Annotated in this window: 93 protein-coding genes, 3 pseudogenes and 1 riboswitch (1 of these 97 running past the window's edge); of the genes and pseudogenes, 68 read left to right on the top strand and 28 right to left on the bottom strand. The window is 72.5% G+C overall.

Annotated elements, in window-relative coordinates; all coding sequences use genetic code 11:
• Nucleotides 1-88 precede the first annotated feature (88 nt).
• The 3 genes from ABZ016_RS19625 to ABZ016_RS19635 form a co-directional block, all read right to left on the bottom strand.
• Nucleotides 89-325: a hypothetical protein gene (locus ABZ016_RS19625; protein ID WP_356917888.1), complete on the bottom strand. Its 237-nt coding sequence runs from the start codon at nucleotides 323-325 to the stop codon at nucleotides 89-91.
• Nucleotides 326-759: 434 nt separating this feature from the next.
• A complete protein-coding gene (locus ABZ016_RS19630; protein ID WP_356917889.1) occupies nucleotides 760-1,650 on the bottom strand; it encodes a 2-hydroxy-3-oxopropionate reductase in 891 nt (296 codons plus the stop codon).
• 25 nt (nucleotides 1,651-1,675) lie between these two features.
• Nucleotides 1,676-2,497 carry a TIM barrel protein gene (locus tag ABZ016_RS19635; protein ID WP_356917890.1) on the bottom strand — a complete coding sequence of 274 codons (822 nt, stop codon included), beginning with the start codon at nucleotides 2,495-2,497 and terminating at the stop codon, nucleotides 1,676-1,678.
• 295 nt (nucleotides 2,498-2,792) lie between these two features.
• On the opposite strand from ABZ016_RS19635, the gene ABZ016_RS19640 reads away from it, so the two are divergent.
• From ABZ016_RS19640 to ABZ016_RS19670, 7 genes are all read left to right on the top strand, one after another.
• Nucleotides 2,793-3,044: a hypothetical protein gene (locus ABZ016_RS19640; RefSeq protein WP_356917892.1), complete on the top strand. Its 252-nt coding sequence runs from the start codon at nucleotides 2,793-2,795 to the stop codon at nucleotides 3,042-3,044.
• Nucleotides 3,041-3,409 carry a helix-turn-helix domain-containing protein gene (locus ABZ016_RS19645; RefSeq protein WP_356917894.1) on the top strand — a complete coding sequence of 123 codons (369 nt, stop codon included), beginning with the start codon at nucleotides 3,041-3,043 and terminating at the stop codon, nucleotides 3,407-3,409. Before ABZ016_RS19640 ends, ABZ016_RS19645 begins: the two co-directional genes overlap by 4 nt.
• A gap of 144 nt (nucleotides 3,410-3,553) precedes the next feature.
• Complete coding sequence (uraD, locus tag ABZ016_RS19650) at nucleotides 3,554-4,069, top strand: 2-oxo-4-hydroxy-4-carboxy-5-ureidoimidazoline decarboxylase (RefSeq protein WP_356917895.1); 516 nt, start codon at nucleotides 3,554-3,556, stop codon at nucleotides 4,067-4,069.
• The gene (uraH, locus tag ABZ016_RS19655; protein ID WP_356917896.1) at nucleotides 4,066-4,470 is read left to right on the top strand and encodes a hydroxyisourate hydrolase; all 405 of its coding nucleotides are present in this window, start codon (nucleotides 4,066-4,068) and stop codon (nucleotides 4,468-4,470) included. The genes uraD and uraH overlap by 4 nt, the downstream gene beginning before the upstream one ends.
• Before the next feature lie 2 nt (nucleotides 4,471-4,472).
• Nucleotides 4,473-5,378 (top strand): factor-independent urate hydroxylase, encoded by a 906-nt coding sequence (gene pucL / locus ABZ016_RS19660; RefSeq protein WP_356917897.1) that lies wholly within the window; start codon nucleotides 4,473-4,475, stop codon nucleotides 5,376-5,378.
• Between the two features lie 118 nt (nucleotides 5,379-5,496).
• The gene (locus tag ABZ016_RS19665) at nucleotides 5,497-6,876 is read left to right on the top strand and encodes an 8-oxoguanine deaminase (RefSeq protein WP_356917898.1); all 1,380 of its coding nucleotides are present in this window, start codon (nucleotides 5,497-5,499) and stop codon (nucleotides 6,874-6,876) included.
• Nucleotides 6,877-7,143: 267 nt separating this feature from the next.
• On the top strand, nucleotides 7,144-8,517 hold the full coding sequence (locus ABZ016_RS19670) for a nucleobase:cation symporter-2 family protein (protein WP_356917899.1): 1,374 nt from the start codon (nucleotides 7,144-7,146) through the stop codon (nucleotides 8,515-8,517).
• Here the strand turns inward: ABZ016_RS19670 and ABZ016_RS19675 are convergent.
• The 3 genes from ABZ016_RS19675 to ABZ016_RS19685 form a co-directional block, all read right to left on the bottom strand.
• Nucleotides 8,514-8,936, bottom strand: a complete 423-nt coding sequence (locus tag ABZ016_RS19675) for an acyl-CoA thioesterase (protein WP_356917900.1) — start codon at nucleotides 8,934-8,936, stop codon at nucleotides 8,514-8,516. The genes ABZ016_RS19670 and ABZ016_RS19675 overlap by 4 nt on opposite strands.
• A gap of 65 nt (nucleotides 8,937-9,001) precedes the next feature.
• Nucleotides 9,002-9,631 (bottom strand): hypothetical protein, encoded by a 630-nt coding sequence (locus ABZ016_RS19680; protein WP_356917901.1) that lies wholly within the window; start codon nucleotides 9,629-9,631, stop codon nucleotides 9,002-9,004.
• Between the two features lie 84 nt (nucleotides 9,632-9,715).
• Nucleotides 9,716-10,924 (bottom strand): pyridoxal phosphate-dependent aminotransferase, encoded by a 1,209-nt coding sequence (locus tag ABZ016_RS19685; protein WP_356917902.1) that lies wholly within the window; start codon nucleotides 10,922-10,924, stop codon nucleotides 9,716-9,718.
• Nucleotides 10,925-11,010: 86 nt separating this feature from the next.
• Here ABZ016_RS19685 and ABZ016_RS19690 point away from each other — a divergent pair, with 86 nt between their 5' ends.
• Complete coding sequence (locus ABZ016_RS19690) at nucleotides 11,011-11,637, top strand: helix-turn-helix domain-containing protein (protein WP_356917903.1); 627 nt, start codon at nucleotides 11,011-11,013, stop codon at nucleotides 11,635-11,637.
• 57 nt (nucleotides 11,638-11,694) lie between these two features.
• Here ABZ016_RS19690 and ABZ016_RS19695 read toward each other — a convergent pair whose 3' ends face one another.
• From ABZ016_RS19695 to ABZ016_RS19705, 3 genes are read right to left on the bottom strand one after another with little or no spacing between them, the layout of a single operon-like run.
• Complete coding sequence (locus tag ABZ016_RS19695) at nucleotides 11,695-12,486, bottom strand: hypothetical protein (RefSeq protein WP_356917904.1); 792 nt, start codon at nucleotides 12,484-12,486, stop codon at nucleotides 11,695-11,697.
• Complete coding sequence (locus ABZ016_RS19700) at nucleotides 12,486-13,751, bottom strand: VWA domain-containing protein (protein ID WP_356917905.1); 1,266 nt, start codon at nucleotides 13,749-13,751, stop codon at nucleotides 12,486-12,488. Before ABZ016_RS19700 ends, ABZ016_RS19695 begins: the two co-directional genes overlap by 1 nt.
• A 44-nt stretch (nucleotides 13,752-13,795) precedes the next feature.
• Entirely contained in the window at nucleotides 13,796-15,295 is a 1,500-nt protein-coding gene (locus tag ABZ016_RS19705) for an IucA/IucC family protein (RefSeq protein WP_356917906.1), read from the bottom strand.
• 141 nt (nucleotides 15,296-15,436) lie between these two features.
• On the opposite strand from ABZ016_RS19705, the gene ABZ016_RS19710 reads away from it, so the two are divergent.
• Entirely contained in the window at nucleotides 15,437-16,990 is a 1,554-nt protein-coding gene (locus ABZ016_RS19710) for an IucA/IucC family protein (protein ID WP_356917907.1), read from the top strand.
• A 107-nt stretch (nucleotides 16,991-17,097) separates the two neighbouring features.
• Complete coding sequence (locus ABZ016_RS19715) at nucleotides 17,098-18,261, top strand: aromatic ring-hydroxylating dioxygenase subunit alpha (protein WP_356917908.1); 1,164 nt, start codon at nucleotides 17,098-17,100, stop codon at nucleotides 18,259-18,261.
• On the opposite strand, the gene ABZ016_RS19720 is transcribed toward ABZ016_RS19715, so the two are convergent.
• Nucleotides 18,252-19,043, bottom strand: a complete 792-nt coding sequence (locus ABZ016_RS19720; RefSeq protein ID WP_356917909.1) for a hypothetical protein — start codon at nucleotides 19,041-19,043, stop codon at nucleotides 18,252-18,254. The two genes, ABZ016_RS19715 and ABZ016_RS19720, sit on opposite strands and share 10 nt — an antisense overlap.
• A 139-nt stretch (nucleotides 19,044-19,182) precedes the next feature.
• Nucleotides 19,183-19,309: riboswitch (cobalamin riboswitch) on the top strand.
• A gap of 63 nt (nucleotides 19,310-19,372) precedes the next feature.
• Here ABZ016_RS19720 and ABZ016_RS19725 point away from each other — a divergent pair.
• Complete coding sequence (locus tag ABZ016_RS19725) at nucleotides 19,373-19,744, top strand: (2Fe-2S) ferredoxin domain-containing protein (protein WP_356917910.1); 372 nt, start codon at nucleotides 19,373-19,375, stop codon at nucleotides 19,742-19,744.
• Nucleotides 19,745-19,759: 15 nt separating this feature from the next.
• Here the strand turns inward: ABZ016_RS19725 and ABZ016_RS19730 are convergent, their stop codons facing one another.
• On the bottom strand, nucleotides 19,760-21,262 hold the full coding sequence (locus ABZ016_RS19730) for an APC family permease (RefSeq protein WP_356917911.1): 1,503 nt from the start codon (nucleotides 21,260-21,262) through the stop codon (nucleotides 19,760-19,762).
• Between the two features lie 238 nt (nucleotides 21,263-21,500).
• Here ABZ016_RS19730 and ABZ016_RS19735 point away from each other — a divergent pair.
• The 3 genes and pseudogenes from ABZ016_RS19735 (at nucleotide 21,501) to ABZ016_RS19745 (ending at nucleotide 23,674) form a co-directional block, all read left to right on the top strand.
• Nucleotides 21,501-22,381, top strand: a pseudogene (locus ABZ016_RS19735) (alpha/beta hydrolase).
• Between the two features lie 61 nt (nucleotides 22,382-22,442).
• Nucleotides 22,443-23,357 carry a HipA family kinase gene (locus tag ABZ016_RS19740; RefSeq protein ID WP_356917912.1) on the top strand — a complete coding sequence of 305 codons (915 nt, stop codon included), beginning with the start codon at nucleotides 22,443-22,445 and terminating at the stop codon, nucleotides 23,355-23,357.
• Complete coding sequence (locus ABZ016_RS19745) at nucleotides 23,354-23,674, top strand: Rdx family protein (RefSeq protein ID WP_356917913.1); 321 nt, start codon at nucleotides 23,354-23,356, stop codon at nucleotides 23,672-23,674. The genes ABZ016_RS19740 and ABZ016_RS19745 overlap by 4 nt, the downstream gene beginning before the upstream one ends.
• Nucleotides 23,675-23,681: 7 nt before the next feature.
• Here ABZ016_RS19745 and aceB read toward each other — a convergent pair whose 3' ends face one another.
• Both aceB and ABZ016_RS19755 read right to left on the bottom strand, forming a co-directional pair.
• A complete protein-coding gene (aceB, locus tag ABZ016_RS19750) occupies nucleotides 23,682-25,307 on the bottom strand; it encodes a malate synthase A (RefSeq protein ID WP_356917914.1) in 1,626 nt (541 codons plus the stop codon).
• Between the two features lie 207 nt (nucleotides 25,308-25,514).
• Complete coding sequence (locus tag ABZ016_RS19755) at nucleotides 25,515-26,129, bottom strand: nucleotidyltransferase family protein (RefSeq protein ID WP_356917915.1); 615 nt, start codon at nucleotides 26,127-26,129, stop codon at nucleotides 25,515-25,517.
• A 163-nt stretch (nucleotides 26,130-26,292) separates the two neighbouring features.
• Between ABZ016_RS19755 and ABZ016_RS19760 the strand changes: the two genes are divergently transcribed.
• A complete protein-coding gene (locus tag ABZ016_RS19760; protein ID WP_356917916.1) occupies nucleotides 26,293-26,619 on the top strand; it encodes a DUF5955 family protein in 327 nt (108 codons plus the stop codon).
• Between the two features lie 383 nt (nucleotides 26,620-27,002).
• Here the strand turns inward: ABZ016_RS19760 and ABZ016_RS19765 are convergent, their stop codons facing one another.
• Nucleotides 27,003-27,800 carry an IclR family transcriptional regulator gene (locus ABZ016_RS19765; RefSeq protein ID WP_345663370.1) on the bottom strand — a complete coding sequence of 266 codons (798 nt, stop codon included), beginning with the start codon at nucleotides 27,798-27,800 and terminating at the stop codon, nucleotides 27,003-27,005.
• Nucleotides 27,801-28,064: 264 nt separating this feature from the next.
• Between ABZ016_RS19765 and allB the strand changes: the two genes are divergently transcribed.
• The gene (allB, locus tag ABZ016_RS19770) at nucleotides 28,065-29,405 is read left to right on the top strand and encodes an allantoinase AllB (RefSeq protein WP_356917917.1); all 1,341 of its coding nucleotides are present in this window, start codon (nucleotides 28,065-28,067) and stop codon (nucleotides 29,403-29,405) included.
• 50 nt (nucleotides 29,406-29,455) lie between these two features.
• Complete coding sequence (gene alc / locus ABZ016_RS19775) at nucleotides 29,456-30,571, top strand: allantoicase (RefSeq protein ID WP_356917918.1); 1,116 nt, start codon at nucleotides 29,456-29,458, stop codon at nucleotides 30,569-30,571.
• A 97-nt stretch (nucleotides 30,572-30,668) separates the two neighbouring features.
• On the opposite strand, the gene ABZ016_RS19780 is transcribed toward alc, so the two are convergent.
• Nucleotides 30,669-31,412, bottom strand: coding sequence for an SDR family oxidoreductase (locus tag ABZ016_RS19780; protein ID WP_356917919.1), 744 nt, complete (start codon nucleotides 31,410-31,412; stop codon nucleotides 30,669-30,671).
• A gap of 176 nt (nucleotides 31,413-31,588) precedes the next feature.
• Here ABZ016_RS19780 and ABZ016_RS19785 point away from each other — a divergent pair, with 176 nt between their 5' ends.
• Both ABZ016_RS19785 and ABZ016_RS19790 read left to right on the top strand, forming a co-directional pair.
• Nucleotides 31,589-32,215 carry a dihydrofolate reductase family protein gene (locus ABZ016_RS19785; protein ID WP_356917920.1) on the top strand — a complete coding sequence of 209 codons (627 nt, stop codon included), beginning with the start codon at nucleotides 31,589-31,591 and terminating at the stop codon, nucleotides 32,213-32,215.
• 95 nt (nucleotides 32,216-32,310) lie between these two features.
• Nucleotides 32,311-32,706, top strand: a complete 396-nt coding sequence (locus ABZ016_RS19790; RefSeq protein WP_356917921.1) for a ribonuclease — start codon at nucleotides 32,311-32,313, stop codon at nucleotides 32,704-32,706.
• Between the two features lie 20 nt (nucleotides 32,707-32,726).
• Here ABZ016_RS19790 and ABZ016_RS19795 read toward each other — a convergent pair whose 3' ends face one another.
• Nucleotides 32,727-32,927 carry a hypothetical protein gene (locus tag ABZ016_RS19795; protein ID WP_356917922.1) on the bottom strand — a complete coding sequence of 67 codons (201 nt, stop codon included), beginning with the start codon at nucleotides 32,925-32,927 and terminating at the stop codon, nucleotides 32,727-32,729.
• Between the two features lie 179 nt (nucleotides 32,928-33,106).
• Here ABZ016_RS19795 and ABZ016_RS19800 point away from each other — a divergent pair, with 179 nt between their 5' ends.
• Nucleotides 33,107-34,369: a histidine kinase gene (locus ABZ016_RS19800; protein WP_356917923.1), complete on the top strand. Its 1,263-nt coding sequence runs from the start codon at nucleotides 33,107-33,109 to the stop codon at nucleotides 34,367-34,369.
• A gap of 133 nt (nucleotides 34,370-34,502) precedes the next feature.
• On the top strand, nucleotides 34,503-37,358 hold the full coding sequence (locus ABZ016_RS19805; protein ID WP_356917924.1) for a CHAT domain-containing protein: 2,856 nt from the start codon (nucleotides 34,503-34,505) through the stop codon (nucleotides 37,356-37,358).
• Between the two features lie 7 nt (nucleotides 37,359-37,365).
• On the opposite strand, the gene ABZ016_RS19810 is transcribed toward ABZ016_RS19805, so the two are convergent.
• Nucleotides 37,366-39,234, bottom strand: a complete 1,869-nt coding sequence (locus tag ABZ016_RS19810) for a caspase family protein (protein WP_356917925.1) — start codon at nucleotides 39,232-39,234, stop codon at nucleotides 37,366-37,368.
• Nucleotides 39,235-39,367: 133 nt separating this feature from the next.
• Between ABZ016_RS19810 and ABZ016_RS19815 the strand changes: the two genes are divergently transcribed.
• Nucleotides 39,368-40,060: a response regulator transcription factor gene (locus ABZ016_RS19815; RefSeq protein ID WP_356917926.1), complete on the top strand. Its 693-nt coding sequence runs from the start codon at nucleotides 39,368-39,370 to the stop codon at nucleotides 40,058-40,060.
• Between the two features lie 19 nt (nucleotides 40,061-40,079).
• Here ABZ016_RS19815 and ABZ016_RS19820 read toward each other — a convergent pair whose 3' ends face one another.
• Nucleotides 40,080-41,102, bottom strand: coding sequence for a Gfo/Idh/MocA family oxidoreductase (locus tag ABZ016_RS19820; protein WP_356917927.1), 1,023 nt, complete (start codon nucleotides 41,100-41,102; stop codon nucleotides 40,080-40,082).
• A 128-nt stretch (nucleotides 41,103-41,230) separates the two neighbouring features.
• On the opposite strand from ABZ016_RS19820, the gene ABZ016_RS19825 reads away from it, so the two are divergent.
• The 30 genes from ABZ016_RS19825 (at nucleotide 41,231) to ABZ016_RS19970 (ending at nucleotide 89,687) form a co-directional block, all read left to right on the top strand.
• Nucleotides 41,231-41,968, top strand: coding sequence for a GntR family transcriptional regulator (locus ABZ016_RS19825; protein ID WP_356918024.1), 738 nt, complete (start codon nucleotides 41,231-41,233; stop codon nucleotides 41,966-41,968).
• Nucleotides 41,969-42,115: 147 nt separating this feature from the next.
• Nucleotides 42,116-43,264, top strand: coding sequence for an ROK family glucokinase (locus ABZ016_RS19830; RefSeq protein ID WP_356917928.1), 1,149 nt, complete (start codon nucleotides 42,116-42,118; stop codon nucleotides 43,262-43,264).
• Nucleotides 43,261-43,842 carry a sugar kinase gene (locus tag ABZ016_RS19835; RefSeq protein ID WP_356917929.1) on the top strand — a complete coding sequence of 194 codons (582 nt, stop codon included), beginning with the start codon at nucleotides 43,261-43,263 and terminating at the stop codon, nucleotides 43,840-43,842. The genes ABZ016_RS19830 and ABZ016_RS19835 overlap by 4 nt, the downstream gene beginning before the upstream one ends.
• Before the next feature lie 83 nt (nucleotides 43,843-43,925).
• The gene (locus ABZ016_RS19840; RefSeq protein ID WP_356917930.1) at nucleotides 43,926-46,787 is read left to right on the top strand and encodes a DEAD/DEAH box helicase; all 2,862 of its coding nucleotides are present in this window, start codon (nucleotides 43,926-43,928) and stop codon (nucleotides 46,785-46,787) included.
• On the top strand, nucleotides 46,784-48,874 hold the full coding sequence (locus ABZ016_RS19845; RefSeq protein WP_356917931.1) for an SWIM zinc finger family protein: 2,091 nt from the start codon (nucleotides 46,784-46,786) through the stop codon (nucleotides 48,872-48,874). Before ABZ016_RS19840 ends, ABZ016_RS19845 begins: the two co-directional genes overlap by 4 nt.
• 767 nt (nucleotides 48,875-49,641) lie before the next feature.
• Nucleotides 49,642-51,507 (top strand): radical SAM protein, encoded by a 1,866-nt coding sequence (locus ABZ016_RS19850; protein WP_356917932.1) that lies wholly within the window; start codon nucleotides 49,642-49,644, stop codon nucleotides 51,505-51,507.
• Nucleotides 51,508-51,570: 63 nt separating this feature from the next.
• Nucleotides 51,571-52,845: a hypothetical protein gene (locus ABZ016_RS19855; protein WP_356917933.1), complete on the top strand. Its 1,275-nt coding sequence runs from the start codon at nucleotides 51,571-51,573 to the stop codon at nucleotides 52,843-52,845.
• The gene (locus tag ABZ016_RS19860) at nucleotides 52,842-54,161 is read left to right on the top strand and encodes an MFS transporter (RefSeq protein ID WP_356917934.1); all 1,320 of its coding nucleotides are present in this window, start codon (nucleotides 52,842-52,844) and stop codon (nucleotides 54,159-54,161) included. The genes ABZ016_RS19855 and ABZ016_RS19860 overlap by 4 nt, the downstream gene beginning before the upstream one ends.
• Entirely contained in the window at nucleotides 54,158-54,862 is a 705-nt protein-coding gene (locus ABZ016_RS19865) for a hypothetical protein (RefSeq protein WP_356917935.1), read from the top strand. The genes ABZ016_RS19860 and ABZ016_RS19865 overlap by 4 nt, the downstream gene beginning before the upstream one ends.
• A gap of 69 nt (nucleotides 54,863-54,931) precedes the next feature.
• A complete protein-coding gene (locus ABZ016_RS19870; RefSeq protein WP_356917936.1) occupies nucleotides 54,932-56,236 on the top strand; it encodes a DUF2087 domain-containing protein in 1,305 nt (434 codons plus the stop codon).
• Nucleotides 56,237-56,998: 762 nt separating this feature from the next.
• A complete protein-coding gene (locus ABZ016_RS19875) occupies nucleotides 56,999-58,657 on the top strand; it encodes a hypothetical protein (RefSeq protein ID WP_356917937.1) in 1,659 nt (552 codons plus the stop codon).
• A 513-nt stretch (nucleotides 58,658-59,170) separates the two neighbouring features.
• Nucleotides 59,171-61,585, top strand: coding sequence for a phage tail sheath C-terminal domain-containing protein (locus ABZ016_RS19880; RefSeq protein WP_356917938.1), 2,415 nt, complete (start codon nucleotides 59,171-59,173; stop codon nucleotides 61,583-61,585).
• Between the two features lie 12 nt (nucleotides 61,586-61,597).
• Nucleotides 61,598-62,098, top strand: a complete 501-nt coding sequence (locus ABZ016_RS19885; protein ID WP_356917939.1) for a phage tail protein — start codon at nucleotides 61,598-61,600, stop codon at nucleotides 62,096-62,098.
• Entirely contained in the window at nucleotides 62,095-62,937 is an 843-nt protein-coding gene (locus tag ABZ016_RS19890; protein ID WP_356917941.1) for a hypothetical protein, read from the top strand. The genes ABZ016_RS19885 and ABZ016_RS19890 overlap by 4 nt, the downstream gene beginning before the upstream one ends.
• Nucleotides 62,934-63,755 carry a hypothetical protein gene (locus ABZ016_RS19895; RefSeq protein ID WP_356917942.1) on the top strand — a complete coding sequence of 274 codons (822 nt, stop codon included), beginning with the start codon at nucleotides 62,934-62,936 and terminating at the stop codon, nucleotides 63,753-63,755. Before ABZ016_RS19890 ends, ABZ016_RS19895 begins: the two co-directional genes overlap by 4 nt.
• Before the next feature lie 13 nt (nucleotides 63,756-63,768).
• Entirely contained in the window at nucleotides 63,769-65,049 is a 1,281-nt protein-coding gene (locus tag ABZ016_RS19900; RefSeq protein WP_356917943.1) for a DUF4255 domain-containing protein, read from the top strand.
• Nucleotides 65,050-65,603: 554 nt separating this feature from the next.
• Entirely contained in the window at nucleotides 65,604-67,676 is a 2,073-nt protein-coding gene (locus ABZ016_RS19905; protein ID WP_356917944.1) for an ATP-binding protein, read from the top strand.
• A gap of 173 nt (nucleotides 67,677-67,849) precedes the next feature.
• Complete coding sequence (locus ABZ016_RS19910) at nucleotides 67,850-68,062, top strand: hypothetical protein (protein WP_356917945.1); 213 nt, start codon at nucleotides 67,850-67,852, stop codon at nucleotides 68,060-68,062.
• Nucleotides 68,059-74,544, top strand: coding sequence for a DUF4157 domain-containing protein (locus tag ABZ016_RS19915; protein ID WP_356917946.1), 6,486 nt, complete (start codon nucleotides 68,059-68,061; stop codon nucleotides 74,542-74,544). Before ABZ016_RS19910 ends, ABZ016_RS19915 begins: the two co-directional genes overlap by 4 nt.
• The gene (locus ABZ016_RS19920) at nucleotides 74,535-75,302 is read left to right on the top strand and encodes a hypothetical protein (protein WP_356917947.1); all 768 of its coding nucleotides are present in this window, start codon (nucleotides 74,535-74,537) and stop codon (nucleotides 75,300-75,302) included. Before ABZ016_RS19915 ends, ABZ016_RS19920 begins: the two co-directional genes overlap by 10 nt.
• Before the next feature lie 34 nt (nucleotides 75,303-75,336).
• Entirely contained in the window at nucleotides 75,337-75,612 is a 276-nt protein-coding gene (locus tag ABZ016_RS19925; RefSeq protein ID WP_356917948.1) for a hypothetical protein, read from the top strand.
• A gap of 2 nt (nucleotides 75,613-75,614) precedes the next feature.
• Nucleotides 75,615-76,682 carry a contractile injection system protein, VgrG/Pvc8 family gene (locus ABZ016_RS19930; protein ID WP_356917949.1) on the top strand — a complete coding sequence of 356 codons (1,068 nt, stop codon included), beginning with the start codon at nucleotides 75,615-75,617 and terminating at the stop codon, nucleotides 76,680-76,682.
• Nucleotides 76,679-77,254 (top strand): phage baseplate assembly protein V, encoded by a 576-nt coding sequence (locus ABZ016_RS19935; RefSeq protein WP_356917950.1) that lies wholly within the window; start codon nucleotides 76,679-76,681, stop codon nucleotides 77,252-77,254. The genes ABZ016_RS19930 and ABZ016_RS19935 overlap by 4 nt, the downstream gene beginning before the upstream one ends.
• A 6-nt stretch (nucleotides 77,255-77,260) precedes the next feature.
• Nucleotides 77,261-77,605 (top strand): hypothetical protein, encoded by a 345-nt coding sequence (locus ABZ016_RS19940; protein ID WP_356917951.1) that lies wholly within the window; start codon nucleotides 77,261-77,263, stop codon nucleotides 77,603-77,605.
• A 40-nt stretch (nucleotides 77,606-77,645) separates the two neighbouring features.
• Nucleotides 77,646-78,029 (top strand): GPW/gp25 family protein, encoded by a 384-nt coding sequence (locus tag ABZ016_RS19945; RefSeq protein ID WP_356917952.1) that lies wholly within the window; start codon nucleotides 77,646-77,648, stop codon nucleotides 78,027-78,029.
• On the top strand, nucleotides 78,030-80,543 hold the full coding sequence (locus tag ABZ016_RS19950) for a hypothetical protein (protein ID WP_356917953.1): 2,514 nt from the start codon (nucleotides 78,030-78,032) through the stop codon (nucleotides 80,541-80,543).
• Between the two features lie 55 nt (nucleotides 80,544-80,598).
• Nucleotides 80,599-83,145: a baseplate J/gp47 family protein gene (locus tag ABZ016_RS19955; protein WP_356917954.1), complete on the top strand. Its 2,547-nt coding sequence runs from the start codon at nucleotides 80,599-80,601 to the stop codon at nucleotides 83,143-83,145.
• The gene (locus ABZ016_RS19960; RefSeq protein ID WP_356917955.1) at nucleotides 83,142-85,415 is read left to right on the top strand and encodes a hypothetical protein; all 2,274 of its coding nucleotides are present in this window, start codon (nucleotides 83,142-83,144) and stop codon (nucleotides 85,413-85,415) included. Before ABZ016_RS19955 ends, ABZ016_RS19960 begins: the two co-directional genes overlap by 4 nt.
• Nucleotides 85,416-85,493: 78 nt before the next feature.
• Entirely contained in the window at nucleotides 85,494-89,090 is a 3,597-nt protein-coding gene (locus tag ABZ016_RS19965; protein ID WP_356917956.1) for a DUF6519 domain-containing protein, read from the top strand.
• A 48-nt stretch (nucleotides 89,091-89,138) separates the two neighbouring features.
• Nucleotides 89,139-89,687: a carboxypeptidase-like regulatory domain-containing protein gene (locus tag ABZ016_RS19970; protein ID WP_356917957.1), complete on the top strand. Its 549-nt coding sequence runs from the start codon at nucleotides 89,139-89,141 to the stop codon at nucleotides 89,685-89,687.
• 351 nt (nucleotides 89,688-90,038) lie between these two features.
• Here the strand turns inward: ABZ016_RS19970 and ABZ016_RS19975 are convergent.
• Nucleotides 90,039-90,143, bottom strand: a pseudogene (locus ABZ016_RS19975) (IS5/IS1182 family transposase); the annotation flags it as partial.
• A gap of 269 nt (nucleotides 90,144-90,412) precedes the next feature.
• Between ABZ016_RS19975 and ABZ016_RS19980 the strand changes: the two are divergent.
• From ABZ016_RS19980 to ABZ016_RS19990, 3 genes are all read left to right on the top strand, one after another.
• Complete coding sequence (locus tag ABZ016_RS19980; protein ID WP_356917958.1) at nucleotides 90,413-93,865, top strand: SpoIIE family protein phosphatase; 3,453 nt, start codon at nucleotides 90,413-90,415, stop codon at nucleotides 93,863-93,865.
• A gap of 540 nt (nucleotides 93,866-94,405) precedes the next feature.
• Nucleotides 94,406-94,837 carry a transposase gene (locus tag ABZ016_RS19985; RefSeq protein WP_356917959.1) on the top strand — a complete coding sequence of 144 codons (432 nt, stop codon included), beginning with the start codon at nucleotides 94,406-94,408 and terminating at the stop codon, nucleotides 94,835-94,837.
• 195 nt (nucleotides 94,838-95,032) lie between these two features.
• On the top strand, nucleotides 95,033-95,374 hold the full coding sequence (locus tag ABZ016_RS19990; RefSeq protein ID WP_356917960.1) for a transposase: 342 nt from the start codon (nucleotides 95,033-95,035) through the stop codon (nucleotides 95,372-95,374).
• Nucleotides 95,375-96,002: 628 nt separating this feature from the next.
• Here the strand turns inward: ABZ016_RS19990 and ABZ016_RS19995 are convergent.
• Nucleotides 96,003-97,055 (bottom strand): acyl-CoA desaturase, encoded by a 1,053-nt coding sequence (locus tag ABZ016_RS19995; RefSeq protein WP_356917961.1) that lies wholly within the window; start codon nucleotides 97,053-97,055, stop codon nucleotides 96,003-96,005.
• Between the two features lie 254 nt (nucleotides 97,056-97,309).
• Between ABZ016_RS19995 and ABZ016_RS20000 the strand changes: the two genes are divergently transcribed.
• From ABZ016_RS20000 to ABZ016_RS20015, 4 genes are all read left to right on the top strand, one after another.
• On the top strand, nucleotides 97,310-98,287 hold the full coding sequence (locus tag ABZ016_RS20000) for a magnesium transporter CorA family protein (protein WP_356917962.1): 978 nt from the start codon (nucleotides 97,310-97,312) through the stop codon (nucleotides 98,285-98,287).
• Between the two features lie 189 nt (nucleotides 98,288-98,476).
• Nucleotides 98,477-99,013, top strand: coding sequence for a DUF5994 family protein (locus ABZ016_RS20005; RefSeq protein ID WP_356917963.1), 537 nt, complete (start codon nucleotides 98,477-98,479; stop codon nucleotides 99,011-99,013).
• Nucleotides 99,014-99,274: 261 nt separating this feature from the next.
• Nucleotides 99,275-99,547 carry a hypothetical protein gene (locus ABZ016_RS20010; protein WP_037673951.1) on the top strand — a complete coding sequence of 91 codons (273 nt, stop codon included), beginning with the start codon at nucleotides 99,275-99,277 and terminating at the stop codon, nucleotides 99,545-99,547.
• 285 nt (nucleotides 99,548-99,832) lie between these two features.
• Nucleotides 99,833-100,318 (top strand): DUF5994 family protein, encoded by a 486-nt coding sequence (locus tag ABZ016_RS20015; protein ID WP_356917964.1) that lies wholly within the window; start codon nucleotides 99,833-99,835, stop codon nucleotides 100,316-100,318.
• A gap of 38 nt (nucleotides 100,319-100,356) precedes the next feature.
• Here ABZ016_RS20015 and ABZ016_RS20020 read toward each other — a convergent pair whose 3' ends face one another.
• The 3 genes from ABZ016_RS20020 to ABZ016_RS20030 form a co-directional block, all read right to left on the bottom strand.
• Entirely contained in the window at nucleotides 100,357-100,929 is a 573-nt protein-coding gene (locus tag ABZ016_RS20020; RefSeq protein WP_356918025.1) for an ATP-binding protein, read from the bottom strand.
• On the bottom strand, nucleotides 100,929-101,108 hold the full coding sequence (locus tag ABZ016_RS20025; RefSeq protein WP_356917965.1) for a hypothetical protein: 180 nt from the start codon (nucleotides 101,106-101,108) through the stop codon (nucleotides 100,929-100,931). The genes ABZ016_RS20020 and ABZ016_RS20025 overlap by 1 nt, the downstream gene beginning before the upstream one ends.
• 328 nt (nucleotides 101,109-101,436) lie before the next feature.
• Nucleotides 101,437-101,970 (bottom strand): GNAT family N-acetyltransferase, encoded by a 534-nt coding sequence (locus tag ABZ016_RS20030; RefSeq protein ID WP_356917966.1) that lies wholly within the window; start codon nucleotides 101,968-101,970, stop codon nucleotides 101,437-101,439.
• Between the two features lie 612 nt (nucleotides 101,971-102,582).
• On the opposite strand from ABZ016_RS20030, the gene ABZ016_RS20035 reads away from it, so the two are divergent.
• The 5 genes from ABZ016_RS20035 to ABZ016_RS20055 all read left to right on the top strand — a co-directional run bounded on the left by ABZ016_RS20035 (nucleotide 102,583) and on the right by ABZ016_RS20055 (nucleotide 104,143).
• The gene (locus ABZ016_RS20035; RefSeq protein ID WP_356917967.1) at nucleotides 102,583-103,188 is read left to right on the top strand and encodes a DUF5994 family protein; all 606 of its coding nucleotides are present in this window, start codon (nucleotides 102,583-102,585) and stop codon (nucleotides 103,186-103,188) included.
• A 3-nt stretch (nucleotides 103,189-103,191) separates the two neighbouring features.
• On the top strand, nucleotides 103,192-103,338 hold the full coding sequence (locus ABZ016_RS20040) for a hypothetical protein (protein ID WP_356917968.1): 147 nt from the start codon (nucleotides 103,192-103,194) through the stop codon (nucleotides 103,336-103,338).
• A gap of 249 nt (nucleotides 103,339-103,587) precedes the next feature.
• Entirely contained in the window at nucleotides 103,588-103,743 is a 156-nt protein-coding gene (locus ABZ016_RS20045) for a hypothetical protein (protein WP_356918029.1), read from the top strand.
• Entirely contained in the window at nucleotides 103,707-104,009 is a 303-nt protein-coding gene (locus ABZ016_RS20050; RefSeq protein WP_356917969.1) for an STAS domain-containing protein, read from the top strand. The genes ABZ016_RS20045 and ABZ016_RS20050 overlap by 37 nt, the downstream gene beginning before the upstream one ends.
• Nucleotides 103,952-104,143, top strand: a complete 192-nt coding sequence (locus tag ABZ016_RS20055) for a hypothetical protein (RefSeq protein ID WP_356918030.1) — start codon at nucleotides 103,952-103,954, stop codon at nucleotides 104,141-104,143. Before ABZ016_RS20050 ends, ABZ016_RS20055 begins: the two co-directional genes overlap by 58 nt.
• Nucleotides 104,144-104,353: 210 nt before the next feature.
• Here ABZ016_RS20055 and ABZ016_RS20060 read toward each other — a convergent pair whose 3' ends face one another.
• A complete protein-coding gene (locus ABZ016_RS20060) occupies nucleotides 104,354-105,595 on the bottom strand; it encodes a PP2C family protein-serine/threonine phosphatase (RefSeq protein ID WP_356917970.1) in 1,242 nt (413 codons plus the stop codon).
• A gap of 386 nt (nucleotides 105,596-105,981) precedes the next feature.
• A pseudogene (locus ABZ016_RS20065) lies at nucleotides 105,982-106,371 on the bottom strand (allantoin permease); the annotation flags it as partial.
• Between the two features lie 387 nt (nucleotides 106,372-106,758).
• Between ABZ016_RS20065 and ABZ016_RS20070 the strand changes: the two are divergent.
• A complete protein-coding gene (locus ABZ016_RS20070) occupies nucleotides 106,759-107,868 on the top strand; it encodes an IS110 family transposase (RefSeq protein WP_356917971.1) in 1,110 nt (369 codons plus the stop codon).
• Nucleotides 107,869-107,924: 56 nt separating this feature from the next.
• On the opposite strand, the gene ABZ016_RS20075 is transcribed toward ABZ016_RS20070, so the two are convergent.
• Nucleotides 107,925-108,242, bottom strand: coding sequence for an ANTAR domain-containing protein (locus ABZ016_RS20075; RefSeq protein WP_356917972.1), 318 nt, complete (start codon nucleotides 108,240-108,242; stop codon nucleotides 107,925-107,927).
• 285 nt (nucleotides 108,243-108,527) lie between these two features.
• Nucleotides 108,528-109,721 carry a PP2C family protein-serine/threonine phosphatase gene (locus ABZ016_RS20080; RefSeq protein WP_356917973.1) on the bottom strand — a complete coding sequence of 398 codons (1,194 nt, stop codon included), beginning with the start codon at nucleotides 109,719-109,721 and terminating at the stop codon, nucleotides 108,528-108,530.
• A gap of 1,143 nt (nucleotides 109,722-110,864) precedes the next feature.
• Between ABZ016_RS20080 and pcaC the strand changes: the two genes are divergently transcribed.
• Genes pcaC through ABZ016_RS20095 form a run of 3 tightly spaced genes read left to right on the top strand, consistent with a single transcriptional unit; the run spans nucleotide 110,865 to nucleotide 113,663 of the window.
• A complete protein-coding gene (gene pcaC, locus ABZ016_RS20085) occupies nucleotides 110,865-112,172 on the top strand; it encodes a 4-carboxymuconolactone decarboxylase (protein ID WP_356917974.1) in 1,308 nt (435 codons plus the stop codon).
• Between the two features lie 32 nt (nucleotides 112,173-112,204).
• The gene (locus ABZ016_RS20090) at nucleotides 112,205-112,840 is read left to right on the top strand and encodes an MBL fold metallo-hydrolase (RefSeq protein ID WP_356917975.1); all 636 of its coding nucleotides are present in this window, start codon (nucleotides 112,205-112,207) and stop codon (nucleotides 112,838-112,840) included.
• 43 nt (nucleotides 112,841-112,883) lie between these two features.
• The gene (locus tag ABZ016_RS20095) at nucleotides 112,884-113,663 is read left to right on the top strand and encodes an exodeoxyribonuclease III (RefSeq protein ID WP_356917976.1); all 780 of its coding nucleotides are present in this window, start codon (nucleotides 112,884-112,886) and stop codon (nucleotides 113,661-113,663) included.
• Nucleotides 113,664-113,676: 13 nt separating this feature from the next.
• On the opposite strand, the gene ABZ016_RS20100 is transcribed toward ABZ016_RS20095, so the two are convergent.
• Nucleotides 113,677-115,343: the 3' portion of an SGNH/GDSL hydrolase family protein gene (locus ABZ016_RS20100; protein WP_356918026.1), read on the bottom strand. The gene runs 88 nt beyond the window's last position; only the last 1,667 of its 1,755 coding nucleotides appear in the window; the start codon falls outside the window, past its right edge; its stop codon occupies nucleotides 113,677-113,679.

Below are 115,343 nucleotides of genomic sequence, written 5' to 3' on the forward strand. Positions count from 1 at the left end.
CCCGGGGGCGGTTGAAGCCCCCGGGGCCGGGTTCAGAGGTTCATTTGAGGGTTCCGTAGGGGGAGTACGACCGGTGCCGTAGGCCTGCCTACACCTCGTGGTGCTCCGACAGCCCCGGCCAGTCGTCCGGGCCGCCGCCCTGCCACTCGACGAGGTCGCTCTCCGCGACGTCGGTGACGTACAGATCGGCCAGCCGCAGGATCTCGGCGACGTCGTCGGTGTGTGTGGCGACGCCCAGGGGCTCGTCGCCCAGGGTGACCCGGCGGGAGCCGTCCAGGGCGGGGGCGTGGACCACGACATGCGGGTGCTCGGTTGGATGTGCCATGCCTTCAGGCTGCTGCGGACCGGACGGTTCCGCACGCCGGCCGGGCCGGCCGTCCGACGGCGCGAGGCTGGGCGCGACAGGGCGTTCGCGCCGCCGGACGGGGTCTTCAGGGGGGCACGACCGAGGGCACAACGGGGGACCGCGGCGGGTGCGACGGGCCCGGGACGTCTTCCCTCAGGTCGAGAAGCCGGCCCGGGACCCTTCACCACCGCACTGGCTCACAGCCGCCGCGGTCCATGCCCTGCCCGCGCCCGCGCCCGGGCGACCACCCCTCATCCGGGTCGCCCCGGGCGGTCGGACGCGGGCAGGGAGTTCGGCGAATCGGTCCTCGTGCTGGGTCCGGGCGGCGCCGCCCCTTTGGGCGCGACAGGACAGGTGTCAGCGGCGGCGCCGCCCGGGGTAGGAGAGACCCCGGGGCCGGGGATGAGCGGGGGTCAGACCTGGGCGCCGGAGAGCCGCTCCACGGCACGCAGCAGCGCCGAGTGGTCCAGGCCGCCGTCGCCCTGCGCGCGCAGGCTCGCCACGAGCTGGGCGACCACGGCACCGACGGGCAGGGACGCGCCGACGTTGCGGGCGGCGTCCGTGACGATGCCCATGTCCTTGTGGTGCAGGTCGATCCGGAAGCCCGGCTTGAAGTCCCGGTTCAGGAAGTTGTCCTTCTTGCGCGTCAGCACGGTCGAGCCGGCCAGCCCTCCGCCCAGAACATCCAGTGCCGCCTTCAGGTCCACGCCCGACTTCTCCAGGAAGACCACGGCCTCGGCGCACGCCTGGATGTTCACGGCGACGATCAGCTGGTTGGCGGCCTTCACGGTCTGGCCGGAGCCGTGCGGGCCGCACAGCACGATGGTCTTGCCGAGCGCCTCGAAGATCGGCTTCGCCTGGTCGAAGTCGGCCTGCTCACCGCCGACCATGATGGACAGCACGGCCTCGACGGCACCGGCCTCACCGCCGGACACGGGGGCGTCCAGCACCCGGATGCCCTGGTCCGCGGCCGCCTTCGCCAGGTCGACCGAGGTCTGCGGGGTGATCGAGGACATGTCGATCAGCAGCGCGCCGGACCTCGCGTTCCCGAGGATGCCGTCGGGGCCGTAGGCGATGGCCTCGACCTGCGGGGAGGCGGGCACCATCGTGATGACGACGTCGGCGTCCCGCACGGCCTCCGCGATCGAACCGGCCGCGGTGCCACCCGCGGCGGCGAGCCGGTCGAGCTTGTCCTGCTCCAGCGTGTAACCGGTGACGTCGTAACCGGCCTTGATCAGGTTCTCGGACATGGGGGAGCCCATGATGCCGAGGCCTATCCAGGCGATCTTGGGAAGAGTGCTCATGGTGGGGTGCCTTTCGGTACGGGGGTCAGCGGGGCAGCCAGTCGAAGGCCCGGGCGCTCGGGCGGTCGCCCGGCTTGTACTCGAGGCCGACCCAGCCGTCGTAACCCGCCTTCCTCAGCTGGTCGAGGAGGTCTTCGAGGGGCAGCGAGCCCGTGCCCGGCGCGCCTCGCCCCGGGTTGTCGGCGATCTGCACATGGCCGGTCTTCGCGGCGTACCGCTCGATCACCTGCGGCAGGTCCTCGCCGTTCATGGAGAGGTGGTACAGATCCATGAGGAACCGGGCGTTGCCCAGTCCCGTCGCGTCGTTGACCCGGTCGACGACGTCGACGGCGGCCGGGGCCGACACCAGCGGGTACAGCGGGGACTCGGGGGCGTTGAGCGCCTCGATCAGCAGGATCGCGCCGATCCGGTCGGCGGCTCCGGCGGCCAGGACCAGGTTCTCCAGGGCGAGCGCGTCCTGCTCGGCCGGATCCACGCCCTCGGCACGGTTGCCGTACAGGGCGTTGAGGGCCTTGCATCCCAGTGACCGCGCGAAACCGGCCGCCACGTCGATGTTGGCGCGGAACCGCTCCGACTCCTCGCCGGGGATCGACAGGGCGCCGCGATCGGGGCCCGGGAGCTGCCCGGCGTAGAAGTTCAGGCCGGTGAGCTGGACGCCCGCGTCCTCGATCGCCTGCTTCAGGGCGTCGAGTTCGGACCGCTCGGGGACCGGCGAGTCGACCCAGGGCCACCACAGCTCTACCGCGGAGAATCCGGCCGCGGCGGCGGCCGCGGGACGCTCCAGGAGGGGGAGTTCCGTGAAGAGGATCGACAGGTTGACGTTGAAGCGCTGGTCTGCGAATCCCATCGGGGCGGCGCTCCCTTCCTTGTATTCCGTATAGCGGAATAAGCTTTCTGCTTAACGGAAGAGTGCCGTGGGCTTTCGAGGGTTGTCAAGGGGGACGACCGGCTCTTCGCTCGCGTGATCGCCCGGGATGCGCGGGGCCTCGTTCTGTCCAGGTCGACCGCCGACGCTTTCAGGGCGAGGGTGCCCGCGTCGGCTAGGGTCGCCTCGTGGCGGACGCGGCACGTCCGTGCGGCCGCCCCGACGCGCCCCGTGGCGGGTGATCCGGGCGCAGGTCACGATGGTGTTTGGGGGCAGCATGCGATTGAGAGTGGAGTTCACCACGGAGCCCTTCGACCTCGACGAGGCGCCCGCGCACGCGGTGGTGGCCCGCGAGGTCGTGGAGACCGCCGAGCTGGACGCCGTCGACGTGGGCCCGTTCGGCAACACCGCGGAGGGCGGTGCCGAGCCGGTGCTCAGCGCCGTCGACGCCCTGCTCCGCAAGGCCCTGGAGGCGGGCGCCACGCGGATCACGCTCCAGGTCAACGTGGTCGAGGAGGGCGAGGCGTGAGCGGCGCGGGCGACGAGCCGTTCATCGCGGCCGTGAAGCCCCTGGTCGACGCCATGGGCGGCGAGCTGGTCCCGCCGGACGAGGCCGGCCCGGACGACGTCGTCCTGTCCTGGGAGGGAGCCGAGGCCGTCGCTGTACGGCTGCCGCAACTCGCCGACTCCCTCGACCACATCCTTGCCGCCATGGAGCGCCGCAAGGGCATGCCGCTGGCCGACCTGGACCGCAAGGCCAAGCAGGAGGTCGTACGGATACTCGAGGCGCGCGGCGCCTTCTCCGTACGGCACGGCGTGGAGACCGTGGCGAGCGCCCTCGGCGTGAGCCGCTTCACCGTCTACAACTACCTCAACCGCGAGAAGGGGGTCTGACCGGACCGCCCACCCGGTCGCCTCACCTCGCCCGGTTTCCTCGCCGCGAATTTTCAACAAACTGTTGACGTGCTGTCGCGGGAGGGCGTTAGCTGTCGGCACGCCCGTTCAGCACGAAGGCCGCATCCGGCCACGGAGGCTCCCGTGACTCCCACTTCCTCGCCGGGCCTGACCCGGTTCAACGCCCTCGAGGAGCACGCGGCCCGTACCGCGCTCCACGAGGCGTGCGCCTCCACGGCTTGGGTGAAGCGGCTGCTGGCCGCCCGCCCTTACGCCACGGCCGAGGACCTGTACGCCGCGAGCGACGCCGCCATGGCGGAGCTGACGGCCGAGGACCTCACGGAGGCGATGGCCGGGCACCCGCCCATCGGCCGCCCGAAGCCCGGCGACCCCGCCTCGGCCCGGGAGCAGCGCGGCATGGCCGGCGCCTCCGACGCGCTCAGGGCGGAGATGCTGGAGCTGAACCTCGCCTACCAGGAGAGGTTCGGCCATGTCTTCCTGATCTGCGCCACCGGCCGGACCGGCGAGCAGATGTGTGACGCGGTCCGGGAGCGGATCGGCAACACACCGGAGCGGGAGCGGGAGATCGTCCGCACCGAGCTGGGAAAGATCAACCGCATCCGACTGGCCCGACTCGTCGAAGAGGAAGCCCGACCATGAGCACCCGCACCACCGCCTCGGTGTCCACGCACATCCTGGACACCAGCATCGGCCGGCCCGCCGAGGGCGTCGCCGTCGAGCTCGCGGCCCGCGCCGGCCGCGACGCCGCATGGCAGCCGCTCGGCGGCTCCGCGACCGATGCGGACGGCCGGTGCAAGGACCTGCCGGCCCTGCCGGAGGGGGCCACCCACGTACGGCTCGACTTCGCGGTGGAGCCGTACTTCGAGGAATCCGCGAAGAAGCAAGCCGATGCGCAGCAGGACGCCCCCGCGAATCGGGACAGCGGTGCCGGTGCGTTCTTCCCGGAGGTGGCGATCACGTTCGCCGTCGTGCCGGGCGAGCACTACCACGTACCGCTGCTGCTCAACCCGTTCGGCTACTCCGTTTACCGAGGGAGCTAGCTATGCCCACCTTTCTGGGACAGAACCAGTACGGCAAGGCCGAGAACCGAGTCGTCAAGATCACGCGGGACGGCGCCACCCATCACATCAAGGACCTGAACGTCTCCGTGTCGCTGAGCGGCGACATGGACGAGGTCCACTACTCCGGCTCGAACGCCAACGTCCTGCCGACCGACACCACCAAGAACACGGTGTACGCGTTCGCCAAGGAGCACGGCATCGAGTCCGCCGAGCAGTTCGGCATCCATCTCGCCCGTCACTTCGTGACGAGTCAGGAACCGATCAGGACGGCCCGCATCCGCATCGAGGAGTACGCCTGGGAGCGGATCGCGACGTCCGGCGAGGCCGAGCACTCCTTCGTCCGCAAGGGCCAGGAGGTCCGGCTGACCCAGATCACCTACGACGGCACGTCGTGGGAGGTGATCTCCGGCCTCAAGGACCTCGTCGTCATGAACTCGACCGACTCCGAGTTCTGGGGCTACGTCAAGGACGAGTACACGACGCTGAAGGAGGCCCACGACCGCATCCTGGCCACCGAGGTCTCCGGCCGCTGGCGGTTCAACTGGACCGACGACGAGCAGCCCATGCCCGACTGGGAGGACTCCTACGACCAGGTCAGGAAGCACATGCTCCAGGCCTTCGCGGAGACGTACTCCCTCTCGCTCCAGCAGACGCTCTACCAGATGGGCGCGCGGATCATCGACAACCGCGCCGAGATCGACGAGGTCCGCTTCTCCCTCCCGAACAAGCACCACTTCCTGGTCGACCTGGAGCCGTTCGGGCTGAAGAACGACACCGCCGACGGCGCCGTGTACTTCGCCGCCGACCGCCCCTACGGCCTGATAGAGGCGACGATCCTGCGGGACGGCCGCGAGGCGCGGATCCCCGTGGATCTCACCAACCTCTGACGGTCCCTCTTTCGGCACCCGTGGCCGGGGAACCCTTCTCCCGGCCACGGCACTCAAAACTCCCGGGGTCCTGCCGTGCCCTCGCCAATGCAGCACACTTCGTGAAAAGGGACGAACCATGGCAGCAGACCGGCGCATCGTCATCGAGAACTGCGCGATCGCGACCGTCGACGCGACAGACACCGAGTACGCCTCCGGGCACGTCGTCCTCGCCGGCAACCGCATCGAGTCACTCGGCGAAGGCCGGGCCCCCGAGGGCCTGGAGGACGTCGCACGCCGTATCGACGCCTCCGGTCACCTCGTCACCCCCGGCCTGATCAACACCCATCACCACTTCTACCAGTGGATCACCCGGGGTCTGGCCACGGACCACAACCTCTTCGACTGGCTGGTCGCGCTCTACCCGGTCTGGGCGCGCATCGACGAGCCGATGGTGCGTGCGGCGGCCCGGGGATCGCTCGCCATGATGGCCCGCGGCGGCGTCACCACCGCCATGGACCACCACTACGTCTTCCCGCACGGCTCCGGCGACCTGTCCGGCGCGATCATCGGCGCCGCCCGTGAGATGGGCGTCCGCTTCACCCTCGCCCGCGGGTCCATGGACCGCAGCGAGAAGGACGGAGGTCTGCCCCCGGACTTCGCCGTCGAGACCCTCGAAGACGCGCTGGCGGCCACCGAGGAGACCGTCCGGGAGCACCACGACGCCTCCTTCGGCGCCATGACCCAGGTCGCCGTCGCGCCCTGCTCGCCCTTCTCCGTCTCCACCGAACTGCTCCGGGACGGCGCCCAGCTGGCCCGCCGCCTCGGCGTACGGCTGCACACCCACGGCTCGGAGACCGTGGAGGAGGAGAAGTTCTGCCACGAGCTGTTCGGCATGGGCCCGACCGACTACTTCGAGTCCACCGGCTGGCTCGGCGAGGACGTGTGGATGGCGCACTGCGTCCACATGAACGACTCCGACATCGCCGCCTTCGCCCGCAGCAGGACCGGCGTGGCGCACTGCCCCTCCTCCAACGCCCGTCTCGCCGCCGGTATCGCCCGCGTCCCCGACATGCTCGCGGCCGGTGTCCCGGTCGGCCTCGGCGTCGACGGCACCGCGTCCAACGAGTCCGGCGAACTCCACACCGAACTGCGCAACGCCCTGCTCATCAACCGCCTCGGCGCGCACAAGGAACGGGCGCTGAACGCCCGGCAGGCGCTGCGACTCGGGACGTACGGCGGCGCCCAGGTCCTCGGCCGGGCGAGCGAGACGGGCTCCCTGGAACCCGGCAAGCTCGCCGACCTCGTCCTGTGGAAGCTGGACACGCTCGCCCATGCCTCCATCGCCGACCCGGTGACCGCCCTGGTCTTCGGCGCGGCGGCCCCGGTCACCGCCTCGTTCGTGAACGGCCGGCAGATCGTCGAGGACGGCCGGCTGCTCACGGTCGATGAGGACGCCGTCGCCCGCGCCACGCGGGACGAGGCCCGGCGCCTGGCGGAGATCGCCGCGCGGGGCTGAACACCCCGATGACTCCGGACGGGAGGGACGGCTCCCGGCCGGTGGCCGTGGACCCGAGCGGGGTTCCACGGCGGCCGTTCCCGGGGTGCGCGTGGACGCGCGCGCCCTGGAACGGTCATCCCCTTCCGTCCCCGCATGTCCGGTCCCTCCCCCAAGCTCTCGGCTTCGCTCGAGCAGGGAGGTACCCCCATGACCACCCGCACCACCTCCCTGACACCCACGGCAGCCCTGTGACGCGGCCGTGTAACCGACCGGAGGGAAGCCGCCGTGGCCGACCACCCCGTTGACGAGAAACTCCCCGCGCTCAAGATGGCGACGACCGGCCTCCAGCACGTGGCCGCCATGTACGCGGGAGTCGTCGCCCCACCCCTGATCGTCGGCGCGGCCATCGGCCTGACCGCCACCGACCTGACCTTCCTCACCGGCGCCTGCCTCTTCACCGCGGGCCTCGCCACCTTCCTCCAGACGCTCGGCGTCTGGAAGATCGGCGCCCGGCTGCCGTTCGTCAACGGCGTCACCTTCGCCGGTGTCGCCCCGATGACCGCGATCGTCGCCTCCACCGAGGACAAGTCCGACGCCCTGCCCATCATCTTCGGCGCGGTCATCGTCGCCGGACTCCTCGGCTTCCTGGCCGCCCCCGTCTTCTGCAAGGCGATCCGCTTCTTCCCGCCGGTCGTCACCGGCTCCGTGATCACCCTCATCGGGGTATCGCTCCTGCCGGTCGCCTTCGGCTGGGCGCAGGGACCCGACCCGGCGGCACACGACTACGGTTCGGCGACCAATCTGGGCCTCGCGGCCGGCACGCTGCTGATCGTCCTGCTGCTGCGTCGCTTCACCACGGGCTTCGTCAAGCAGATCGCCGTGCTGCTGGGCCTGGTCGTGGGCACCCTGATCGCGATCCCGCTCGGCGTCACCGATTTCGGGCCGGTCGCGGACGCGGATGTCATCGGTTTCCCGACCCCGTTCCACTTCGGCGCCCCGCAGTTCCAGCTCGCCGCGATCCTTTCGCTGTGCGTGGTGATGGTGGTGTCGATGACCGAGTCGACGGCCGACATGCTGGCGTTGGGCGAGATCGTGGACCGCCCGGCCGACGAGAAGACCATCGCGGCGGGCCTGCGCGCCGACACCCTCGGCTCGGCGATCAGCCCGCTGTTCAACGGCTTCATGTGCAGCGCCTTCGCCCAGAACATCGGCCTGGTCGCGATGACGAGGATCCGCAGCCGCTACGTCGTCGCGGCCGGCGGCGGGTTCCTGGTGCTGATGGGCCTGTGCCCGATGGCCGCCTCACTGATCGCCGTCGTACCGCGCCCGGTGCTCGGCGGCGCGGGTGTGGTGCTGTTCGGCTCGGTCGCGGCCAGCGGCATCCAGACCCTGGTCCGGGCCGGTCTGGAGAAGGACGACAACGTCCTGATCGTGGCCGTCTCCCTGGCCGTCGGCATCATCCCCATCACGGCGCCGGAGTTCTACCACGCCTTTCCCGAGACGGCCCGGATCGTGCTCGACTCCGGAATCTCGACGGGCTGTGTGGCGGCGGTCCTGCTGAACCTGGTCTTCAACCACCTGGGGAACAAGGACACGCAGGACGTCACCCACCCCATGCAGTCGGGCGAGGAGATCACGGGCGCCAGCCGGGCCGTCTAGAGGCCGAACAGGCCGGGGTCCGTGGCCAGTTCCTTGAAGACCTTCGCGGGATCGGCGACCAGCCTGCGCTCCTTGAGGTCCAGGACCCCGCCGACCGCCGTGATCTCGGCCGCCACCGTGCCGTCGGTCTTGCGGACGGTCTGCTCGATACGGAAGGTCTTGCCGCTGCCCCAGTCGAAGGCGCAGGTCACCTCGACCTCGTCGCCCGCGAGCAGCTCCCGTTTGTAGCGGATGGTCGTCTCCAGGGCCACCGGGCCCACGCCGGTCCCCGTGAGTGCGGACTGGCTGATTCCGGCGGCCTGAAGCAACGACCAGCGGGCGTGCTCCGCGTAGTTCAGGTACACGCTCTGGTTGAGGTGACCCTGCACATCGGTCTCGTAACCGCGGACGGTCACCGGGACGGAAAACGGCTCGCTCATGGGCTTCCCCTCTCGCACCGGACTCTCGTGGTGTGCACAACGATCCACCGATCTTGGCATGCTCATCACGCTCGGCGCGGTGAAGCCAGCAGATACCGGGTTCCGGTGCGCGGCTCGCGGTGCTCGCTCACCTGCCAGCCTGCCGCCTCCAGGGTGGCCGCGCAGGCCCGCAGTGCCTCGCCGTCCGGCTCGTGCACGGCGACGGCCTCCGGCTGCGGAGTCTCCCGCACCCGGTAGCCCCCGTCGTCCGCTCCGGCCGGGCGGTGCCCGGCTGCCTCCAGCGCGAGCGCGGCGGCCCGGACCAGATGCGTGCGCTCCCAGCCGCAGGGCCGGTCGACGGCACCGTCCGGGTTGGTCATCCGGCGCAGCTCCAGCAGCCCCTGCCAGGCGCTGTGCACCTCACGGCGCCGGGCCGACCCGGTCTCCGGCGCCGCTTCCTCACCGCCGACGCGAGCGGCGAACACACCGGCGCCGGCGGGGGCCTCGGCGGCGGGCGCGGGCGTTTCCATGACGCCCTGCCGCACCCGATGGCCCTCCGGCGTCAGGAAGTGGTCGTGCGGCGGCCTCGGATGCCGGAAGGCGAGCCCCCGCTTCACCAGCGCCGCCAGCTGCGCCTCCGTACCCCGCAGCCGCCCCGTCACCGGGTCCGCGGCGTCGATGACCCGCCGCTGCGCGGCGGTCGGCGGTCGGGTCACGGCGTGCTCCTCTCCAGCCGCAGGCGGTCCCGGGGCACTCGCCCCACCTGCTGGAAGGCTACGACCCGCCACTGACAACCGCGCCTACTGCCGGTATCCGCCGAGGAACCGCCCGATCCGCCCGATCGCCGCCTCCAGGTCCTCGGCGTGCGGCAGGGTCAGGATGCGGAAGTGGTCCGGGGCCGGCCAGTTGAAGCCGGTGCCCTGGACCACCTGGATCTTCTCCCGCAGCAGCAGGTCCAGCACGAACCGCTCGTCGTCGTGGATCCGGTGCACCTTGGGATCCAGCCGCGGGAAGGCGTACAGCGCGCCCTTCGGCTTCACACACGTCACGCCGGGGATCTCGTTGAGCTTCTCCCAGGCCACGTCCCGCTGCTCCCGCAGCCGTCCGCCGGGGGCGGTCAGCTCGCCGATGGACTGCCGGCCGCCGAGGGCGGCCTGGATGGCGTACTGGGCGGGCGCGTTGGCGCACAGCCGCATGGAGGCCAGCATGGTGAGGCCCTCCAGGTAGTCCTTCGCGTGCTGCCTGGGGCCCGTGACCACCATCCAGCCGGAGCGGAAGCCCGCCACCCGGTACGTCTTCGACAGGCCGCAGAAGGTGAGGACCACCAGGTCGGGGGCGAGGGCCGCGGCCGAGTGGTGCACCGCGTCGTCGTAGAGGATCTGGTCGTAGATCTCGTCGGCGAACACCATCAGGCCGTGCCGCCGGGCGAGGTCGAGGATGCCCTCGACGATCTCCTTCGGGTAGACCGCGCCGGTGGGGTTGTTCGGGTTGATGATCACGACCGCCTTCGTACGGTCGGTGATCTTCGCCGCCATGTCGTCCAGGTCCGGGTACCAGTCGGCCTGCTCGTCGCACAGGTAGTGGACCGCCTTGCCGCCCGCGAGGGTCGTGACCGCCGTCCAGAGGGGGAAGTCCGGGGCGGGGATCAGGATCTCGTCGCCGTCCTCGATCAGCGCCTGGACGGCCATCGAGACCAGTTCGGACACGCCGTTGCCGAGGAAGACGTCGTCGACGCCCACCTCCAGGCCCAGCGTCTGGTAGCGCTGGGCGACCGCCCGGCGGGCGGAGAGGACACCGCGCGAGTCGGTGTAACCGTGCGCCCGCGGCAGCATCCGGATCATGTCCTGGAGGATCTCCTCCGGCGCCTCGAACCCGAAGAGCGCCGGATTGCCGGTGTTCAGGCGCAGCACGCTGTGCCCCGCCTCCTCCAGCGCGTTGGCCTGCTCGATGACCGGGCCGCGGATCTCGTAACAGACCTCGCTCAGCTTGCTCGACTGCCGGAACTCCATGCGCGCTTCCCCTCCGGAATCTGGTGTTGCTTGGTTTTACCAAGTGCGCGCTTGGAAAGTCCAACAACTTGTCTAGACTGCGTCGCATGCCACCTCGCCGAAGCTACGACCAGTACTGTTCCGCCGCCCGCGCGCTCGACGTCGTCGGCGACCGCTGGACCCTGCTGATCGTCCGGGAGCTTCTCGCCGGTCCCCGCCGCTACACCGACCTGCACGCCGATCTGCCCGGCGTCAGCACGGACGTGCTCGCCTCGCGGCTGAAGGACATGGAGCGCGACGGCCTCGCGACCCGCCGCCGGCTGCCCCCGCCCGGCGCGGCCTACGTGTACGAAGTCACCACCCGGGGGCGGGAGTTGCTGCCCGTGCTCCAGGCGCTGGGCGCGTGGGGGCAGGCGGAACTCGGGGAGCGGCGCCCCACGGACGCGGTGCGGGCCCACTGGTTCGCCCTGCCGCTGCTGCGCCTGCTCGACGGGGAGGGGCTCGTCGAAGTCCGCCTGGAGGAGGGGCTGTTCCACCTCCACGCCGGTGCGGAGGACGGGCCCGTCTACGGTGACGGGCCGGCGCCCGGGGAGCCGGACGCCCGGCTGGTCCTGGACACCGGCACGTGCACGGCGCTCGGCCGCGGGGAGCTGAGTCTGGCGCAGGCCGTGCGCGACGGCCGGATCGAGGTGACCGGCGAGGGCACCCTCGCCAAGGCGCTGAAGGAGGCCTGAACGGAAGAAGGCCCGGACGGGGCGGGCCTTCCAGGTCACCGGGTCATCGTGTCGCCGTCAGGCCGCGGGCGGCACGCGGGGCGGCCGTCCCGAGCCGCGCGTCAGCGCGTACCCGCCGACACCCGCCAGCGCCGCCAGCAGACCGCCGACCGCGGTCCACACCCACCGGTCGGACCACCAGCCGGACGCCCAGCCGTCCTCGGGTTCGAGGCCGAACAGCACGGCCCGGTCCTCCTTCTCGCCCTCGGACTTCACCGCGATGCCGGGCACCAGCGGCTCCGACAGCGAGCCGTCCACCGCCGCCGGACCGCCGATGTCCCTGGAATCCACGCGCACTTCGGTGTCGACGCGGAGTCCCAGGTCGCTGGTGGGGACGCCGGTGACCGTCAGCCGGGCGTAGTACGTGCCCGGCAGCGGGTCGTTCGCCCACGGCTCGGACCAGGCGCGGACCGTGCGCAGCACACAGGCCAGCTCCACGGAGGACGAGTCCGCCACCGCGGTGCGCGTCTGCGCCCCGTACTGGCAGGCCTGGCGGCGGCGCAGCCCGTCGTACACGTCGATCTGCCAGGTCTGCGCGGCGTGGGTGTCCGGCAGCTTCACCGTCGCCCGCACCGTCGGGCGCTGCCCGGTGTCGGCGGGGAACGACCAGTACAGGTAGTCGCCCGTGGAGCCGCTCGCCGTGGCCCGCTGACCCTGCTCGATCTCGGTCGCCGTACGGAAGGAGGTGCCCGCCTGCGTGGGCGCCGAGGAGGTGTCCTGCGAAGGACTCGGCGAGGAGTCGGCCGCGGCCGGGCCGGCCGCCAGTCCGAGGCCCAGCAGTGCGGCGCTCAACACACGTATCACTCGCATCAGTTGGTCCTCCAGACCGCGACCCGCCAGCGCGACAGCCAGCCCCAGACGAGACCGGCGAGGAAGCCGGCGAGAATCAGCACGCCCAGCAGCCACCAGCCGCGCCCCAGGCCGAAGGAGGCCACGTCACTCGCCTGCGACGGGCCGTCCACCACGTCCACCGTCAGCTCCAGCGGCAGACCGGGCGTCGTCTTCACCCCGGAGGCGGCCGAGAAGGAGTGCGAGACGGCCAGGCAGACGGCCTCGGCGGGCGCGTCCTCCTCGTCGCTCTCGGCCTTCGGATAGCGCAGACCCGTGGAGATCACGTCCGTACGGCCGTTGCCCGCCGCCTCGCCGCGTACGATCTCCCGGCCCTTGAGCGTGACGGCCCGCAGCAGGGCGCCGTAGCCGGGGTTCACGGCCCGGTCGGCCGCCACGCTCACCGAGGCACGCAGCTCCTTGCCCGGCGGCACGTCCACCCGGTACCAGCGCTGCTGCCCGAACTCCTCCCGGTCGGAGTACAGACCGGACTCGAGCGTCGGTGCCTTCGCGCACTCGGCCGCGCCCTCCGTGGCCACCGGCGTCACCACCGGATCGGCCGCCCGGTCCACCAACTGGTTGACCCGGTCGGTCAGTTCGTCCTGGTGCTCGACGGACGTGTACGTGCCGCCGGTCGCTTCGGCGATGCAGCTCAGCTGCCTGCTCAGCTTGGCGGTCGGCACCAGGCCCAGGGTGTCGATGGTCAGGCCGATGCCCTTGGCGGCGATCTCGCGGGCCACCTCGCACGGGTCGAGCGGGGCGCAGGTGTCCTCGCCGTCGCTGATCAGCACGATGCGCTTGGAGCCGTTCCCGCCGTCCAGGTCGCCGGCCGCCTTCAGCAGGGCCGGGCCGATCGGCGTCCAGCCCGTGGGGGTGAGCGTGGCGACGGCCGTCTTGGCCTCGGTGCGGTCCAGGGGGCCGACCGGATAGAGCTGCGCGGTGTCCTTGCAGCCCGTCTTCCGGTCGTCCCCCGGGTAGTCGGCCCCGAGGGTGCGGATGCCGAGTTCGACCTCCTCGGGCGTCGCGTCGAGCACCTCGTTGAACGCCTGCTTCGCGGCGGCCATCCGCGACTGCCCGTCGATGTCCCGCGCCCGCATCGAACCGCTGACGTCGAGGACGAGGTCGACCTTGGGGGCGTCCTGGCCCGTGGGTTCACCGGCGGCCGCTCCGGCCGGGAAGGCCAACCCGGCCGTCAACACGGCGAGCAGGGCACAGACCACTGCCGCCGGCCGTTTTCTTGTGATCATCGGCGGATCTTATTGATCCCCGGGGGCCTGCTCCAAAACGAGCCTCAGACAAGAGGATTGGGCAGCTCCGCCCACTGGTCCCCGGCCGTCTGCGGGGAGAGCCGCATCAGCGTCAGCGCCTTCGTGGGCAGCGGGTCGGCGCGCAGCGCCGCGAGGTCCGGGGTGTCCGGCAGATCCCGCAGGGCCGCCTCCAGCGCCTCCGCGAGCGCCGCCCCCGACCCGGCCGTACCGGCCAGCGCGCCCGCCACGAGCGAGCCGAACAGCTTGCGCCGGAGCGCGCGTTCGTCGTCCGTGACCATGCGGGCGGGCAGGTCCGGCACCGGGATACCGTGCCGGGCGAGGCGGGCCGGGCTGACCCGGATGTCGGCCAGGTCCCGGTAGACCAGCCGCAGCGGATCGCCCGCCGGCGAGAGGACCACCAGGAGGTTCTGGCCGTGCGCCTCCAGTGCCACGCCCAGCTCCAGCAGCCGCAGGCCGACGCCGAGGGCGAGCCGCGCGAAGCCGGCCAGCCACCGCGGGGAGCGGGGGAGCGCGGTGGTGGCGAGCGCCGCCACCGGCAGGACCCGTTCGCCGCTCGCCGCGTACGCCTGCGGCGACTCCCGCAGCACGGCCGCGAAGTCGGGGGAGCCGGCCGCCGCCGCCCCCAGCGTACGGGTCATGTGCAACAGGCCGTCCGTGCGCGCCGCCGGAGTCTCTGCGAAGCCGGACAGCATCGCGGATGCGGCGACCGAGGGCAGTGAGATGTCCCGCACCGACGACGTCAGCCGGGCGCTGAGCGAGGTCTTGACGTGCGGCCCGCCGGGCAGCGCGAGGGTCCGCAGCGACATCAGCGGGTGCGCGGCACGCCGCTCCTCGCACACCCGCTTCAGTACGTGCGCCGCCTGCCAGGGATGCACCGGCAGCACCACCCGCTCCCCGTCCCGCAGCTCCCGCGGCCACGCACCGGCCACCAGGCACTCCTCCGCCCGCACCGGCACCAGCCCGAGCTCCACGACCGGCCGGTGCTCGGGCCCGTAGGCGAGCTGCTCGGCCACCGAGAAACCGGGCCGGGACCGGCACGTGGGGTGGAACGGGTGCCCGTCCACGATCCGCTGCTCCCACGCCCAGTCGCTCTCCGGCCACGCGTCCGGCCGCCCACGCTCCTCCTGTGCCGCCCTCGACAGCGCCAACGAGGCCACACTGTGCCCGACTTCAGCGGCGAACGACGCGGAATGCGGTACGGCGAGGTCTGTCACCAGCCGGGCCGGATCGTCGTACTCCGCCTCGTCGAGCCGTATGACGGACACGTATGCGCCGGTCGCGTAGGGGTCCGGCCGGGGGCCGTGCAGCCGGCGGCCGTCGGACAGCCACAGGGTCAGGCCGTCCCCGCCCCGCTCCCTGCGGACGACCCAGGGCAGCGGATCGTGGGCGAGACCGCGCCACAACCGGGACAGCACGGCCGCCCGGGCCCCGGGCAGTTCTGCCTCGTACCGCGGCACGAGACCGGGCCGTACGACGGCCAGCTCGTCGGCGACCTCGGTCTCGGCGGTGGGGGAACGGTGCACGGGCGGGCTCCTCGGGTACGAATAGGGCGTCACGACAGGGTGACGGCGTCACACATACTGATCATCTCCGCCCGGAAGTCCGGGGATCGTAAGTCCGGAGACCCGGAAGCCCGGAGATCCGGATGGGACCACAGGGAACGAGTGGAACGCGTGGACCTCATGCCCCCGCCCGGCGGCGGTGACTCCGCCCCCGGCGACTCCGCCCATGACGATCCGGTCACCGGTGGCCTCGCCGGACGCGCCGACGCCTACGCCGCCGTGCCGCTGCTGAACTGCCTGCTGCGGGAGGTGGCCCGGCCGGTGCGCAGGACGGGTGAGTACCGGGTCTACCACCTGCCCGCAGGGGACCGCCTGCTGCGGGTGCGCGGTACCCGGCGGCCCGCCGACCCCGAGGTGCGCACGGCGGGCGGCTGGCACCGCGTCGGCCACACCGAGCTGGTCAAACTCGTCGCCGACGAGCTGCGCCGGCACACCGGGCTGTCCAACGACGAACTGCCCGCCGAGATGATCGACAGCAGGGACGCGGTGGCCGTACTGCTCGCCGCCCGCGGCGGGACGCCCCCGCCCGACGACCTGTACCGGCGCTCCGAGCAGTCCCTCCTCACCGGCCACACCCACCACCCCGCCCCCAAGGCGCGCGGGGGCGGCCCCACCAACGGCTGGCTGCCGTACGCGCCGGAGGCGTACGCCCGGTTCCCGCTGACCCTGCTCGGGCTGCGCGAGGACACCGTCGTCGAGGAGGGCGACACCTCCGCCCTCGACGCCCTCGGCACGGCCCCGCCCGGCTACCGGCTGCTCCCCGCCCACCCCTGGCAGCTCGACCTGGCCGCTCCGGAGCTCGCCGCCGCCTTCGCGGACGGCAGACTCGTCCGGCTCGGCACCACCGCCCCCGGCACCTGGCCGACAGCTGCGATCCGCACGCTCTACGCACCCGCTCAGGACCTCTTCCTGAAGTTCAGCCTGGACGTGCGCATCACCAACGACATCCGCCGGCTGTGGCGCCACGACCTGCTCGCCATGCGCCGGACCGACGCGGCCGTGTGCGCCGCCTTCGAGACCTTCGAAGGCCCCCCGGCCTGGCTGAGCGACCGCGGCTACCGCACCGCCGACTTCGCCTTCGAGGCCCTGGCCGTCCTCGTCCGCGACGGCTTCCGCGGCCGACTGCTGCCGGGTGCCACCCCGCTGCTCGCCGCCGCGCTGGTCGAGGGCTTCGACGGCAGCCCGCTCGACCGCGCCGCCGACCCCGGGGCCTGGTGGGCGGCGTACCTCGCGCGGGTGGTGCCCCCGGCGCTGGCCGCCTTCGCCGGGTACGGCGTCGTCCTCGAGGCGCATCTGCAGAACACCCTGGTCGCGGTGGACGCCGAGGGCATGCCCGTGCAGGCGCTGTACCGGGACGCCGAGGGCGTCAAGCTGCTGCCGGAGGTGGAGCGGGAAGCCGGCTGGGAGCGGCTCGTGTACTGCCTGGTCGTCAACCACCTCGCCGAGATCGCCGGCGCCCTCGCCGAGCGCCATCCCGGCCTCGACCCCTGGCCCGCCGCCCGCCGCGAGCTCGCCCGCCACGACCTCCCCGAGATCCCCGCGCTGCTCGCCTCACCCACCCTCCCGGGCAAGACCAACCTCCTGCTGCGCTGGACGAACGCGAACGGCGCGGACGCGCGCTACCTGCCGCTGCCCAACCCGCTGCGCGGCACCTGAACACCGCTCACCCGTCCGGACCCCTCGGCAGAGCGGGGACGGCGGGCGGCGGTCAGGGTGGGGGTGGGGGTGGCTGTCCGTGCCGTGTCCCACCCGCGAGGAGAGGTATGACCGAAACCGACAGGGCCAGCGCCCTCGCCGCGGAACCCGCGGGGCACGGTGAAACGGACCCCGAGGCCGATCTCCGGCGGGTCGGGCTGCACCCCGACCACTGGTACCCGGTCGCCCTGTCCCGGCGCCTCGGCCACGAGCGGGTGCTGGCCACCGCGTTCGCGGGGGAGCGCATCGCCCTCTTCCGCGGCCGGAGCGGCGAGGTCCACGCGCTGGAGGACCGCTGCGCCCACCGGCAGGTGCCGCTGAGCATGGGAGTCGTGGAGGGCGAGACACTCCGCTGCCGCTACCACGCCTGGGCCTACCGCGGCGACGGCCGCATCTCACAGATCCCGTACCTGGCCAAGGGCGACCGCCGGCCACCGCGCGGCGTGCGCGGCTACCCCGTCCGCGAGGCGTACGGCCTGGTGTTCGTCTTCCCGGGCGACCCGCAGCGGGCCGCGGCCACGCCGCTGCCCGAACTGCCGGCCTACGGCTCGCCGCGGTACCGGACCATGACGTACTCCCGGACCGTGCACTGCCACTACTCGTTCATGCACGAGAACCTCCTCGACATGAACCACCAGTTCCTGCACCGGGGCGTGGTCGGCAGACTCCACCCCGAACTGCTGGGCTACCGGAGCGACGAGCGCTCGGTGGAGGCCGGCTACCTGTTCACCCACACCGGCGGAAAGCGGAACCGCAGCGCCGGCCTGCTGGCCTCGGAGGGCATCGGGGGCGGCACCGCCGATGTCATGACGATCCGCACCGAGTACCCGTACCAGACGCTCGACCTGGTCCCGGAGAACGCCGACCGCCCGGCCTTCCGCCTCTGGGCCGCCTACGTACCGGAGGACGCCGAGCAGCGCAGGTGTCACGCCTACGGACTGCTCATGATCGAGAAGCCGAAGGTTCCCGGCCTCCTCCGGCTGGCCTGGCCGTTCATCCGGCGCTTCACCGAGCGGGTGTTCGCCGAGGACCGCATGGCCGTGGAAGCGGAGCAGCGGGCCTGGGACGAGCAGGGCGAGGACCGCAACCACGAGGTGTTCCCGCTGATCCTCGACGTCCGAGAGGTGCTGCGCGCGAACGGCGTCCCCATCGAGGCCCGGCCCGCCGGGTGCGGCGGTGCGGCGCCCTGCGGTGGCGCGCGGCTCTCCGGCGGTACGCGGGATCAGGAGTGACGTGACGCGGTGGCCGGGGCGTCCGGCTCAGCGGCGTCCGGGGTGCCCGGGGTGGCCGGGGCGTCGTCGTCCAGATCGCCGCGGAGGGCGGCGATGGCGAAGGCCGTCATGGACGCCAGGGCGAGCAGCGCGAGTGGCCCCCAGATCGCCGGGATCGACCAGAGCGGCCAGTCGTTGGCGGACTGCGCCCACAGCGTCAGGAGGGCCGCGCCGGCCATGGCGACGCCGTGCCCCCGCACCACCGAGGCCGCCTTCGCATGACGTCGGTCGCGCCGGGCGAACAGCGGCCACGCCCCACCGACGACGGCGGGCAGCCCGAACGAGAAACAGATCAGGGCGCCGCCGAGACGGTCCTCGGGCCACCCCACGGGCGAGTCGGACGTCCGCTGCCGTCGATCGCCGTCGTCGCGCACCTCGACGACCTCCCCCTGCCAGATCAGGCCCACGACCTTGTCGCCCGGCGCCAGCTCCGACACCACCGGGTCGGCGTGCAGGAACGTCACCTCCCAGGGCTTGCCGGAGGGCGGCACCAACTCCGCCTCAGGTGGGGCGTTCCGCTCCCCGCGGTGCGTGTCGGCGCCGCGGACGGTGAACGCCTGCTCCCACCGGCACCCCGAAGCCTTCACCGGCACCGAGGCGCACACCGGGGCGGAGCGGAACTCCCGCTCCCGGTCCAGAGCTCCACGCACCTCCAGGGCACTGGCCACCCCGAAGGCGAGTGCCAGGACACCCATCAGCAGCCACGCCACGCTCCCCGCCGCCCGCCGCTTCCCCGCCCCCACCGAGCCTCCCCGTTCCTCACACAATTCCCTCGAACCGTACCGGAACCCGACGGCCGGTCCCTCAGTCGCAGCCTCCCCGGCCCCTCACCCGCAGCCCCCGGCCCCATGGCAGGATGGCCGTCGATTAAGGCGACGGCGGAACGAGGAAGCCGGTGTGAATCCGGCGCGGTCCCGCCACTGTGATCGGTGAGCCGCTCCCGACAGGCCACTGCCCGCGGACGGGTGGGAAGGCCGGGACCGGCGTCGACCCGAGAGCCAGGAGACTCACGCGGTCGCCTCCTCGACCGACCACCGGGGCGGATCTCCCCGGGAGAGAGGGAAGGTGCGGCATGTCCGCAACGCCGGCCGGAGGGCTTCCGTGCCGCATCGTCGTGTGCCGGGACTGCTGCTGCGGCAGCCGCAAGGTGACCGGTGTCGACCACGTCGCCCAGACCGAGCGGCTGCGGGCGGCCGCGCCGGTCCGGATCTCCGACTGCCTCGACGTCTGCGACCAGGCCAACGTCATCGTCGTCCAGCCCTCCGCGGCGGGCCGGGCGGCCGGTGGGCGGCCGGTGTGGCTCGGGCTGGTCAACGACCCCGCCGCGACCGAGGACATCGTCTCCTGGGTCCGGGAGGGCGGTCCCGGTGTCGCCCCGCGTCCCGAGATCCTCGACCTGTACGCCTTCAGCCCGCTCGCGAAACGGCGCCCGGACCGCTCATGAGGAGAACCGGCGGCTTCAGGACTCCTCGCCGTGCACGAGGGCGGGGTCGACCGTGCTGGGGCGTTCCGACCAGAACGCGGGGGCCCTCAGCCGCCACACGACCATCAGGACCACGCCCGTGAGGGCGATGCCGATGCCGATGACGAGCGGCGGACCGATCCCGAACCACGAGACGCCGCTGTAGGAGTTGGCGGGGTCGGCCATGTCCGACACGGACTCCACCAGCAGCCACGCCAGCAGCCCGGCACCGATCAGCGGGCCGAGACCGATCAGCAGGAAGTCGCGGGCGCCGCGGGTCAGTTCGCGGCGGTAGTAGACCGCGCACGCCAGCCCCGTGAGCGCGTAGTAGAACGCGATCAGCAGGGACAGCGCGGTCAGGGAGTCGAAGAGGGCGTTCTCGCTGATGTGGAAGAGGACGAGGTACCAGACGATGGCGATGCCGGCGACCCACCAGGTGCTCACGTCGGGGGTGCGGAACCGGGGGTGGATGCGGCCGAAGTGCGCGGGCAGGGCGTGCCGGCGTGCCATGGACAGCCCCGTGCGCGAGGCCGGGATGATCGTCGTCTGCGTGGAGGCGAGCGCGGACGTCGACACCGCCAGCAGCACGACCCAGTCCCAGCCGCCCATCGCCTCCTCGGCGAGCAGCGCGAAGATGAACTCCTCCTCCGCCGCGTTCTCGGCGAGGTAGGCCGTCCCGGCGTAGGCCACGACCGCGAAGGCGACCGCGATGTAGGTCACCAGCAGCAGCACCGTCGACCACACGGCAGCCTTGCCGGGCGCGATCGCGGAGTCCTCGACCTCCTCGGTGAGGTTGACCGCCGACTCCCAGCCCCAGTAGATGAACACACCCAGCAGCAGGGACGCGGTGAGCGGCGCCCCGCCGGCTCCGAACGGGTCCAGCCAGCCGATCTTGGGCTCGACGGAGTCCAGGGTGCCGGTGCCGGCGTAGACGCGGTACAGCGCCACCACGGCGAAGGCGAGCAGGCAGGCGACCTGCGCCAGGATGAGGACGTTCTGCACCTTGGCCGACACGTCGATACCGATGACGCAGACGGCCGTCATCACGAGGATCAGCAGCACGGTGAGCACCTGGCGCACGACGTCGTTGTCGGCCCAGCCGTCCAGTCCGACGGCGAGCAGGAAGAAGGTCACGGCGACGTCCGCGAGCGACCCGACCACCAGGACACCGGTCATCGTGATGGCCCAGCCGCCGAGCCAGCCCGCCCACGGCCCCATGGCCCGGGTGACCCAGGAGAAGGTCGTGCCGCAGTCCTGGTCCACCTTGTTGAGGTAGTAGAACGCGGACGCGATCAGCAGCATGGGCACGAACGACGCGAGCATCACCCCGGGGGCGTAGAGGCCCACCAGCGCCACGATCGGGCCGATGACCGCTGCCACGGAGTAGGCCGGGGAGGTCGCGTTGAGCCCGATGACCAGGGCGTCGAGGAACCCGATCGCATCGGGCTTCAGACTCGCGGACGGCGGCGGGCCCGCGTCCTCCGTGACCTCGTCGGCCATGCTCGTCACTCCCGTTGTGCGTGGATGGATCCATACAACAGGCAGGTGTGAGGTATGGCGTTCATTGATGGCGGTTCAGCCGCTTGATGTCGCTTTACATCGCTTTCCGGCGCTGGTTCGCGACCCCCAGGGCCAGGCCGGGAGTCATCCGGGAAGCGTGGGGCACTTGACAGGCCGACGACGGGGTGTCCTGCTCCGGCGCCGCATGAGCCACCACGCTCGAGACACAGGGGGGCACGTGTTCGACGGTTTCTCGTTGGCGCGATGTGCGGGAGACGGCGCTGACCTGCGGGTGCGTTTAGGCGGGAGCGGTCCGGCGGTGCTGCTCCTGCATGGTCATCCGCGCACGCACGCGACCTGGCACCGCGTCGCCCCGCTGCTGGCCGCGGCCGGTCACACGGTCGTCTGCCCCGACCTCCGGGGCTACGGCGAGTCCGACAAGCCCCCGACCGACCCGGAGCACCGTCCCTACTCCAAGCGAGCCATGGCCGGAGACTGCCTGGCGGTCATGCGCCGACTCGGGCACCAGCGTTTCGCCGTCGTCGGGCACGACCGGGGCGCGTACGTGGCCACGCGCCTCGCTCTGGACCACCCGGAGGCCGTGTCCGCCGTCAGCGTGCTGGACGCCGTCCCCATCGGTGAGGCGCTGCGGCGCTGCGACGCGACATTCGCCGCGAGCTGGTGGCACTGGTTCTTCCTCGGACAGACCGACAAGCCCGCCGAGCGCGTCATCAGCGCCGACCCGGACGCCTGGTACAAGGCCGGCCCCGAGGAGATGGGCGCCGAGCGTACGAGGACTACCGCCGCGCGATCCACGATCCGGCCACCGTGCACGCCATGTGCGAGGACTACCGGGCGGGCCTCGGTGTCGACCGGGAGCACGACGACGCCGACCGGCGAGCCGGCCGGCGTATCGGGTCCCCGCTGCAGGTGCTGTGGGCGACCCGTGACGACATGGCCGACCTCTACGGCGACGTGCTGGGTGTCTGGCGCGACTGGGCGGGCGACCGCCTCGACGGTGGCCCGATCGTTTCCGGACACCACATGGCCGAAGAGGCACCCGAAGAACTCGTCACCCAGCTGCGCGACTTCTGGCAGGACAGCGGGGTCCACCGCTGACCATGCCCTCCGCCCCGGGCGCGCACTATGCTCACACCATGCACGCGAACGGTCCGGGAACATGCTGAGAGAGGTCACCGCCACCCGCTACGTCGCGCCCCTGCGTTCCGGCGGTTCCGTCCCCGGTGTCGTCGAGGCGGACGACCTGGGCACGTACGTCGTGAAGTTCACCGGCTCCGCGCAGGGCCGCAAGGCGCTGGTCGCCGAGGTCGTCGTGGGTGAACTGGCCCGGGCTCTCGGGCTGCGGTTCCCCGAACTGGTCCTGGTGCGCTTCGACCCGGCGGTCGCGGACGACGAGCCGCACCAGGAGGTGCGCGAGCTGCACGCGGCCAGCGCGGGGGTGAACCTCGGCATGGACTACCTGCCGGGTGCGCGGGACTTCACGCCCGAGGTCGCGGGAGTCTTCCCGGTCGATCCCCTGGAAGCGGGGCGGATCGTCTGGCTCGACGCCCTGACCGTGAACGTCGACCGCACCGTCCACAGCTCCAACCTGATGGTCTGGCCCACGCTGGGCGTCGCGCCCCCGCGCCTGTGGCTGATCGACCACGGCGCCGCCCTCGTCTTCCACCACCGCTGGGACGGCAGCGACCCGGCCAAGGTCTACGACTTCCGGCACCACGCCCTCGGCCACTATGGGCCCGACGTCCGGGCCGCCGACGTCGAACTCGCGCCCAGGGTGACCGAGGATCTGCTGCGGCGGATCCTCGCGGAGGTCCCGGACGCCTGGCTGGCGGACGAGCCGGGCTTCGCCACGCCGGACGCGGCGCGTGCGGCGTACGTGGCGTACCTCCACGCGCGCGTGCGGGCCTCCGGGGCCTGGCTGCCCACCGGCTTCCCCTCTCCGGAGGAGCTCGCCGCCGAGGAGGCCCTGCGCGCGGCGAGGAACCAGCAAGGACGCCCCGCGTGGCTTAAACAGGTCCCCGACCTGCACGGCAAGCCCGGGGCCCGGCAGGATTGGTCGGTACACCTCGGATGACGGACGTTCAGCGGGTCGAGATCGAGCTCGCGGAGGATTCCCCGGACGCCCCGCGGCGGGTCGAGATCGAGTACTGCACCCAGTGCCGCTGGCTGCCCCGCGCGGCATGGCTGGCGCAGGAGCTGCTCACGACCTTCGAGGCCGAACTGACGGAACTGGCGCTGAAGCCCGGCAGGGGCGGGGTGTTCGTGGTCCGCGTCGGCGACGAGGTGGTCTGGGACCGGCGCGAGCAGGGCTTCCCCGAGCCGACGGCCGTGAAGAAGGCCGTACGCGACCGGGTGGCCCCGGGCAAGTCCCTGGGCCACTCGGAGCGGTAGCGGCTGTTCAGCCCTTGAGCTGCTCGTACGCCGGCAGGGTCAGGAAGTCGGCGTAGTCCTCGTCGAGGGAGACCTTCAGCAGCAGGTCGTGCGCCTGCTGCCAGTTGCCGGCCGCGAAGGCCTCGTCGCCGATCTCGGCGCGGACGTTCGCCAGTTCCTCGGCGGCGACCTTGCGGGCCAGCTCGGCGGTGACCGGCTCGCCGTTGTCGAGGACGACGCCCGCGTTGATCCACTGCCAGATCTGGGAGCGGGAGATCTCGGCGGTGGCCGCGTCCTCCATCAGGTTGAAGATCGCGACCGCGCCGAGGCCGCGCAGCCACGCCTCGATGTAACGGATGCCGACCTGCACGGCGTTGACCAGTCCCGCGTAGGTCGGCTTGGCGTCGAGGGAGTCGATGGCGATCAGGTCGGCCGCCTTGACGTCGACGTCCTCGCGCAGCCGGTCCTTCTGGTTCGGCTTGTCGCCCAGCACCTTGTCGAAGGACTCCATGGCGATCGGCACGAGGTCGGGGTGGGCGACCCAGGAGCCGTCGAAACCGTCGTTCGCCTCGCGGTCCTTGTCGGCCCGGACCTTCTCGAAGGCGACCTTGTTGACCTCGGCGTCCCGGCGGGACGGGATGAACGCGGCCATGCCGCCGATGGCGTGCGCGCCGCGCTTGTGGCAGGTGCGGACGAGGAGTTCGGTGTACGCGCGCATGAACGGGGCGGTCATCGTCACCGCGTTGCGGTCCGGCAGGACGAACTTGGCGCCGCCGTCCCGGAAGTTCTTGACGATGGAGAACAGGTAGTCCCAGCGGCCCGCGTTCAGCCCGGAGGCGTGGTCGCGCAGCTCGTAGAGGATCTCCTCCATCTCGTACGCGGCCGTGATCGTCTCGATCAGCACGGTCGCCCGGACGGTGCCCTGCGGGATGCCGACGTAGTCCTGCGCGAAGACGAAGACCTCGTTCCAGAGGCGGGCCTCCAGGTGCGACTCCGTCTTCGGGAGGTAGAAGTACGGGCCCTTGCCCAGGCCCAGCAGGCGCTTGGCGTTGTGGAAGAAGTACAGCCCGAAGTCGACGAGGGCGCCGGGCACCGGCGTGCCGTCGGCGTCGACGAGGTGACGCTCGTTCAGGTGCCAGCCGCGGGGGCGCATCACGACCGTGGCGAGTTCCTCGTTCGCCTTCAGGGCGTACGACTTGCCGGACTTCGGGTCCGTGAAGTCGATGTTCCGGGTGTAGGCGTCGGTGAGGTTGAGCTGGCCGAGGACCACGTTCTCCCAGGTCGGCGCGGAGGCGTCCTCGAAGTCCGCGAGCCACACCTTCGCGCCCGAGTTGAGGGCGTTGATGGTCATCTTGCGGTCGGTCGGGCCGGTGATCTCCACCCGGCGGTCGTTCAGGGCCTCGGGGGCCGGGGCGACCTTCCAGGAGTCGTCGGCGCGGATGGCGGCCGTCTCCGGGAGGAAGCCGAGGGTGGAGGTGCGCGCGATCTCGGCGCGGCGCTCGGCGCGGCGGGCGAGGAGCTCGTCACGCCGGGGCGTGAACCGCCGGTGCAGCTCGGCCACGAAGGCGAGCGCCGCTTCGGTGAGCACTTCCTCCTGCCGGGACAGGGGCTCGGCGTCGACGATGGCCAGCGGGGACGGCGCTGGTGCGGACATGGACTGTCACTTCCTTCAGCGAGCTACGAAGACGAGCCGGCGGTTCGGCACCGGGTGCCAGTCTTCCCGAATACGGCGTTCCGCGCCCTCAGAGCCCTCGGGCGCTTCTGAACAGTGGATACTAGTTTCCTCATAGTGGAAGTTCAATCGTGTGTTGACGTCGAGATTCTCTGACTCGAGGCAAGGTGGCTCTGCGTGCCACGCCGTTCACTCAAGGTGGGCCAGATCGGCCTCGGTGTCGATGTCGAAGGGCCGCGCGACGTCGCCGCACTCCACGAGCGTGATCTCCGGCACGTGCTCCTGCAGATAGGCCCGTGCCCCCCGGTCCCCGGTCGCGGTCGCGGCGATACCCGCCCAGTGGGCGGCACCGAACAGCACGGGATGACCGCGAACTCCCTCGTAGGCGGCCGACACCAGGGACGTCTCACCCGTGTGGGCCTCCCGGACCCGGGCCACCGCCTCGGGCCCGATGCCGGGCTGGTCGACGAGGCAGACCAGGGCGGCACCGGCCCCGCTCCCGGCGAGCGAGTTAAGCCCGGCCCGCAAGGACGTCCCCATGCCCAGTTCCCAGCCCGGGTTGTCGACGAGGACGCAGTCCGGCAGGAGGGCCCGGGCGCGCACCTCGTCCGACCGGGCGCCCAGCACCACGTGGACGCGTGTGCAACCGCCCTCGCGCAGCACCCGCACCGCGTGCTCCACGAGGGGCCGGCCCCGGTGGGTCAGCAGGGCCTTGGGGTGCCCGCCGAGTCGCCGTCCGCCCCCGGCGGCGAGCAGCAACCCCGCAACCTCGGACCCCTCGTACGTCGTCTTCCTTGTCGTCATGGGTCCTGCATACCGCACCGGTAGGTCACTCAGCGGAGCAAGTCGATGACGCAATGGACTGGCGCCTGGTGGGTCGTGTCGTTTACTGTCCCCGCACCGACCGGCCGGGTGTCCTCGGGCCGGAAGGGCAGGCGCACGACGAGGTGCGAGGGGGAGGACTGTGTTGCGGAGCGTGGAGCAGAAGCGGCAGGGGGCTGTGACCGGCGGCGACCGGGATCCGCGTGTGACGGAGCTGCGCTCCGCCGTGGCGCGGCTGCGCCGCAGGCTCGCCGCCCATCCCGGCGAGTTCGCCGACCGGAGCATCGCCGAGGAGGAACTGGCCGCGCTGGACGCGGTGGCCGCGGGCGGCGCCCCCGAGATCTCGCGGCTGCGCCGCTCCCTGCTGCTGGTCGCCGGTGCGATCGGCTCGGTGAGCGCGCTGTCCCCGGACCTGACGGAGCTCCGCCGGGCCGTGGATCTCTTCGGAGGGCCGGTGCGCGGGCAGGGTTAGGTGTGCCGGGGTTGGTGGCGCGGTAGGCCGGGGTGTCGGGCGCGTTCCCGGGCCCGTCGGAGAAACCGGTCGCCCGGTGCGGGACGGGCGGTTCAGGCTGTCCGTCATGATGCCGCGTCGACGCCGCGCTTCGCCGACCCTGGCGATGTTCCCCCGGCTGCCGCTCTGGATGAAGTCGGCGCACCGCCGTCCGGCGGTGCCGGCCGGCCTCGCGACGCTCCGGGACCTCGCCGGCCGCACGGCCCCCGCCGACGGCTCCGACGCCGCCCACGAACGCGGCGACCGCCCGCGCCATCACACCGGCATGCTCTTCCGCGGCGGCCCGTACCGAGCGCGAACCTCCGGCCGGTACCTGCCGGAGGGACGAGCCGACCGTCAGCCCGTCACGCGGGGTTCTGGCTCGCGAGGGCCTCGGAGAGTTCGGCGGCGATCTGCTGGAGCACCGGCACGATCTTTTCCGTCGCCGCCTCCGTGACCCGGCCCGCCGGGCCGGAGATGGAGATGGCCGCGGCGGTGGGGGAGTCGGGCACCTGGACGGCCAGGCAACGGACCCCGATCTCCTGCTCGTTGTCGTCGATCGCGTACCCCTGGCCGCGCACGTCCTCCAGCGCCGCGAGGAACCCCTCGGGAGTCGTGATCGTCTTCTCCGTCGCGGCGGGCATGCCCGTGCGGGCGAGCAGCGCGCGCACCTCCTCCGGCGGGAAACCGGCGAGCAGCGCCTTGCCCACGCCGGTGGAGTGCGGCAGCACCCGCCGGCCGACCTCTGTGAACATGCGCATCGAGTGCTTCGACGGAACCTGCGCCACGTAGACGATCTCGTCCCCGTCCAGCAGCGCCATGTTCGCCGTCTCGCCGGTCTCCTCGACCAGCCGGGCGAGATAGGGCCGCGCCCAGGTGCCCAGCAGCCGGGAGGCGGACTCGCCGAGGCGGATCAGGCGCGGGCCGAGCGCGTACCGGCGGTTGGGCTGCTGCCGTACGTACCCGCAGGCCACCAGCGTGCGCATCAGGCGATGGATGGTCGGCAGGGGCAGCCCGCTGCTCGCGGACAGCTCGCTCAGGCCGACCTCGCCCCCCGCGTCCGCCATCCGTTCGAGCAGATCGAAGGCGCGCTCCAGGGACTGGACGCCGCCGTTGGCGGAGGACCGGGCGGAGTCGGTGGTGCTGGCGCTGGACGTCGGCACGGCGCGTTCCTTTCGGGACTGGCGGAAGAGCTGAAGCCTACCCGGCAGTCGGTTGACTCCCCGCTCGTACGTAGCTACGTTCTGCGTGCTGGAAGTTTAATTCCGCTTTGTGGAAACGTCCAGTGTGTATGCATGGAGGGAGTCAGGGTCCAGTGTGCCCTTGACGGTGCCGGAGCGGGAGTGAAGACTTCTTCAACAGAAAGTTGAATTCCGTTACGCGGAAGTAACCGTGACGCGGAAGCAAGCGGAAGTAAAGGGGTTCGGGTGTCCGACACTGAACTAATGCTGCGCTCGACGCGTGTCATCACTCCCGAGGGGACGCGCGCCGCTTCGGTCGCCGTCGCCGCCGGCACGATCACGGCCGTCCTCCCGTACGACGCACCCGTACCGGAGGGCGCACGCCTGGAAGACCTCGGCGACGACGTGCTGCTGCCGGGCCTGGTCGACACCCACGTGCACGTCAACGACCCCGGCCGCACGGAGTGGGAGGGCTTCTGGACCGCCACCCGGGCCGCAGCGGCCGGTGGCATCACCACCCTCGTCGACATGCCCCTGAACTCCCTCCCGCCGACCACGACCGTCGCGCACCTGCGCACCAAGCAGCAGGTCGCCGCCGACAAGGCGCACATCGACGTCGGCTTCTGGGGCGGCGCCCTGCCGGACAACGTCAAGGACCTGCGCCCGCTGCACGAGGCCGGCGTCTTCGGCTTCAAGGCGTTCCTGTCGCCGTCCGGCGTGGACGAGTTCCCGCACCTCGAGCGGGACCCGCTCGCCCGCTCCATGGCCGAGATCGCCGCCTTCGACGGGCTGCTCATCGTGCACGCCGAGGACCCGCACCTGCTCTCCTCGGCCCCGCAGCAGGGCGGTCCCCGGTACGCCGACTTCCTGGCCTCCCGCCCCCGGGACGCCGAGGACACCGCCATCGCCCAGCTCATCACCGAGGCGAAGGCCCTCCACGCGCGCGTGCACGTCCTGCACCTCTCCTCCAGCGACGCCCTGCCGCTGATCGCCGAGGCGAAGGCGGAGGGCGTACGGCTCACCGTGGAGACCTGCCCCCACTACCTGACCCTCACCGCCGAGGAAGTCCCCGACGGCGCCAGCGAGTTCAAGTGCTGCCCGCCGATCCGCGAGTCCGCCAACCAGGACCTGCTCTGGCAGGCCCTGGCCGACGGCACCATCGACTGCGTGGTCACCGACCACTCCCCGTCCACCGCCGACCTGAAGACGGACGACTTCGCGACGGCCTGGGGCGGTATCTCCGGCCTTCAGCTGAGTCTGGCCGCGGTCTGGACGGAGGCCCGCAAGCGCGGCCACGGCCTGGAGGACGTGGTCCGCTGGATGTCGACGCGTACGGCCGAACTGGTCGGCCTCGACACCCGCAAGGGCGCCATCGCGGCAGGCCACGACGCCGACTTCGCCGTCCTCGCGCCCGACGAGACCTTCACCGTCGACCCGGCGGGCCTCCAGCACCGCAACCACGTCACGGCGTACGCGGGCAGGACCCTCCACGGCGTCGTGAAGTCCACCTGGCTGCGCGGGCAGCGCATCGTCGCGGACGGCGAGTTCACCGAGCCGAAGGGCCGACTCCTCACCCGGCACCCCTGACCACCCACGCACCCGCATCCCTACCGGCCGACTCCCGAAAGGCACAGCACGTGACGGCGATTCCCAGCTTCACCGGCGACGCGAACCCCTACGGAGGCGGCGACCCGTACGCGGACTACCGCACCGCCGACCTCCCCTTCACCCAGTACGCCAACCTCGCCGACCGGTGCCTCGGTGCCGGTGTCATCGCCGCCAACGACGAGTTCTTCGCCCAGCGCGAGAACCTCCTGGTGCCCGAGCGCGCCGAGTTCGACCCCGAGCACTTCGGGCACAAGGGCAAGATCATGGACGGCTGGGAGACGCGCCGTCGCCGGGGCGCCTCGGCCGAGCACCCGTGGCCGACCGCCGAGGACCACGACTGGGCGCTGGTCCGGCTGGGCGCGCCGGGCGTGATCCGGGGGATCGTCGTCGACACGGCCCACTTCCGCGGCAACTACCCGCAGGCGGTGTCGGTCGAGGGCACCTCGGTGCAGGGATCGCCGTCCCCGGAGGAACTCCTGGGCGACGACGTGAAGTGGACGACCCTGGTCCCGCGCACGCCGGTCGGCGGTCACGCGGCGAACGGCTTCGAGGTGTCCGTGGAGCAGCGCTTCACGCACCTGCGCGTCAACCAGCATCCCGACGGGGGCATCGCACGCCTGCGGGTGTACGGCGAGGTCGTCCCGGACCCCGAGTGGCTGGAGGTCCTCGGCACCTTCGACGTCGTCGCCCTGGAGAACGGCGGCCGGGCCGAGGACGCGTCCAACCTCTTCTACTCCCCGGCGAGCAACACCATCCAGCCCGGCCGCTCCCGCAAGATGGACGACGGCTGGGAGACTCGCCGCCGGCGCGACCAGGGCCACGACTGGATCCGCTACCGGCTCGCCGCCCAGGCCCAGGTACGCGCCCTGGAGATCGACACCGCCTACCTCAAGGGCAACAGCGCCGGCTGGGCGTCGGTGTCGGTCAAGGACGGTGAGGACGGCGAGTGGCGCGAGATCCTGCCCCGCACCCGCCTCCAGCCCGACACCAACCACCGCTTCGTCCTGCCGGCCCCGGCCGTCGGCACGCACGCACGCGTGGACATCTTCCCGGACGGCGGAATCTCCCGCCTGCGCCTGTTCGGCTCGCTCACCCAGCAGGGCACGAGCCACCTCGCGGCCCGCCACCAGGAACTGGGCGGCTGACCAGGGACCCGGGCCCGCTTTCCCCGCGACCTGATCCAGCCGGCAGCCCCGGGCCCGGGGGCGCACCGGCTGACAGCACCGGTGCGCCCCCCATGTGTCACGCCGCGTGCCCGCCGTCCACGGCGAACTCGGCGCCGGTCACGTACGTCGCCCCCGCCAGATACGCCACCGTCGACGCCACCTCGTCCGCCGTCCCGAACCGGCCCAGCGCGGTCATCGCCGCCTGGCCGGACGCGAACGGTCCGTCCGCCGGGTTCATGTCGGTGTCCGTCGGGCCCGGGAGGACGAGGTTCGCGGTGATCCCGCGCCCGCCCAGCTCCCGCGCCAGGGCCTTCGTCAGGCCGGCGAGCGCCGCCTTGCTCATCGCGTAGAGCGTCCCGCCGGGGCCCGGCACCCGCTGGGCCATGCAGCTGCCGATCGTGATGATCCGCCCGCCCTCCGCCATCCGCGCGGCGGCGGCCTGGGAGGTCAGGAACACACCCCGCACGTTGATGTCGAGCACACGGTCCACATCCGCCAGCGACAGGGTCTCCAGCGGCCCGAGCACCCCCACCCCCGCGTTGTTGACCAGGATGTCGAGGCCGCCCAGCGCCTCGGCCGTCGTGGCCACGGCACCGGCCGCGTCGTCCGCGTCCGCCGCGTCCGCGCGCACCGCCACCGCCCGGCGCCCCAGCGCCTCCACGGCCCGTGCCACGTCCTCGGCCGCCTCCTTGCCGTTCACATAGCCGACGGCGACATCCGCGCCCTCCCGGGCCAGCCGCAGTGCCGTCGCCGCGCCGATGCCCCGGCTGCCGCCGGTCACCAGAGCCACCTTGCCGTCAAGAGTTCCTCGGTTCGTCATGCGTCCATCCCAGCGCCGGCGCGTCCGGAACGCTGGCGGCGAACGGACATGGAGGTCCCTGGGAGTCGTCGGCGGCACCGTGCGGACGGCATACGGCCCAGCGATGAGTTGCGGCGGCCGGTGGGGTCTGTACCGATGAACAGCAGATCCACCCGTTCCGGAAGGAAGGCCCCGCCATGGGCAAGCTCGTCTCCACCCTCTTCGTCACCCTCGACGGCGTCTACCAGGCCCCCGGCGGCCCGCACGAGGACACCCGCGGGGGCTTCACCCACGGCGGCTGGAGCTTCCCGTACGCCGACGAGGACTTCGGCCGGTTCATGGGCGAGGTCTTCGTGAGGCCCGGTGCCTTCCTGCTCGGACGCCGTACGTACGACATCTTCAGCACGTACTGGCCGAAGGTGACCGACCCCGGCGACCCCGTCGCCTCGAAGCTCAACTCACTGCCGAAGTACGTCCCCTCCTCGACCCTGACGGACCCTGGGTGGGCGGGCACCACCGTGCTCTCCGGGGACCTCGCCAAGGAGGTCACCGCCCTGAAGGAGCGCACCGACGGCGAGGTCCAGGTGCACGGCAGCGGCGCCCTGGTCCGGTCCCTGCTGGCACTCGACCTCGTCGACACGCTCCACCTGCTGACCTTCCCGGTCGTGCTCGGCACCGGGTTCCGGCTGTTCCCGGAGGGCGCCGTACCGACCGCGTTCCGCCACGCCGGGGGGAGCGTCACCGGCGAGGGCGTCTCGATCCAGACGTACGACCTGGCGGGCCGCCCGCAGTACGGCGAGTTCGGCCTGCCGGAGAACTCCTAGACCAGGTGAACTGCCCGCGAACGAAGGGATGTTCACAGCAAATTCTTCGAGTTTGTCATTGACATGCCACTGTCTACGCGCGTCATCATGAGCGCATGAATCTCCCCCCACGCGCCTCGCGGCTCGGCGCAGCAGCCGCACTCCTGTCCGCCCTCCTCGTCGGCGGCACCGTCTCCGCGACCACGGCCGACGCGGCCCCCACCGCCGTCGGTGACATCTGCTACAGCAAGCTGCCGTCCCAGGCCCACGACACGCTCGACCTGATCGAGCAGGGCGGCCCCTACCCGTTCGAGCAGGACGGCACCGTCTTCCAGAACCGGGAAGGCATCCTGCCCAGCCAGTCGTCCGGCTATTACCACGAGTACACGGTCATCACCCCCGGCTCCGACACGCGCGGCGCGCGACGCATCGTCACCGGGGAGAAGAACCAGGAGGACTACTACACGGCCGACCACTACGAGTCCTTCGACCTGGTCGACCACGGCTGCTGACGAGGTGTCCGTCCGGCGGGTCAGACGGACTTCCGGCTGCCGGCGGCCGCGAACAGCGCGATGCCCAGCACGAGCAGGGCGACGCTCGCGTAGACCTCGTAGCCGTCGAGGAAGCCCAGTCGCTGCACGAGGCCCCAGTCCCAGTCGGTGAACTCGTGCACCAGGCCCGCCACGCCCTGCACCAGGGCGAGGAAGCCGAGAATCTCCAGTACCTGCTTCATGGTGGAAAGCCTCGCCCCGCGGACCCTCCACGCGCATCGGCCGCGGGGCGAGCGCACCGGGACGGAAGTCCCTCTTCCGGGTCGCCGTCCGTACCAAAAGTCTCCGGCGCCGCGACTTTGGTCGACGATCCGGCCCGAGGAGACGTGCCAGGGGCCCCGGTTGCGTAGATTTGCCGACCGTGAGTGGTGACGACGCGGGGCAGGCCTCCCCGGTGCCGACGGCGCAGACGCCCGCGCTCTTCACCGGGCGCCGGTGGTTCATCCCGTCGGCCCTGCTCCACGAACTCGACCCCGACGCCGGACGCCCCGGGCGAACCGCCCGCGACTGGGTCGTCGACTTCGCCTGCTTCGTCGTGGCCGTACTGCTGGGGGCGGTCGCCATAGAGGCCCTCAGCAGGAACCCCCGGGTCCCGGACGGGCTGGCCGTCCTCGACCAGGTGATGGGCGCGCTGGCCTGCGCGGCGGTCTGGCTGCGCCGCCGCTGGCCACTGGGGCTGGCCGTCGCGCTCACCCCCGTCACCTTCGTCTCGGACACCGCGGGCGGTGCGGGCGTCATCGCCCTGTTCACCCTCGCCGTGCACCGCCCCTTCCGGTACGTGGCCTGGGTGGGTGGCGTCAACGCGGCACTGGTCCCGCTGTTCTACTGGCTGCGCCCCGACGTCGACATGCCCTACCTCGTGAGCGTGGTCTTCGCCGTGCTGCTGACGGTGGCGATCGTGGGCTGGGGCATGTTCGTACGGGCCAAGCGGCAATTGCTGCTGAGTCTCAGGGACCGGGCCCGGCGTGCCGAGACCGAGGCGCGGCTGCGGGCCGAGCAGGCGCAGCGGCTCGCCCGCGAGGCCATCGCGCGCGAGATGCACGACGTGCTCGCCCACCGGCTGACCCTGCTGAGCGTGCACGCGGGCGCCCTGGAGTTCCGGCCCGACGCGCCCCCGGCCGAGACGGCACGGGCGGCGGGCGTGATCCGGGAGAGCGCGCACGAGGCCCTCCAGGACCTGCGGGAGATCATCGGCGTCCTGCGGGCGGGAGAACCCGACGACGCCGGCCGGCCGCAGCCGACCCTCGCGGCGCTGGACCCGCTGGTCGCCGAGTCCCGCGAGGCCGGCATGAAGCTCTCCCTCCACCACCATGTCACCGACCCCGCCGCCGTCCCGTCCTCCGTCGGCCGCACCGCCTACCGGATCGCCCAGGAGGGCCTGACCAACGCCCGCAAGCACGCCCCCGGCACGGAGGTCACGGTGTCCGTCACCGGCGCACCGGGCGACGGCCTCACCGTCTCCGTGCGCAACCCGCCTCCCGAGGGCGAGGTGCCGCCCGTCCCCGGCTCCGGGCAGGGCCTGATCGGCCTGACGGAACGGGCGACCCTCGCGGGTGGCCGCCTGGAGCACGGGCCCACCCCGGACGGCGGGTTCGAGGTGCGGGCGTGGCTGCCGTGGAGCTGAGCGGCCCGGCCGCGGGACGGTAGGACACCGACCCCGAAACGCTTGTGGCCGTTGCGGCGTGCGGCGGATCATGAGCATGTGCCGCTGGGTGCAACGCAGTTCGAGATCGGGTCCGAGGAGCGGGGGAATTGACATGACTGCGCCCTACGACCTCCAGGCGCTGCGCTGGGAGATCGAACAGCGGATCAAGGACGTCGTGAACGCCCGGGAACTGGCCGGCATGACCCGACTGGTGCTGGACCGGCTGGGGTGCGACACGGCGCGGCAGGCCCACGACAGGCTGTACGAGGACTGGGCGGCGCTGCCCCGGGGCACCGTCATGTCGGGCCTGCGCGCCGGACACGTGCTGTGCGTGCTGCCGATCCTGCGGCTCGAACAACCGCTCTACGACCCGGTGCGCGAGGAGGAGCTCTGGCAGGCGGCGCGCGAGCACGGTCCGGCGGACGACACCTGGCAGGCCGACGTCGTCGTCAAGAACAGCGCGTTCGGCCTGCGGCACCTCACCGAACCCGCCCAGATCGAGCGGGCGATCGCCCGCATCGAACAGGCCCGGTCCCTGCACCCGGCCGGCACCCGGACCCGGGAGAACCTCGACTTCGCCCACGCCGGCCTGCGCACCTATCTCGCCCAACTGGGGGGCGGCGAGGACGACTTCGACGACGCCGTCGACGACATGGCCCGTATCGTCCAGAACGCGGCACTCCAGCCGGCCGAGCGGTCGGCCCTGAACGCCCAGGTCGCCCTGTTCCGGGTGCACCAGGCGGCCCGACGCGCGGACGAGGCCGCCATGGCCGAGCAGATCCGCGTGCTCGAACTCGCCCTGACCGAACTGCCCGCCGACCACGTCGACCTGCTCGCGTTCGAGTCCAACCTGGAGGCCGCCCGGAGCCACCTGAGCCTGCTGCGCGCCCAGCGCACCGGGCGGCTCGAACCCGCCGCCGAAGGAGCGGGCGCCGCCACGCCGACGGACGAGTTGCGCCGCAGGATCGCCGCACTGCCGCGCAACGCCCAGGCGGACAAACTGGCCGAGGCGGGCTTCGCCGTGGGGGCACGGGCCCTGCCGGCCATGGACCACCAGGGAATGCTGGAGGCCATGGAACTCCAGCAGGCCGCCCTCGACCTGCTGGAACCCGACGACGACCGGTGGATCCGGGGCACGGGCGCCCTGGGCGTCGTCCACTGCACCCTGGCCGCGCTGCACTTGGCGCCCCCGGCCGACCGCCCCCACCATCTCGACCAGGGCATCGCCTGGCTGCGCCACACCCTCCGGATGACCGACGGACCGCATCACCCGCTGTGGGGCGGCACCGGCATGACCCTCGCCAAGGCCTACCGCCTGCGCGGCGACGAGTACGCGCACGACCACCGCGCCCGGCGGCTGAACTACGACGCCTCCCGCCGCGTCGGCCTCGAATCCCTGCGCGCGGCCGCCTGGACCTCCCTCCTCCAGTCCGGTACCGCCCACGCCGCCGAGACCGCCCGGACGGCGGGTGTCCAGGCTCTCGACGTGGCCCGCTGGTGCCTGGCCGACGGCGCGCACGCCGACGCCGTACGGGCCCTCGACTCGGGACGCGGCCTCGTCCTGCACGCCGCGACCGTGGCCACCACCGTGCCCGACATGCTGCGGGAGCGCGGGCGACAGGAGCTCGCGCAGGAGTGGCAGGCCGCGGGCAGCGTGCCCGACGTCGGGGAGGGGACGCTGTTCACCGCCCAGGCGGGCCCGGCGGGTCCCTCCAGCAGATTGCGCCGCCGGGTCCTGGAGGCGCTGGCGGACTCCCCACGGCACCAGGGGCTGCTGGACGTGCCGTCGACCGCCGCCATCGGCGCCGCACTGGCCGCGATGGGCGCGACGGCGCTGGTCTACCTGGTGCCGGGAGAGGCAGAAGTCCCCGGGCTCCTCGGCCCGCAAGGCGGAACCGGTGCCGCCGTCATCGTCACCGCCGACGGTGCCGCCCGCTCCCTCGTCCTGCCCCGCCTCACCCTCGACGCACCCCCGCTGACCGCCTACCGCGCCACCGGCACCCCCGGCCGTGACGCCGGCGGCCCGCCGGTCACCGGCACACCCTCCGGACCGGCGCCGGGCCACGGCACGAGCCGTGCCGCCCTGGACGAGCTGTGCGCCTGGGCCGGTACGGCCGTGATGGAACCGCTGCTGAACGAACTCCCGCGCGGCTTCGGCCGGCCGCCCTCCGTGGTGCTGGTGCCCATGGGCGAGCTGGGCGTGGTGCCCTGGCACGCGGCGCGTCTGAGCGGCCGCCGCCGCTCGCGCGGGTACGCGTTCGAACGTGCGGACATCTCGTACACGCCCTCGGCCCGGCTGCTGTGCGACGTGGCGGCCCGGCCCGCCGCCGGCACCCGGCAGACCCTGGTCGTCGGCAACCCGACCCGCGACCTGCACCACGCCGGCGAGGAGGCCGAGGCCGTCCACCGCGCCTTCCACCCGGACGGCGATCTCCTCGGCCCCGGAACCGCCACCCCGGCCGCCGTCACCGACTGGCTGCGCCGACAGCAGGGCGGCCTGCTGCATCTGGCCTGCCACGGGGTGGTCCGTCAGGGCGAGCGGCACAGCGCCTGGCTCGCCCTGTCCGGCGGGGAGTTGACGGCCGAGGAGCTGACCGAGGGCGTGGCCCGCTGCCGCGGCCTGGAGCTGGCGGTGCTCGCCGCCTGCCGCACCAACGTCTCCGGACACGGCTACGACGAGGCGTACAGCCTGTCCACCGCGTTCCTCGTCGCGGGCGCCCGCTCGGTCATCGGCTCCCTGTGGCCGGTGCCCGACGAGGCGACGTCCTTGCTGATGTACCTCACCCACCACTTCATGAGCCGTGAGGGCCAGCCGCCCGGGGCGGCCCTGCGCAGCGCGCAGTCGTGGATGCTGAACGACCGCCGAGAGGCGCCGCCCGGCATGCCCGCCCACCTCAGCGCGCGGATCCGTGACATCGACGGCGACGACCTGACGGCATGGGCGGGCTTCACCCACCTCGGCTGGTGACGGCTCCTCACACCTGGGTGCGCACCACCACCTGTGCCGTCCCCCACCGGCCCGCCCCACCGGCAGGCGGGCCGCCCGCCTCCCGGCCGCCCCCGGGACCCGCCGCGACCAGTCGCAACAGGGCGCCGCCGGCCGCCGGTCCCGCGCTGAGGCGTGCACCGGACGGGGCGGCAGGGGACCAGGCGGGCAGCCGGAAGGGCGCGAGGTTCAGCTCGTCCTCCGCGACGATCACCTTCAGCCAGTCCCGGGTGAAGGCACCCGGTACCGCCGAACGGCCATGCGGCAGCCGCAGCCACACGGGCTGCCCCCGACGGGCCCAACCGGCCCTGCCGTCCCCGATGAACTCACCCTCGAACAGGTGCGGGGACGAGGCATAACCGTCCGTCAGGTCGAGCAGGACGGCCCACAGGTCACGTCCGGAGAAGTTGTGGATCCCGACCCGCACCTGTGGTTCACGGCCGTCGGCCGTGTAGGCGCAGACGATCTCACCGTCCGCCTCGTGCCGCAGACTGCCCACCGGCGTCTCCTCGACGGTGATCCGCACCAGCGAGGACAGCAGCGGATCGGGATTGTCCAGGTCCCGGATGTGGTGCCAACGGGCGATGTGGGCCAGGCAGTCGGCGACATGGGCCGCGTCCGCGGGGGAGCGCAACGGCAGATCGGGAACAGGATGCCCGGCACCACCCGACACCCGTGCCCGACCGTCCCCGGCCACCACACCCAGCCGGAGAGACTCTCCGGCCGCGGGAGGCCGCACAGGCCCTCCCGCCGCGGGGGGCCCGTCCGGTTCCATGGTCAGTGCGGGCACCTCTGCGACGGCCTTCGCGAGCAGGCGCACGGCGGCCGGGTCACCGGACAGCGTCACGACGGCCGGTGGGAACGCCAGTGCCGACGGGGTCACGGCGTGCGCCACCTGCTCGTCCGCCGCCGTCGGCCGCCAGCCGACCGGTTCCACCAGGGCCGACTCGGGGCGCACCTCCCGCACCGCGACCGTGCGCGCTCCCGGGTCTCCCAGCAGGGCGAACTCGGCGCCCGCGGACCGCAGCCCGTGGGCCGCACCGCAGTTGACCTCCCAGCCCCAGGCCGTGTGCCGCAGCAGAAACGGCGAGGCCGGGGCCGGCTCGCCGGACAGGAACACCCCGTCCTCGGGCCCGCGCAGTTCGGGGTGCTGGACATGCCCCAGGGCACGCACGCGCGCGTGGGTGAGGGCGTGCACCTCCCCGTACGTGGTCGTGGGACCGAGCCGGCCGAGCGTGCTCAGCAGCGCGTGACTGAAGCACCCGCGGGTCTGCCCGTCGATGACCTTCTCGTGCGCGAGCTCCTGCGGCCGGCACGCGGCCAGCAACACGTGCCGGCCCGGTTCGGCCCCCGTCCCGCCGCCGTCGCGCGAACCCGTGTGCCACCACGGCCTCCAGGGCACCCCCCGGACGGCGTCCTCCCGCGTCGCACCGCCCGAGTGGCAGCAGTCCAGCACGGCCACGACATGGGTGCCGCGGGCGGCGATGCCGTCCAGGAGCGCCCCGAGTTCGGTGTCCTGCAGCACCGGCTGCCCGCCCGGGACGAGACTGTCGTGGCACACCAGCGCCTGTGACCAGCCGGTGGCCTCGCCGGGGTCGGCGGCGGGGCTCTGGCTGCCGTGCCCGCTGAACCACAGCAGCGCGGTGTCCCCGGGGCCGCCGCGCCCCAGGTGCTCCTCGACGCCGGCGAGCACCGCCGCCCGGGTCGCCCGGTCGTCGTACAGCGTCCGGATCCGCGGCGCCGGACCGCTCCTGGCCCGCAGCCAGCCCTCCGCCGCCCGCGCGTCGTTGACGCAGCCGCGCAGCGGCCGGCCAGGGTAGTCGTCGATGCCCACGAAGAGGGCGTGCACGGTGCGCATGAGGTGATCCTTCCAGGCGAGCGGGGGCGTGGGCAGGGCGATGACGTGGCGTGTCCCGTCCCCACCGTCCCAACCGTCCCCGGCCATCGCACATCCGGCCCGCCGCCTCCCCCGGCCGTGATTACGTAAGGCCATGACTGCGATCAGACTGCTCCTCGTCGACGACGATCCGCTGGTGCGGGCCGGGCTGTCCTTCATGATGGGCGGGGCCGACGACATCGAGATCGTCGGCGAGGCGGCCGACGGCGGTGAAGTCGAGGCGCTCGTCGACCGCACCCGCCCGGACGTCGTCCTGATGGACCTCCGGATGCCGGCAGTTGACGGTCTCACCGCGACGGAGCGGCTGCGTGCCCGTCAGGACGCCCCCCAGGTGGTCGTTCTCACCACCTTCCACGCCGACGAACAGGTGCTGCGGGCGCTGCGCGCGGGCGCCGCCGGTTTCGTCCTCAAGGACACGCCGCCGGCCGAGATCCTCGCGGCGGTGCGTCGCGTAGCGGCCGGGGACCCGGTCCTGTCGCCCACGGTGACCCGCCAGTTGATGAGGCACGCGGTCGGTACCGCCGCCGACACCCGCCGCACCCGGGCGCGTGACCGCATGGCCGCCCTCAACGACCGCGAGCGCGAGGTCGCCGTCGCGGTCGGCCGGGGCCTGTCCAACGCCGAGATCGCCACCGGACTCTTCATGAGCGTCGCCACCGTCAAGACGCACGTCTCCCGCATCCTGGCCAAACTCGACCTCAACAACCGTGTGCAGATCGCGCTGCTCGCCTACGACGCGGGGCTCCTGGAGGAGGACCGCCTCGAAGGAGAGCAGGAGAGTCGCTGATCGCCGCACGGGGACGTCGTCAGGTGAACGCGGCGGCGGCGCCACCGGGGATCTCCGCCAGGCGCACGGCCCTGCGCTCCCGGCGGGACAGCTCGCACGCCTCCGCGACCCGCAGCGCCTGGAGGGCCTCGCGCCCGTCGCAGGGGTTGGGCCGCTCGCCCCGCACGACCTCGACGAACGCGTTCAGCTCCGCCTCGTAGGCGGGGCCGAAGCGCTCCAGGAAGCCGGTCCAGGGCTTGTCCGCGGCCGGCGGTCCGGTCGGCTCGGTGGACGCGATCGGCGTACGGTCGTCCAGCCCGACCACGATCTGGTCGGCCTCCCCGGCCAGCTCCATGCGCACGTCGTAGCCGGCCCCGTTCAGCCGGGCGCCGGTGACCGTCGCGAGCGTGCCGTCGTCGAGGGTGAGCAGCGCCGCGCCGGTGTCGACGTCGCCGGCCTCCCGGAACATCGCCGGCCCCGCGGCGGACCCGGCCGCGTACACGTCCGCCACCTCGCGGCCCGTCACCCAGCGCAGGACGTCGAAGTCGTGGATCAGCGTGTCCCGGTACAGCCCGCCCGACAGCGGCAGCCACGCGGCCGGCGGCGGGGTCTGGTCACTGGTCAGTGCCCGCACGGTGTGCAGCCGTCCCAGCCTCCCGGACCGCACGGCCTCCCGCGCGCCCAGGTAACCCGTGTCGAACCGCCGCTGGAAGCCCATCTGGAGCACCGTCCCGGCCGTCTCGACCTCGGCGATGGCGCTCATGCTGCCCGGCAGGTCCAGCGCGATGGGCTTCTCGCAGAACACCGGCAGGCCCGAGCGTGCTGCCCGACCGATCAGTTCGGCGTGGGCCGACGTGTTGGTCGTGATCACCACGGCGTCGACCCCCCACCGGAAGATCTCCTCCACGCCCGGCGCCGCCGTCTCACCCAGCCGGTGTGCCAGTTCCTGGGCCCGCGTGGCGTCCGCGTCCGTGAGGATCAGGGAACCGACGTCCCGGTTCCGGCTGAGCGTGTTCGCGTGGATGGTGCCGATGCGGCCCGTCCCGATGACCCCGATGCGCATGAAAACAAAGTGCGTGCCGAGTCCGCCGCTGTCAATCTGTATGTCCGGACAATCTGACTACACGACTTCCCGTCAACAACGCACGGAGCTACGCTCGGCCCGTGCCGAAACCAGAAGTGGACCCGACCGTGCAGCTTGAGCTGAGCGTGGACCGAAGCTCTCCCGTGCCGTTGTACTTCCAGCTGTCCCAGCAGCTGGAGGCCGCGATCGAGCACGGCACGCTGACTCCCGGCAGCCTGCTGGGCAACGAGATCGAACTCGCCGCCCGGCTCGGCCTGTCCCGGCCGACCGTCCGCCAGGCCATCCAGTCGCTCGTCGACAAGGGCCTCCTCGTCCGCCGCCGCGGGGTCGGCACCCAGGTCGTGCACAGCCAGGTCAAACGCCCGCTGGAGCTGAGCAGCCTGTACGACGACCTGGAGGCGGCGGGCCAGCGCCCGGCCACCAAGGTCCTGGTCAACACGGTCGTCCCCGCGTCCGCCGAGGTCGCCGCCGCACTCGGTGTCGCCGAGGACAGCGACGTCCACCGCGTGGAACGCCTGCGCCTCGCCCACGGCGAGCCCATGGCCCACCTCTGCAACTTCCTGCCCCCCGGCCTCATCGACCTCGACACGGACCAGCTGGAGTCGACCGGCCTCTACCGCCTGATGCGGGCGGCGGGCATCACCCTGCACAGCGCCCGCCAGTCGATCGGCGCCCGAGCGGCGACGACGGAGGAGGCGGAACGCCTGGCGGAGGAGGCGGGTGCGCCACTGCTGACGATGCAACGGGTCACATTCGACGACACGGGCCGCGCAGTGGAGTACGGCACACACACGTACCGCCCGACGCGCTATTCGTTCGAATTCCAGCTCCTGGTACGGACATGAGGGTGACGTGGTCAAAGGGCGCGGGGCCGTATCGATGTGCGACTTTGCCGCGTGGGCGCGACAAGCCCCACGCACCCGCGCCCGGCAATGATCCGCACCACCCCTCTGCTCCGCGCCCTGCCCCCTGGTGAGGCAGAATCGGCGGCGATGAGCACCTACCGCGACTTCACCGCCCCCATCGGCTCCCGCCGAGCCACCGCGCTCCGCACGGTCGGTACCCGGGAGCGCCGCTCCCTCCTGACGGCGCCCCGCGTGCCGACGGTCGGCATCGACATCGGCGGTACGAAGGTGATGGCGGGCGTCGTCGACGCCGACGGCAACATCCTGGAGAAGGTCCGCACGGAGACCCCGGACAAGTCCAAGAGCCCGAAGGTCGTCGAGGACACGATCGCGGAGCTGGTCCTGGACCTGTCCGACCGGCACGACGTGCACGCCGTCGGCATCGGCGCGGCCGGCTGGGTCGACGCCGACCGCAACCGCGTGCTGTTCGCCCCCCACCTGTCCTGGCGCAACGAACCGCTCCGCGACCGCCTCTCGGGCCGGCTCTCGGTCCCCGTCCTCGTGGACAACGACGCCAACACCGCCGCCTGGGCGGAATGGCGCTTCGGCGCGGGCCGTGGCGAGGACCACCTCGTGATGATCACGCTGGGCACCGGCATCGGCGGCGCCATCCTGGAGGACGGCCAGGTCAAGCGCGGCAAGTACGGCGTCGCCGGCGAGTTCGGCCACATGCAGGTCGTCCCCGGCGGCCACCGCTGCCCGTGCGGCAACCGCGGCTGCTGGGAGCAGTACAGCTCCGGGAACGCCCTGGTCCGCGAGGCGCGCGAGCTGGCCGCGGCCGACTCGCCGGTGGCCTACGGGATCATCGAGCACGTCAAGGGCAACGTCTCCGACATCACCGGCCCGATGATCACCGAGCTGGCCCGCGAGGGCGACGCCATGTGCATCGAGCTGCTCCAGGACATCGGCCAGTGGCTCGGCGTCGGCATCGCCAACCTCGCGGCCGCCCTCGACCCCTCCTGCTTCGTGATCGGCGGCGGTGTCTCGGCCGCCGACGACCTGCTGATCGGCCCCGCCAGGGACGCCTTCCGCAGGCACCTGACGGGCCGCGGCTACCGCCCCGAGGCCCGTATCACCCGGGCCCAGCTCGGCCCCGAGGCCGGCATGGTCGGCGCCGCCGACCTGGCCCGCCTGGTGGCCCGCCGCTTCCGGCGCGCCAAGCGCCGCCGGGTGGAGCGGTACGAACGCTACGAGCGGTACGCGCAGGCCCGCCGCAGTACCCAGGAGACGCCGTGACCGCCTCCCTGCCGCACCAGGGCTCCTGGCCGGACGGAGAGGAGCGGCCGGCCGAGGACCGCCGCCACATGATCCGCCGCCGGGCGCTGACCCTGCTGATCATCGTGCTGCTCATCGGCGTCCCGGCCGGCTACCTCGTCATCTCCGCCAACCAGAGCCGGGACAGCGGCAAGGACAAGGAGGCGAAGTACTCGGCGACCGGCCTGACCGCGGGCTGGCCGTCCAAGCTCCAGCGCCGGATCTACCAGGTGCCCGTCCCGCACCCGGCCTGGCACGTGGCCTACTACGAGACCAACAACTGGAAGACCAGCCGCCTGTACACCCAGTTCGAGACCAACTCGGCCGGTCTCGACGCCTATCTGACGGGCCTCGGCATGACCCGGGACGACCTGAAGAAGGGCCACGTCACCATCGGCGCCCGCGACCGGAAGATCACCGGCTGGAAGTTCGCGGAGAACGGCGCGTGGTCCGGCTTCGTCCACCGGCAGAAGAACCCGGCACCCACGCACGACGTGGTCGTGGACCTGTCCAACCCGGCGTATCCCTGGGTGTTCGTGGTGTCCCGGACGGTGCCCTGATCCCGCTCGGAGCCGATTGTCAGACCCCGCCCGTAGAGTCGGAGACGACTGATCCGAAAAGCGGGCGGGAGGTGGCAGGACGTATGGGCGACACGGCTGCGGTGGCCGAGCGGGCGGCGGCACCGGCGGCGGGCGGGCCGACGGTCCCGGTCCGGCTTCCGGCCGTCTTCCTGCCCGCACCCCTGCCGCGCGAGGGACGCATCGCCTTCTGGGACCCGGACGGCGAGCCCCTGCCCGCCGAGGCCGGCGAACCGGCCGGGACCACCGAGCTGACCGTCGTACGACGGCACGGCACCGGAGCCCGGCGGCGGACCACCCCGGCGCTGTCCCTCCCGCTGGACGCGGCCCTGCCGCTCCTGGTGCGCGCCCGGCACGACCCGGCGGCCCACCCCGCCACCGCCTGCTGGGGGGCGGCCGCCCTGCACGCCCTGCGGCTGACCGCGCGCGGCCGCCTGCTGCCCGGCCTGACCGCCACGGGACACGACGCCTGGCGCGCCGGCCCCCTCGACCCGGACGACATCGCACACCTGCGCGCGGTCGCCGCCGCCCTGCCCTACGAGGGACACGCCGTCCCGCTGCCCGGCCCGGGCCCCATCCGGCTGCCCGAACCGGAAGCCCTGGTGCGCGCCTTCCTGGACGCCGTCGCCGACACCCTGCCCCGCACCCCGGCCGCGCCCCACAGCACCGGCAAGCCCTTCGCGGCCCGGGAGGCCCAGCAACTGCCCGCCGCCCACGACTGGGCCGCCGAGGTCGCCGCCGGCATGGACGCCGGCGTGCGGATCTCGCTTCGCCTGGACCTCTCGGCGTACGACCTGTTCGACGCCGCCTCCGACGGCGGGGTACGCGCCGCCGGCGCCGCGCTCGTCCAGGTGCACAGCCTCGCCGACCCCACCCTCGTCGCCGACGCGGCGGCCCTGTGGGCGGGCGGCGCCGACCAGGCCTTCGGGCCCCGCGCGCGGGTCGACGCCGCCCTCGCCGTCCGCCGCGCGGCCCGGGTCTGGCCCCCGCTCGACCGGCTCTCCGACCAGGACGTGCCCGACGTGCTGGCCCTGACCGAGGACGAGCTGAGCGACCTGCTCGGTGTCGCGGCCACCCGGCTCGCCGCGGCCGGGGTCGCCGTGCACTGGCCGAGGGACCTCGCCCAGGATCTGTCCGCCACGGCGGTGGTCCGCCCGGCCCCCGGCTCGGCGACCGACGGCACCGGCTTCTTCGAGAGCGAGGACCTGCTCCAGTTCCGCTGGCAGCTGGCGCTCGGCGGCGAGCAGCTCACCGAGAGCGAGATGGACGCCCTCGCAGAGTCCCACCGCCCGGTCGTCCGGCTGCGCGACCAGTGGGTGCTGGTCGACCCGGCCCTCGTCCGCAAGGCCCGCAAGCGGGACCTGGGCCTGCTCGACCCGGTCGACGCGCTGTCCGTCGCCCTCACCGGCACCGCCGACGTGGACGGCGAGACGGTCGAGGCCGTACCGGCCGGGGCGCTGGCGACCCTGCGCGACCGCCTGACCGCGGGGGTGCACCCGGCCGAGCCGCCGCCGGGCCTGCACGCCACCCTCCGCGACTACCAGCTCCGGGGCCTGGCCTGGCTCGACCTGATGACCTCCCTCGGCCTCGGCGGCTGCCTCGCCGACGACATGGGCCTCGGCAAGACCGTCACCGTCATCGCCCTGCACCTGAAGCGGGCCCGCCGCGAGCCGACCCTGGTGGTGTGCCCGGCCTCGCTGCTGGGCAACTGGCAGCGGGAGATCACCCGGTTCGCGCCCGGCGTGCCCGTCCGCCGCTTCCACGGCCCGGACCGCAGCCTGGACGACCTGGACGGCGGCTTCGTCCTCACCACGTACGGCACGATGCGCTCGGCGGCACCCACCCTGGCCGGGCAGCCGTGGGGCATGGTCGTCGCCGACGAGGCGCAGCACGTCAAGAACCCCTACTCGGCCACGGCGAAGGCGCTGCGCACCATCCCGTCCCCCGCGCGCGTGGCCCTGACCGGGACCCCCGTCGAGAACAACCTGTCGGAGCTGTGGGCGCTGCTCGACTGGACGACCCCCGGGCTCCTCGGCCCGCTGAAGTCCTTCCGCGCCCGGCACGCCCGTGCCGTGGAGAACGGCGAGGACGAGGAGGCGGTGGGGCGGCTGGCCCGTCTGGTCCGTCCGTTCCTGCTGCGCCGCAGGAAGTCCGACCCGGGCATCGTGCCCGAGCTGCCGCCCAAGACGGAGACCGACCGCCCGGTGCCGCTCACCCGCGAACAGGCCGCGCTGTACGAGGCGGTGGTCCGCGAGTCGATGCTCGCCATCGAGACCGCCGAGGGCATGGCCCGCCGGGGCATGGTGCTGAAGCTGCTGACCTCGCTGAAGCAGATCTGCGACCACCCGGCGCTGTTCCTGAAGGAGGAGCACCCGCGATCGGGGGGCCGGCTGGCCGCGCGCTCGGGCAAACTCGCCCTCCTGGACGAACTGCTGGACACGCTGCTCGCGGAGGACGGGTCCGCCCTCGTCTTCACCCAGTACGTGGGGATGGCCCGTCTGATCACCTCTCACCTGGCGACCCGGGCGGTCCCGGTCGACCTCCTCCACGGCGGGACGCCGGTGCCGGAGCGCGAACGCATGGTGGACCGCTTCCAGGCGGGCTCGACACCCGTCCTGGTCCTCTCCCTCAAGGCGGCCGGCACCGGCCTCAACCTCACCCGTGCGGGCCATGTCGTCCACTTCGACCGCTGGTGGAACCCGGCGGTGGAAGAACAGGCCACCGACCGTGCCTACCGCATCGGCCAGACCCAGCCCGTCCAGGTCCACCGCCTCATCACCGAGGGCACGGTCGAGGACCGCATCGCCGAGATGCTGGAGTCCAAGCGTGCTCTGGCCGACGCCGTCCTCGGCTCCGGCGAGTCGGCCCTCACGGAACTGACGGACCGTGAGCTGTCCGACCTGGTCTCCCTGCGGAGGTCCTCATGACGCCCCGACCCGCCGACGAGGCCCGCCGGGCGCTGCGGGAGGCCCGCGAGCGGGCGGCCCAGGAGCCGGACACGTCGTCGCCGGCCGGCCCGGAACCTTCTGCGTCGCAGGCAGCAGGTGACCAGGAGACCCCCCGGCCGGGCGACGTGGCCCGTGAGGCACTGCGGAGATCGGTGTCCGAGTACCGGGGGAGCGGCCGGGGCGGCGAGGTCCCGGCGAGTGACGCGGTCACGGCTGAGGCGGCGGACGAGGCCACCGGTGCGCCCGCAGCCCGGCCGGCGGACACTCCGACGGCGGACCCGGCGGACCCGGCGGACCCGGCGGAGCCCGACCCGTCGGGTGGGCAGCGGATCAGCGAGGCCGGAGCGCCCGCCGATGAGCCGGAGGACACCCCGACACCCGGGCGAGCGGAACCGGACGGCCCCGGTGAGCCGCAGGCGAGCGCTGCGGCCCCTCCCGTGGGCGCTGCCGACCGGTCCGGGCCACGCGCCGCTGACATCGCGCGGGAGGCCCTGCGCGCGTCCCGGGACGACGCGCGGCGGGCGCGGGAGGAGACCGAGAGCGAAGGCGCCCGGCGACGGCGCAGGGGTGCCCGGCAGAGAGCTGTGGACGAGAGGGCGGCGGCCGCGCGGCGGGCGCGCGAACACGACGCCGGGGATGGCGCGCGGGACGTACGGCAGTTGACGGCCGACATGTTCCGGATGCCGACGGCGGAGCTCCCGGACACCCCCGACCCCGACCCCGCCCCCACCCGCTCCCGCCCCACCCCGGCCACGCCCGACATCCCCCGGACGTCCGAGACTTCAGGAGCCCCCAGGGCCCCACACTCCATGGCCGCCCCCAACCGCGACAGCGAACTGCGGCGTACCTTCCCGCCCTTCCCGCCCCGGGAAGGCGAGGGCTTCGCCGAGAGCTGGTGGGGAAACGCCTGGGTGGCCGCGCTGGAACAGGGCGCGCTGGATCCCAAGCGGCTGGAGCGCGGGCGCGGATACGCGGGGCAGGGGCATGTCGACGCCATCACCGTGACGCCCGGGCTGGTCCTGGCGTACGTGCGCGGCAGCCGTCCGCGCCCGTACCGCGTGCAGGTGCGGTTGCGCACGCTGGACGCCTCCGACTGGGAGCGGTTCCTGGACACCGCCGCCGACCGGCCCGGGCACATCGCTGCCCTGCTCGACAAGGAGCTGCCCCCGTCCCTCGCCGACTGCGGCGTCCCCCTGCTGCCGGAGCCCGGGGACCTGGACCCGCGGTGCAGCTGCCCCGACCGGGGCCACCCCTGCAAGCACGCCGCCGCCCTCTGCTACCAGACCGCGCGGCTGCTCGACGCCGACCCCTTCGTGCTGCTTCTGCTGCGTGGCCGGGGCGAACGCGAGCTGCTCGACGCGCTGTCCCGGCTGAGCGCCACCCGTGCGGCACGCGCCGCCCAGGACACGGAACCGGCGCCCCTGCCCGGCGTGCGAGCCGCAGACGCCCTCGCACCGCGCGCCCTCCCGCCCCTCCCCGCACCGCTGCCCCCGCCCCCGCACCCGGAACAGCCCCCGGCCTACCCGGCGGCCCCCGGCGGCCCGGACCCCTTCGCGCTGGACCAGCTGGCCACCGACGCCGCCGCCCGCGCGCACACCCTGCTCACCACCGGCCGGGATCCGGTCGGGCAGCTCACGCTCTGGGAGGACGCCGTCCGCCTGGCCGCCGCCCGCCCCGGCTCGGGGCTCACCGCGGGCACCCGGGCGCTCTACTCCGCCCTCGCCTCCGCGGCCGGCCGCACCCCGTCCGACCTCGCCCGCGCGGTCGCCGCCTGGCGGCAGGGCGGGCCGGAGGGCCTCGCCGTACTGGAGGAACCGTGGGACCCGCCGGCCGGCCGGTTCGACCGCGCCCGTCCGCTGCTCCTCGCCGCCGACCTGCCCGCCTTCCGCCCCTGGCGCAACCACCTCACCCACCCCCACGGCCACCTCCAGCTCCGCCTCGGCCGCGACCACCTCTGGTACGCCTACGAGTCCGAGCCGGGCCGCGACGACTGGTGGCCCCGGGGCACCCCCGACCTGGACCCGGTCGGCGCACTCACGGGCCTCGGCATACCGGGCGACCTCTGAGGCGTCAGTCTGCTGGTATATCCAACTATCTCCGGGTTGCGGACCTGCCGGGAACCCGCAACCGGCTGAAGTGGAATGGCTGAAAAGCTATTGCCCAGCGGAGAAATGCCATCTTGTGAACGTTCACTTACGCAGATACTTTTGCTTCCGCGCTGGATGGCCAGGAGTCGGGCGTCGGCCGTATGAATCACCTCGCAGGGCACCATTCAGCTGAAGCACGCCCCGTCCGCGCTTTGACGGCCACACCCGACTCCCCCCAGCACCGAACCTTGGCGAGAGTTCATATGCGGCAGCCCCGAATACTTCTCATCAATCCGCCCACTTGGAACGTCTACGCGCCTCACCTCGCGGTTCCCCTGCTGGCTGCGGTCATGCGTCGGCACGGCTGGCACGTGTCATCCCTCGACCTGAGCATTGAGCAGACGGACTGGCTGCTTTCAGCCGAAGGGCTGGAAGCATTACTTCCGCTTGCCGAGGATCGCCTGGGCGCTATGACCCCCGAGGAGCGACGAGCGCAGGAGGAGACCCTCGCCGTTTTCGGTGACACGGTTTCGCGCATCAACGGTGCCAGAGCCGTACTCAAGTCCCGTGACGTTCTCACGGACCCGCTCTCCTTCGCGGACGCCGCTACGGTCGTCCGCAATGGTCTCGCTTGCGTTTCTGCCTCATTTCCCGGATTGAACTTCGACCTTCGGGGGAACTTCTCATGTTTCTCCCACCGGCGCTCCGAATCCGTCCTGGAGGCAGCCAGGTCGGCGGACCGCAACGTGTACGGATGGGTCCTTGAACGCCGCCCGATCCCCGAGCTCGAAGACAGCGACCTGGCGGTGGTCGGCATCTCGGTGTCCGCCGACACACAGCTGATCGCGGCTCTCACCACGGCCCGTCACGTGAAGCGCCGGCGGCCCGACGTGCACGTGGTCATGGGCGGCAACCTCACGACGCGCATGGTGAGCCGCTGGAAGGAAGAGCATCCCTTCTTCGAGTACGTGGACTCCTTCGTGTCCTACGAAGGCGAGGACGCGCTGCCGGCGCTGTGCGACCGGGTCACCGGTGCCGATGACAGGGCCGTACCGGGGCTGCTGGAGCGCGACGGCCGGGGCGGGCTTCTGCGTACGCCGGCGGCCATGGTCGATGTCTCCGATCTGCCCACGCCGGACTTCGACGGTCTGCCGCTCGACGCGTACTTCACGCCCGGGCCCGTCCTGCCGCTTCAGGCCTCACGGAGCTGCGCCTGGGACTGCGCCTTCTGCTCGATCCCGTTCGCCAGCAACAAATTCCGTATTCGGCGCGCCGACCAGGTCGTCCACGACATGACCGCTCTCGCGGCCAAGCACGGCAGCGACACCTTCATGTTCGTCGACGAGATCATGACGCTCACATCGTTGCGCGGGGTGTCACGACAGCTGATAGACGGAGGGCATGGTCTCTTCTGGTACGGGGAGACCCGGTTCAGCAAGGGGCTCGACGCGGAACTGGCAAAGGCACTGCGAGACTCCGGGTGCCGGCGTCTCGACCTCGGCCTCGAGTCGTACAACCAGCGCGTGCTGGACCTGATGCGCAAGGGCACCAAAGTCGCCGACATCGAGCCGTCGCTCCAGTCGCTCCTGGGGAACAAGGTGCCCGTCCACCTCTTCTGCATGACCGGGTTCCCGGGAGAGACGGAGGAAGAGGCCCTGCGGACCCAGGAGTTCGCAGCCGAGACACTCCGCCGCTCCACGGAGGAGTTCGGTGTGCCGTACTCAACGGCCGCCAACGGGCCCTTCATCCTCGATGTGCTCTCCCCGGTCGGCGAGCGTCCCGATCTGTTCGGTGTCGAGTTGCTTCCACCCGGCGAGGGGGAGGACCTGGCGTTCGACGTCGACTACACGGTCGCCGAGGGACTCACGCAGGAGGACGCCGTCCGACTCACCTCCGGAGGGCCGGGCGCGGGCGCGGGATCCGCGTTTCACCAGGGGACCTGGATCGGGGACGCCGAGGAGTGGTCGTTCCTGTGGGCGATGGCCGAGGCGGAGCTGCCGCCCCGGCGGGTGACCGCGCCGGCAGCCCCGTGCAGCGTGGTGGACTCAGGAAGCATGGTGCGGCTGGCGGACGGTGTGCGGGCTCGGGCGTCGGTCACCGGCCGGGGCATCCTGCTGCACGTGCCGTCGGGCGATGCCCTGCTGTCGGTGCCGCAGGAGTGGCACCCGTTGCTCGACGGGCGGTCCCACGCGGTGGCCGACCTGTGGGAGAAGTTCTCCTCCACCGGGCCGGCCGCCACCATCCTGCTGCGGCTCGTCGCCCACGGTGCCGTCACGCTGGACCCGGCCGGGGCCCCCGGTGTGCATCGCCCACTCTGGTACGCCGCTCACCCTCACGAGGTGACCGACAGCCGAGCCGATGGCAGCTGTCTGCTCACCTCTCCGGAGACGGGCAACCGCGTCAGGGTCTCGGCGGCCGGCCGACTCCTGTGGTTGCTCGCGGCCGGCGGTGCGACGGCTACAGAACTGGCCGCCCGATCACGGCTGCGGGAAGAGCAACTGCACTCCCTCCTGCAGGATCTGATCAGGCATCATGTGATCGCCGTGGCTGCTCTCGAGCCGGAGCTTCTCGGGCTGCCCCGCCCGACCGCTGTGGCGCAGCGCGTTCACTGACGGGCCGACCCGAGTACACCGTCGACCTGCCGCACATCGCGGCCCGAGTACAGGAGTTCCCCCGTGTCTCACCCGGCCACTCTCGCAGGCGCCGAAACGGACAGCTTCTGGAGGGAGTTCGCCTCCCGTCACTGGGAGAAGCAGCCACTCTCCCTTCCCGCCGCCCCCGTGCAACTGGACATCGGCGACGACGAACTGCTGCGAGCCCTGGTTCTGGCCGCCGACAAAGCCAACCGTCCCAAGGGGTCGGGACTTCCCCGGGTCGTGGTGACGGTGGACGGCCGGACACAGCCGATCGACACGCGGCCCTTCCTCCCGCTGCCCGAGGACCGTTCGCTGGACGACTACACCGCCCGGGTCGACGAACGCATGCGGGATCATGAATGGAGCGTCGCCGTGTCGGGCCTGCACGCGGTCCACGCGCCGCTGTGGGACAGGGCCAAGCGACTGTCCGACGACGTCTACCGGTACACGGGCACACGGGTCGCCGGTCGCGTGGACATCGACACGTTCATCGGCCGGTACACCTCCACCAACGTCGGCGTGCACGTCGACCACGCGGGGAACTTCGGTTTCACCCTGCGCGGTCGCAAGCTCCTCCTCACCTGGCCGTCGACCTGTGCCGGGCAGGTCCCGCAGCACACCTCCGACTACGGTTCGGCTCGTGACCTGGCCGATGTGCTGGTCGGTGTGCCCGGCGCGCTGACGTACTTCCCCTCCGAGCAACTGCATGTGGGCGAGTCCCCCGATGCCGTGGCCGTCAACGTCAACATCGCGTTCTTCACCCAGAGTGATCCGGCTGCACTCGTCCTCAACGCGGTAGGAGGCCTGCTCGCACGGACCCCCGCCGACGAGGCCGGTGCCGGCGCGCACGCCCCGGACGGCATTCCGGCCGCGGCGTCGGCCACGCTCACGGCGCTGGCGGACCTGTCCGCCGACGAGGTCGAGGACGCCGTCTGGGAGCACCACATGCGTTCGGTGACGTCCGGCGGGCTGGGCGTGGGCCGCCCGGCCGACCCACCCGTCGCCACCCCGCGCGAGGCCCGGGTCCGGACATCTGAGGACACCGTGGTGCGGCAGCGGCTGCTCACCGATGGTCGCCGCGCCGTCGCCACACAGGGGCACACCCTGAAAGTCGCCGACCATCCGCAGGTCGAGGCAGCGGTGACCGCCCTGATCGCGGGAGACACGCTCGACCTCGCGGACTGGGAGCGCGGGGCGGACAGCGCGGCCGTCCCCCTCCTCCACGCCGTGCTGTTGCGGCTGCGGACCTGGCGGGCCATCGACGTCGAAGCGGCCGTACCCGCTCCCGCACACCAGATGGAGTCCCTCCGTTGACATCCCTGCGTCAGGGCAGGGCGGCGACACTCATGGTGATCGCCGCCCTGCTGGTCAGTACGGTGGGTGACGAGGTCGCCATGGTGGCGCTGGCCCTGCGAGGTGCCGACCGCACAGGGCTGACATCGGTGGTGTCGGCCCAGATGCTCGCCGGCCTGGTTCCCGGCATCGCCCTGGGCGGCGTGATCGGACGGATCGTCGACCGTTTTCGCGCGGACGCGGTCCTGGGCGTCACTCTGGCCCTGGAGTGCCTCATCGCGGCGGCCGCCGCCGCGGTGGCGGACGGCGCGGTGCTGCTGATCGCCACGATGCTGCTGCTGGGTGCCCTGGGAGCCGTCGCCCAGACCTGCGTGATGGCACTGGTGCCGCGGCTGTTCCCCGCCTCCGAGGTCCAGCTGCGGGTGAACAGCCTCATGGAGTCGGTGAGGAACGCGGGCTACATCATCGGCCCCCTGCTGGTCGGCCTGCTGACGGCACACGGCGGTACCGGTCTGGCACTGGCGGTCGACGCGGGTACCTTCGCCTTCGCCCTGCTGGCCGTGCCGGTGATCAGCCGCTGGCTGGTCATGGCCGGCCGGGAACGTACGGGGACGGCCGGCCAGGCCGAGGCCCCTGCCGCGGCAACGGCCGAAGCGGTCACCGACGGACCTGAGACCCCCGGGAAGACCGAGGGAGGCCTGCGGGTCGGGCTGACCCTTCTCTGGGCCGGGGCACAGCGCCGGGCCACACTCGCCACGATCGTGGTCACCGTAGCGGCGACCTCGGTCGTCAATGTGCTGCTGCCCTTCTTCGCGGACGACATCCCGGGGGGCACCGCTGCCTACGGCGTGCTGCTGGCCACCTGGAGCGTGGGCCTGGTGCTGGGGCCGTTCGCGCTGCGGGGCGGGCTCAGTCGTCAACCCACCGCCGTCGTCGCCGTCGGAGCCGCGGCGATCATCGGTCTCAGCTATCTGGTGACGGGCGCCTACCCGGTGGTACCGCTGATGCTGGCGGCCTTCCTGTGCGGTGGCATGGCCAACGCCGTTCAGAACGTGGCGCTCCGCACCCATGTCATGGCTGACTGCCCGCCGGACGTGCGGGGCCGTGTCGGCGCCGCGTACGGGGCCACACTGCAGACCTCGGTGGCCGTCGGCTTCGCCCTCGCGGGACTCGCTCCTGCCGACTGGGCTCGTTGGGGCATCCTCGCCGGAGGCGGGGTCGCCTTCCTGGCCGGCTCGATCGGCTGGTTCCGTACACGCGCAGTGGCCCCTCCTCCGGTGCCGGCCGCGGACGCGGCGGTGGCCGCCGGGCAGGTGCCGGAGGGCGGCACGCCGTGAGCAGCCGACGCATCGAGCTCGACCCGGTCATCCCCCGGTTCTGCGCCCAGACAGGGGCCCCGCTGCCCCTGGCCTGGGAACTCGCCTGGTCGGAGCAGCAGGACGATGCCGTGGTCAGACTGACCCCACCCCCGGGCCCCCGGACGGTCGACCGTGCCACGTGGCCCCGCCGCCTGCCTCCCGAGACCAGGCTCCGCCTGCCGTCCGGGGTGCGGCTCCAGAACACGCCCGTCCCGTTCCTGCACGGCGAGGGGCCCGTCGCGGTGCTGTTCCGTACGGACCCGCCGGCCTTCGCCGAAATCCCCGAGCCGGTCGGCGCTCTCCTGCTGCACGGCGCTTCGGTGGCCGACGTGCGCCAGGCGTGGGGGCAGGCGGAGGGAGTCGCCGACCACCTCCTGGTGGGCATGATGCGCTGCGGCTTGGTGAGCGGCGACCCCGTGCCCGCAGCCCTCCATGAACCGGAGAGTGCGCGGGTGCTGGTCCAGGAAGCGTGGGTGCGTGCGGTGGAGCGGGAATCCGGTGCGCACGTCCTCGCCCACACCGTGACCGGCAACTTCCTCAAGGTCGGCGCGGCCGCTCTGCAGTTGTGGCGGTGGGCAGGGCACGCGGACGGGATCCCCGTCGACCGGCTTCCCGCGAAACTGCACGACGTGGCGGACCGGTTGCTGTCCGCCGGCATGCTCCGGGCCGTCCGGGCCTGATACACCGACAGCATGACGGCTGACGAGAGAACAGCCGAAATGAGAACAGCCGAAATGAGAGGGCGATCCATGCACGATCCGGCCGGCGAGGTGCTCAGCACCCTCGCACGTCCCGGCATGGGAACCGAGAACGCCGGCCCCGCGCTGCGCGTGCTGGCCAGGATGCTGCGTCCGCGCACCGTGGTCGAAGTGGGGGCCGGTTCCTCGACACTGCACCTGCTCCTCGGGCTGCGCGATGCGTCGACGGAGGCTGCCGAGGACCGGCGGATCGTCCGCGGAGAGATCACGGCGGACGAACGGGCGTCGGTTCTGCACCCACGCTCCGTACTCGACGAATACGCGCCGAAGCTCCTCGTCGTCGACGACTTCTCCGTACCCGGCACGTCCGCGCACCGGGTGCGGGAGGCAGCCTGTTCACTCGGCCTCGACGGCATGCTCACCTTCATCGAGCGGGACTTCTTCGACCTGGCGGACCATGAGCTGGACGCCTGGGGACCGCTGGACCTGGTCTGGCTCGACGCAGGCACACAGGCTGACGACGCCAGGTTCCTCGCATCGCTCTGGCCTCGGGTGACGCCCGGTGGCACTGTCGTGCTGCACGAGCCGTACCTGGCCACGACGGTCGAGACGGACTCCGGGCAGGGCAGCGGCCGGGTCGCGTGCCGGGTCGTCCCCACACCGCTGTTGCAGGAGCTGCGCCGCCAGGCCGCAGTCCCGGCCGGTGGTTTCGACGTGCTCGCACTGGGTGAACCCCACAAGCACCGTCAGACGGGCCTGCTGCTGTTGCGTAAACACGGCAGGGAGGAACGCGACCGGGGCGTTCCGTTCCACGAGGAACTCCAGGCCTTGGGCGAGACCGACTCCGCCACGGCTCCCCGGCTGGGCTCCGCTCCCGCACGGGCCGCAGGCGATACGACCGACGTCGCGGGCGGGATCCTCGCCGTACTGGCTGACGACACCCGGCGCACCGTCTACAGCGCAGTCGTCCTCCAAGCCGACACCACCCAGAGGATCGCAGAGCGTCTGGGGATGGCACCCGCGCGCTGTGCGAAGTCCCTCGCCGCGCTGGAACAGGCGGGACTGGTCGCGCGCGAGGAGAAGCTCTGGTCCACCGTCAACGACGTCTGGAGGCGGGCGGCGCCTCGCCGCCCGCGACCACGGCCGCAGGCCTCCATCCCCTCGAAGCAGAGCAAGCGCAGAGTGTTCCTGGAGGGGCTGGTGCCGCTCTTCGAACCACAACGGCGCTACCCGGAAGCCGAAGTCAACGATGTTCTGCGTGAGGTCCATGCGGATGTGGCCGCGCTGCGCCGGTATCTGGTGGAGGAGCGGTTGCTCATGCGGGCCGGGGGCCAGTACTGGCGGCCGGCCGGCTGAAGCATCTGATGCCGGAGCCGCACCGCCGCTCACCAGGGGGCGGCGGAATGTGTGCACCGTGTGGTGTTCGAGCTGCTGGTTGGGGAGATCCGGGGAGACTTTCAGGCGAGTGATGCCCAGCCCCAGGGAGCCGACCACACTTGATGGCCGGGACGGCGGGTGGGACGGGAGCCGTTGGGTTGGGACCGGCCGTTTTGAGATCCCGTGAGAGATGAGAGGGTCTGACGGGTGAGCGAGACACCACCGAACACCCTGCAATACCGCTTTGACGGGCCGGAAGAGGCACCGGTCCTGATCTTGGGCCCCTCCCTGGGTACCACATGGCACATGTCGTAGAAACCGTCCACGGGCGTCCAGTTGGTCCAGGGTGAGCGAGTAGGTCCAGGTCAGAGCCTTGTGACGTGAGTGCGTCCGTGGGGTTGGTGACTCGCTTGTGATCGCTCGTGACATGTGAGGACCTCTTCGGCTTGCTCCGGCGGGGGTCCTGCGTAGGGACCTGATACGACGATGCCCGGCCGGCCTGCTGCGGCAGGGCGTCATCGTGCACTTGGTCATGACGGGGCCGGTCACCGAGTTGTTGGCTGCCCTTGCCCAGTCGCTTCTTGGTAGTCACGTTTGGTGCGCGGGGTGGGTGGCAGGTCGGTGTCGTGTCAGGGGCCGTAGGGGCTCCAGTGCCCGAGGAAGGGCCTGAGGTCGTCGGCTCGTGGTTCGGGGATGTCGGGCAGTCGGGGTGGTGTGTGCAATGGGTCGAGGCGCTCGACGGTGGATGCTGCCCAGCTGATCCATGCTTCGGCTTCGGTTCTGGTCTGCCCCGGGGGCATGGCCTCGACTCGCGTGCGTATGGCGCTCAAGTACTCCGTCAGTCCGGTGGCGTGGCGCCATGCCGCTTACTTCAAAGTGTCTGAAACGGTACGCCTCGGCGTACCGGATGCGGGCGTCCTCCATGGCGGCCTCCCAGCGGATGCGCTTCTGGCGTGCGGCTTCGATCTCGTCGAGACGTCTGCGTTCGGCGGCTTCGCCGCGGAGGGTGACCTCCTGCGCGATCTCGGCGAGCTGCTCTTCGAGGGGGCGGTCGGGGGTGTCGGACCATTCGCTTGCCCGGTGCGGTTGGCCGCTGCTGAGGACGAAGCGGAGGCGTTCGGACGGGGTGTAGTCGAAGCGGGGATCCTGCTGCGGCGCACGAGGGACCAGTTGGCCGCGTACACGATCTCTCACCTGCCCCGGCAAGACGTGGAGCATCTCCACGAGGACCGGAGCAGCGGACTCCCCTTTTTCTCCTTCGAGCGCTACCCCAAGCACGCCCAAGGGGAACTGAAATACAGCGAATTGGATTGGCTCAACCTCTACTTCGCCTACTACCTCCTCTTGGACCCGGAGGGTCTGACGGAGTTCGACACCGCCACCTGGGACATGCGGGCGGCAATGGAGCACTCCCTCGAAGACATGTGGCGCCAGGGCGCGGGCATGGAGATGGTCGAGTGTCCCGATGACGTACGCGTCGGCATCGACGGGCCCCTGAAGCTCGTGCACACCTCCGAGGGCCCGCTCACCACTCGCGTCCTCTTCGAGTGCGCGGCGGTGCTCGACGAACTCTTGCAGTTCGAGGGCGCCTTCATACGAAAAGCTGACCCGGCGCTGCGCGAGTTCTTGCTCGAGGTGCTGAACGGCGAGTATGGGATGCCGTGTCGCCTGGCACGTGCTCTCGCAGGGCGCACCCTCGGCGGAAGTACCGTCCTGGCCCTCATCGACTTCGCACTGAACCCTGTGGTGCCGGGCTTGAACTCCGACGACCCGTCCGTCGACTGGAAAGAGCTCTACCCTCCCTACCGGTTCGTGACGGCAGCCAAGGCGATGACGGGCTGGGAGACGGACCTGGAGTTCCAGTATCCGAGCCACGAGGCGACGGTCCACTTCCAGCACATGCTGGCCAAGCGCAGTGGGCTCCGGATGGGACGCGTGGCTTCCCGTCTGTCCGACCTCTCGACCCTCCGGGAAGCCGCCACGACCCCCATGCACCTGTCCGCGCGTACGCCTGCCGTGTCCCTCATGTGCGCTTCACGTCTGCTGGCCCTGCGGCAAAGAGACGTCTGTTCGATCTCGCACTACGGCGTCAATTTCCTGGGCGAGAGAGCGACCAGGTTCATCAAGCCCGACCGGGACATGCAGTGGCTGTTCCCGGTGTTCCAGGTGAGTCAGGGTGAGTACCGGTGGCCGGCAGAGCACGTTGGCCTCGATGAGGCGACGGACCTACTGATAGGTGCCGCCGTGGCGTCGGCGTACGACGACATCCTGCACGGCGTCGGCCCTCTCGCTCACGACCACCTTCCCCGCAGCGTCTTCGACGACGTCGGACAAGTCGAAGCGCTGAACCGGGTCCTCAAGGACTCGACGGGACTGGACATGGGCTGGCATCGGACCTGATGCGGACCCATTCACCGCTCCTGGCGCAACGCCTTCGCTGAGCACCGGTCATCGACGAGACGGTTCAGATCCCGGTGGAAGCCGCTGTCGGGGACCTCCAGATGGGGAGGTGCCACATTCTGAATCGCCGCCGCTCGTGGCCTGACGGATCACCCTTACGGCATAACCCCACATTTGGCCAGCAGGATCGGAGAGAGCGTCACCGCAGTTGGTTCAATGGACTCATGAGAATCATGTGACCCTCTGTCACCGTCCGTTGCATCTCAGGGAAGCCTGAAATTCTACCGACATATCCGCACCGACCACCGGGATGAATCATCATCTTCCGGTGCTCATGCTGACTTATGGTGCAACCAATCCCCATTGTGTCATCGTGGTCATTGACGGTGCATCGTTCGCTGCGTAGCGTAACCCCGTGCCGGGGCCCGGCCCCGATGCGAGGCGGACGTGCGTCGCCACGCGACGCTCTGCACCCACCGCCCGCCAGCGGCCGACCCGACGAGGGAGGGACCGATGCCGGTCACCCCGACTTATCCCGGTGTCTACGTCCAGGAAGTGCCTAGCGACGTCCGCACGATCGCCGGTGTCAGCACGTCGACCGGGCTGTTCCTCGGCCGCGCCGCGCGTGGGCCGATCGGCGTCCCGGTGCTGTGTCTGAGCTGGCTCGACTACACCCGCACCTTCGGCGACGACACGGCGACCGGCCGACTCGCGCACTACGTACGGCTGTTCTTCCTCAACGGCGGCACCACCTGCTGGGTGATGCGGCTGGCCGCGGGCTCCGCCCGGTCCTCGGTCGTGCTGCGCAACGAGGCCGGGCAGGAGGTGCTGGAACTGATCGCGCGCAGCGCCGGGGCCGCGGGCGACGACATCCGCGCCGTGGTCCGCTACGAGGGTCCGCACCCCGAGGCCGCATTCACCCTCGAACTGTTCCGCTGGGAACGCCGCGGCGACACCCGGGTGCGCGGCGCGGGCGAGGTTTGGTCCAACCTGACCATGAATCCGGACTCCCCGTCCTACGCGCCCGACGTGCTCACCCAGAACTCCGCCCTGGCCACGGCACAGGAGGCTGGAGGGGTCGCCGCTCAGCCCGGGTTCACCCAGTCCGGGCGGCTGGTGCGGCACACCGACGATGACGCCGGCTTCAAGAACGCGTGGAAGGCGCGCCTGGGTGTGGCGTCGCCGGCCAACCGCTTCCGGATCAGCGTCGACGGATCGCAGTACGTCGAGGTGAACCTCGCCGGGATCGACGTCGCCGGGATGACCACCGCCCAGGTGCGCACCCTGCTGCCCAAGGCGGTCAAGGACATCGTGGAGGTGGCGCTGGCCGCGGCCGGTGCCATCGGACGCACCGTCACCGTGACCTTCCCGGCCGGTCCGGTGCTCGGCACCGACCACACCACCCGGCTGCGGATCACCAGCGGCACCAACAGCGACGTGTTCGTGCTGCCCGGCTCCACGGCCGACCTGGCCGCACCGCTGATGCTGGGCACCGCGCAGGGTGGCCTGGAGGTCGGCGCGCACGCTGCCCGCCGTCCCGCACCCAGCGGCATCGTCCTCAAGGGCACCACCCAGGCGACGCTGGACGCCCTCACGGCGCTCCGGCAGGACGCCGTCACCGAGATCAAGCTGCCCTCGGTACGGTCCGACGGAACCCTGGCCGTGCCCGCCTCCCCCCTGGCGCTGGACCTGGTCACCACGGCGGCCGCCGACCCCTGGGCGGTCGACGCCACCGCGGGATCCCCCAGCGACCATGGCGGCGGCCTGCGGGAGAAGCTGGCCGTGATCGCCCAGGCGATCAACGACGCCCGCGCGGTCAGCCCGGCCGACCCGGTATTCCCATGGACCGCGGCGGTGCAGGGCGACCGCCTGGTGATCTCGTCGACCGGCGCCCCCGAACGCGACAACCTGCTCGGCGCCGGGCTGGCAACCGCGGGGACCGACCTGGCCGCGCACTTCGCGGTCAACACCGGCGCCTATGTGCTCGGCGCGGGCGGGCTGGGCCTCGGCGGGCTGCACACCCCCGGCACGCCGGGTGACGACGGTGATCCCGCCCAGGCGGCCGACTACGACGCCGCGTACGCGGTGGTGGACCGCGAGGTCGACCTGTTCAACCTCATGGTGCTGGCGCCGGACGGGGCGGTTCCGGTGCAGCAGCTGTACGGCCCTGCCAGCGTGTTCTGCCAGAAGCGGAGGGCGGTGCTGCTGATGGACCCGCCGGACGCCTGGGACTCCGTGCAGTCGGTCATCCACCCTGTCACCGGGGTCAACGCCCTGCGCACCGGGCTGGTCAAGGACTACGCGGCGCTGTTCTTCCCGCGGATCCAGGTGGACGACGCCGGGCGCAGGCTCACCATGGGCCCGGCCGGGGCGATGGCCGGGCTGATCGCCCGGATCGACGCCACCCGGGGGGTGTGGAAGGCCCCGGCGGGGACGGAGGCGGATCTGCGGGGCGTCGTCGGGCTGGAGCGCCGCTACTCCGACGACGAGCACGGGCAGCTCAACCCGCGCGGCGTCAACACGCTCAGGGTCTTCCCCGGCGGCATCGTCAACTACGGGGCGCGCACGGCGGACGGGGACGACGGCTTCGCCTCGCAGTGGAAGTACCTGTCGGTGCGGCGGCTGGCGTCCTACGTCGAGGAGAGCCTGCTGCGCGGGCTCCAGTGGGTGGTGTTCGAGCCCAATGACGAACCGCTGTGGGCGCAGATCCGGCTGAACGTCGGGGCGTTCCTGCACGGGCTGTTCCAGCGGGGGGCCTTCGCCGGGCCCAAACAGGCCGCGTACTTCGTCAAGTGCGATGCCGAGACCACCAGCCGCACGGACCGCGACCTGGGGGTCGTGAACATCCACATCGGCATCGCGCCGGTCAAGCCTGCCGAGTTCGTGGTGCTGTACCTGCGGCAGATCGCCGGCCAGGTCGAGGTCTGAGGGAGCGACGCCGTGGCCCAGTTCACCGTCAACACGCACCGCTTCGACCCGTACAAGAACATGAAGTTCCGGGTGAAGTGGGACGGCCGATATGTCGCCGGGGTGAGCAAGGTGAGCGCGCTCAAGCGCTCCACCGAGCCGGTCCAGCACCGCGAGGGGGGTGACCCCAGCGCGCAGCGGGTGTCGCCGAGCACCTGGAAGTTCGAGCCGATCACGCTGGAGCGGGGGGTGACCCATGACCCGGAGTTCGAGGCGTGGGCGAACCTGGTGCACTCCACGGACGGGGACGCGGCCATCTCGCTCAAGCACTTCCGCAAGGACATCATCATCGAACTGCTCAACGAGGCCGGGCAGGTCGCCAAGGCGTACAAGGTGTACCGGTGCTGGGTCTCGGAGTACCAGGCGCTGCCCGAACTGGACGCCAACGCGCACGCGATCGCGATCGAGCACATGGTGGTGCAGAACGAGGGGTGGGAGCGCGACCTCGACGCTCCCGAGCCGACGGAGCGGTGACCGGGGTGCGTGCGGCGGGGCCGGAGGCGCTGGTGCCGGGCGCCTGGGCGACGACTGCCGGCGCCGGGGTTGGCGAGCATGTCGTGCTGCCGTGCACCGGGATCGTGGTGGTGCTCCGCGAACTCACCGGGGCCGACGAGCGGACCGCCACCGGGACCTCCACCGCTGCGGCGCTCGCCCTGCTGGACCGGCTCGTCGTCGGCGCCGCGCCGCCCGCCGCCACCCTGCCGTCGGCCGACCGCGACCGCCTGCTGCTGGCCGCCCACCGCCGGGCGTTCGGCGACCGCGTCGAGGCCACCCTGACCTGCTGCTCGTGCGGGGACCCCTTCGACCTCGACTTCACCCTCACCGCCCTCGACGGCGCCCTGCTGCGCGACCGGGACCGCACACCGGCCGACGAGCACGGCCACTACCGGGCCTCGGGCGTTGGCGTGTTCCGCCTGCCCACCGGCCGTGACGAACTCGCGGTCGCCGACCTCGAACCGAAGGCCGCGGCCATCGCCCTGCAGGACGGCTGCGTCGTCGACGCCGGTCCCGACTTCGACGCCGACACCTTCCAGCGGGTCCTCGACGACATCGCCCCGCTGGCCGACCTCGACCTGGACGCCCCCTGCCCCGGCTGCGGGAACGTCCAGCAGGTCCACTTCGACATCCAGGACTGGTTCCTGTCCGCGCTGGTCGCGGACCGGCCGCGCCTGCTGGCCGATGTGCACCGGCTTGCCACGGCGTACCACTGGAGCCCGCGCGACATCCTCGGCCTGCCGCGCGGCGAGCGCCGGGAGCTGGTGACCCTGGTCGAGGCCGACGCCGCGACGGCTGTGGGGAGGCGGTGGACGTGAGCGAGCACCTGGAGCCCCATGCCACCGGCTACTTCGTACGGCTGGCCGGGCGCGCGGTGCGGGGGTGGGACGCCGCCGGGCCGCGCCCGGTCGTGGCCGCCCCGGCACCGGGGGCACCGGACGACCCGTTCGCCGAGGCAGTCACCGCTGCCCGGCCGGCGCCGTCCGCGCCGGTTGCCGCACCGGGCCCCGGCGCGGCAACCGAGCGCGCCGTCCCCGGACCCGGGGTACCCCCTCCGGCCGTCCCGCCGCCCGCGCCCGGGGTCACGCCGCTCCCGGCCGACACCCCCTCCGAGCCTGTCGCCCCGATCGGGCTCCGTCCCACGACTGCCGCCCCTGCACGGGACAACGCCCCGGATCCGGCGCCCCCGGCTGCCACGGTCCCGCCGCCCGCCCCGGCGCCGACCGCCGCGCCCGTCCTCGCCCCCGACACACCGGCGGTCGGGGACCCGGCTGAGCCGCCCGCCATCACTCCCCCGCCTGCCACCGACGCGGTGCACTCGCCCCGCCCCCAGGCGGTCGCTGACACCTTCTTCCGGGACCTGCTCGGTGAGGTGCCTCCACCCGCGCCCGCGCCGCACCCGCCGACACCCGCCGCACCCGTGGCACCAACCCTGCGCCCCACGCCGTCCGCGGTGGCGGAACCGCCGCATTCCGCACCGGAGATCGTCATCGGGCCCGTGATCATCGAGGTCGCCGCCGCGCCTCCGCCCCCGGCTCCGGAGCCCGCCCCGCAGGCCCGTCCGCGCGCCTCCGCACGTCCCACCGCGCTCTCGCCGGCCGCCCCGGTGCGCCGCACGGGCCTGGGCAGACGGTGAGGGGTGACGCACCGTGCTGCTCAACCTGTCCCTGGTCACCCGGACACTGCTCACCCTGCTCGACCGCGCCGTCACCTCGTCCGCCGAGTGGCCCGCCGGGACGACCCTCGACGCCTCGCCCGACCCGCCCGACCGTCTCACGGGGGACCGCACCCTCGGCCTGTACCTGTACCACGTCCAGGAGGACCCCGCGCGGCGCAACCAGCCCGCGCCCGGCGGGAGTCCACTGCCCGCCCGGTACACCCCGCTGCCGCTTCTTCTGCACTACCAGCTCACCTCGCACAGCGACCTCGGGGGAGGGCAGGGCGCCCTGGAAGAGCAGCTGCTGATGGGCCTGGCCATGAAGGCGCTGCGCGACGACGCCCGGATCACCGACGACACCGTCGTGGGCGGCACGGCCGTGCTCGCCCCCGCACTGCGCGGACAAGGCAACGTGCTGCGGATCACCCCTCGCACCGTGGAGCCGCAGGACGCCGTCGGCTACTGGACGGCCGGTCAGCACGCGGCGCGGGTGGCGGCTTACTACGAGGTCGCGACGGCGCTGCTGGAGCCGGCGCTCGCGCCCGCGCGGGCGCCGAGGGTGCTGTCCTTCGGGGTGCATCCGCGGATCGGGCCGGGGCCGCGCCTGGACGGGAGCGAGAGCACGGCGGTGTTCTCCGTGCCCGGTGAGACCGCTGCGCGCACGGTGCCGCTGAGCCCGGCCGAGGCCGCAGTGGGGGAGCAGGTGCTGCTGCGCGGGGCGGACCTCGCCGGTGACCGCACGGACGTCGTGGTGCACCACGGGCAGTGGGACGCGCCCGTGACGGTGGATCCGGCGGTGTGGGGGGTGGTGGCGCGGCCGGACGCGGTGGCCTTCACGGTCGCGGCCGATGCGGCGGTGGACCGGCCCCTGCTCCCGGGCGTGTACACCGTGGCGGTGACCACCGTGACACGGCGTCCGGGGGTGGGCGGTGCGCCGCCGCACGAGATCACCGCGAGTTCCAATCCGACGCCGTTCACCGTGGCACCGGCGGTGCGCGCGGTCGGGGCGCCGACGGCGCAGGGGCGGATCACCGTCACCGGCGGGCGGTTCGACCCGGCCGCGCTGCCTGCCGACGCGGTGCAGGTGGTGGTCGCGGGGCAGCGGCTGACCCGGCGGGCCACGGGGCCGACGGATCCGGGCGAGTTCCGCGTGGACGATGCGGAGCACCTCGAACTGCGACTTCCGCCGGGCCTGGTGAGCGGGGAGGCGGTGCCGCTGCGGATTGTTGTGCGCGGGGCGGAGTCGGGACCGCGGTGGGTGGTGGTCCCGTGACCGAGCGCATGGCGGAGGAGACGGCGGCGTGCCCGCCCGCGCCGGAGGACGACGTCACCGTCTCGGCGGGCGACGCGTCGCCGGTGCGCGCCGAGGCGGAGCGGTGCGTGGCGCCGGGCCGCGGGACGCCGGTGGATGGCGGGGCGCCCGCTGCGGGCGGTCGGTCTGCGCGGTGGAGTCACGCCGCCGATTGCGCCACCGCAACCGCCGACCGGCTTGCCGGGGTCCACGGGGTGGCTGATACCTGTGGGGGCGCGGGCACTCGGCGGGGCGTGGAGAGTGGCCCGGTTGCCGATCCGGTCGGGGCCTCTGACGGCGTTGCGGATGCAGGGTGGGCTGCCACCCGCCCCCGCCGGGTCGCGGACTCGCCCTCCGACACCGACGCAGGGCCGGATTCCGGCCGGGGCGCCGACACTCACCCGGGCGCGGACTCCGATCGGGGCTACGAGAGGCCGCGCGTCGGCGGCGTCGATCCGGGCGCGGACCTGGACCGGGCCGCGGTGGAGGCCGCCCTGCATCGCGTACGAGCGCATGCCGCGCTTCGGGTCGCGTGGTTGCGCGGCCTGTGGACGCAGGAGGGCCCGCCGGTCGGCCCGCATGGCGTCACTCACGCGCAGGCGGACGCAGCCCTGGCCGCCCTCGACGCCCCCGCCGCCGAGGCCGCGTGGCGCGCGGGCCCCGAGGCGGCCCCCCTCCGCGAGGTCGCCGAGGCCGCCGATCGGGCGGTGGCCCGCCTCCTGGACCCGTCCCCTTCCGACGCCGCCCGCCCCCGACTCGCCCGGCTGGAAAACGTCTTCGGCCTCGACGGCGCTGCACCCGCCCTGCGCGGGCTCCCAGCCCCCGCTCCCGCCCTCACCGAGCGTCCGGACCGCGACCTGCTCCACCTTGCGCTGGCCGTCGCCCTCGACCCCGCCCTCGGCACCCTGTGCGCCTACCTCCACGACCACCCCGAACGTCCCTGGGCCAGCGTCGAGTTGACCGCCCGTGTCTTCGGCCACACCACACCCGGCCCGATCTCCCCGGAGTCCCCTCTCCTCACCTGGCGCCTGGTCGACCGCCACGCGGCACCCCCCGGCGCGCCCGCCCCCGTTGTCTGCGATCCCCAGATCGTCGCCTGGTTGCTGGGCCGCGACCACCCGGACGCCGCATTGGTCGGAGCCCTCGAACCCGCCCCCCTCCGCGCCCCGCTGACCCACTGGCCGGTCGAGGCCACCGCCGAAGACGTCGCCCGCGTTCTCGCCGAGACCCCGGCCGCCCGTGTCCGCGTCGTGGTGCGCGCCCCCGAGGGATCCGGCCGCCGGACCTTCGCTGCGCTGGTGGCCGCCACCGCGGCCGGGCTGCCCGCGTTCGCCGTTCAGGGGGCGGACGGGCATGGGATGCCCGGGCCCCAAGGGCTCGACGTGCCGTCCGAAGCCGACGGCGAACACGTCCTGCGGGTCCACCGCCAAGCCTTCCTGGACGGCGTCGCCCCCGTGTGGCGTGGCACCCCGCCCCCGCACACCGCCGTGCCCGACGTCTTCCCGCTTCAGTTCGCCGCCACCGCCCCCGGCCGCCGCCCCGCCCCGCTCCCCGGAGTCCTCGACCACGTCGTCGACCTCCCCGCCCCCACCACCCCCGACCGGCGTCGCCTGTGGCACGATCACCTCCCGGCCGCCGGTTCCTGGCCCGACCTGGACCGTCTCGCCGCCCGCTTCCGCGCCACCCCCGGGGAGATCGCCGCCGCCACGGCGGCCGTCCCCGCCGACGCCGACGAGGCCGCCTCGCTCCTGCGCCGCGCGGGCGGAGACCGGGCCGGGGACCTGGCCCAGCTCCTGGACTGCCCGTTCACCGCCGACGACCTGGTCGTCCCGCCCCACCTGCGGTCCACCCTCGATGACCTGTGCTTCGAGGCGTCCCACCGGACGGCCTTCTGGGAGACCGACCGCGCCCGCCGGATGTTCCCCACTGGCCGCGCCCTGGCCGCCCTGTTCGCCGGGCCCCCGGGCACCGGCAAGACCATGGCCGCGCAGGTCGTCGCCGCACGGCTGGGCTTCGACCTGTGGCGGGTCGACCTGTCGACGGTGGTCAGCAAGTACGTCGGCGAGACCGCCGAAAACCTGGACCGGGTGCTCCGGCGGGCCGCCGGAGCCGACGTGGTGCTGCTGTTCGACGAGGCGGACGCGCTCTACGGACGACGCTCGTCCGAGATCCGGGACGCCCAGGACCGCTACGTCAACATGGACACCGGGCACCTGATGGTCGCCGTGGAGAACCACGACGGCGTGGTCCTGCTGGCCACCAACCACAAGGGCGCGATCGACCCGGCGTTCCTGCGGCGGCTGCGCTACGTCGTCGACTTCCCGCGACCCGATGCCGGGACGCGCCGGGAGATCTGGACCCGGACCCTCGCCGGGCTCCTCGACCCCGCCGACGCCCGCCGTCTGGAGCCCGACGTCGCCCTGCTCGCCGAGCAGGTGGAGACGACGGGTGCCCAGGTCAAGTACGCGGTGCTGGGCGCGGTGTTCGCGGCGCGGCGGGCCGGGGCGCCGGTCGCACGCGTCCATCTGCTGGCCGGGCTGAACCGCGAACTGGGCAAGGAGGGCAGGCCGCTCTCCGACCGCGACCTGGAACGGCTGGTGGGCGGATGAGCGACCAGAGGCCGGGGAGCGGCCCCGCTCAGGTGCCTGGGCCCGCCTCCGCGCGCGGCTCCGCCCCGGCAGCCGACCGGACCGCAGCATCAGGGCCCGCTGCCGTACGCGGGCTTGCCCCCGCACCCGGCCGGAGCCCGGCACCCCACCCCGCCTCTGCCTCCCGCGTCCTCGTGGAGGGGCTGACACTGCGCGTGCCCGCCATGCCGCCGCACGAGGCCCGCAGCCTCGGGGCGGAGGTCGCGCGCCGCATCGCCGCCGGGCTCGCCGCCCGCCCCGGCGCCGCACCCGCCCGCCCCCACCCGGACGGTGCCCGCATCCAGGTGCGCCCCGGCCCGGGCCTGGCCGCCCGGATCGCCGACGCCGTCCTGCGGAGCCTGCGATGACCGCCCGCGCCTCCGCCGCGCAGGCCCGCGCCACCGGCGCCCGGCCGTCGTCGCCCGCGCCCCGGCTCGCCTCCGCCCGCACCGGCCAGCGGCCCGCCGCCTGCGCCAACCACGTCGCCCTGGCCCGCGACGCCCACGAGGCCCGCGCCGACACCGTCGCCGACCGTGTCGCCTCGGGCATCCGCGGCGCCGACGCGCTGCGCGGCCTCGGCCGAGCACCCGTCGGCGGCTTCACCGTGCCCTCGGCCGGCCCCGGCGTCCCCCTGGACGCCACGCTGCGCCGCCACCTGGAAGCCGACCTGGGCGCCGACCTCGGCGCCGTCCGCCTGCACCGCGACGCCCGGAGTGCCGCCGCCGTCCACGCCTCCGGCGCCCAGGCCGTCGCCGCCGGTGCCCACATCCACTTCGCCACGGGCCGCTGGGCCCCGCACACTCCCCACGGCCGCCGGCTGCTCGTCCACGAGCTCGCCCACGTTCTCCAGCAGACCGGCGTCGCCGCCGCTCGGCACCGCCTCCGTGCCACCGACCGCACCGGCACCGGCCCCGCCCAGGCCACCCCGCGCCGCGACCGCGCGGCGATCCCGGGGGTCCCCGCCCCGCCGCAGACCGACGAGATCGTCCGCCGCCACCTCGCCGCGCACCCCTCCGGTTCCGCGCTGCACCGCGCCGCCGACGGCTTGCGTCGTGACGGTATCGGCCGCGACGCGCCAGCCGACCCGGCCGCCCTCACCGCCTTCTGCGACGCCTTCGCCGCCGAACTGCGCACCACCGACCCCGCCACCAGGGACGCCGACGCCCTCGCCCTCCGGGTCGACCTGCTCAAGCGTGGCGAACGCTGGGACGCCGTCAACGCCGTGCTCGACCGCCTCCCCACCCTGCGCACCGCCTACTACGACGCCCGCGTGCACACCGAACTCCCCGAGGAGAGCGGTGAGGAGTGGGTGGCCGGGGTGTGGGACGCCGACCCGCTATTCGAAGGCTTCCGGGCCGCGCGCTTCCTTGAGGTGTTCGTCCTTCCGCTGCTCGCCGCCACCCGCGACGTCCCGGTGTTCACCTCCGGCGGCCGGGGCGGCGGACCCACCCTGGACCAGCACGCCGAGCAGTCCCGTTCCCAGGTGTCCGCTCCCGGTGGTGCCCTATTGTCCCCCGAACGCGCCTACGCCGTCCTGGAGGCGCTGCGCCGCGCCGACGCGCTGCGCCTGGAGACGCTGTCCCGGCTGGCCGCCCGCCGTTTCGGCCCGGCCGTCCGCATCGCCCGGCTCGGCCCCGTCCAGCGCATGCTGCTGGCCGAGGACGTCGCCCGCTGGGCCGACGACCTCACCCACGGTCGGGGGTCCCTGGCCGCCGACGAGTCCCCCGAGACCCGCGCCGTCCTGCTGCGCATCGCCTCCGACCTGGTGCAGCGGGCGGTGGCGGCCGTACTGCTGTGGCGCGCGGCCCTGCGCCTGGACCGACTGCTCGCCGAGGGCGCCGTCGACCCGGACGCCACGCTCGGTGGCGATCCGGCCGTCGTACTGCGGCAGTTCGGCGAGTCCAAGCACTCCCGCCGGCTGCGCACTCCGCTCACCGAGGCCCTCCGTGCCTTCTTCCCGCTCCCGGGCACCGACCAGGAGCCGGAGGAGCCGTTCCCCGTCGCCGAACAGCTCCGTCGCGCTGCCGACCTCGACCGTGCGCTGATCGCGGCGAGCCACACCGGTGCCGAACTGCCGCTGCTCGCCGAACAGTCCGACGTGCGCCTGATGGTGGTGCTGGCGTGGGCCCAACTGCGGGTCTCCCGGCTGCGCGAGGTGGCACGCGGAGGCCCGGCCGAGGGCGCCGCCGCCACGGACCCGCAGGCCCTCCTGATGCGGCGCCTGCGGCTGGCCTCCGCCGTGCGGGAGCTGGCCGGGCGCCTGGGCTGGACCGATCTGGTCGACCTGGCCGACGCCGTCCTGCACGCCCGGCACACGGGGGAGACCCGCAGCTACCTCGTGCTGGACGGCGACTGGCGCCCGGACCCCGGACGGGTCACCCGGCTGACCGACGACTTCGGCGACCGCCCGTTCGGTGGCCTCGGGGGCTTGAACGCCGACCAGCTCGTGGATCTCTACCTGACGTTCCACTACGACGACGCGGTCCGCGCCCTCACCAGCCTCCGCGGCAGCCCGCCCCTCGCCACCGAGAGCACCCTGCTCCACGACGCCCTGGCTGCCCTTGGCCACGCCGACCTGCCCCAGCGCTGGGTCCTGGACGGCAGCTACGCCTACGTGCTCAACTCCGACGACACCACCACCACACCCTTCGAGCTGCTCCAAAAGCACCCCAGGAGTCAGAAAGCCTTCGGCCCCCACTTGGACAGGCTGCTGCTGCCCGACGACGCCAGGGTGTTCGCCTGGCTGCTGCCTCCGCTGGACCGCGTCGTCGACCGGCTGCGCCCCACCGTCTTCAGCACGCTGATCGCCACCGCGATCGCCCCCGAAGACCCCGACGTACCCGCCGCGCGTGCCCTGCCCCGGCAGGAATGGCTCGCCGCCTACGCCGCCCTGTTCACCACTGCCGACACCGCCGCCGCCCAGGCGGCCCTGGCCGAGCAGCTGGGCCGCGAGCGGGAGGCGGCGCTGGCCCGCTTCGAGGCCGAGGCGCGCCGCGTGTCCACGTACGAGCGGGGTGTGCGCACCGAACGCGAACTGCGGCCCATGCTCGCCGCGTACGACCGCCACCGCCAGGCCCGCCGCACCGGCGACCTGCCCGGCCGCCCTGTCGTCTTCGACCTGCCGCACCGGGTGCTCACCCGGCTCAACTGGCTGGTCGGGAACCTCGGCCCGCCCGCCGACCAGCCCCTGCACCTGGCCGCCGCCGTCCTGGAACTGGCCGACCTGCTGCACGAGAAGTTCGCCGACGCGCCGCGCTGGGACGTGGTCGCCGACTATCAGCCGGTGGTGCGCCAGGTGCTCGACCTGGTCTCCGGCGACGGCGCCGCCGCCCTGGTGCCGCTGCTGCCCGGACGCGGCGACACCGAGGCGGCCGTGCGAGCCTGGATCCTGACCCGGGCCGGGCTGCTCACCGCGCTGCTCGACGCGTTCACCGCACACCAGCGCGCCGGGCAGCGGCGGTTCGGCCTGGAGGCGGTGCGCGACAGCGACGGGCAGTTCCTGGTCGGCATCGGCCACGCCAACCGGATCGGGCTGAGCGACCAGTTCATCATCGACGGCGTCACCTGGGAGATCACCGAGGTCGCCACCCCGTTCGTCTACCACCCCCGGTACGGCGATCAGCCCAGTGTGCTGGAGCGCGCCGACGGCGGCGCCGTCACCGAACGCGTGCTGCTGCGGGTGCGGCGCGACGGAGTCGCGCTGGAGGTCACCCGGGACCGCGACGACCTGCTGGCCGCCCTGGCGCACGCCGTCACCATGGCCGGAATGGCCCGCCAGCTCGGCGAAGTCGCCAAGCTCCTCGAGCAGTTCGCCGAGACCACCATGGACCTGGCCGAGTTCGTGCCGGGCGCGGGCCAGGCGGTGATGATCGCCCGTCTGGTGGTGACCCTGCTGGAGTTCGTGAGCAGCCCGGAGTTCACCGAACTCGTCGAGAGCCTGTTCCGGGACCCCGGCGCGACCCTCCGCGAGTGGACCGATGTCCTGGCGGGCCTGCTGACCCCCGAGAAGCTGTGGGAGTACCTGCTCTTCGGCGAGCAGCACTTCGAGCAACTGCGCGCCGAACGCCGTCCCCCGCCGCCGAAAACCCCCGCCCGCGCCCCGCGCGGTCTCGGGCAGCGCGCCGCCCGGCTGGTCCGGCGGCTGTTGGCGGCGGGCCGCATCGTGCTGCGGGCGCTGTCACGGGTGCAGACCCGGGCCCGGTGGCGGATGGAGTACATGGAGCTATTTGTGCTCGGCCATCCCCTGCTGGATCGGGCGCTGCGGCTGGTCGCCGACCACCTCGACGCGGTCGTCGCGCTCGCCGGGCACGGCCTGCACCTGGCCGCCGACTGGGAAGAGGCGGTCGACGGGTTCGCCGACCAGGTGGTCTCCACCGCCCTGGCGGTCGCGGACTTCGAACTGCCCGACGAGATCATCCCCACCGGCGAACTCATCGGCGTCCTGGTGGAACTGGTCGTCGCGCGGCTGCCGCTGAAGTTCCGCACGGGCACCCGGACCGTGCTCGCGCTGCTGGACCTGGTCGGGCAGCGGCAGGCGGTGTACGACGCGGTGGCGTCCGCGATCCCCGAGCAGCTCGACCCCAACGTCTACTGGCGCCGGGAAATGCGGCCCGCGCTGTCCGGTCCGCTGACCGCCGCCCGCGACGACCTGGCCGCCGGAATCTTCGACGTGCTCGCCCGGTTCGACCTGTTCGCCGGGCGCGTCGACGCACTGCGCGCCAAGCAGGGCCGGCTCACCGACCAGGGCCCGGTCGTCATCCGGTCGGAGGACCCCGCCGCCACCGCCGAGGCCGAGGAAGCCGAGGCCAAGGAACGCGACGTCGCCCCCGCAGCTCCCGCGCCCGGTGACGCCGCGCCCGGCGCCGCGCCGCTGCTGCGCGACGACACCGCGCCCGCCGCCGCCCGGGTGCCGCTGCGGCTCCCCGCCGAGACCGGACGCCCCCTGTCCACGGGGCTGCGCCGCGCCTACGAGCGCGGCTTCGGGCAGGACTTCCGGCACGTCCGGGTGCACACCTCGCCCGCCGCGGCGCGGGCCGTGGGCGCGGTCGGCGCGTCCGCGGTGACCTCCGGGAGTCATGTCTACTTCGCGTCCGGCCTGGCCCCCGCGCACGGCGGCGCGGGCGGCCGGGTGCTCGCCCACGAACTCGCCCACGTGGTCCAGCAGGCCGGCAGCCGTCCGCTCGGCCTACGCGCCCCCGCGGCACCGCGCACGGGCACACCCGGCGCCGGGCTGGTGGTGGACCCGCGCGGCGAGGCGCGCGCCCATGGAGTGGCCGAGCGCTGGGCGGCGGGCGCCACGGGTGGCGGGCTGGGCCGTGCCGCCGGCCCCGGCACCGGCCGCCCCGGCGGACCGCAGCCCACGCTGCCGCTCGCAGTCATCCGCCGCCTGCTCGACGTGGCGACCACCACCGGCGACGTCGAGCGCGACGCCGAACACGCGGCCCGCCCCGACCGCCCGCCGCCCGAGCAGATCCGCGACCTGCTGCCCAAGAAGACGTTCCTGTCCGAGTTCGAGAAGGCCCTCCCCGCGATGACCTGCACGGGACGCCTCGCCGACGCCGAGGTCGCCACCGTGCTGCGCCGCCATCTGCACAGCAAGACCGGCCCGCAGATGGCCGCCGTGGACCGCTCCTTCAACGACATCCTGCGCGACTCCGTCACCGAGCGCCGCCGTCCCGGACCGGCCGCGGGCACCCGCGGCCAGGCCCCGCCGCGCGTATGGGAACTGGACCGCGACCGCTTGAAGGTGGCCCTCGCCCGGGTGCTGTTCGCCGAGACCGGGGTGCTGCTGTCGGTGGAGTTCGCCGCCGCGGTCGAGGGCCGCCCCCCGCAGGTCGCCTCGCTGACCGCCCGTTATGTGCACCTGCCGTTCGTGCACGGCAACAGTGACCTGTGGAAGATCGCGCTGCGCGGCGTGCTGGAGGGCGAGCGCCACACCAGGCTGCGGCCTCGGCTCACCGCGCACCTCGCGGGCCTCGGCACGTCCGACGGCGTGTGGCAGCGCGGCCGGTTCCGGATCAACCCGGCCGTGGTCGAGGAGGTGGAGCGGATCGTGAAGGTGTCCCGGGACCCCCTCACCCCGGCCGAACTCCCCGACAAGCGCGACTACCTGAAGTCCAGCGGGCCCGGGAACGACATCGGCCTGCGCCTGGCCACCTACGGGGAGCAGGCTCCGCCCGGCCGGGAGCGCGACTCCCACCACATCACCCAGTTCCTGCTGCTGGAGTACTTCACCCACCGGACCGCCAACCCCGCCACCCGGCCCTTCCCGCTGCTGTCAACCGCCCCCCGGGCTTACCCCGGTCTGAGCCCCGGCGCCAACGGCCCCATCGAGATGAAAGCCGCGAACCACAAGCCGATGGACCTGGCCGGCCTCGCCTGGGAGCGCGGCTGGGAGATGCCCACCATCAGCCTGGCCCGGGTCACCCACCGCACCGGCCGCCTCCACCTGAGCGTCCGCGACGGCGACGAGGCCAACCTGCACGCCGAGGCGCAGAGCGACGTGGTGCACGGCTTCTTCCGCGGCGCGCTGCCGCTCGCCTACCGCACCGCCGAGGACGCCGGACCTGCTGCCTTTGCCCAGTACACGGCCCGCACACCCGGCGGGCGCGCTGCAGTGGCCGGGCAGATCAGGGGAGCGATGCTGACCACCTACCACGAGATGCGCTCCCGGATGGAGCCCCGCCTGGGCGATGCCCTGGCCACCGTGGAACGCGGCTACTTCAACGACCTGGCCCGGCTCAAGGGCGTCCCCGACACCGGCCACATCACCGTCGACGAGATGGCGAAGGTGAAAGCCCTCGCCGTCCGGCACGCTCACACCGTAATGAGCCAGTGGGGGTGGGACTGATGACGGCCACCGGCTACAGCCGCACCCCCAAGCTCCTCAAAGGCGCCCTCATCCAGTTCTCCGCGCCCCTGCTGCTTCCCATCCCCAACGTCATCGCATTCCAGTACAACCCCGAATCGCTGACCCGTACCCTCAAACCCTGGGCCCCGCCCGGCACCGAGGACCCCGCGCACCCGCAGTCCGAGCAGCAGCGCGACCAGGCCCACGGTCGCGCTCAGCCCTACGACCCGCAGGAGGACTTCACCGTCGTCCTCGACCTGGACGCCACTGACGCCCTGGAGACACCCGAGTCCCACCCGGTGGCCGTGGTCTCGGGCGTCGCCGACCGGATCGCCGCCCTGGAGATGCTGCTCTACCCCGCCAAGGACAGCGGCGGCTTGGGCGGCCTGCTCAGCGGGTCGGTGTCCATCGGCGTGGGCGGCATCAGCCTCGGCGGTTCGGCCCAGGCCGAGGTGGTGCCCAGCCCCAAGGTCCCGGTGGTGCTGTTCTTCTGGGGCCCCGGCCGGATCGTCCCCGTACGGCTGACCAGTTTCACCGTCGAGGAGCAGGCGTTCTCCCCACTGCTGTACCCCGTGCGGGCGAAGGTCTCGGTCGGCATGCGGGTGCTCACCGCGGACGCCTTCGCCGACGAGGAGGAGACCGCGGAGGTGCGGATCGCCAAGGCCGCGTACACGTTCACCCGCAAGCAGAAGGAGGTGCTGGCCACCCTGAACCTCGCCAACACGGTCGAGTCGGTGGTGGGCATGCTGCCGCTTTGACCACCGCCCCGCCCGCCGCCACCGAGGAGCCGCCGTGCCCGAACCGCCCAGCCGCTACGCCCACGTCCCCACCTACACCGTCACCGACCACCGCGGGCGCACCGTCGAGGTGCTGTCCGTCCCCGCCGCGCCCGTCCAGGCCCTGGCCGGTGTGCACTTGGCTCGCGACGGCGAACGCCTGGACCACCTGGCCGCCCGCTACCTCGGCGACGCCACGCTGTGGTGGCGCATCGCCGAGCGCAACGACGCGATGACCACCGCCGCCCTGGCCGAAGCCCGCGAGATCGAGATCCCGGTGCGGAGAGGCTGACCGTGGCACACGGGGCGGCGGTGCTCGTCGGGGGAGCGCGGGACGACGAGTTGACCGAGGCGGCCGAGATCGAGGTGGACCAGCGCCTGGGCGAACCCACTCGCTACACCCTCACGCTGCCCGTCGGCATCCGCGGCGGCGACTTCCCGCTGCTCACCGACGCCCGGCTGGGACCGGGCGCGGACATCGCCGTGGTCGCCGCCGCCGGTGGACGGCGGGCCTGCCTGGTATGGGGGCCGGTCACAGGCCAGCGCGTCACCCTGGTGCGCGGCGGCGCCGGATCGGTGCTGCGCGTCGACGGCGCCGACGCCTCGGTGGTCATGGCCCGCGAGGACCGGGCCGAGGTGTGGGCGGACGTCAGCGACAGCGCGGCGGTGTCCGCGGTCGCCGCCCGGCACGGCTTCGCCGCCGACGTCCGCGACACCGGCAACGTCCACCCCGCCGACGGCCACGCCCTGGTGCAGCGCGAACCCGACCTGGCGTTCGTCGCCCGGCTGGCCCGCCGCAACGGCTGCGTGGTGTGGCTGACCAGCACCGAGGAGGGCGCGCACACCCTGCACTTCCGCCCGCCCCCGGTCGACGGCGACCCCGAGGCCGAGTTGTCGGTCACCGTCGAACCGCCGTCCGTGGAGGTGCTGGAGATCGCCTGGGACGCCGAACGCCCCACCGCCGCCTCCGCGTCCGGCCTGGACCCGCGCTCCAAGCAGGTGCTGGACGGGGCGCCCGGCGACGTCCTGCCCGCCCGGCTGGCCGCCACGCCGTTCGCCCGGATCGCCGCGGGCGGCCCACGCACCGTGTGGGTCAACGCGGTCGCCGACGACACCGCCGACCTGCGCGCCCGGACGGCCGCCGAACTCGCCGAGAACGCCTTCTTCGTCACCGCCTCCGGAAGCACCACCACCGCCCTGGCCGGACGCGTGCTGCGCGCCCCCTCGGTGGTGCGGGTGCGCGGTGCCGGGTCCCGGCACAGCGGGCGGTGGCTGTGCGCGCGGGTGCGCCACGTCATCGGCGCCACTGCCCACACCATGCACTTCGACCTGGTACGCGACGGATGGGGGGAGCAGACGTGATCGGACGGCGCGATCCGCTGGAGGAGGTGCTGGAGTACCTGTACTCGCACTTCTTCGGCAAGTACCGGGGCACAGTGACCGACAACGAGGACACCACCGACCGCGGGCGCGTCCAGGTGACCGTGCCGGCGGTGCTGGGCGGGCAGAAGGTGTGGGCGCTGCCGTGCGTGCCGTACGCCGGGGCTGGCGTTGGGCTGTACGTGCTGCCCGAGCCCGGGACCGCGGTGTGGGTGGAGTTCGAGGGCGGCGACCCGTCGTACCCGGTGTGGACCGGGTGCTTCTGGGCGGACAGCGAGCTCCCGCACACCGAGGGGGCCGCGGTCAAGGTGCTGCGCACCGCCACGTCCGGGCTGCGGCTGGACGACGACGCGGGCGAGGTGCGCCTGGACAACGACCGCGACGCCGCCGTGGTGCTGGCGGACACCGCCACCGTGCAGGCCCCCGCCGGGGCCGCGACCGCCCGCCACGTGGTCGGCGGGTCCGGCGTGCGCAGCGAGTCCGGAAGCGGCGGCTCCGTCGCCGTCGACGGCACCTCGGTCACCCTCAACGACACTGCCCTGAAGGTGAGGTGACATGCGGTGGCAGGACACACCCTGACCACGGCCTCGGCGCTGATGTGCCCGCACGGCGGCACCGTGACCGCGACCGCCGCAACCGCGCCCACGGTGCACATCGCGGGCGCGCCCGTGGTCACCGCCGCGGACGCCTTCACGGTCGGCGGGTGCCCGTTCCAGATCCCGGCCGCCCCGCCGATCCCCAGCCCGTGCGTGGTGGTGCAGTGGACCGTCCCGGACGCCCGTACCACCGCGCAGGGGGCGCCCACCCTGTCCGAGTCGTCGGCGGGGATCTGCCTGGCGGCCACCGGCGTTCCGCAGGGGCCGGTGCAGATCGTCTCCACGCAGTCGCAGGTGGAGACGTCGTGAGCCGCCGCCCCGCCGCGCGCCCCACCCTGGGAGCCGCACCGTGACCACACCCGCGCGCCCGCCCGCACTGCGCTTCCCGCCCGTCCTTGACCCCGCCGACGGGACCCTGGCCCGAGAGGCGGACGAGGCCGCCCACGTCGACCAGTTGATGCGGCAGGTGCTGCTCACCGACCCCGGGGAACGCGTCAACCGCCCCGACTTCGGCTGCGGTCTCCGGCGCATGCTGTTCGCCCCCAACGACCCGGCCGCCGCCGCGCTGGTGCGCGTCGTGGTGGTCGAGGCGCTGGAACGCTGGCTGGGGCAGCTCGTCCGCGTCGACGACGTCGAGGTGCGCACCGGCGGCGACCGCGTCGAGGTCACTGTGTCGTACCTGCTGCGGGCCCGCGGGGAACGCCGCTTCCTCAACGTGGAGGTGGGCGCGTAGATGGCTGCCGCACCCGACCGCCGGGCCGTCCTGCTGGCTCAGGACCAGGTCACCGGGATCGACTTCGTGCACGTCCACTCCTCGCAGACCACCCTGGACGTGTACTTCCTGCGTCCCCCGGAGACCCTGGCCGTCCCGCTGCCCGGGACGCTAGGCGACGCCGCCGTGCACCTGCTCGACACCGCCGTCCCCGCTCGGCTGCCCGCCGCCGTCGCCGGCTGGCCGGTGCTCGGAGGGCGCACCGTGCTGCGGCTGACCGTGCCCCGCCCGGGCGGGTTCGCCGCGCACCGACTGCGGCTGGACGACCCCCGCCTCGACCCTTGGTCCAACGACGTCGAGTTCAGCTTCAAGGCCGCCTGCGAGAGCCCGTTCGACTGCGCCCCCGCCCAGGCCCCCTGCCCACCGGGACCCGAGGTCGACGCCACCGTCGACTACCTGGCCCGCGACTTCGCCGGGCTGCGCCGCGCCCTGCTGGACTTCGCCGCCGTCTACCACCCCGACTGGACCGAGCGCTCCGAGGCCGACATCGGCGTGATGTGGGCCGAAATCGCCGCCGCCGTCGGCGACGACCTCGCCTACACCCAGGACCGTTGGGCCCGCGAGGCGCACTGGCCGACCGCCGTGCTGCGCCGCTCGGTACGCGGCCACGCCCGCCTGGTCGACTACGAACTCGACGACGGCGCGGGCAGCACCACCTGGGTGGACGTCACCGTCACCTCCGGCTCCGGAACCGTCACCGTGCCCACCGGAACCCCCGTCACCAGCACCGACGGCAACGCCAAGTTCGAGATCGGCCGCGGGCTGCACGACCCCCGCACCGGCTACCCGGCCGCCGACGCGCGCAACGCCTTCACCCCGCACGTGTGGGACGAGGACGACACCGAACTGCCGTGCGGCGCCACCGCCCTGCACCTGGTCGGCCACCACGCCGCCGCCCTCGCCTTCGACGACCCTGAAGACCCCGTCTCCGCCGGGCCGTCCGGCGGCGGCGCGGTCGGCGGCGTCCCCACCGGCTTCGGCAACGGCGGAGGCACGCCCGCGCCCGGCCTGGCGGAGCCGGAGGCCGTACCGGGCACCTGGCTGCTGCTGCGCAGCGAACGCTCCGCCGACCCGGGCGCGCCCATGGCCCCCGTGCAGGTGTGGCCGGTGCGCGTAGTCGAAGCCCGTGACATGCGCGACCCCGTGCTGGGCACCGACCTGACCCTGATCCGCTGGGAGAAGCGGCACGCCACCCCCTTCCCGCTCGACCTCACCGCGCTCACCGTGCGCGGCAACCTGCTCCCGGCCACCGCCGGGCGCACCGAGCGCGTGGACTTCGCCGTCGGCGCGGACGGCGCCGCTCCGGCCGAACTGCCGCGCACCGTCGAACGCGAGGGCCCGCAGGGCACGGTGTGCCACCGCTTCACCCTGCCCGGCAGCGACACCACGGTCCTGGCCTGGCTGGACACCACCGCCGGGCCGTCGCGCCCCGAACTGCTGCTGGACGAGACCGGCTCCGACGGGGTGCCGCTGCCGCACTCGGCCTGGCGGTGGCGGCGCTCCCTGCTGGGCGTCAACTCCTCACTGCCCACCGACCCGCACATCACCCTGGAAGACGGCGCCTGGCGGCGGGTGGCCGGATACCAGGTTCCCGGCGGGGAGCTGGTGCACCGCGACCTCGCCGACGGGCGCGGCGCCACCGTGCGGTTCGGCGACGGGGAGTTCGGCGCCGTGCCCGCCGACGGCACCCGGTTCCGCGTCACCTACCGGCTCTGCCGGGGCGTACGCGACGACGTGCCCGCCGACACCCTGGTCCGCCTCGACGCCCCCGGCCTGCCCGTCGACGCCGTCACCAACCCCGTCCCGGCCCACGGTGGCCGGGACCCCCAGAGCCTGGACCAGGCCCGCCTCGACGCCCCCGACGCCTACCGCGCCGTCACCTACCGCGCCGTCCGCCCGGAGGACTACGCGGAGGCCGTCGGCCGCCTGCCCTGGGTGCAGCGCGCCGGGGCCACCCTGCGCTGGACCGGCAGCTGGCTGACCCTGTTCGCCACCGCCGACCCGCTCGGCTCCACCCGGTTCACCGCCGCCCAGCGGGCCTCCCTGGACCGCCAACTGGACCTGTTCCGGCAGGCCGGGCGGCAGACCGCCGCACGCGACCCCCGCTACGCCGACCTGGACCTGGAGGTCACCGTGTGCGTGAAACCCGACGCCTACCCGGCACGGGTGCGCGCCGACGTGCTCCAGGCCCTGGTGGGCACGGCTCCGCCGCCCGCTCCCCAGGCGTTCTTCCACCCCGACCGGTTCACCTTCGGCACCCCGCTGTACCGGTCCCGGCTGGAGGCGGCGGTGCAGGCGGTGCCGGGCGTGGCCGAGGTGCTGGGGGTGCGGGTGCGGCGCCGGGACCGGTTCGCCTGGCGGGAGTTCACCGATCTGGTGCTGCGGGTGGCCCCCGAGGAGGTGGTGCGGGTCGACCAGGACCCGGCGCACCCCGACCGGGGCTCGCTGCGGGTGCTCACCCGGGGCGGCGTATGACCGCCGCCGACCGCCACCGCCCACGCCCCGCACGTCCGCCGAGGAGGACGCCCCGATGACCGCCGCCCCCGCCCTCCCCGTCCACCCCCTGGACCTGCCCGAGGCCCGCAGCGGCCTGGCCCGGCAGCCGGGGACGTTCGCCGACCACCGCCGCGCCCTGCTGGCCACCGCCGCCGCCCGGCCCGCGCTCGCCGGGTGGCGTGGACGCGGGCCGCGGGACCCCGGCGTGATGCTGCTGGAGTTCTGGGCGTACGTGCTGGACGTCGTCGGGTTCTACGACGAGACCCTCGCCCACGAGGCGTTCGTCCGCACCGCCCGCCGCCCCGAGTCGCTGCGCGCACTGGTCGCCCTGCTCGGCGCCACCCCCCGGCCCGCCGTCGCCGCCTCGGTTACCCTGGCCGCGTACGCCGACGGCACCGAACCGGTGCTGCTGCGTGCCGGGACCGCGTTCCGCTCCGCCGCGTTGCCCGACGGTGGCCCCCCGCAGGTCTTCGAACTCGACGCGGACACGGTGATCCGGCCGAAGTGGAACGGCTGGACGCTCGCGCCCTGCCGCCCGGATCGGCTGCCCGGCGCCGCCGGGCCCACCGTGCTGCTCGACCCCAAAGGCGTCGCGCTCACCGCGGGCGCGCCCGTGCTGGTCGCGCACCCCGGCGGGGCCAGGGCGCTGCGCGTCACCGCACTCGGCCACCGCACCGAGGCCGACGGCGTCCGCTACCCCACCGTCACCTTCGACGGCGACCCCGGACTGCCCGCCAGGACGGCGCTCGCCGACATCACGCTGCTGCGCCCGACCCGCACCGCCGGGCTGTGGCGCGGGCCCCGGCTGGGCGGCGACCCCGCCGTGATCAGCTCAAGCGGCGGCAAGACCTCCCTGGTCCTGGACGGCCTCCACCGCGACCTCCACATCGGCGACCGGGTGATCGCCGGCCGCGGTGGCGACCTGTACGCGTTCCGGATCGCCGACGTCGACGAGGCGCCGCGCAGCGTGCGCGCCGCCACCACCACCCAGTTCAAGGACGCTGACGGCAAGGTGACGGGCAGTGTCACCAGCCCCGCCACCACCGTCCCGGTCACTGTGGTCACCCTCGACGGCGCCCTGCGCACCGGCATCAGCCAGAGCGTCTCCGCCGTCCTGTCCCTCGCCGTCCGCACCGCCGCCCCGCCCGTGGAGACCGTGCTGCACACCGGCCTGACCCCGGCCGCCCGGATCACCCTGCCCACCGCGACCGGGATCCGCGCCGACGACGCCCTGACCGTCGATGGGCCGGTGGCCACCACGTCCACCGGGCCCTCCGCCGTTCTTCAGCCCGCGCAGCACCCGCACGCAGCCGTCTCCGCACTCGCCGCCAAGGGCGCTCCGGGCGCCGCAGCCTCTTCCGCCCGCGTCGCCGACGCCCTGCGCCGCCTGCGCCGTACCCTCCCCGCCGCCCCGGCCGCGCCCGCGCTCCCCGGCCGCTTCCTGCTCGCCCCCGCTTCCGGACCCGGCGTCGACACCACCGGCCGCCTCGACCCCGCCACCCGCACCCTGACCCCGGACCGGGACGCCGCCTGGACCGGCGAACTCCCCGCCCCCGTCACCGCACACGGCAACCTGCTGCCCTGCACCCGCGGCGAGACCGTCGACCACGAGGTCCTGGGCACCGGCGACGCCACCCGCCCGCAGCAGCGCTTCACCCTGGCCCGCTCCCCGGTCACCCACCGCGCCACCCCCACCGGGGCGCGCCCCGACCTCGACATCCGCGTCAATGGGCGGCTGTGGCGCGAGGTCCCCACCCTCTACGGACTGTCCGGCCATGAGGAGGTGTACCTCACCCGCCCCGGCCCCGACGGCCGCACCGACGTCGTCTTCGGCGGCCCCCCGCGCTGCGCCGCACCACCCACCGGGTCCGTGATCACCGCCCGCTACCGGGTTGGGGCGGGCGCCGCGAGCCCCCCGGCCCGCTCGATCACCCAGATCGTCCGCCCCGTCCCCGGACTCGCCCAGGTCCGCAACCCGGTCGCCGCGACCGGCGGCGCCGACGCCGAGAGCGACCAGGACCTCCGCACCCGCGCCCCCGCCTCGGCACTGCTGCTCGGCCGCGCCGTGTCGCTGGCCGACATGGAGGCCGCTGCCGCCGGCGTGCCCGGGGCTGTCGGGGTGCGCGCCGGATGGCGATGGAGCGCGACCAGGCAGCGGCCGGTCGTCCGCGTCGCCTACATCGGGCCGCCCGAGCTCGCACCCGTGCTGCTGCGCACCCTGCGCGCGCTGACCGACCCGACAACCCCCCTGGAGGCCGCGCCCGCCATGCCCGCACCGCACCGCCTGGCCCTGCACCTGGCCCCCGACCCCGCCGAGGACCCCGCCGCCGTGGCCGCCGCCGTGCGGGCCGCACTGACGGCCGGGCCGCGCGCCCCGCTGGCCCCCGCGACGCTGGGCGTCGACGGACCGCTACGCCGCAGCGCACTGTTCGCCGCCGTGCTCGCCGTGCCCGGGACGGTCGCCGTGCAGGGCGCGACCGTGGACGGGGCGCCGTTCACCGCACCCGCGCTGGCGCCGCCCGACGGCGGGTGGCTGGACCTGGTGGACCGCCTCGATGTGCACGCGGCGGCCGCCCGATGAGCGCCCGTCCGCCGCGCGACGACTACGAGCGGCTGCACACCGAGCTGCTGTGGTCGCTGATCCCCGCGGTCTACCGGGACGCGGACGGCGGGGAGACCGGGCCCGGGGTGCTGCGTGCCCTCGCCGAGGCGGTGGGGGCCGACCTGGCCGCCGCCCGCCGCAGCGTCGACCGCCTGGGCGAGGACCCGTTCGTGGAGCGCGCCGACGACTGGGCCGTGCCGTACCTGGCCGACCTGGTGGCCACCCGGCTGGTTTCCGCGCTCAACCCCCGCGGACGGCGCGTCGACGTCGCCCGGACCATCCACCGGCGCCGCCGCAAGGGCACCGTGCGGATCCTGGAGGAGCTGATCGCCGACCTCACCGGGTGGGACGGCGTGGTCGTCGAGATGTACCGCCGCCTGGGACGCTTCGCCCACGCCCTGGACCCGGTGCCCGGCCCGCCGCCGGGCCGCTCCACCCGAACCCCGGCCGGCGGCCTCGCCGACCTGCGCTCCGTACGCGGCGCCGAACTCGCCGACGGGCCGTTCGACGAGTACCACCGCACCGCCGACCTGCGCCGCCCCCGCGACGGCACCGTGCCCGGCCGGGCGGGCCGCCACAACGTCAACCGCCTAGCCGTGCACCTGTACCGGATCCCCGCCTGGCGGATCACCGGCAGCGAACCCGGCACCCCGCCGGGCGCCCCGGACGCCCGCGCCCGCACCTTCGACCCGTCCGGCCGCGACGTCCCGCTGTTCCAACGCCGCAACCGGCCCGACGACGTCGACCAGTGGCGGCCCGCCCGGCCCTGGGAGACCGCCGCGCCGATGCGCTGCCGGGTCCTGGGCGACGCCGCCTACACGCTCACCGAACGCGGTGTCGCCCAGGTCCGAGACGCCGCCGGGCTCACCGACGCCGTCACCGCCGACCTGCGCCGCCTGGTCGGGCGCCGCCACGACGGCGAGGCCGCGCTGCGGGCCTCGGTCGCGCTGCTGCCCGCCGCCAGCTCCGCCGTTCTGCTCGGCGCCGCCTGGCAGGCCCTGCTGGCGGCAGCCCTGGCCGGCGACTGCGGCAAGGCCGGGCTGCTGCCCACCTCGCTGAGCGTGCAGTCCACACCGCCCATCGCGGTCCCCACGCACCGCATCACGGCGGGGGAGCTATCCGGATGGGCGAGCCCGGCAGCCGGGGTGCGGCTGGTCGTCGACCCGGAGCGCGGGCGGATGCTGTTCCGGGGCGCCGCGCCCGGGCAGGCCCTGGCCACCACCCACCACATCGGGTTCTCCGGGCCGGTCGGCGCCGGGCCCTGGGACCGCTCCGCCGGGCAGCTGCCGGCGGACGCGACCGCGTCCGGGGGCGGGCCGTTCGTAGCCGTCCCGCCGCCGCCCACCCCGGCCCCCGCGCCGGGCGCGCTGCCCGACTCCGGGGTGGTCCGGGTCGCCGACAGCCGCACCTACACCGCGCTGACCGGTGGAGCGCCAGTACGGGCGCTGGCGCTCCAGGCCGCCGACCGGCACCGCCCCTACGTCTCGCTCGGCGCCGACGTCGTGTGGGAGGGCGCGCCCGGCGGTGACGCGACGCTGCTGCTCGACGGCCTGTGGTGGGGCGCCCCGCTGGGCGCGCCGGTCGCCGTGACGCGGCTGCGGGGCAGCTTCGCCCGCGTCGTCCTGCGCCACACCACCCTCGACCCGGGGGCGCCCCCCGTGCCCGGCCAGACGCCCGACCCGGCGCCGGTGGCGCTGGTCATCGAGGGCGACGTCGACACGCTCGAGATCGACCGCTCGGTGTGCGGGCCGGTGGCCACCGCGTTCGGCGGACGCCTGGGGACCCTGGTGCTGCGGGACAGCGTCATCCACGACGTCGCCGGAGGCACCGCGCTGAACGCCCCCGATGCCGAACTCGACGCCGCCCGCTCAACGGTGGTCGGCGGCATCGTCGTCAACCGGATGCGCGCCACCGAGCTCCTGGCCGCCGGGACCGTCACCGTCACCGACACCCAGCACGGCTGCTTCCGCTTCGGCGCGGCCGGACCCTGCAGCCGCCTGCCCCACCCCTACCGCTCGCACACCCTCGCCTCGACCGCGGGCCTGTTCACCTCGCTGACCTTCGGCGACTCCGGATACACCCAGCTCGCCGCGTCCGCGCCCCAGGCGGTGGCCCGGGGCGCCGAGGACACCTCGCAGATCGGCGTGTGGTCCTCGCTGCGGGAGGCGGTACGGCTGGACGGCCTGCGGTCCAAGATCGACGAGTACGCGCCGTTCGGGCTCCTACCGCACTACGTCCTGGAGACCTGACGCTGTATCACCCCCCGGCTCCGTCCCCCCAAGTCCGTCCCACCAACCCCAGCGACAGAAGCAGGAGCGACCAGCACCGTGGCTATCGACCTGTCCCGCGCCGGCCACGACCGGCGCAAGCAGTACCAGGGCACCCGGATGCAGATGGGCCGCGTGCTGCTCGACGACGACCTCAACACCGGCGCCGAGATCGCCGAGGACGACCGCCGCCGCGCCCTCGCCGACGTCATCGGCGCCTGCGGCACACCCGACGGAGGGTTCCTGCCCACCAATCCCGTCGTCGGACCGGACGGCCTCGACTTCACCCTGGGCGCCGGGATCCTCTACCTCGGCGGGCTGCGCCTGGAGACCGACGGCACCGAGACCTTCCGCGCCCAGGACGACTGGCTCCAGCAGACGCCCGCCGACCGGCCCGGCGCACCCGCCGCCGAGGGGAACGCACGCCACGACCTGGTGTGGATCGAAGCCGTCCTCCAGGACGTCACCGCAGTCGAGGACGCCGAACTCCAGGACGCCGCCCTCGGCGCCTGGGACACCTCCGCCCGCACCCGGGTGGTGCGCCGCGTCCGGATCACCCCCGACATCGGCTCGGCCCGCTGCGAGGACGGCTGGGCCCGCGTGGTCAAGAACCTGGGCGTGGGGGTGGGGCCCGATCTGGAGGCCGTCGGCGACACCACACTCACCGTCGGGTACGACCCGGCCGCCGACACCGACTCGCTGTGCTCGCCCTCGGTCGCAGGCGGCTACCTGGGCGCCGACAACCAGGCCATCCGCGTCCAACTCGTCGGCGACGGACACGCACTGACCTGGGGATACGACAACAGTGCGCCGCTGTACCGGGCCAAGCTGTCCACCGACGCCGCAGGCGCCCGCACCGTGGTCACCCTGCTCACCGAGCCGCCGGACCAGGCGCACTGGCCCACCGCCGGACAGGTCGTCGAACTCCTCCCGTGGGCGGCCGTGCTGCCCAACGGGGAGAAGATCGCCGAACGCACCGGGCTGCTGGCCCGAGTCCAGGGCTCCTACGACCCCGACACCCTCACCCTCACCCTGGACACCCCGGCCCCGGCCGACTTCGGCGCCGCCTGGCGCACCCGTCCGGACGCGGCGGCGCTCGGGGAGGAGTTCATCTACCTGCGGGTGTGGAACCGCGGCGCCGACACCACGTCCCCCCTGGCCCTCACCTGCCCCGACGGCACCGCGGTCCCACTGGCCCACACCGGGCTGCACGTGACCGTCGCCGGCAACCGCCGCACTGCGGGCGAGCACTGGATCATCGCGGCCCGGCCGCACACCCCGACCCAGGTGCTGCCGTGGCAACTCGAGGAGGGGCGCCCGCCGCACGGCTTCCGACGATGGGTCGCGCCACTGGGCGTCATCCGCTGGGAACCGGGCGCGGCGACCGGCACGCTGGTGGACGACTGCCGTCCGTCGTTCGACCCGCTCACCCGGCTGGGCGGCTGCTGCACCCACACGGTCGGCGACGGCGTCGGCAGTCACGGGCAGTTCGCCGACATCCAGCACGCCATCGACCGGCTTCCGCCGGAGGGCGGGTCGGTGTGCGTGCTGCCCGGACGCTATGTCCAACGGTTCGAGATCCGCGACCGCAGCGGGGTGACCGTGCACGGGTGCGGGCCGCGCACCGTCATCGAAGCGCCGGACGGTGACGGCCCCGTGGTGGCCGTCACCGACGCGCAGGACATCACGCTGGAGTCCTTCACCGTCGAGAGCCGTGACGCCGTCGGCATCGCTGTCACCGATACCAGCGGCGAGGCGGTGATCACCTCCGGCATCACGCTGCGCGACCTGCTGGTGCACTCCGCCGCGCGATCGGCGGTCACCGTGAACCGGGTCGAGGGGCTGCGGATGCTGGACTGCCGGGTGGAACTCCGCCCGCTGGGACCACCGTTCGGGACGCCGCTGGGCGCCGGGGAGCCCGGCGCGGGCGCGGACCCGGGGGTGTTCGTGCGCGGCACCGACGTCCTGGTGGAGGGGTGCACGATCACCGCTCCGGATCCGGAGCGCTCCCCGGGCCTGTTCGGGGGGATCAGGGCGGTCCGGCTGCGGCTGCCGCTGGGCGGGCTCCAGATCGGCGGGGGTTCGCGGCGGGTGGAGATCCGCCGCAACCGCGTCGAGGGCGGAAACGGGAACGGCATCACGCTGGGCAGCATCGTGTGGGTCCCGTCGGAGGACATCCGGCTGCTCACCGAGAACTACGCGGCGGCGGTGCGCCGGGCGATCAGGCTGGGCGGGCTGTCGGTGGTGGTGGACGAGAGCGGATGCCTGCACCTGAAGCCGGGGTCACCCCAACGGCCGCCCGCCGGGGGGCCGGAGGGCGTCGTCACCTGGACGCCGGTCGCCCAGGGGCGCGTGCGCGATGTCCGGATCACCGGGAACCGGATCGCCGCGATGGGCGGCAACGGCATCGCCACCGCCGACTACCCGCCCGACACCGTGGGCGCCGGTTACCTCCAGGACGCCCTGGTGGACGACAACCGGATCGAGAGCTGCCTGCGGATCGAGGCCCAGCCCTCGGACGACCCCCGCAGCGCGCTCGGAGGGATCACCTTCGGCGAGGCGCACACGCTGACCCTGCGGGACAACCTGGTGCGGGGCAACGGCACCTCGTACGACCACCCGGTGTGCGGGGTGTTCGTCGGTGCCGCGGAGACGGTGATCGTCGAGAACAACCAGATCCTGAACAACGGACGCTGGGCCCGGCAGCCGGTGCCCGGCTACCGGGCGGGGATCGCGGTGCGGCGGGCGACCACCTGGCTCGGGGACGTCGGCGCGGACGACGAGCGCCTTGAGGCGCCTCCGGCCGCCGTCGTCCGGGGCAACACCGTGGTGCACCCGTCCGGGCGGGCGCTGCTGCTGATCGCGGAGGGCGCGGTGTCGGTGACGGACAACCTGCTCGCCGGGACCGCGCTGCCGCAGCCGCAGGAGGTGCGTTCCTCGACCGCGCGGCTGTCGACCAGCGCCGAGGTGTTCCGGGCACGGGCCGCCGCACTGCGCGAGGCCGCCGCCCTGGAGTCGGCGGCGGGGGCGCGAGCGGCGCGGGACGAGTTCGACCGGTACATCGCGAGTTCGCTGGGGTCGGCGGTGTTCCTGTTGGACGCGACCCCGTCCAACCCCGGCGGGGGCGGTACCCACGGCGCCAGGGCGGCCGGGCCCGGGTTCCGGCTGCACGCGGTGGGGGCGACGGTGGACCGGCCGTTCGCGGCGGGGGCCGTGGCGCGGGCCGCCGTCGAGGGCGCTGGGCCAGTGCTGTTCGCGGCGAATCGGGTGCGGCTGGACGCATCGGAGGCCACGGCCGTGCAGAGCACAGCGGTGGTGGCGGGGCGGGACGACGTGGGGGTGGCGGACAACCTGGTGGAGTCGGCGTCCCTGGCGCGGCCGTCGTTCGGGAGCCTGCTCGGCGGGAACATCGTGCGTGTCACCGGCAACCGCCTGCGGGAGGCGCCTGGGACCGCCCAGCTCTCCGCGCTGGTGTCGGGAACGCTGAACACCACCGCGCTCAACCAGTCGACGCACTGCATCCAGGTGGGCGGAACCCTGGTCGTGAACCGCGACAACCTGTCCGAGGCGCAGCTGAGTAATCCCGAGGCGTGTGCGCCAGCCCTGCGGGGCGTGGACCCGGCGCGGCTGACTGGGGCTCGGCCCCGCCCGAAGTAACCCCCGTCCCGACTCCGTCCCGTCGTACCGAACCTGAGGAGCCCCGCCGTGCCCGAACCCACCGGCCTGGAAAGCGCCCTGGTCGACGCCGTCGCCGATCTGGACGTGATCAGCGTCGCCGCCCTGCTCACCGCCGCCGAGGACGACCGGCGGACCCTGGAGGCGCTCGCCGTGGAGCGGGCGCGCTGCGAGGCCGACGGCGACACCGAGGGAGCCGAGGAGCTGGCCCGGCGGACGGAGCGGCTGGAGCGGCGGCGGGCTGCGGAGGTCGCAGAGGCGCAGCGGGTGCTCACGCCGTTGCCGGAGCCGGTGGACGAGGCGGAGGTGGTGACCGGGCGGGTGACGGACGCGGAAGGGCGCGGGGTGGCGGGGGTCACGGTGGAGGTGCGGGACGCGGCGGGGGAGGGGCTGGCGACAGCGACGACGGACAACACCGGCGGGTACGCAGTGACCGTTCCCGCCGGGCGGGACGCGGACATCGTGCTGCGGGTAGTGCGGGGGAAGACGGTGCTGTTCGAGGACGGCAGCCCGGCGCGGGCACGGCCGGGGCTGGTGGCCTGGCGGGAGATCGCCGTCACACCACGAGGCAAGCGCTGACGTCGGTGGCCACGGGCCCCTGGCAGCCCGGCCCGGGCCCGCCCCGCGAGCGGCCCACGGTGGTGCGGGGTGGCCCCCGCCCTGACGCCCGCCCCTTACTGATTCGCCGCTGTGGGTGTTTTCGCGCAGCCGGGCGATCGATGCGGCTGGACAGCACCACCTGTCCGGCACAGACCAACGGCCCGAGTCTGTCTGCCCGCTCGAAGGTCGCCGACACGAACTCGGCGCTGTGATTGAAGGTCGCCTTTGACGATGGTGAGCGCGAGGCGGAGTCGGGTGCGGAGTCGACGAGTCGGCGTATCCGCTGTCGCCCACACCAGGGTGATCCTGCGGTGGAGTTCACACAGACGTTGCCGCAGCGGCCCGGTCCTGGATGCTCGCGGCGGTGACCAGCATCACCAGCACCAATCCGAGGCAGTCCACGGCCTGCCCTTTGCGGCCCGCCACCGTCTTCCCCTCGCCCTGGCCGACAGCGTCGGCGCCGACGCTGTCGGCCACCCACAGGATCTGCGAGTCGATGATCGCCGCCGACGGCGCACGCTTGAAAGTTTATACTTCCGAGAAAATCGGAGCTTAGACTGATTTAACCGCGCAATTTTGGCAGGAGTGTAGCCAGAACCGTCGGATCCGGCGTCCGTTCTGCCCGAAGGTCCGCAGCGAGTGGCCGCCGGCAGCCTTCGGAGGGCGCGGGCGGATCACATAGGCGCCAGGAGGAAGACTTCTCGATGACCCGGCCCGATGACCCGCGCACCGCGGCGGCCCGGATGTTCGCCGAGGCCGGTGCGTTCGGCGAGCTTCTGGCCGGGATCGAGTGGGCGGCGACGCCGCTCGGGCCCCCCGAGTGCTGGCCGGGGCCCCTGGTGGACACCCTGCGCCTCATGCTCACCTCTGAGCACGGTATGGCTCTGTACTGGGGCCCCGAGTTCGCCACGCTGTACAACCTGGGCGCCGCCCCCATTCCCGGCGCCAAGCATCCCTGGGCGCTCGGCAAGCCGTATAAGGAGGTGTTCCCCGAGGTCTGGGCCCCCGTGAGCTCCCACTTCCACTATGTGACCGACACCCGCCAGTCCCTGCTGATCTCCGATGAGCCGCTCATCATGGAGCGCCACGGTTTTTTGGAGCAGTGCTACTTCGACTCCTCTTTCCAGCCCGTGCTGCTGGACGACGGCACCGCCGGCGGCGTGCTGCAGATCCTCACCGAGACCACCGGCCGGGTTCTGGGCGAGCGCCGGCTGCGCCTGCTGAGCGAGGCCGGCGCCCGCACTGCCGGGCTGCCCACGCCGGGCGAGGTCGCCCGCGTCGTCGCGGAGGTGCTGGGCTCCTATCCCGAAGAGATCCCGTTCCTCAGCCTGTACCTGGCCTCCGAGTCGGGGATGCTGCGGCCGGCGGCCTCCGCCGGGCTCCAGCCGGCGCCCGAGGCCGTCTTGCCGATTGCGGCCGACGGGTCGGAGGCCGCGGCCCGGCTGGCGCAGGTGGCCGCCGACGGTGCCCCTGCCACACTGCCGGCCGCCGCGCTCACCGGCGGCAACACGGCCGGGCAGCACGCCGCGGCATCCTGGCTCCCGGTCGAGGAGGCGCTGGCTCTGCCGCTGGATTGTGCGGGGCAGGTGGGAGGCGTCCTGGTGGTGGGCGCCAACCCGTGCTTCCCTCCGGCCGGGACCTACCGGGACTTCTTGGAGGTGCTCGCCGCCGCCGTTGCCGGGGCGCTGACGGCCGCGCTCGCCCACGACGAACAGCGCCGGCGGGCGGAGGCGCTGGCCGAGCTGGACCGAGCCAAGACCACCTTCTTCGCCAACGTCAGCCATGAACTGCGCACCCCGCTCACCCTGCTCCTGGGCCCGCTCCAGCAGGTTCTGGCCGACGAGGACCGGCCCGAACGCCGCGAGCAGCTGGAGCTGGCCGAGCGCGGCGCCCTGCGCCTGCTGAAGCAGGTCAACACCCTCCTGGAGGTTGCCAGGGCTGAGGCCGGGCAGATGCGCCCGGCCCTCGAGCCGGTCGACCTCGCCCGTGCCACGGCCGAGCTGGCCGGGGTGTTCCGCTCCGCCTTCGAGGCGGCCGGGCTGACGCTGGAGGTGGACTGCCCGCCGCTGCCCCGGCCGGTGTCCCTGGACCGGGAGATGTGGGAGAAGATCATCCTCAACCTGCTCAGCAACGCCCTGAAGTTCACCTTCACCGGCGGCGCCCGGGTGCGGGTGGCAGCGGTCGGCGCCCGGGCCCGGCTGACCGTGACCGACACCGGCACCGGCGTCCCCGCGGACGAGCTGCCGCGCCTGTTCGAGCGCTTCTACCGGGTCCGCGGCGCACGCTCGCGCTCTCACGAGGGCAGCGGCCTCGGCCTGGTGCTGGTGAAGGACCTGGTGGAGGCGCACGGCGGCACCGTCGGTGTGGACAGCCTGCTCGGCGAGGGCACCTGCATCACCGTGGACCTTCCGTTCGCCGCCGCCCACCGGCCCCGCCCGAACCCGGCCGCGGACAGCGTCGGATTCCCCGGGGAGACCCTCAGGGAAGGCGGAGGCGGCCGGTCCGGCCGCGCCGCGGCCTATGTGGACGAGGCGCTGGGCTGGCTGACGGCTGACCTCGTCCCCGCCGCGGCGAGCCCCCCGGCAGACACTCCGCCCGCCCCAGCGACCCACGATGCCCCGCCCGCCCCCGCGACCGACGGCCCCGGCCCGCACGAGACCGACCGCCCCCGCCGGGCCCGCCTGCTGGTCGTCGACGACAACGCCGACATGCGCGCCTACCTCACCCAGCTCCTGGACCCCGACTACGACGTGCTGCTCGCCGCGGACGGCCGGGCCGCCCTGGAGACGGCCCTGGCGCAGCCGGTGGAGCTGGTGCTCAGCGACGTGATGATGCCCCGCATGGACGGCTTCGAGCTGGTCCGGGCGCTGCGCGCCGACCCGCGCACCGCCCGCCTGCCCATCGTCTTGCTCACCGCCCGCGCCGGCGAGGAGGAATCCGTGCAGGGCCGGCAGGCCGGCGCCGACGACTACCTGGCCAAACCCTTCTCCGCGCGTCAGCTGCTGGCGCGCGTCCGCACCGGTTTGGAGCTGTCCCGGCTGCGCGAACAAGTCCTCACTGAGACCCGCAACCAGCTGGCCGTGCTGGGCTCCCTGGCCGAGGCGGGCCTGCGGCTGTCCGCCACCCTCGACCCGGACCAGATACTGCGGACTGCCGGCCAGATCCTGCTGCCCGACTTCGCCGACCAGATCAGCATCCACCTCACCGCCGCAAAGCCCGCCCCGGCCCAGTCGCCCCCGGCATACATCGCCGGCGCACCCCTTCTTGCCCGCGAGGCCCTGGCCAACGCCGCCACCCACGCGATCAACGGCACCGCCCCGACCCCAGCCGGCCCGCACCCGCCGCCCGCCTCCATGCTGGCCCTGCCGCTGCACGCCCACGACCAGACACTGGGCGCCCTGGTACTGGTCCGGCACACCGGCTACTCCGCGGTCGAGCGCAAGTATCTGGAGAACCTCGCCCACCGCCTGGCCCTGGCCTACGACAACGCCACCCGGTACCACAACGAGCGCCGCCTCGCCCTGACCCTGCAACGCGCCCTGCTGCCCCACCGCCTGCCCCAGGTACCCGGGGTGCGCCTGGCCACCCACTACCGGGCAAGCAACCGAGGCGCCGAGGTCGGCGGCGACTGGTACGACGTGCTCGCGCTGCCCGACGGCGCCGTGGGGCTGGCCATCGGCGACGTCATGGGCCACGACGTGGAAGCCGCCATCGTGATGGGCCAACTCCGCTCCGCCCTGCACAGCCTCGCGATGGAGGGCGCCGGCCCGGCCCAGGTGCTGGCCAGGCTGGACGCCTACCTGCAGTCGCTCGCCGCCGAACGCTTCGCCACCTGCCTGTACGCGGTCTACGACCCACACCGCCACTGTCTGCGCTACGCAGCCAGCGGGCACCTGCCGCCGCTGCTGGTATCCACCGACACCGCCTACCTGGAGCTGCCCCCGGCGCTGCCGCTGGGACTGGGCAGCACCCCGGTCGACCGCGACGTGGCATTCCCGCCCGGCACCAGCCTGCTGCTGTACACCGACGGCCTGGTGGAAAACCGGGCACTGTCCCTGGACGACTGCCTGGCGGCCCTGTGCCAGACCTGCGGCGCGCTGCCCGCCGCCGCCCGCACCGACCCCAGCAGATCACCGAACGGGCCCTGGAGCTGCTGAACACCCCCGACCGGGTCGACGACGACACCGCCCTGCTCGCCATCACCGCCGAACCATCGTGTCGAACCGGCGACCCGCAAGCTGACGGAAGTGCCATACGACCGACCGCTACTGCTCGTAGTCACTGCTGACGAAGTGTCTTCACTGCTAACAGAGTTGCGGATCCTGGAATGGCCCGACCGAGTGCTCGACGGGTTGGCTGGAGGGCCAGTCTGGCGGCAGGTGAGACCTGGTGGTACGGGGATACACGCCAACGTGTCCGTCACTGAGAGGTGGACGGAGCCCTGCGCAATTCTGCTCACCACAGGCCGACTTGGAGAGGCACCTGCCTCACTGAAGCGAACCCGCTTGCTGTCGGCGCTGGGCATCGGCTGTCGAATTGTCCCCACTGACGATCGGGTCTGAACACAGGGGCCAACGTGTTGAGTGGGGCGGAAGGATATGAGGGTGCTGTCCCGGGTCCGGGGTCTGACTCATGACATGCCTGACCGAAGTGTCCAAGTCACACGGTGTCGGCCGTTGGCCGGGGATGGTGTGGGAGTGGACACGCACCGCGATAACCATGTGGCTGTGGTGCTCTCCTTGTCCGGGGCAGTCCTTGGCACCGAGGAGTTCCCGGCCACCACGGCGGGCTACCGAGATCTGCTGAAGTGGGCCACGAAGTCGGGAACCGTGAGGCGCGCCGGGGTGGAGGGGACCGGTTCCTATGGGGCCTCCTTGTCGCGGTATCTGCTGGCCCAAGGCGTGGACGTGTTCGACGTGAACCGAATGGACCAGGCAGAGCACCGTCGCCGCGGCAAAACGGATCCGCTCGATGCCCAGAACGCGGCGCGAGCGGTGTTGAGCGGGCGTGCCCGTGCCCGGGCCAAAGCGGGCGACGGACCGGTACAGATCGCCAGGATGTACAAGCTGACGAAAGTGTGGCCGTCAAAGCCCGCACGCAGGCCATCAACCAGCTCAAGGCCGTTCTGATTACTGCCGATCCCGCCTTGCGGGAAGAACTGGCCCAACTGGGCAACGCTGAACTTTTCCGTACCTGTGCGCAGTTCACCGATGTGTGCGGTCGTGAGGAGGCCGGCGTGGAGTCGGTGCTGGGGGCTACCCGGATCACGCTGGGCCTGTTGGCTCGCCGGATAGGTCAGCTTTCCGAGCAGATCCGGGACGTGGATGCTCGTCTGGCCCGGCTGGTGGAACGTCATGCCCCGCAGCTGCTGGAGGTGGTGGGGATCGGTCCGGACACCGCTGTCGCTCGGTGTGAGCCCCGTCGAGCGTTCCTCGGGACGCCGGCAGTTCCGTCGCCTCAACCGCGGCGGCGACCGTCAGGCCAACGCCGCGCTCCACCGCATCGTCTTCACCCGCCTGCGGGTCGACCCGCGCACCCAGGACTACTACGAGCGCCGCATCAAGGAGGGCAAGACCCGACGCGAAATCGTCCGGTGCCTCAAACGCTACGCGGCCCGCGAGGTCTTCCACCTGGTCAAACAGCCAGAACCAGCACCCCGCTCATAGGGGCTGTGTGATAGCGGTGTTCGACGAGAAGCCTCGCCGGTGCGGTCCGACGGGGCTTCTCAAACAGGTGCGTGCAACGTCCGTCCAGGGCACCGTTGCGCCCGGCTTCTCCCCTCCTGAGCACCCGAAGCGAGGAGGGGGCGACGCCGCCGCTCTGACGGCCGAGGCACAGCCTGTCACCCGGGACTCTCCGCGCCCAAGCGGGAGGCACTCCTCGCTCCTGCAAACTCATCTGCCATTGAGTTACCGAGGATCCTTCGAACACCGGCCGAACACCGGCCCTCATGTCTGTGTCGTTCTCGTTGATCCAATACGCCGGGCCGGTTCCGGTCGGCCTGAGGCAGGGTTCGCGTCATGACTGCGACCATCTCCCGCCCGGCTTCACCCGAAGGCGGGCTCGCCCCGTCCTTCGCCTCACGCTCGCTCCCACCGGTTCCGCACCGGCTCTGCTGGACCCGCCTGGTGGCCGCGCTCGCGCGACCGCGTTAGCAGCCACCTCAAGGGGAGCCGTGAGGCGGCGCAGCCCCGCCGGGAAGCCGACAGGGCTGTTCCGGCAGTTGCGTTTCACCGGATCACTGCAGCCGGGCACCGGGACAGGGCTCTGGAGTACGCCGCTGGCGCCGGTGCGTCATGCTGGGGCACTGCCGATACGGGCTCGCCGCAGTGGGGCTCCTGCTCGGTGGAGGCTGGCGAGTGCTTGCCGGTAGGAGGCGATCAGTCCGGTTTCCAGGTAGTCGACTCCCAGGTCCTGGCAGTCGTGGCGGACGAGGGGCCGGGCCTTGCGCAGGTTGGGGCTGGGCATGCTGGGGAACAGGTGGTGTTCGATCTGGTGGTTCAGGCCGCCCAGGGCGAGGTCGGTGAACCAGCTGCCGCGTACGTTGCGTGCGGTGAGGACCTGGCGGCGCAGGAAGTCGGGGCGGTCCTTGCCGGTCAGGATCGGCATGCCCTTGTGGTTGGGCGCAAACAGACAACCGAGGTACAGGCCGAACAGGCACTGGTGGACGGCCAGGAACGCGATCGCCATGCCGGGCGGGAGGACGAGGAACACTGCGGTCAGGTAGGCGGCGGTGTGCCCGTAGAGCAGCGTGCCGTCCAGGGCGCGGTTCTTCAGTGCGCGGTTGCCCAGTGCTCGCGCGCTGGAGACATGAAGGTTGACCCCTTCGAGCAGGAGCAGGGGAAAGAAGAGGAACGCCTGCCGACGGCCGATGAGCTTCGGCAGTCCGGTGGCGGCGCGGGCCTGGTCCTGGGACCACACCAGCAGGTCGGGGGCGATGTCGGGGTCGAGGTCCTCGTGGTTGGGGTTGGCGTGGTGGCGGGTGTGTTTGTCCTGCCACCATCCATAGCCCATCCCGATCGCGGCCCCGGCGATGCGGCCGGCCGTCTCGCTGGGCCGGCGTCGGCGGAAGACCTGGCGGTGCGCGACGTCGTGGGCGAGTAGAGCCACCTGCCCGAACATCACGGCGAGGAACGCGGCGAGCGCCAGGGTCCACCAGCCGGCGCCGATGACGACGAACGCGCTCCAGCCCCCGGCGTAGGCGACGGCCACGGCGATGGACCGGACGGTGTAGTAGCCGCTGCGCCGGTTCATCAGGCCGGCCTCGGCGATCTTCTTGGACAGGCGGGCGAAATCACTGCCGCCTGCGGGGGGCGGTGGGCGACGGGGAGGGGTATACGCGGTCATGCTGTCGGCGTGTCCTTCCTGGCTGACGGGCCGCATCCGGTCGGGCGGTGTACGCCGGCGCGATGCCGTAGCCGGGTACCCGCATTCCTGCCTTCGGACCGGCACCCTGGTGCTCGCCGGCCGGAGCCTGCGGATGTCGCCGGGCTTTGACGTCGTGAGATCCTCCCCGGAGGGTGGCCGCTGTCGATGAACCTGCCGCGCTGGCAATCGGGGCGAAGCGGCATGAGAGGGGAGTAAGACACTAGCCTCGGGCCATGGTGACGCGTACCCGGCTGTATCACGACGGCACTCTGGTCCTGGAGGACTTTCCCGTCGGTGACGTCCCTGCGCATCTCGCTGATCCGGCGTCGGTCCTGTGGCTGGACCTGCACCGGCCCGGAGCCGCCGAACTCACCATGCTTGGTCAGGAGTTCGGCATCCACGAACTGGCTCTGGAGGATGCCGCCCAGCGTGGACAGCGGCCGAAACTCGACCGCTATCGCACCCACGAGTTCCTCAGCGCCTATGCCGTGACCGTCAGCCCGGACGGTGCGCAGCTGACGTACAGCGAGATCGCTGTATTCCTCACCGGCCAGGCCATGATCACCGTCCGCAAGGACGACGGCCTCGACATCGAGGGCGTCGTCGCACGCTGGGACGAGAGCCCGGACCTGGCCGGCCACGGCGTCGGATTCCTGCTGCACGGCCTGCTCGACCATCTCGTGGACGGACACTTCGCCGCCGTCCAGCAACTGGACGACAGCATCGAGGAGCTGGAGGGCCTGCTCTTCGCGGCCGGGCGCCGTGAGATCGAAGCCGTGCAGCGCCGGGTCTTCGCACTGCGTAAGTCGCTCGTCCGGCTGCGCCGCGTCGTGCTTCCGATGCGCGAGGTGGTCAACGGGCTCATGCGCCCCGGCCTGCATCTGATCACCGACCCTCTCGTCCCGTACTACCAGGACGTCTACGACCACGTGCTGCGTGCGACCGAGTGGACGGAATCACTGCGGGACCTGGTGGCCTCGGTCATGGAGACGAACCTCTCGGTCCAGGCCAACAGCATGAATCTGATCATGAAGAAGGTGACGAGCTGGGCCGCGATCATCGCCGTTCCCACCGCGATCACCGGCTACTACGGCCAGAACCTCCCCTATCCCGGTTTCGGCCACGAGTCGGGATTCATCACCTCCGCCGCCGTCATCGTGCTCCTGTCCGCATTGCTGTATCTGACGTTCAAGCGCAAGGACTGGCTCTGACCGGCATCGGCACCGGCGACCAGGTCCCGAAGGCAGGAAACTACCTGGCCATCCCGGGCTTTTCGGGCCGGTGAGCGGAGTAGTGTGAAGAAACCGGGAGTTCTTCGCGCACCGGCTCCGCTGCGGGTGCCGTTCCCGGTGATCGACAGCGCCGGGCCGCACCCACGAGCCCGGGGACAGGTCCGCGCCATGGCCGTGACCATTGACCGTACGACATCGGGCAGGCGCACGCCGCCGCCGACGGCCCGGCTGTCCTTGATACCCGCGCCGGGCGGGCTGGACGGCATGTGGTGGCCCCGCTCCCGTGCCCTCACGCGTGAGCTGCCGTCCTTGACGGCCGCATTGGGCGATGTCTGGGGTCGTATCACGGGTGTCACCGTGCACCCGGCCTACTGGCCCGTCCTGCCGCACTGGGTGTCCGACGCCGGGCGCACCGTGCAGGTGGACTGGTCCACCGAGGAGCAGGATCCGCACAGACTCACTCTCTTCTCCGCTGACGGCCGCCGGGACGTGCTGGTGATTCCGCCGGAATCCGGTGCGGATGCCGCCTCGCAGCTGATGGCCGGCGACGGCATCGATGTCCCGGCCCGGGAGCAAGCGGCAGACGGGATCGATGCACGAAACAGGGAGGAAGCCTGGGAGGCCGACGGCGGAGCAGGTCGACCGTCGTCCCTGCCCCGGCCCATCGGCTCGGCGGGGCCTTCGCCCGCCGGTCGGCGGAGGTGAGATCCCGTGCTCGTCATCGCCGTGGCCGTGCTGCTCGTCCTGATCGCCGTCGGAGTCGCTCTGATCCACCAGCTCAACGGTCAGCACGACGAACGGATCGCTGCCTTCCACTACAGCGAAGTTCTGCCGGGGATCGGGCGTCGGCCCCGGAGGCACCGTCGGTCGTCGGCGGACGCGAGCGTTCCGACGCGCCCCACCGCGACGGCGGCCGCGGATGACATCGGCTTCGGCCCGACGGTGGGCAGTAGAGGAAGGCGCGTCATGGCGATATTGCGAGACCGGAAGACGTACCGCGAGAGGATCATGCAGGCTCTGTACCAAGCCGCCGAAGGCAATCGCCTCCTGGGCGTCGATGGGGCGAAGCTCCGCAACGATCTCGGTATCCCTGAGCAGGACATGGCGGCTGCCTGTACGTACCTGGCGGGCGAAGGCTGGGTCGTCGTGGACTGGGCGAGGGGCAACACGCCCGCGATGATCACGCTCACACACCAGGGGATCCGGCAGATGGAGACAGAAGAGGAAGGGCGAAGCTGAGCCGCCGCGTCGGCTTCTCGGACCGCAGTGACCTTCGCAAGGAGTGCTTATGCCGGAGTAATCCCTTTGGCGTAATGTGGAAAGCGGGTCGGCGCACGCTCACGTGCAAGGACCCGGAAGGGCGGCTCCGGCGGGTATACGCCGGAGCCGTTGCCTGTCTCCGGTACCGCCTGCGGCGAAGCGCTCGCTTGAGCGTCGTGCGCAGTACGGTGAGGTGGCAGGATCACTTCGTGCGGCGGTCGCACGCCCTGCAGTCGCACAGCTCTCTGCGGACGGACGGACACCATGGCCGACTCCGACACCCCCGGCCTCCCCAGGCTCCTGCCGGACGCCGTCCACCGGTCGGTGAAACCCGGGACGGCCCTGCTGAGGCTGGAGACGACACACGCACGCGAGGCAATCCTGGACGGCGCATGGTGGCCGCGGTCCCGGGACATCGGTGCCGAGCTCCCCTCGCTTATCTCCGCGTTGAGCGAGCATCTCGGGCCTGTCACCCGGGTCGGCCTGGACGGCGGTGCCTGGGACGAACTGCCGACCCGGGTGATGGTTGACGGCCGAGTCGTGCACATCGACTCCTTCCCGGTCGGTGACGACACCGTCCTCATCACCCGAGGCGACCGGGACCTTTTCTCCCTGTTGTTGGTCCCACCGGACATGTCGCCCGACGCTGCACGCGACGCGATGGCCAGGGCGGTACGAGCCGACAACGTCACCGAGGCCAAACAGATCCTCATCGATACCGGCAGCGACACGCCACCTACGCCGGCCTGACACCTCCGTCGCAGATCGACTCCCCGCCGGCCAAGACGCTAGATGCGGGCGAACTTCTGCGTCTGCTGGGCGAATTCCTGGGCCATGGCGGCGCTGACCGTGGCCCTGGTGTCGCGGATCGTGTCCAGGTAGTCGTCGGTGGTGGGGGCGGTCCTGGTTCCGGTGTCGAAGGTGCGCTCGAACTGGGCCTGGGAGACGGTTCGCGCCGCGCGGGCGATGTCGGCGGGGGTGAACCCCTCGTTGGCGGACGCGAGTACCGCGCTGTCCGCCCGCGCGCCGGCTCGGGCTAGGTAGCTCTCCCACAGCGCGGTCCTGGCGGTGTGGTCGGGAGGGCCGATCGGCAGCACGTAGTCGAAGCGGCCGTGCCGCAGAAAGGCGGGGTCGAGCGTGGTCAGGTTGTTCGTGGCGCAGACGAGGGGCCGCCCGTCCTGGCTCCGGAACCGGACGATCGCCTTGAGCATTTCGTCGACGACGCCGACAGCGGTCGCGTCCGCGCCGCCGCGTTCGCCGGCCAGACGTGCGGGGAACAGTTCGAGGAAGGGCCAGCCCAGGCCGCTGGCGATCGCGTGCGCCAACGTGCTCTTGCCGGTCCCGGGCGGGCGGAACAGCATCACCGCCGGGGCAGTTCCACCCTGTGCTGTGCGGCCAGTTCGGGATGGGCTAGCGGCAGGACCAGGGGGCTCTCGATGAGCCGCCTCTCGTTCTGCGTGCCCGCAACCTTCTGCCACAGTCCGCCGGGCGGCAGCTGCGTTCCGAGCGAGGACAGCGTGCCGACGGACTGTGGGGTCACCGGCCCGCGTTTCTCGAAGCAGACCAGTCCGGAGCGGGCGCCGAAGTCGCAGTTGCGCAGAGCGGTGGCGTCTCGTCCTCGGGCGGGACGGCGTGCACCGCCCGGACGCCGTCGGAGGCAGCCGTTGCTCAAGGGCTGTGATCAGGGCACCGCCCAGCCCGCGCTGCCGCCAACCGGGCGCCATGCAGATGCGCTGGATCCATGCCCGGTCGCCCTCCACTCTGAAAGCAACGTCTCTCGCCTGGGTGTCCACTCCGTGGCGATCAATGTGGGCAGGGACGTATGGACAGAGGTCGGTTGTCTTGTGGCGATCGACGGCTCGGCCGGTTCACGCCTGGAACTCGGTGAGATCGATGGTGTGAACGCGCAGCGGAGAGCCGTACACCGGGTGCGCTGTCTCCCGCTCCGGCACCATGCCGAGCTTGCGGATGACGTTCTCCGAGGCGTCGTCACCCACCCGGTGAATACTGATGACGCGGTCGAGGCCGCGGTCCTGGAGCGCGAACTCCAGCGTGGCATGGGCGGCTTCGGATGCGTATCCCTGACCCCAGAACTGTGAGCCGAGCCGCCAGCTGATCGCCACGGCAGGCAGTACCTCCGGCAGGAACTCAGGCACGGACAGACCCGTGAAGCCGGCCAGCTCACCCGAAGCCAGCAGCTCGACGGCAAAGAGTCCAAAGCCCTCATCGTCCCACTCCTCCTCCCACCGCTCGATGGCCTCTACCGTGTGGTCCAGATCGCGCACCGAGCCGTCGTCGACCCAGCGCATGACCCGCGGGTCCGAGTTGATGTCCGCCATCGGCGCGAGGTCGTCGTCATGCCAGCGACGCAGGAGGAGGCGGGGTGTACGGATCTCGGTCATGGCGCCCATCCTGCCAAGGGCAACGGCCTCATCAATAATCGGCGCTACGTGGCTTGTCCAAGAGGCCGCGGGACGTGCCGTCGGTCTTCAGCGCGAGACGCGCGGCCGGGGCTGCGACTGGCTCGTGGTGTGGCAGGGGTTGGGGCAAGGTCGCCGACATCATGAGAACCCGTCTCCGGGCCGCCCGTACAGCGACCCGGGCTCCATCTCTCGCCGAGAACGACCCGGCGTGGAAGCCAGTGTGCGAAATGCCCTCGGTGGTATCCGCGGTACTCCGTACACGCCGGGGCGGGCCCTGGAGACGTCTCCGCATTCCGCGAAGCGGCCGCCGCTACCCACGGGAGTGCGCTGCGGGCGGCGGGGCACGTCGTAACCGGATCGGTCTCACGCTGATGGCGCGCGCCCTGGCCCAGCACTCCTTGGCTGCGTTACGTGAGAGGTGTTGCTCGTGCTCCGTTCAACCCGTCACTCCCTCTCGGTCCGCCGGGCCTCGGCGAGGAGTACCCTGGTGATTACCGAGAGCATTTCGTACAGCGGCTTCCATGCCGGGTCGTTCTCGGCGATTCATGACAACCGGGTCGGCCGTGACCGGCCCGGGGTTGGGTCCGCATCATGACCGCGACCATTCTGCTGACGCCCGCGGTCGAAGAGCGGGCCCCTTCTGCGTTGCCGCCCCGACTCGTACTGGCACCTGGCGAGACCACCCCGGTCCTGATCGACGGTGCCTGGTGGCCCCGCTCCCGCGACCTGGCTGCGGAGCTTCCGGCACTCATCGAGATCCTCGACCCTCTGTGGGGGCGGATCACCCGAGTAACGGTGAACCCCACGTTCTGGCCGGTCATCCCGCGAAAGGTGCCCGTCCAAGGGCACGTGGTGCACGTCGGCTGGTTCGAAGCCGAGCAAGACCCGCACAAGCTATTGCTGCTCTCCTACACCATCGGCCGCTGGGACCTGCTGGTGATCCCACCGGAGACAGAACCGGCCATCGCCGCCCGGCTGATGGCCACGGCCACCGACCCGTCGCGAAGTCTCACGGCGACCGGTCTGATCCATGAGGCCGAACGCTTCCGGATCGCGGCAGAGGAAGCGGCCGGCTCGGACTCGCTCCGGGAGGCGGTCTGGGACTCCGAAGGCGGGCATGACGCCCGCCGCCCGGCCTCACATGCCTCTGCCGGAGCGGTCATCGACCACGTGCCCACCCCGGCAGAAGGAAGGTGAGGCGTGGAGACCGTCACGACGGTGGGCGTCGCCCTGGGCGTGCTCCTGATGCAGCTCTTCACCACGCGCCACGCTGATCGCATGCCGACCTTGCCCTCCGGCCGTTCCCGGCGGTGGCGGCTCTGGCCGTGGCACCGCACCGAGACGTGAACCCCCTGCACAACGGCTCTGCCCCAGATCCCGATGCGCGTTGCTGTTGGCACAGATGTCTGCGGTAGTGGACTTCGTCCGATCGCCGGCGCATCCCCCGAGGCAACCAGTCGGCCCTGCGCCTGGAACACAGGCTGCTGAACCGGCCGTTCGCCTTTCTGCACGAGAGCACGACCGTGTACCGAGCGCAGGAAGAGCCGGATGTCCGGCCCTTGGCGCCGCCAGGCCGGTCTCCTGAACCGAGGTGCCATGCCCTTTCCACAGCTGACCCTCTACCGGCACGACAGGCACAGCCGGGCGTTGATCACCCTGGCGGGTGAGATCGACCTGACAACGGGGGGCATCGTGCGCAGTCACTGGGTCAATGTGTGCGCGACGGCATCCGCGCCGTCGACGTCGACCTGACCACGGTCACCTTCTGCGACGTGACCGGCCTCAACGCCTTCCTCTACGCGTCGCGGGCCACTGCCGTGGCCGGCGGGTCCCTGCGCTTGCACCACCCGCCCTCGGCGCTGGCACGAATCATCGCACTCACCGGTAACAGCACCCTGCTCCACGGCTACCCCGGCGTCCCACCGCGGCCTTCGTCGCCGCCCTGGACGCCCGGAGCGCCATGTGGGGAACCCTCCCGCGCACCGACGGCCACCGCGATCCCTACGCCCGGGAACTGACCGACCTCCGATCCCGACTGACCGCAGCCGACCCCCACCCCTCACCGCCCGCCGTAAGCGCCGAACGCGGCAACACCTCCATGACGCTCGCTCAGCACGATCCGCCTCAAGTTGTGCTGACCGACCAGAGCTAGATGAGTGAGTCCGAGTTTTCAATGGTCGTAGGCGATCGGTGATCGTTTGATCTTACTCGTCTAGGTGTGCTGTTCGGGCAGGTTAGTGACGCGGCTGGCTGGGGTGCGTTGAGCCATCAGACGCGACAAGCTCACAGCTATACCGAAGCCCCGGGTCCGACGGTCTTGCGCATCGCTGCTTCGAGTCCGCGCTCGGGTGGTGGGACAAGCTCAGGCCGGGATGGCCGGGTGGTCGGCGGTGCCCCCGCGCCACTCGACCAGGAAGAGCGTCGCGTCGTCGCTGGTGTGGCCGCCTCGTTCTTCCTTGAGGGTGTGGGAGAGCCGGCGAAGCTCTCCGCGTAGTCCCTCTTCTGCCGGCTGCATGCTGTTGATGCAGTTGATGAGACGGTCCTCGCCGAAGGTCTCTCCGGCGAGGTTGCGCTCCTCGATGACGCCGTCGGTGTAGAACAGCACGCGATCACCGCGCCGGAGCTGTCGCCCGCTGATCATGGGACGTTGTCCGCCGAAGCCGACCGGCAGGGTGGTCACGCTCTCCAGCCGCTCCACGACCTGGTGGTCGCGGATCAGCAGCGGAGCCGGGTGGCCCGCGTTCACCCACAGCAGACTGCCCTCCACGATGTCCAGATGCATCATCTGGGCCGTGACGAATCGTTCGGGCCCGAACATCTGGGCGATGGCCTGGTCCATGAAGATGTACTTCTCGGACAGGTCGACCTGGGCGCGCCGGGCGTGCCGGTAGGCGCCGACGGCGACGGTCGCCATCGTGGCGGCCTCCAGGCCGTGGCCCATCGCGTCGAACACGGCGGCGTGCAGGATAGTGTCGTTGAGGGCGTAGTCGAAGCTGTCACCGGCGATGTTGTAGGCGGGCTCCAGGATCCCGGCGACCGCGACCTGCGGAACCGCCATCGCCAGCGGCGGCAGCAGGGACCACTGCATCTCCGCCGCGACGCTCATGGGTTCGCGGCGTCTGGCCTGGAAGAACTGGTCGGTGTAGCTGTGCTTGGTGACGATGATGTCGGCGACCAGTCCGGCGAGCCTGCTCAGCAGGCGCCGGTCGTCGTCGTCGACGGTGTCCAGGGTGACGGCCATTACCCCCACCTGGTCGCTGCCGTCCAGCAGGGGCAGGTATATCCGGACGCCGTTCGCCTGCGGGACCTCGACGGGGGTCGCGTTGAGGAACGCCCGGCCGGCGGGAGAGTCGGCGATCGGCTCGGGTCCGCCGACCAGCAGTCCCCTGCCCGGCAGCGGCGCCAGCAGTTCCTGTCCGTAGTCCTGCAGCAGGATCGACACCTCGCGGCCGCCGATCCTGGCCACCTCTTCCGCGACCAGGGGAGCGATCAGCTGCGGCGGCATCTCGTGGGCCCGGTCCAACAACAGGCCCAGCAGCCGCTCACCGAATCCTTCCGACCGGTCGGGCATGCTCCGACGAGGCTTCCGGCCGCCTTCCGCCATAACCCCACCCTCCCTCCAGCGTCCCGGAGCTGCCACTCGCGCGTATCCGGCGACGGGCACGGTGCCCCTCTCGAGCACAGTTCATACAGAGCGCCGCCGCACATCGGCCGTGCGGGGTCATTACGCCGACTGCGGCATGTCCACCCCGCCGTCGACTACACCCACCGCGCGCCGGACCTGGCAGACCCCCCCTCCAGGGCGCACATCAGGTCGAGAGCGGTCGGCGGCTCCACAGGCTCCGCCCGCCCCGGTCCTTCGAGCTTGGCGGTGACACCTGCTCGATGGCGGCTCCCTACTCGTCACGCAGAGTGTGAGGTCTACCCCGATCAGCTACTAGCTGATCCGATGTGCGTACTGGTGCGACTATGGCGAAGGGCGCCCGTTGGTCACTTTCGGGTTGGCCAGGCCCAGCAGGCGACGGCGTCGTGGGTGGCGCAGGCGGTCAGGTCGGGGCGCTCGTACGGCTGGCGGCAGACGTGGCAGTCCAGGGTGACGGTGCTGGGGTTCCCGTCCGTGTCACGGAGCGGCTCGCCGATGCCGTCGTCGGTGCGGCGGAGGTAGTAGCGGTCCTTGGTGGCGATCGCCATCAGCGGCGTGAGTACGAAGGCGATGACGGCGGCGACGGGAGAGTACGGCTGGAGGGTGTCGCCGAGGACGTGGAGGTACATGGCGATGGACAGGCCGGAGGCGGCCACGCCGACTGGGTTGACGGCGTGGAGCATGCCGCGGCGGAACTCCGGCTGGAGCCGGGAGATCTTGAGTACGTACTTGTTCATGCGCCGCACTTGCTGCTGGCGACCTCTGATCGCGCCGCTCGCCTTCGTGCGCTGTTGTGCTCGGTCGGGATCAGGTTGGGGGTGTCGCGTGGAGGGGATTGAGCATGTCCTGCGGTTCCTGCGTGGTAGCGAGATGAGGGGCGGGAGGATGGGCGGGTGCTGTCCCGGGTCCGGGGTCTGACTCATGATTTCTCTGACCGAAGCGTCTCGATCACACGGTGTCGGCCGTTGGCCGGGGATGGTGCGTTGTCGGTGCCGGGCCGGCGGGGTGTGTCCCGATAGGGGCCTGCCGATTGTTGTGGCGTCCTCACGATTCTGACCGTCTGACGCGGCCCGGTACCGGCAACGCGACACGTCATCGGACCGGAAGGGAGGAACGGGACGGGGATGTCCAGTTCGACCGTGCCCAGTACATCGTCGGTTCCGCGGACCCGCCGCCCTGCGGGGGAGGTAGTGCTGGGAGTGGATACGCACCGGGATGTTCACGTCGCTGCGGTGCTCTCCGTGTCAGGGGCAGTCCTTGCCACCGATGAGTTCCCGGCCACCGCGGCGGGATACCGCGATCTGCTGAAGTGCGCCAGGAAGTGGGGAACCGTGAGGCGGGCCGGGGTGGAGGGGACCGGCTCTTACGGAGCGTCGTTGTCCCGCTATCTGCTGGCCCAGGGCGTGGACGTGTTTGACGTGAATCGGATGGACCGTGCGGATCGCCGTCGGCGTGGCAAGTCGGATCCGCTCGATGCCCAGAATGCTGCGCGAGCCGTGTTGAGCGGGCGGGCCCGTGCCCGGGCCAAAACGGGCTACGGGCCGGTGCAGATCGCGAGAATGTACAAACTCACGAAAGTGTCGGCCGTCAAAGCCCGCACGCAGGCCATCAACCAGCTCAAGGCCGTACTCGTCACTGCGGACCCCGTCTTGCGGGAGGAACTGGCCGGACTGGGCAATGCCGAACTCTTCCGTACCTGCGCACGGTTCACCGATGCGCATGGTCGCGAGGAGGGCGGCGCGGAGTCGGTGGTGCAGGCCACCCGGATCACGCTGGGCCTGCTGGCTCACCGGATCGGCCGGCTCTCCGAGGAGATCCGGGACGTTGAGGCTCGTCTGACCGGGCTTGTGGAACGGCATGCCCCGCAGCTGCTCGACGTGGTGGGGATCGGTCCGGACACGGCGGTCGCTCTTCTGATCACGGTGGGGGACAACCCGGAACGGCTGGACAGTGAAGCGTCCTTCGCCTCACTGTGCGGGGTCAGCCCCGTCGAGCGTTCCTCGGGACGCCGGCAGGTCCGTCGCCTCAACCGCGGCGGCGACCGGCAGGCCAACGCCGCGCTCCACCGCATCGTGTTCACCCGCCTGCGGGTCGACCCGCGTACCCAGGACTATTACGAGAGCCGGATCAAGGAGGGCAAGACCCGTCGCGAAATCGTCCGTTGCCTCAAACGCTATGCGGCCCGCGAGGTCTTCCACCTGGTCAAACGGCCACAGCCATCACCCCGCTCATAGGGGCTGTGTGACACGTGAGGCCCCCCGTCGGCTTGCTGGCTCGGAGCGTCTACCCGCTACGGGTGCCGCTGCACCGCCGCGTCCAGTTCCTGGCCCATTGGTTCCGGCATTGGCCGCCCCATTGCCCAGGCGATCAGGGCTTCCGCGATGCTGTGCAGCTTGACGTTGGTGCGCTGGGAGACCTCGCGCAGCACCTGGAACCCGGCCGTCGGCGGAATCCGGTGGGTCGCGAGGAGGACGCCTATGGCCTGGTCCACTGTCGCGTGGGAGCCGACAGCATGCTGCAACTGTACGTTCTCCTGCTTCAGGCCGGCGATCGTGGCGTCGTCACGTCTGTCTTCGGGCGAGGGCCGCTGCGCGCGGGAGGTTGTCATGACTGGTCTCCATACGGGGCGAGGTCTTTGGTACGCCTGCCCACGACCGCATCAGCAAGACGCGCTCGCTGTGCCGTGTAGATCACACCGGTCAGATGGCTCTTCGTCGGCTGTGGGATGGCGAAGGGCCCGAGGTGTTGTTTCCCCAATGCCCCAGCCGCCGAGTCGCCCTCCCCTCCACGCTCACACGCGCTTCGTAGGGCCAACGGCCGCGTTCAGGACACTCTTTAGGGTGCGTCACCGGCCGGCGCTCTCAGTAGGACTCAGGGAGTAGGCCGTTGCGGCTCATCGCTGCGGGGCGGGTCTGGTTTCGGCCGGCCGGCTGCGATTGCTGTGCCAGTCCAGTAGCAGGACCGTGGCGTCGTCCTTTAGGTTGCCGTGGCAGGCGTCGAGTACCGCGGCGGTCAGGCTCCGGACGGCTTCTCGCGGGTGCAGCGCGCGAGTGTCGTGAACGACCGAGGCCAGGTCGACGGCCGCGGCACCGCGCTCCTGCATGCCGTCGGTGAGCAGGACCAGGCGGTCCCCGGGACGCAACTGCAGTTCCTGTAGGCGGTAGGGGGCGGGCGCCGCCACACCGAAGGGCAGGTTGACGGCGAGTTCCACCTCTTCGACGGCGTTGTCACGCAGCAGCAGCGGCCGGGGGTGGCCGGCATTGACCAGTTCGCACAGGCCCGTTTCGAGGTCGACGCACAGCAGCTGTCCGGTGGCCAGGCCGCGGCTGTGGCTCAACAGGGCCTCGTGGGCGTGGTGGGCCTGCTTGAGGGCGTCACAGCCGCTGCGGCGCGCCCGCCGCAGCGCACCGACCAGCAAGGTGGCCAACAGAGCGGAGTTCGTGTCGTGGCCCATCGCGTCGGTGATCGACAGGTGCAGAGTGTCGCGGTCGAGCGTGTAGTCGTAGGTGTCGCCACCGATGTCGTCGGCCGGGACCAGCCCGGCGGCCAGAGTGAACTGGGCGGCCTCGCAGCAGGGGGCCGAGGGAAGCAACTGGTGCTGGATCTCCGCGGCCAGGCTGGTCTCGGTGGTGCGCCGGCCCAGGTGGTACAGGTCGGTGAAGCGCCCGTCCGTGACGATGATGTAGGCCAGTGCGTGGGCCGCGTCGCGGACCTGTCGCAGCACGGTGTCGTCCGCGCACTGCAGGCTCACCTCCAGGACGCCGATGCAGTCGCCGCGGTTGGTGACCGGCGTGATGACGCGCCGGCCGCCCTGGCCGTCCGGTTCCACATGCTGGCGCTGGCGCTGCAGGACGCTGTCATAGACGCTGCCCTGCAGGTCGATCGGCTCGCCAGGGTCGGCGGGCTCATCGCCCGCCGCGGCGAGGCGTACCAGCCGCTGGCCGATGAGGTCGACGAACAGGAAGGACACGGTCTCGGCACCGAATCGCTTCTGCAGGTCGTGTGCCACGACGTCGACGGACTCACCGGGCGGGGCCGCTTCCGCAGCGGCCAGCAACTCGCCCAGTTCCAGATCTCCACCCTTCACAGCAACCTCCTGTCGGTTGCCGCACCTTCTTCCCCGAGTCTGCGCAACCTCACCTGATCTGCCCATTTCGCCTGGTCAGGACAGCGGGCCAGATCGGTATGAGCAGGTCCCGGGACCGTCAGGCGGCGGGAACGAGCGCCAAAGCTCATCCCGCGAGGCAAGTGAGGTTGCGGGCGCCGTGCACCGCGTGGAAGTGCAGCGCGGCTACGTCGGTCCTTTGGGGTGGGCTCCTGATCGAGGTCGCAGCGGGGATGGTGGGGTCGGATCCAATCGCTGGCGGGCGCAATGTAGACCACGATCGCCGGTTGGCTAAACCGGCGACCGTGCGGACCATTGCAGGCTCCTGGGGGAATCGAACGGTCCGGTCGCCTGCTGCCCGGCTGCCGCGTCTGCGAAAGCATCGAGGGCCCCACAGCGGGCGGCGCCGCTGCTCGGCCACCCACTGCAGATCGACCCGAACGCCGACACGTTGGTGCCCTGCCCCGTGGCGCACACAGCCGTGGAGAAGCCGCACCGGTCGTGAAGCAACCTGAACCAAGATGTCGGCCTTTGCGCCGCATAACGATCGGCCAGAGTCAGATCCAGGATGTCCCAAGAGCTGGGACTGAGCATGCTCAATAATTCTGTGCGGGGATGCCGCGACGGGCGAGAGGATCGGCGGGTGCTGTCCCGGGCCCGGCGCCTGACTCATGATTTCTCTGACCGAAGTGTCCTGGTGTCAGTCGGCTGGTGGCCGGGGATGGTGCGTTGTCGGTGCCGGGCTGGCGGGGCGTGTCCCGATAGGGGCCTGCCGATCGTTGTGGCGTCCTCACGATTCTGACCGCCCGACGCGGCCCGGTGCCGGCAACGCAACGCGCCGCAGGACGGGAAGGGGAACGGGCATGTCCAGATCGACCATTCCCAGTGCGCCGCCTGCTCCGCAGACCTGCCGTCGTCGCCCTGCGGGGGAGGTGGTTTTGGGAGTGGACACGACCCGCGCACCCGGGACTACTACGAGCGCCGCATCAAGGAGGGCAAGACCCGACGCGAAATCGTCCGTTGCCTCAAACGCTACGCAGCCCGGGAGGTCTTCCACCTGGTCAAACAGCCACAACCAGCACCCCGCTCATAGGGGCTGTCGTGACAGATGAGAGGCTCAGACGGGTGAGCGAGACACCACCGAACACCCTGCAATACCGCTTTGACGGGCCAGAAGAGGCTCCCGTCCTGATCTTGGGTCCCTCACTGGGTACCACATGGCACATGTGGGACCGCCAGATTCCCGAGCTGACCAAGCAGTGGCGCGTGTTCCGGTTCGATCTGCCGGGGCACGGCGGCGCGCCCGCGTACCCGGCGGGCTCGGTCACCGACCTCACCACCCGGCTCCTGACCACCCTCGAGGGGCTCGGCGTGCAGCGCTTCGGCTACGCGGGCTGTGCGCTCGGCGGCGCCGTCGGCATCCAGCTGGCCCTGCGCCACCCCGAGCGGCTCGCCTCCCTCGCGCTGATCGCCGCCTCGCCCCGCTTCGGCACGGCCGACGAGTTCCGGCAGAGAGGCGTGATCGTCCGGACCAACGGCCTCGACCCCATCGCCCGCACCGCGCCCGAGCGCTGGTTCACCGGCGGGTTCGCCGCCGCGCAGCCCGCGATCACCGAGTGGGCCGTGCAGATGGTGCGCACCACGGACCCCGGCTGCTACATCGCCGCCTGCGAGGCGCTCGCCTCGTTCGACGTCCGGTCCGAGCTCGGCCGCGTCGGCGTGCCGACCCTGGTCCTCGTCGGCTCGGACGACCAGGTCACCGGCCCCGCCGAGGCCCGCACCCTGGTAGCCGGGATCCCGGACGCCCGCCTCGCCGTCGTCCCCGGCGCCTCCCACCTGGTGCCGGTGGAGCAGCCCGCGGCGGTCACCGACCTCCTGGTACGGCACTTCTCCACCGCCTGGCAGCCTGCCTACGAGACCTCCACCGGCCAGACGGCCCTGCCCGCGGCCGCCGTCAAGCCGGTCCTGTCGCCCGCCCCGCCGCAGCCCCTGCAGACCGGGCCCGTCGCCGAGATCGCCCCGGTCGCGATCCCGCCGCAGGCCCAGGGCCGGCCCGACCCCTACGACGCCGGGCTCAAGGTGCGCCGCGAGGTGCTGGGCGACGCCCACGTCGATCGGGCGCTGGCACAGGCCGACGACTTCTCCGGGGACTTCCAGGAGTTCCTCACCCGCTATGCCTGGGGCGAGATCTGGGACCGCCCCGGCCTGGACCGGCGCACCCGCAGCTGCGTCACCCTCACCGCCCTGGTCGCCGGCGGCCACCTGGACGAACTGGCCTTCCACACCAGAGCCGCCCTGCGCAACGGCCTCACCCCGGCCGAGATCAAGGAAGTGCTCCTCCAGGCGGCCGTCTACTGCGGCGTGCCGGCGGCGAACAGCGCGTTCAAGGTCGCCCAGCAGGTCATCCGTGAGGAGACCACGCCCCAGGAGTGAGCCCGCGCCGGGCGCGGAGGCAGGATGGAGTCATGAAGCTCACGAAGATGTCGCACGCCTGCGTCCGCCTGGAGAAGGACGGCCGGACCCTCGTCCTCGACCCGGGCGGGTTCAGCGAGCAGGACGCCGCGCTCGGCGCGGACGCGATCCTCGTCACCCACGAGCACCCCGACCACTTCGACGAGTCCCGGCTGCGCGCCGCGATGGAGCACAACCCGGCCGCCGAGATCTGGACCCTGGGGTCCGTCGCGGAGAAGATCTCTCCGGCGTTCCCCGGCCGCGTCCACACCGTCGGCCACGGCGACACCTTCACCGCCGCCGGCTTCGACATCCAGGTCCACGGCGAGCTCCACGCGGTGATCCACCCGGACATCCCGCGCATCACCAACGTCGGCTACCTCGTCGACGGCGGCAAGGTCTTCCACCCCGGCGACGCCCTCACCGTCCCGGACCATCCGGTGGAGACGCTGATGCTGCCGGTCATGGCCCCCTGGAGCAAGATCTCCGAGGTCATCGACTACGTCCGCGAGGTGAAGCCGCAGCGCGCCTACGACATTCACGACGCCCTGCTCACCGACCTGGCCCGCCCGGTCTACGACCGCCAGATCGGGCAGCTCGGCGGCGCGGAGCACCTGCGGCTCACCCCCGGGACGTCGGCCGACCTCTGAGGCCGGGACGGCGTTGTCGGACCCGCCGGGTAGGTTGTGGGGCATGCGCATCGCGACCTGGAACGTGAACTCGATCACCGCGCGCCTGCCGAGGCTCCTGGCCTGGCTGGAGAGCAGCGGCACAGACGTGCTGTGCCTCCAGGAGGCCAAGGTCGCCGAGGAGCAGTTCCCCACGGAGCAACTGCGCGAACTGGGCTACGAGTCGGCGGTCCACGCCACCGGCCGGTGGAACGGCGTGGCGGTGCTCTCCCGCGTCGGCATCGAGGATGTCGTCAAGGGCCTGCCCGGCGACCCCGGCTTCGACGGCTCGGTCGAGCCCCGTGCCATCTCGGCGACCTGCGGCCCGCTCCGCGTCTGGTCGGTCTACGTGCCGAACGGCCGTGAGGTGGACCACCCGCACTACGCGTACAAGCTCCAGTGGTTCGAGGCCCTCAAGGCCGCCGTCGCGGGTGACGCGGCGGGCAGCCGCCCCTTCGCGGTGATGGGCGACTACAACGTGGCGCCGACGGACGACGACGTCTTCGACCCGGCCGCCTACGTCGGCTCCACCCACGTCACCCCGGCCGAGCGCGCCGCCCTGGCCTCCCTGCGCGAGGCGGGCCTGTCGGACGTGGTCCCGCGGCCCCTCAAGTACGAGCACCCGTTCACGTACTGGGACTACCGCCAGCTCTGCTTCCCGAAGAACCGCGGCATGCGCATCGACCTGGTGTACGCGAACGAACCGTTCACCAAGGCGGTCGAGGACGCGTACGTGGACCGCGAGGAGCGCAAGGGCAAGGGCGCCTCGGACCACGCGCCGGTCGTCGTCGACCTGGACGTCTGAGCGGGGCCCCCGGTCACGGCACGAGCAGCGACAGGTCGACCGACTCGGCCATGGCGGCGAGGCCCGCGTCCCCCGGATGCAGATGGTCCCCGCTGTCGTACGCGGCGAGGATGCGCGACGGGTGGGCGGGGTCTCGCACGACGGCATCGAAGTCGAGCACGCCGTCGAAGACCCCGCCGCCCCGGATCCACTCGTTGACCGCCACCCGCTCGGCGTCGACGGCGGCCGTGCACCGCGCCTCGCCCTCACAGGGCAGGATCGTGGTCCCGAGCATCCTGAGACCCCGGGCGTGCCCGCGCTCCGCCAGCTCCGACAGCCCCATGATCACCTGCTCCGCCGGGGTGCCCCACCGCAGGTCGTTGACGCCCTCGAAGACGACCGCCGTACGTGCCGACGTCTGGGCGAGCACGTCCCGGTCGAACCGGTGCAGGGCGCTCACCCCGGCCCCGTCCGTGGACACCCCGTCGCCGGGATACCGGTCGGTGACCACACGGTTGCCCGAGATGCCCTGGTTCAGCACCCCGTAGGGCGGGACCACGGCCTGCCGGCGCAGCCGGCCGGCCAGCACGTCGGGCCACCGCCGGTTCGCGTCCACCGTGGACTTGTCGCCGTCGGTGATCGAGTCCCCGAGCAGCACCACGGACCCGGGACCGCCGCTCACATCGACCCCGGTGAGCAGCGGCCAGCTCGTGATCATCGACGTGTAGGCCGCCGCCGTACCGTCCGCCGCGTGGTCGCCCGGCACGCTGACGTAGGACCGCTGCTGCGCGAGCCGGTGCACGGGCGCCGCCGGCACCGAACCGGGCAGATGGAAGCTCACCAGCAGATCGCCGTCCGCCGGCACCGCGAAGCCCAGCGGGTCGCTGTGGGCCTGGGCGCCGGCCGGGATCTCCACGCCGGCCGCACCACCGAAGGCGAGCGGCACCGGCGTCCCTTGTGCCGCGGCGCCCGAGGCCCGCACGGCGACCGTCGCGCTCCCGATCCGCACCGGCTCCGCCGCGAAGGTGTTGTCGAACCGCACCCGCACCCGGGGCCCACCGGCCGACGTGTGCACGACCAGCCGCAGCGTCCGGTCCGTCCAGGGCCCCACGGCGCCGTAGCCACCGGTCGACGTCGTCCAGCTGCCCGTCCAGCCCTGCGTGGCGGCCCGTACCGTCACCGCGAAGACGTGCAGTCCGGCCGCGCGCGGCAGCCGGACCGAGGCGACGGCCCGCCCCGGCACCAGCGGCACCGTCACCACGTACAGGCGTGCCCGTTCGGCGAGTTGCCCGCCCGGTGTGTTGATGTGCGGCAGCGCCACCGCCTTCGTGGCGAGCGGCCCGGTACGCCAGTCCGGCGCGGTCAGCGGGTACCCGGAGCGGGTGCCGTTCGCGTAGGTGACCGTGCCCGCGCCGCCCACCTCCGTGCCCGTGGTGCCCGCCACCAGGAAGGCGAGGGCGTCCCCGCGCCCCGCCACGCGTACCTCCTGCCCGGCCGCGCGGACGTTGTCCGGCTCGCCGGGCTGCCGCCGCGGCCAGGTCAGCCGGGCCCCCTGGACGGTGAGGGCGCGGCCCGGCTTCCAGCCCGCCGCGGCGAGGTCCCGCGCCGACAGGGAGGCGCCGGACCCGTCGAAGTCGGCCAGGCCGGGCCGGTCGTCGTCGCTGACCGCGACGTTGTCGAACAGCCTCTCCAGCGGCACCG

The organism is Streptomyces sp. NPDC006372 (genome assembly GCF_040612515.1).
GTDB lineage: Bacteria > Actinomycetota > Actinomycetes > Streptomycetales > Streptomycetaceae > Streptomyces.

Excerpts from the sequence above, each read along its gene's own strand:
- ABZ016_RS19625 (WP_356917888.1), bottom strand. The coding sequence starts at position 325 with ATGGCACATCCAACCGAGCACCCGCATGTCGTGGTCCACGCCCCCGCC.
- ABZ016_RS19630 (WP_356917889.1), bottom strand. The coding sequence starts at position 1,650 with ATGAGCACTCTTCCCAAGATCGCCTGGATAGGCCTCGGCATCATGGGC.
- ABZ016_RS19635 (WP_356917890.1), bottom strand. The coding sequence starts at position 2,497 with ATGGGATTCGCAGACCAGCGCTTCAACGTCAACCTGTCGATCCTCTTC.
- ABZ016_RS19640 (WP_356917892.1), top strand. The coding sequence starts at position 2,793 with ATGCGATTGAGAGTGGAGTTCACCACGGAGCCCTTCGACCTCGACGAG.
- uraH (WP_356917896.1), top strand. The coding sequence starts at position 4,066 with ATGAGCACCCGCACCACCGCCTCGGTGTCCACGCACATCCTGGACACC.
- pucL (WP_356917897.1), top strand. The coding sequence starts at position 4,473 with ATGCCCACCTTTCTGGGACAGAACCAGTACGGCAAGGCCGAGAACCGA.
- ABZ016_RS19665 (WP_356917898.1), top strand. The coding sequence starts at position 5,497 with ATGGCAGCAGACCGGCGCATCGTCATCGAGAACTGCGCGATCGCGACC.
- ABZ016_RS19675 (WP_356917900.1), bottom strand. The coding sequence starts at position 8,936 with ATGAGCGAGCCGTTTTCCGTCCCGGTGACCGTCCGCGGTTACGAGACC.
- ABZ016_RS19685 (WP_356917902.1), bottom strand. The coding sequence starts at position 10,924 with ATGGAGTTCCGGCAGTCGAGCAAGCTGAGCGAGGTCTGTTACGAGATC.
- ABZ016_RS19690 (WP_356917903.1), top strand. The coding sequence starts at position 11,011 with ATGCCACCTCGCCGAAGCTACGACCAGTACTGTTCCGCCGCCCGCGCG.
- ABZ016_RS19695 (WP_356917904.1), bottom strand. The coding sequence starts at position 12,486 with ATGCGAGTGATACGTGTGTTGAGCGCCGCACTGCTGGGCCTCGGACTG.
- ABZ016_RS19700 (WP_356917905.1), bottom strand. The coding sequence starts at position 13,751 with ATGATCACAAGAAAACGGCCGGCGGCAGTGGTCTGTGCCCTGCTCGCC.
- ABZ016_RS19715 (WP_356917908.1), top strand. The coding sequence starts at position 17,098 with ATGACCGAAACCGACAGGGCCAGCGCCCTCGCCGCGGAACCCGCGGGG.
- ABZ016_RS19725 (WP_356917910.1), top strand. The coding sequence starts at position 19,373 with ATGTCCGCAACGCCGGCCGGAGGGCTTCCGTGCCGCATCGTCGTGTGC.
- ABZ016_RS19730 (WP_356917911.1), bottom strand. The coding sequence starts at position 21,262 with ATGGCCGACGAGGTCACGGAGGACGCGGGCCCGCCGCCGTCCGCGAGT.
- ABZ016_RS19740 (WP_356917912.1), top strand. The coding sequence starts at position 22,443 with ATGCTGAGAGAGGTCACCGCCACCCGCTACGTCGCGCCCCTGCGTTCC.
- ABZ016_RS19745 (WP_356917913.1), top strand. The coding sequence starts at position 23,354 with ATGACGGACGTTCAGCGGGTCGAGATCGAGCTCGCGGAGGATTCCCCG.
- aceB (WP_356917914.1), bottom strand. The coding sequence starts at position 25,307 with ATGTCCGCACCAGCGCCGTCCCCGCTGGCCATCGTCGACGCCGAGCCC.
- ABZ016_RS19755 (WP_356917915.1), bottom strand. The coding sequence starts at position 26,129 with ATGACGACAAGGAAGACGACGTACGAGGGGTCCGAGGTTGCGGGGTTG.
- ABZ016_RS19780 (WP_356917919.1), bottom strand. The coding sequence starts at position 31,412 with ATGACGAACCGAGGAACTCTTGACGGCAAGGTGGCTCTGGTGACCGGC.
- ABZ016_RS19785 (WP_356917920.1), top strand. The coding sequence starts at position 31,589 with ATGGGCAAGCTCGTCTCCACCCTCTTCGTCACCCTCGACGGCGTCTAC.
- ABZ016_RS19790 (WP_356917921.1), top strand. The coding sequence starts at position 32,311 with ATGAATCTCCCCCCACGCGCCTCGCGGCTCGGCGCAGCAGCCGCACTC.
- ABZ016_RS19795 (WP_356917922.1), bottom strand. The coding sequence starts at position 32,927 with ATGAAGCAGGTACTGGAGATTCTCGGCTTCCTCGCCCTGGTGCAGGGC.
- ABZ016_RS19805 (WP_356917924.1), top strand. The coding sequence starts at position 34,503 with ATGACTGCGCCCTACGACCTCCAGGCGCTGCGCTGGGAGATCGAACAG.
- ABZ016_RS19810 (WP_356917925.1), bottom strand. The coding sequence starts at position 39,234 with ATGCGCACCGTGCACGCCCTCTTCGTGGGCATCGACGACTACCCTGGC.
- ABZ016_RS19815 (WP_356917926.1), top strand. The coding sequence starts at position 39,368 with ATGACTGCGATCAGACTGCTCCTCGTCGACGACGATCCGCTGGTGCGG.
- ABZ016_RS19820 (WP_356917927.1), bottom strand. The coding sequence starts at position 41,102 with ATGCGCATCGGGGTCATCGGGACGGGCCGCATCGGCACCATCCACGCG.
- ABZ016_RS19830 (WP_356917928.1), top strand. The coding sequence starts at position 42,116 with ATGAGCACCTACCGCGACTTCACCGCCCCCATCGGCTCCCGCCGAGCC.
- ABZ016_RS19840 (WP_356917930.1), top strand. The coding sequence starts at position 43,926 with ATGGGCGACACGGCTGCGGTGGCCGAGCGGGCGGCGGCACCGGCGGCG.
- ABZ016_RS19845 (WP_356917931.1), top strand. The coding sequence starts at position 46,784 with ATGACGCCCCGACCCGCCGACGAGGCCCGCCGGGCGCTGCGGGAGGCC.
- ABZ016_RS19870 (WP_356917936.1), top strand. The coding sequence starts at position 54,932 with ATGCACGATCCGGCCGGCGAGGTGCTCAGCACCCTCGCACGTCCCGGC.
- ABZ016_RS19880 (WP_356917938.1), top strand. The coding sequence starts at position 59,171 with ATGCCGGTCACCCCGACTTATCCCGGTGTCTACGTCCAGGAAGTGCCT.
- ABZ016_RS19915 (WP_356917946.1), top strand. The coding sequence starts at position 68,059 with ATGACCGCCCGCGCCTCCGCCGCGCAGGCCCGCGCCACCGGCGCCCGG.
- ABZ016_RS19950 (WP_356917953.1), top strand. The coding sequence starts at position 78,030 with ATGGCTGCCGCACCCGACCGCCGGGCCGTCCTGCTGGCTCAGGACCAG.
- ABZ016_RS19955 (WP_356917954.1), top strand. The coding sequence starts at position 80,599 with ATGACCGCCGCCCCCGCCCTCCCCGTCCACCCCCTGGACCTGCCCGAG.
- ABZ016_RS19960 (WP_356917955.1), top strand. The coding sequence starts at position 83,142 with ATGAGCGCCCGTCCGCCGCGCGACGACTACGAGCGGCTGCACACCGAG.
- ABZ016_RS19980 (WP_356917958.1), top strand. The coding sequence starts at position 90,413 with ATGACCCGGCCCGATGACCCGCGCACCGCGGCGGCCCGGATGTTCGCC.
- ABZ016_RS19990 (WP_356917960.1), top strand. The coding sequence starts at position 95,033 with ATGCTCGTCTGGCCCGGCTGGTGGAACGTCATGCCCCGCAGCTGCTGG.
- ABZ016_RS19995 (WP_356917961.1), bottom strand. The coding sequence starts at position 97,055 with ATGACCGCGTATACCCCTCCCCGTCGCCCACCGCCCCCCGCAGGCGGC.
- ABZ016_RS20000 (WP_356917962.1), top strand. The coding sequence starts at position 97,310 with ATGGTGACGCGTACCCGGCTGTATCACGACGGCACTCTGGTCCTGGAG.
- ABZ016_RS20005 (WP_356917963.1), top strand. The coding sequence starts at position 98,477 with ATGGCCGTGACCATTGACCGTACGACATCGGGCAGGCGCACGCCGCCG.
- ABZ016_RS20010 (WP_037673951.1), top strand. The coding sequence starts at position 99,275 with ATGGCGATATTGCGAGACCGGAAGACGTACCGCGAGAGGATCATGCAG.
- ABZ016_RS20015 (WP_356917964.1), top strand. The coding sequence starts at position 99,833 with ATGGCCGACTCCGACACCCCCGGCCTCCCCAGGCTCCTGCCGGACGCC.
- ABZ016_RS20020 (WP_356918025.1), bottom strand. The coding sequence starts at position 100,929 with ATGCTGTTCCGCCCGCCCGGGACCGGCAAGAGCACGTTGGCGCACGCG.
- ABZ016_RS20030 (WP_356917966.1), bottom strand. The coding sequence starts at position 101,970 with ATGACCGAGATCCGTACACCCCGCCTCCTCCTGCGTCGCTGGCATGAC.
- ABZ016_RS20035 (WP_356917967.1), top strand. The coding sequence starts at position 102,583 with ATGACCGCGACCATTCTGCTGACGCCCGCGGTCGAAGAGCGGGCCCCT.
- ABZ016_RS20045 (WP_356918029.1), top strand. The coding sequence starts at position 103,588 with ATGCCCTTTCCACAGCTGACCCTCTACCGGCACGACAGGCACAGCCGG.
- ABZ016_RS20055 (WP_356918030.1), top strand. The coding sequence starts at position 103,952 with ATGTGGGGAACCCTCCCGCGCACCGACGGCCACCGCGATCCCTACGCC.
- ABZ016_RS20060 (WP_356917970.1), bottom strand. The coding sequence starts at position 105,595 with ATGGCGGAAGGCGGCCGGAAGCCTCGTCGGAGCATGCCCGACCGGTCG.
- ABZ016_RS20070 (WP_356917971.1), top strand. The coding sequence starts at position 106,759 with ATGTCCAGTTCGACCGTGCCCAGTACATCGTCGGTTCCGCGGACCCGC.
- ABZ016_RS20075 (WP_356917972.1), bottom strand. The coding sequence starts at position 108,242 with ATGACAACCTCCCGCGCGCAGCGGCCCTCGCCCGAAGACAGACGTGAC.
- ABZ016_RS20090 (WP_356917975.1), top strand. The coding sequence starts at position 112,205 with ATGAAGCTCACGAAGATGTCGCACGCCTGCGTCCGCCTGGAGAAGGAC.
- ABZ016_RS20095 (WP_356917976.1), top strand. The coding sequence starts at position 112,884 with ATGCGCATCGCGACCTGGAACGTGAACTCGATCACCGCGCGCCTGCCG.